Below are 114524 nucleotides of genomic sequence, written 5' to 3' on the forward strand. Positions count from 1 at the left end.
GGCCGAAACCCTGATCGAAAAGGCGGAGGCAGGGCGTCCAGGGCGGCATCCCCACGCAGAGCGTGGGAACGATCCAAACCATGGTGGGAGCGGGCTTGCTCGCGAAGGCGTTGGTTCAGTCGATACATCTGTTGACTGACACACCGCCTTCGCGAGCAAGCCCGCTCCCACATTTGATTTGTGTCGCTCAGAAAATGGTCGGCAGGCTTATTTACGCTGCAACAACCCCGGGAACTGCGCTACCAGCTTCTGGTTGTTCAACGGCGCCCGGATAAACCCGCGCTGGGTGCCGTCCGGCCCGATCAGCGCGAGGTTGCCGCTGTGGTCGACGGTGTAGTTGGGCTTGCTGGTGTCTGCCGGAATAAACGGAATGCTCACCGCATTCGAAACCTTCTGCACATCGTCCACACTCGCACCGGTCAGGCCCTCGAACTGTGGATCGAAGTAGCCCAGGTACTGCTTGAGCTGCGCCGGTGTATCGCGGTTCGGGTCAACGCTGACCAAAATCACCTGCAACTTATCCACAACGTCTTTGGGCAGCTCGCTCTTGATCTGCCGCAGTTGGGCGAGGGTGGTCGGACAGATGTCCGGGCAGAAGGTGTAGCCGAAGAACAGCACGCTCCACTTGCCTTTCAGCTCGTTGACCACCACCGGCTGGCCGTCCTGGTTGGTCATGGTCACCGGTGGCAACTGGCGGCTTTGCGGCAGCAGGATGATGCCGGCATCGATCAAGGCCGTCGGGTCGCCCTGGCCTTTGCCACTCAGGACTTTGTTGACGGTCAGGCCCATGATCAACGCGACAATGGCCACCAGAATGAAGACAGTTTTTTGAGTTCGAGTCATAGGTTCAACAATAGGTAATGGTCTACGAGCAGGGCGATAAACAGCGCGAACAAGTACCAGATAGAGTACTTGAAGGTGTTGATCGCCGCGTGCGGCCGACTGCCACGGTACAGCACCCAGGCCCATTGCAGAAAGCGCCCGCCCAGAACCAGTGCGCACACCAGGTACAGCATGCCGCTCATGTGGATGACATAGGGCATCAGGCTGACCGCCAGCAAGGCGAAGGTGTAGAGCAGGATATGCACCTTGGTGTAGTGCTCGCCGTGGGTCACGGGCAGCATCGGGATGTCGGCCTTGGCGTATTCCTCCTTGCGGTGAATCGCCAGGGCCCAGAAGTGCGGCGGGGTCCAGGCGAAGATGATCAGCACCAGCAGCAACGGCTCGGCGCTGACGTGGCCAGTGACGGCAACCCAACCCAGCAACGGCGGCGCGGCGCCAGCCAGCCCACCGATGACGATGTTCTGCGGCGTCGCACGCTTGAGAAAGCCGGTGTAGATCACCGCATAACCCAACAGCGAGGCCAGGGTCAGCCAGGCGGCCAGCGGATTGGTAAACGCCAGCAACAGCGCCAGCCCGGCCACCGCCAGCACCATCGCAAAAACAAGCGCCGCCACAGGCGATACGCGCCCTTCCGCCAGCGGGCGCTTATGGGTACGCGCCATCAGCGCATCGATGCGCCGGTCCACCACATGGTTGACCGCCGCCGCGCCGCCGGCACACAGCGCGATCCCCAGGTTGCCGAAAATCAGCACCGGCCACGGTACCCCGGCGCGGGTGGCGAGGAACATGCCCACCAGCGAGGTGATGAGCATCAGCACCACCACTTTTGGCTTGGTCAGCTCCAGATAGTCACGCCAGATCGCCTGGCTGTGACGCTCGCTGATCAAGGTCGCCATGGCATCTCTCCTTTAATGGTTATGAGGCCCGACACGTGTTTACGCGGGCTGAAGCGCCAGCCGAACGGCAACTGATGTCGCACCCGAACCAGGCTGGTGCGGGCGTGGTAATTGACCAGCACCAGCGTCAGCAGCAACGCCGCGCCGCCGGCGTTATGCGCGACCGCAACCGGCAGCGGCAGGTGGAAGTACACGTTGCTCAGGCCCAGGCAGATTTGCGCCGCCAGGGCGATCAGCAACAGGCCGGCCAGGCGGGTCATGCCGACCACCTTGAGCTGCCAGGCCAGGCCCAGCAACACGACAGTGACCAGCAGCGCGCCAATCCGGTGGGTGAGGTGAATCGCCGTGCGCGCATCACTGTCCAGTTGCCCGCCGAGGTAATTGGGGCCGATATGCTGGGTCAGGTGAAAGCCATTGGCGAAATCCGCCGCCGGCCACCATTGCCCGTGACAGGTCGGCAGGTCGATACACGCCACGGCTGCGTAGTTGGAGCTGACCCATCCACCCAGCGCGATCTGGCCGATCACCAGCACCAGCCCGGCCGTGGCCCAATACTGCAAACGCCTGGGCACGATCAGCGCCGGCAATACGCCGGACAATCGCAGCGTCAGCAAGAACAGCAGGCTCAACGTCGCAAACCCGCCCAATAAATGCCCGGTGACCACTTGCGGCCAGAGCTTCAGCGTCACCGTCCACATGCCAAACGCTGCCTGGGCGAACACCACTGCCAACAGGAACAACGGCAGCTTCAACGGCTGGCCCGGATGATGCCGATGGGTCCACGCGCGCGCCGCCAGCAGCACGATCAACAGCCCGAGGGTGCCGGCGAAGTAACGGTGGGTCATCTCGTTCCAGCCCTTGTCCGCCTCGACCGGCGTGTCCGGGTAATGCAGTTCGGCATGGGCCAGCTGGGCTTCGCTTTTTGGCACGCTGATAAAGCCATAACAACCCGGCCAGTCCGGGCAACCGAGACCCGCGTGGGTGAGGCGGGTATAGGCGCCCAGCAGCACCACGATCAGGGCCAGCAGGGTGGCAAACAGCGCGAGGCGAAATCCAGGTTTGGCCATGACGGTGTCCTTATCCGATGTTCGACAGTTTCAGCAGCAGGCGCAGGTCGTTGAGCAGGTCCTTGCCCTTGACCCGGGCGTCGTAGCGCAGCACCAGGTTGCCGTGGGGGTCGACGATCCACAGCTGGGCATCGCCGCTGCCTTGGGCGGCGGCGTCTTTGTTGAAGGTCGACAGGTCCAGGGAATAGCGTTGCAGTTGCGGGTATTCGGCCTTGAGTTTGGCGTCATACGCGGTGCTGACCGGCTGCGCACTGGCCAGGGCGTGGCTGGCGCGGGAGGCATCACGGCCCAGGCCGATCTGGAGTTGGCGTGCGAGGTACACCAGTTGCTGGCAGTCGGCGGCGCAAGCGGTGGGCGCGGTGACCAGCAGTTGCCAGCGGTCTTCGTCAGCCTGCACGCCAATGTCGGCACGGGTCTGGCCATTGCCGATCATCTCGCCGTGGTAGCTGCGGCTGTCCGGCACCCAGAACTGCAATTTGTACATAAAGGTGGCGAGCACCATCGGGCCGACCACCATCAGCAGGATCAGGATCAGTTGCCAGCGGCCCTTGCGCCGATTGGGCGCTGCCGGCGCGTCAGACATGTTGAGTGGATTCATGGCCGCTCCCATGGCGCTTCTCCTTTTTTGTGTTGTGCCATCCGAGGTAGAGGTAAAGGCCGAACAGCGCCACCGCCATGGCGAACCACTGCACGGCGTAGCCCAGGTGTTTTTCCGGGCCCATGGCGACCACGGGCCAGCTGGTTTCGTAGGTGGCCGGGCCCGCTTCAGCCCGCACTTCATAGGCGAATCCGCTGCGACCCAACTCGGTCCACAGCGCTGCGGGATGCAGCGCGGTCAACAATCGTGGCCACTGTGCGCCCGCCGGATCGGCATGCAACTGGAAGGTCTCGCCAGGCGCCACATAGACCCAGGCGTCGAGATTCAACAGTTGTTCGGGAGTGGTGAAAACCGGCGGTGCACGGCGGTCCGGCCAGGGCAGCCAGCCACGATTGAGCAACAGCCACTCGCCGCTGGCCTGATCATGGAAAGGTTGCAGTAGCTCCACACCGACTTTGCCGTCGCGAAAGCGGTTATCCAGCAACACGCTGTGCTCGGCATCGAACTGCCCGCGCAAATGCACACGACGGAACGCCGGATCTTCGGTGGCCTGCAGTTGCGTACTGCTCATGGGCTCGGCAGCGCGGCGCTCGGCGTAAGTGTCCAGCAGCGCCTGTTTTTCGTGACCGCGAGACAGCTGCCAAAAGCCGAGAAATACCAGTAACGGCAGCAGCACGAGTACCACCAGCGTCGGCGCAATACCGGGGCGAAAGGGTTTCATGGCATTGCCGCAGAGGTCGGTGCTGCGCTGGCTATACTGAATCTCATTGCTCGCCCCCTCCAAAAAAGAGCCCCGGAGCCCACCATGCTCAAAGCAGCCATTGCCCTGATGCTGATTGCTACCGTCGTGAGCCTGTTCAGTGGCTTGTTCTTCCTGGTCAAGGACGAGGGCAACTCCAACCGCCTCGTCACTGCCTTGACCGTGCGTGTGGTGCTGGCCGTGATCACCCTGGGGTTGATCACCTGGGGTTTCTTCAGCGGCCAACTGGTATCTCATGCGCCCTGGTGAAACACCTCAAAGCACGTAAACGAAGAAAAACAGCCCGATCCACACCACGTCCACAAAGTGCCAATACCAACTGGCCGCCTCGAACCCGAACTGGTGTTCGTTGTTGAAATGCCCCTTCAGGATGCGCATCAGCATCACAAACAAAATGATCGTGCCGATGGTCACGTGGGCACCGTGGAAGCCGGTGAGCATGAAGAAGGTCGCGCCGTACACGCCGGAGCCCAGGGTCAGGCCCAACTCCTTATAGGCATGGATGTATTCCTCGGCCTGGAACCCGAGAAACGCCCAACCCAGCAACACGGTGATCGCCAGCCAGATCTTCAGTGCGCCGCGATGGCCTTTGCGCAAGGCATGGTGGGCGATAGTGATGGTCACGCTGGAGCTGACCAGCAAGATCGTGTTGATCAGCGGCAAGCCCCACGGGCTGATGGTGCCCTTGGGCGCCGGAAACATTTTCGGGTCGGGATTGTTCAGCAGCGGCCAAGCAAATTCGAAGTTCGGCCACAGCATGTGCGCGATGCCCTTGTGGCCTTCGCCCGCCAACCACGGCGCCGACATGTGCCGCACATAAAACAGCGCACCGAAAAACGCGATGAAGAACATCACTTCGGAAAAGATGAACCAGGTCATGCCCCAGCGAAAGGAGCGGTCCATCTGCGAACTGTACAAACCGGCGCGACTTTCCTTGATCACCGCGCCGAACCAGCCAAACATCATGTAGGCCAGCAGCAAGCCACCGACGAAAAAGATCAGCGGGCCGTGGGATTCCGGGCGTGCGGCCTTCAAATCGTTGAACCAGGTCGCCAATCCGAACACCGTGATCAGCATCCCCAACGTAGCAATTATTGGCCATTTGCTTTGCGCTGGTACGTAGTACGTATCATGAGTCGACATGTATTCGTTCTCCTAATCGAGCCTGCAAGCAACGCCTAGCCGCCGGTATGGACAGCCACGGGCGGTTGGCGCGCGGTGATATCGAACAGCGTGTACGCCAGGGTCAAATGCTTCACATCCTTGGGCATGTCGCGGTCGACAATGAAGCGCACCGGCATCTCTATGCGCTGACCTGGCTGTAGCACTTGCTGGGTGAAGCAAAAACACTCGGTCTTGTGGAAGTACATCGCCGCCTCGGCCGGCGAAATGCTCGGCACCGCCTGGGCGGTCATCGGCTTGTCGGTGGGGTTGTAGGCCACGAACAGCATCTCGGTGACTGCGCCGGGATTGACCACCACCTCGTCGGCCTTGGAGTGGAATTCCCAGACCATATCGATGGCATTGGTGGACAGGAACTGCACCCGCACCTGCCGCGTCGGGTCCACCACCTGCTCGCCTTCGTACTGCCCGGCGGTCTTGCCATTGATGCCGAACGCCTTGCACATCACGTCGTAGATCGGCACCAGGGCAAACCCGAAGGCGAACATCGCCACCACCAGGATCAGCAGGCGCGTGACCAGGCGCTTGATAGGCACGGACTCAAGCATGGCGGCCACCTGCGAATGAATGTTCTGCGAATGGCCTTTCTGTGGGCGCTGGCTTGCCTGCGATGCTGGCAACTCGGTCTTTCAGGTACACCGAAGTGATGCCATCGCAGGCAAGCCAGCTCCCACAGGATAGGGAGGTGTTCATTTGACCTCCGGTGGCGTGGTGAAGGTGTGGTACGGCGCGGGCGAAGGAATGCTCCACTCCAGCCCTTCGGCGCCATCCCACGGCTTGGCCGGCGCAGGCGGGCCGCCACGGATGCACTTGATGACGATGAACAGGAAGAAGATCTGCGTCGCGCCAAAGGTGAAGGCACCGATGGAAGAGACCATGTTGAAGTCGGCGAACTGCAGGTTGTAGTCCGGCACCCGACGCGGCATGCCGGCAAGCCCTACGAAGTGCATCGGGAAGAACGCCATGTTCATCCCCACGAACGACAGCCAGAAGTGCAGCTTGCCCAGGGTTTCGTCGTACATGTGGCCGGTCCATTTCGGCAGCCAGTAGTAGGCCGAGGCGAAGATCCCGAAGATCGCCCCAGGCACCAGTACGTAATGGAAGTGCGCCACCACGAAGTAGGTGTCGTGGTACTGGAAATCCGCCGGGGCGATGGCCAGCATCAGCCCGGAGAAACCGCCGATGGTGAACAGAATCACGAAGGCCACCGCGAACAGCATCGGCGTCTCGAAGGTCAGCGAGCCTTGCCACATGGTGCTGACCCAGTTGAACACTTTCACGCCCGTGGGCACCGCGATCAGCAGCGTGGCGTACATGAAGAACAGCTCGCCCACCAGCGGGATGCCCACCACGAACATGTGGTGCGCCCACACGATGAACGACAGGAACGCGATGCTCGCCGTGGCGTACACCATCGAGGTGTAGCCGAACAGCGGCTTGCGCGAGAAGGTTGGGATGATCGAGCTGACGGCACCGAACGCCGGCAGGATCATGATGTACACCTCGGGGTGGCCGAAGAACCAGAACACATGCTGGAACAACACCGGGTCACCGCCACCGGCGGCACTGAAGAAGCTGGTGCCGAAGTGGATGTCCATCAGCATCATGGTCACGCAGCCCGCCAGCACCGGCATCACCGCGATCAGCAGGAAGGCTGTGATCAGCCAGGTCCAGACGAACAGCGGCATTTTCATCAACGTCATGCCGGGAGCGCGCAGGTTGAGGATGGTGGCGATGACGTTGATCGCGCCCATGATCGAACTGATGCCCATCAAGTGGATGGCGAAGATGAAGAACGTCACGCTTTCCGGCGCGTAGGTGGTGGAGAGCGGGGCGTAGAAGGTCCAGCCGAAGTTCGGCCCGCCGCCAGGCATGAACAGGGTGGAAACCAGCATCAGGAACGCCGCCGGCAACAGCCAGAAACTGAAGTTGTTCATGCGCGGCAGGGCCATGTCGGGCGCGCCGATCATCAACGGGATCATCCAGTTGGCCAGGCCGACAAACGCTGGCATCACCGCACCGAACACCATCACCAGGCCGTGCATGGTGGTCATCTGATTGAAGAACGCCGGCTCGACGATCTGCAAACCCGGCTGGAACAGCTCGGCACGGATCACCATGGCAAACGAGCCACCAAGCAGGAACATGCAGAAGCTGAACCACAGGTACATCGTGCCGATGTCTTTGTGGTTGGTGGTCAGTACCCAACGCATCAGGCCCTTGGCGGGGCCGTGAGCGTGGTCACCGGCATGACCGTGGTCATCGATCACAGCGCTCATGGCCTTTCTCCTGCGAACGAGTGGGCGGGACGGTTCAGGGAATATGCAATGAAGGAAGTCATTTGCTTTCCGCCTGTTTCAGAGCCAGCACGTCTTTAGGTGTGACCATGTCGCCTTTGTTGTTGCCCCAGGCGTTACGTTCATAGGTCACGACCGCCGCGATATCGACTTCCGACAGTTGCTTGCCGAACGCCGCCATGGCGGTGCCGGGCTTGCCGAAGTACACGCGGTGCAGGTGGTCTTCCTTGGGCCCGGTGGCAATCGGCGAGCCCTTGAGCGCCGGGAACATCGGCGGCAGGCCCTGGCCTTCGGCCTGGTGACAGGCGACGCAGGTGGTGTGGTAGATCTTGTCGCCACGGGCCACCAGCTCATCCAGGGTCCATTCCTTGGAGGTCAGCTCCTTGAGCTTGGCCGCCTCTTCCTTACGCTCGCCGAGCCAGGTGTCGTAGTCGGCCTTGGATTTGACCTCCACCACGATGGGCATGAAGCCGTGGTCCTTGCCGCACAGTTCAGCGCACTGGCCGCGATAGATGCCGGGCTTTTCGATGCGGGTCCAGGCCTCGTTGACGAAGCCGGGAATCGCATCACGCTTCACCGCAAACGCTGGCACCCACCAGGAGTGAATCACGTCCGCAGCGGTCACCAGGAAACGCACCTTGGCACCCACCGGCAGCACCAGCGGCTGGTCGACTTCCAACAGGTAATGCTCGCCTTTGACGGCCTGGTTATGGATCTGCTCGGCGGGCGTGGCCAGGTTGCTGAAGAACTCGACATCCTGGCCCAGGTATTTGTAATGCCACTTCCATTGGTAGCCGGTGACCTGGATGTCGATATCCGACTCAGTGCTGTCGTAGATGTTGATCAGCGTCTTGGTGGCCGGAATGGCCATCGCCACCAGGATCAGCAAGGGCACCACGGTCCAGAGAATCTCCACCGTCGTACTCTCGTGGAACTTGGCTGCCACCTGTCCCGTGGAGCGCCGGTGAACGATCATCGACCAGAACATCGCGCCAAACACGACGATGCCAATCGCCACACAAATCCAGAAAATGGTCATGTGCAGGTCAAACACGGCGTGACTGACTTCAGTGGCCCCTGGCGCCATATTCGTTGTCCAGGCGGCTTGCGCCTGGCCGAATACTGACCACAACAGGAGGCCCATCCAAACATGTGGATGTCGCGTCATTGCGGGTTCCCCTTATCATTCTTGTTATCCCGCCGGTTTGCACCTGCGGCCAAGGGAGCGGCTTCCATACTGCTTACAACCGCCAGGCCTTGCCTGCTCATGCAGTCGGGCGTCATCAGCTAATTGCGTACAAAATCGAGTATAGACAGCGACCGCCACCCCGCAATGTGATCGGGCAAATGAACGAAAATGAGGAAACGGACCACACAACAGGACCGGTGGCGCGCGTTATCCGACGAACGATGGCAATTTGATATAACGCCAGCGCATAACCATGAAATAATTATGACAAATGCGTCTTAGGCTCTCGTATAAACGAGCTACCTTATGCTCTCCCTATTTCCTACGCCTGCATCACTGGAGCTTTCATGAACACCGCCGCATTGCGCGAGCAGATTTCCCGTGCCCATCAACACGAATCCAGCACTGGCCAGCTTGCTCAGCAGCTGGAAGTCCAGTTACCGCACCTGCACCCGGCGATTTCCGTGCCTGACGTCGACGCCAAGGGCGTGATGACGCGTTTTGTAAGCGCCTACATCGACCAGGTCCCCGATCTGCTGGACGCGGCCAACGATGTCGCCCGCGAAGCCGGTATTGAAAGCCAGATCAAACCGGTGCTGAAAATCGCCGAGCATTTCTTCCTGCAGCCGCCGGCGATCCTGGCCGGGCATGAAGGCCTGGACGGTTTGCTGGATGAGGCTTACCTGGCGCATCGCCTGGTGGAAGAGGTCAACGATCTGTATATCAAGCACTTCGGCCAGCCGTTGATTCCGCTGGATACCACTGTGGCGAACGTGATTGCCCACCAATTGATCGGCGAGGCGTTTGCCAATCAGCTGGATGAGGCGGTGCACCACGCGGTGGATGAGATGCTTAACGAAGAGAGTTTTGCCCTGGAGTCGGTCGAAGCCTACCGCGACAAGCTCAAGAGCCCGGACACGGAAGCGGCGTGGAAGCGCTGGCCGTGCCTGTCGCGGCAGTTGGGCGTGGGTCTTGAGCTGGACCAGCCAGCTTAGATTTGCCGGCTTGCAAAGATCCAATGTGGGAGCGGGCTTGCTCGCGAAAGCGGTGTATCAGAAACACATTCAGTGACTGACACTGCGCCTTCGCGAGCAAGCCCGCTCCCACATTTTGATCCGGTTTCGTCAGCCAACAGACGGCGCCGAGCCTATTCCGGTCGTCGTTCTTACCCGTCCTTCCAACCTGCGCTTCAACCCCCGCGCCTCGATCATCAGCTTCGAGCCCTTGGCCGCATTGGCCCGACCCCATTCCTCCAATAGCTCAAGGCAGGAGTGGTCGATATAACTCAGGTTACTGAGCGGCACATGCAAGGTGGTCCCGGCGGGTACCGTCGACAGCACCTGGGTCAATGCAGGCACCTTGAGAAAGGTCCCGGCCCCCGTCAATCGCAGCTCCATCTCGCCCTCCTGCGGCAGGTCGATCAGGCTTATCTTCAAGCGTGAGGCCTTGAACGCCAGCTTCACCAGCGTCAACCCGAAGCCCACCAACACACCCGTCAGCAGGTCGGTAAAGATGATCGCCAGCGCCGTCGCCGCGTAGGTAAACATCGGCATTCGCCCGTAGCGCGCCAGGCCACGAAACGCCTTCATGTCCACCAGCTTGATCCCGGTGTACACCAGCACACCCGCCAGGCTTGCCACCGGAATGCTTTGCAGCACACTGGACAGCAACAGCACGAACGCCAGCAGCCACAAGCCGTGGAACATCGCCGACAAACGCGTGGTAGCGCCGGCCTGGACGTTGGCCGAACTGCGCACGATCACACCGGTCATCGGCAGGGCGCCGACCAGGCCACACAGCATGTTGCCCACGCCTTGTGCCGACAATTCCTTGTCGAAGTCGGAACGCTGGCCACTGTGCATACGGTCGACTGCCGCCGCCGAAAGCAGCGTTTCAGCGCTGGCGATAAATGCCACGGCGAAGGCCGCGATCAACAGATTGGGATCCGCCAGGTTCAACAGGTCGCTGGGGCGCAGCCAATCGATGGCATCCGCGAGGTTTTCCGGCACCTCCACCCGCTTGACCTGCAACGCCAGCACCAGGCTGGTGACTGTCGCCAAACCCACGCCGAGCAGGGCGCCGGGGACGAAGCGCAGCTTTTGCGGGCGGAACTTGTCCCACAGCCACATCACCATAATCGTCGACAGCCCGAGCAAACCGGCCTGCCAGCCGAGCCCGCCGCCCAATGTGGGGATCGCCTGGATCAGTGCCGCAGGGAAGCCGGCGAGGTTATCCAGCCCCGAGGGCTTTGGCACACCGTCGAGCATCACGTGTACTTGCGACAGGACAATCAGCACCCCGATCCCTGCCAGCATCCCGTACACCACTGCAGGCGCAGTCACGCGGAACCAGCAGCCCAGGCGCAAACGCCCGGCCACCAATTGCAGGAAGCCCGCCAGCAACAGGATCGGCCCGAGCATGGCCATGCCATGCTGGCGAACCAGTTCAAACACCAACACCGCCAAACCTGCCGCCGGACCGCTGACTTGCAACGGCGACCCCGCCAGCCAACCGACCACCAGGCCACCGATGATCCCGGTGATCAAGCCTTTGGCCGGAGGCATTCCGGACGCGATGGCGATCCCCATGCACAGCGGCAGGGCGACCAGAAACACAACCACGGAAGCCAGCAGCTCCCGTGGCAGCACAGCTTTCAATTGAGCAGCACGCATAATGACTCTCCCGAGGCATTCGCCGGGCGTGGCAAGGCCTGGCTGCTCGAATGGCAGCCATCGCGTTACCCGACAGGGGATTGTTTTAGAAGCGCGCTTTAGGCGTCGCGGATGGAATCGGCTGGGTACCGTTCAAGGGCAGGAACGCTGCCTGATCCGCATCGTAGGCCCTGATTTCGCTGGTCTCGATGTCGTAGACCCAGCCATGGATAAACAAATGCCCGTTGGCCATGCGCGAGGCCACGGAGGGATGAGTGCGCAGGTGCTGCAGTTGGGCGATCACGTTTTCTTCGGTCAGCACGTGCATGCTTTCGTGTTCGTTGGCGCAATCGCAGTTGTCCTGGACCATGGTCTTGGCGACTTCGGCGTGGCGCAGCCAGGCCTTTACCGTGGGCATTTTTTCCAGGCTTTGGGGGTTGAGCACCGCGCGCATGGCGCCGCAGTCGGAGTGGCCGCAAATGATGATGTGCTGCACACCAAGGGCCAGTACCGCGTACTCGATAGCCGTTGAAACACCGCCGTTCATCTGCCCATAAGGCGGCACGACGTTACCGACGTTACGGGTCACGAACAAATCCCCAGGGGAGCTATGGGTGATCAGTTCGGGAACGATGCGCGAGTCGGCGCAGGTAATGAACATCGCCCGCGGGCTCTGGGCCGTGGCGAGTTTTTTGAAGAGCTCTTCCTGCTGGGGGAAGATCTCGTTATGGAAATGCAAAAAGCCTTCAACGATGTGCTGCAGCGCTGCATCGGCGGATTCCGCCTCGTGAGGGGCTGAAGCCGACGCAGCCAACGGCTGTTTATCCTTGTCACTCATAATTCATCCTCTTGGTTGGAGCAGGGGAGTTTTCCAGTGCGGCCGGCGCCCAAACTGAAGCGCCAACTCATTAGTCACTCGATGAACAAGGTACCCGCCGAAACTTAACTCAAACTGAATGAGCCGCTCTAGATCGGGGCTTTCAGTGATATCAAAACGCGACTATTGCTACAGAAAAGTATGCTTATCCGGCAGTTTACAATAAAGCCATCTGTCTGCCCGGCGGACAAAACGCCGTGCAGTCCAGATTAAACCCTTCCCGCCGGTTGAGCCCCAATCGTTTGATCGCCTTGGCGAAACGTTGCGCCAGCAAATCGGCAAACGGCCCTTCGCCACGCATGCGTACACCGAAGCGGCTGTCGTAGACCTCACCGCCGCGCACCTGCCGCACCAGGCTCATCACATGGGCCGCGCGCTGCGGGTAATGGGCCGACAGCCATTCCTCAAACAGCGGCGCCACTTCCAAAGGCAAACGCAGCATCATGTACGCCGCACTCTGTGCCCCCGCGGCATGAGCTTCGGCCAGCAGGCTTTCCAGCTCGCTGTCGTTGATCATCGGGATCATCGGCGAACACAGCACGCCCACCGGGATCCCCGCCTCACGCATCACCCGGATCGCCCGCAGCCGGGCCTTGGGCGCAGCCGTGCGCGGTTCGAGGATGCGCTTGAGTTCATCGTCCAGGCTGGTGAGGCTGATCATCACCGCCACCAGCCGCTGCTGCGCCAACTCGGTCAGCAGGTCGAGGTCCCGCAGGATCAGCGAGCCCTTGGTAATGATCGTCACCGGATGACGGTAGCGCAGCAGCACTTCGAGGGTTTGCCGGGTGATCTTGTACTCGCGCTCGATGGGCTGGTACGGGTCGGTGTTGGAGCCCAGGTTGATCGGCGCGCAGGTGTAGCCCGGTTTCGACAGTTGCTGCTCAAGCACGTCGGCGGCGTTGGTCTTGGCGATCAGCTTGGTTTCGAAGTCCAGCCCCGGCGACAGGTCCCAATACGCGTGACTGGGCCGCGCATAGCAGTAGATACAACCATGCTCGCAGCCGCGATACGGGTTGATCGCCCGGTCAAACGGGATATCCGGCGAGCTGTTGCGGGTAATGATGGTTTTCGCGGTTTCGATACGGACTTCGGTGCCCTGGGTCTGTGGCACTTCCTGATACCAACCGTCGTCTTCCGCCACGCTGACGGTGGGCGCAAAACGGTTGTGCAGGTTGGTGGCCGTGCCGCGCCCGCGAGGCGGCAAAGGGACATTCATAGTCAGACCTCATAAACTGTATCCATATACAGTATTCGAGAAGATCGCTTTTCACCAGCACCACTGGGCGGCGCGGTCTAGCATCGACCTTCGCACGAACGGAATGACACCTTCCTACATGTAACCAAACAAGAAATAAATCGCGACATATGTGACATGGATAAAGTTATTAACACATCGCTATGATCACAACTTAACTCATTACCACCTACAGGATATTTATGTCTCAGGATGAACTACGCTTTACATGCGAAGACTTTGAAAAAGATAACAGCCCGGAAGTATTAATGGAGCGCTTTACCGACGGTAAACTGTCCTACGCCATGTATGCCTCTTCCTCCAACAGGGACGGGCACTACGACACCACATCCTCCACCACCGACCTGGATAACGACGGCGACTTCGATGAACAGGACAAGACCATCTTCCTGAACATGGCGAATAGCTTTGTAAAAACCTGCGCCCCTCGATAATTAATGGGCTAGTTGCCAGGCTTATATATAAAACTATAAACCTGGCAACTGACACTACTTCTCTGAAGTTTGATCAGCTTCGGTAGTTACTGCATCTTTTCGCAAGTCTTTCACTTGCGAAGCCTTTACAGGCTCTCCCCTATTACCCCAACTGCCCCGAACGAAACTGACCACATCCGCCACCTCCTGATCCGACAGCCGCCAGGCAAACGCCGGCATGGTGAAGGTCGAAGGTGCCGTATGCGTCGCCGGCAACGTGCCGCCGTTCAACACGATGTTGATCAACGAGGTGGCATCCGCCGTCTGCAATACCGGGTTGCCCGCCAGCGCCGGGAACACGCGGGTGTAGCCGTGGCCGTCGGTACGGTGGCACGCCGCGCAGTTGTCGATGTACACCGAGGCACCCGGCTTGCTGTCATCGCCCTTCCACAGCGCGTCGGCGACCTGCTTGTCGTACTGATGCGGCTGATCCTTGGGATCCACCGCCGGCAGGGTCTTGAGGTAACGGGCGATAGCCGTCAGGTCCTCTTCCGACATGTACTGCATGCTGTGTACTACAACGTCGCTCATGCCGCCAAACACCGCGCTGCGATCACTGCGCCCGGTCTTGAGGAATTGCACCAGTTGCTCCTCGCTCCAGCTACCCAGGCCGTCCTTGTGGTCGCCCCGCAGGCTCTTGGCAATCCAGCCTTCCAGCGGCGCACTGCCGGACAGGAAAGCGCTGCCATCCGACGCACTCAGGGATTTTTCCTGCATGGTCAGGGCCCGTGGTGTGTGGCAAGCGCCGCAGTGGCCGAGGCCTTCCACCAGATACGCGCCACGGCTGATCACCGGATCGGCGCCCGCCTGGGCCTTGTAGTCCTCGACCTTGGGCGCAAACATCCAGCGCCATCCGGCCAACGGCCAGCGCATGCTCAACGGCCAGGGAATGTCGCTGTCCTTGTTCGCCTGCGCCACCGGCTCCACGCCCTTCATGAAGTACGCGTACAGCGCCTGCATGTCGCTTTCGCTGACCCGCGCGTAAGACGGGTAGGGCATCGCCGGGTAAAGGGTACTACCGTTCTTCGCGACGCCATGGCGCACGGCCTGGTCGAAGTCTTCGAAGCTGTAGTCGCCCAGGCCGGTTTTGTCCGGGGTGATGTTGGTGGAGTAGAGGGTGCCGATCGGGGTTTCCATCGGCAGGCCGCCGGCGAACGGCTTGCCACCCTTGGCGGTGTGGCAGGCCACGCAGTCACCGGCGCGAGCCAGGTATTCACCCTGTTTGACCAGGTCGGTTTCAGCCGCACTCACCGAGCAGCTGCTGAACAAAGCCAGGGACGCGATAACAAATGCTTTCATGGTCATCGCTCCTTATGCCTGAACCAGTGGGCCGGGGTTTTTCAGGTACTGCTCGCGAATTGCCCGCGCCGACCAGTAGGTCAATGCCGCCACCAGGCCCGTAGGGTTGTAGCCCAAGCCTTGTGGGAACGCGGAAGCGCCCGGGACAAACACGTTGTGTACGTCCCAGCACTGCAGGTAGCGGTTCAAGGCACTGGTTTTCGGGTCGGTGCCCATGATCGCGCCACCGTTGAGGTGGGTGGTCTGGTAGGACGCGGTGTTGAAGTGCTCGCCCACCTTTTTGCCCAGCAAGGCAATCGCCTTGGGGTTCATCGCTTCGGCGATCTTGCTCATTTTTTCGACCATGAAGCGGTTCATCTTGATGTCGTTTTCCTGCCAGTCGAAGGTCATGCGCAGCAGCGGCAGGCCGTAGGCATCGCGGTAAACCGGGTCCAGGTCGAGGTAGTTGCCACGGTAGGATTGGTGGGCGCCATGGGCATCCATCGACACCTGGTGAGTGTAGTAATCAGCCGTGGCGCGCTTCCACGCACTGCCCCAGGCCGGCGTGCCCGGCGGGTTGGAGGTACCCGCAATCGGCCGGCTGCCCGCCTGGTTGACCCACATCGGCGAGCCGCCCACAAAGCCGTGCGGCCCATGGTCGAAGTTGTCGGCGTTGAAGTCATCGACCGCCACGCCATTGCCGCCGGCACCGATGAAGTTGTTGGTGTGCACGTCCTTGTCGAAGAACGCCTTGATGGTGGCCATGTTCTGGTAGGCGAAGTTGCGGCCCACCACGCCCTCACCGGAGATCGGGTCGTAGGGTTTGCCGATGCCCGACAGCAGCATCAGGCGCACGTTGTTGAACTGGAAGGAACCGAGGATCACCAGGTCCGCCGGCTGCTCGCATTCTCGCCCCTGGGCGTCGACATACGTCACGCCGGTCGCCTTGCTCCTGGTGCTGTCGAGATTGACCTTCAGCACGTGGGAATTGGGCCGCAGTTCGAACTTGGGTTCCTGGCGCAAGGCCGGCAGGATGTTCACGTTCGGCGAAGCCTTGGAATACATGTAGCAGACATAACCGCTGCAGAAGCCGCAGAAGTTGCACGGGCCCATCTGGGCGCCGTAAGGGTTGGTGTACGGCCCCGATGTATTCGCGGAAGGCAGGTTGTAGGGCTTGTACCCCACGGCCGTGGCGGCCTTCTGGAACAGCTGTGCGGAGACTGTGTTCTTCTGCGATTCCAGCGGGAAGTGATTGGAGCGATCCGGTGCGTAAGGGTTGCCGCCCTTGCCTTCGCCCACCAACTGGCCTTTCACCGTCCAGGCTTGCCCGGAGGTGCCGAAGACTTTCTCGGCATAGTCGAAGAATGGTTCCAGCTCTTCATAGCTGACGCCGAAATCCTGGATGGTCATGTCCTTGGGAATGAAGTTTTTCCCGTAGCGCTCTTCGTAATGGCTACGCATGCGCAACTCGATCGGGTCCACCCGAAAGTGCACGCCGGACCAGTGCAGGCCTGCACCGCCGACACCGTTGCCAGGCAGGAAAGCGCCCAGTTGGCGGTTGGGCATCGCCACGTCATTCACGCTATGGCGAATGGTCACGGTTTCCTTGGAGATGTCCTGGAAGAGCTTTTTACGCACGCTGTAGGTCAGTTCGTCGATGACCTGGGGATAGTTGCCGTCCGGGTAGGTGTCCTGCATCGGGCCGCGCTCCAGCGCTACCACGTTGAGGCCAGCTTCCGTCAGCTCCTTGGCCATGATCGCGCCGGTCCAGCCAAAGCCGACAATCACTGCATCCACTTTCTTCATGATGGTCGCCACGTTTACGCCCTCTCGCCACGGATCGAAACAGCCGGGAAGGGGTATTGCTCGTTGCGTTCAACCCAATCCATGAAATCGGCGCGGGCGCCGGGGAAGCCGATCATGGTCCAGCCGACCATGCCTTTGTTGCCACCGTGGACCGGGTCGCAAAAGAACCCTTCCTTGGTGTTTTGCAGCAACAGATTGAAGAAAATCTTCGGCGGGACGCTGTCGAACTGCGCGTCGCCGGCCTCCAGGCGCTGCAACAACTTTTCCTGGGTAGCGCTGTCTTGCTCGGCAAATAGCTTACCGTTCATCGCTTTCGACCAGGCATCCGTGGCAGCGATGCCCAGGCGATAGATCTCCTTGGGCACCAATTTGCTCTGCCAGCCCATTTCAGGCGGCGCGTCGGCATTGAACGGGCCTTGCATGAACCACAGGGCACCCGCCGCGTACGGCGTGTTCATCTGACGGTCGATGTATTCCGGCGCGCCGGCTTCCAGGGCGCCTGGGCCCTGGTCGTCCGCCGGGATCAGGCGCGCAACGGCCGCGTTGATAAAGGCCCATTCCTCGGCAGTGAAATAGCTCGGCTCATAGGCCTTGCTGCTGACGGGCGCCTTCTCCGGGCTGGCTTGAGCCGGTTCGGGAACCGCCATCAGCATCGAACCGCCCAGGCCCGTGCTGGCGACAGTGACCACGGGGATCAAGGTCAAGGATTTGCGTAAAAACTCACGCCGGGGGTTGTCTTGATCTTGATCAGACATGGTGGCACCTCATCATGTGGTCACGGATTTATCAGCCGCTTCGAGGAACGACTTATAGTTTTGGCAGTAAATGGGATCCAAAGGACCCAAGGGGATAGAACACAGCAGCAATCAATAGTTACAAAGGATAGCAGGCTAAGGATTGGGGAAAATCGTTTCAGCGCGAAAAAATCTGCCCGGAGCCGGCTTATTCACGATTCTTTGACGAGTACCTCACACGGCATTGACCCCCTGTAGGCGAATCTGGGCCCCATCAGCCCCTTCCCTATTCGGTTACATCGCGCATGTTCAAGAATCAATTGCTGCCTGCCGTCAGCCTCGTGTTCATGGCGCTGTTCACCACCGCACCGTCCCAGGCCGAAGAGCTCACGCCCATTCGTTCGTTGGAATGGGCCCAGCCGGTGGGCAATCAATACAACCTGTATCAGATGACGCCCACGCTCTATCGCAGCGCGCTGCCGGATAGCGGTGCTGTTCCTGTATTGGAACAGCTCAAGATCGGTACGGTGATCAACTTTCTGCCCGAGTCCGATGCCAAGTGGCTGAAATCACCCGGTATCAACCAGGTGCAATTGTCCTATCGCACCAACCATGTCGATGACGCCGATGTGCTCGCAGCGTTGCGTGCGATTCAGGATGCCGAAGCCAACGGCCCGGTGCTGATGCACTGCAAACACGGCTCCGACCGCACTGGCCTGGTGGCGGCGATGTATCGGGTGGTGATTCAGGGATGGAGCAAGGAAGATGCGCTGAACGAAATGACCTTGGGCGGCTTTGGCGCCAGTAGCGGCTTCAAGGACGGCGTTCGCTACATGATGAGGGCCGATGTCGACAAGTTACGCACCGCACTGGCCAACGGCGAATGCAGCACCAGCGCCTTTGCACTGTGCTCGATGAAAAGCTGGCTGAATACCGCGGACAACGCCAAAGACCCGGCCGAGGAAAAAACCGCCTGGGTGGTCGCTCCCTGAGCCATCAACCCAGGGAGCGCTTCTCGGTCAGTCTTTTTTCAGCTTCGGATTAGGGAAGAACTGCACCGCTTGCACCTTGGGGTCCGGTGCTTTCAACGCCGACGTATTGACCCGCGTACCCAATTCCTTGGGCACTGACAGACCTTGTTCATTCAGCGTGTCGGAATAGCCGCAAGCCACGCATTCGCGGTGCGGAACATCGTCCTCGCTCCACATCATCAACTTGTCCGGCTCGCTGCACGCCGGGCAGACTGCCCCGGCGATAAAGCGTTTTTTGGTTTTCACAGGTGCTTCACTCATGCTGCCGCGTCCTCACTCAGGCCGCTGTGGCGCAAGAGTGCGTCAATCGACGGCGCCCGTCCGCGGAAATCGACGAACAGCACCATCGGTGCCTGGGAACCGCCACGGGCCAGGATCGCCTCGCGGAACGCTCGGCCAGTCTCGGCATTGAGTACGCCATCTTCTTCGAACTTGGAAAAGGCATCGGCCGACAGCACTTCCGCCCACTTGTAGCTGTAGTAACCCGCGGCGTAACCGCCAGCGAAGATATGCGCGAAGCTGTTGGGGAAGCGGTTGTAGGCGGGCGGACGCATCACCGACACCTCATCACGCACACCTTCCAGCACCTGCAGCACGCTGCGGCCATCGCCGTGGGTAGCGTGCAGCTCGAAGTCGAACAGCGAGAACTCCAACTGGCGAACCATCATCAGGCCGGACTGGAAGTTCTTCGCCGCGAGCATTTTTTCCAGCAGGTCCTGAGGCAGCGGCTCACCGGTTTCATAGTGACCGGAAATCAGCGCCAGGCCTTCCGGCTCCCAGCACCAGTTTTCCATGAACTGGCTCGGCAACTCCACCGCATCCCAGGCCACGCCGTTGATGCCGGACACGCCGGCGTGCTCGACACGGGTCAGCAGGTGGTGCAGGCCGTGGCCGAATTCGTGGAACAGCGTGGTCACTTCATTGTGGGTCAGCAGGGCAGGCTTGCCGCTGTCGGCCGGGGTGAAGTTGCACACCAGGTTGGCCACCGGGCTTTGCAGCACGCCATCAACCGTGCGGCGACGGTCTCGGGCGCCGTCCATCCAGGCACCCCCACGCTTATTGGCGCGGGCATACAGGTCGAAAAAGAAGCGGCCGACGTGCTGGCCGTTTTCCTTGATTTCGAACAGGCGAACATCCGGGTGCCAGGTGTCGAAGCCTTTCTGCTCGGCGATCTCGATGCCATACAGGCGTTGCACGATGGCGAACAGGCCGCTGAGTACCTTGTCGATCGGGAAGTAGGCGCGCAGGGCTTCCTGGGAAACGCTGTAACGCTGCTCACGCAGTTTTTCGCCGTAGAAACCGCTGTCCCAGCTTTGCAGGTCCGCGCAGCCTTGTTCGGCGGCATAGGCCTTGAGCTGTTGCAGGTCCTGGGTGGCAAACGGCTTGCTGCGCTTGGCCAGGTCACGCAGGAAGCTCAGCACCTGGTCGCTGGACTCGGCCATTTTGGTGGCCAGGCTCAGCTCGGAGAACGAGGCGAAGCCCAGCAGTTGCGCCAGCTCCTGACGCAGGTCGAGGATCTGTTCCATGACCGGGCCGTTATCGTTCTGACCGGCATTCGGGCCTTGGTCCGACGCGCGGGTGCAGTAGGCTGCGTAGATTTCTTCACGCAGGGCGCGGTCGTGGGCGTAGGTCATCACCGCGTAGTAGCTTGGGAATTCCAGGGTGATCAGCCAGCCGTCGAGGCCCTTGGCCTGGGCAGCCGCAGCCATTTGCGCCTTGGAGGAATCGGTCAGGCCGGCGAGGGTTGCTTCGTCAGTGACGTGCTTGGTCCAGGCCTGGGTGGCATCGAGCAATTGGTTGGAGAACTTGCTGCCCAGTTCGGAGAGCTTGCTCTGCACTTCGGCATAACGCTTTTGCTGTTCAGGCGGCAAATCGATACCCGACAGACGGAAGTCCCGCAGGGAGTGTTCCAGGATGGTTTTTTGCGCCACGTCGAAGCCGGCGGCTTCCGGGCTGTTGGCCAGGGCGTCGAAGGCCTGGAACAACTCGCGGTTCTGGCCCATCTCGGTGGAGTAGGCGCTCAGTGCCGGCAGGCACGCCTCGTAGGCTTCCCGCAGTTCGGCGCTGTTGCACACGGCATTCAGGTGGCTGACCGGGCTCCAGGCGGCACCCAGGCGGTCATTGAGTTCGTCCATGGCCAGGACCAGCCCGGCCCAGGTCGGATTTTTACCCTGGCTTTGCAGGATGCCTTCGATGGCGACGCGGTTGTCGGCGAGGATCTGTTCAATGGCCGGCTGCACGTGCTCGGCACGGATCGCCGAGAACGGCGGCAGGTCGTAGGACTGCAGAAGAGGGTTGTTCGCGCTCACGGTTGGCACCTTGGCTGAAGAAACATGTAAGAACAAAGATGGGGCCATCTTAATTACAATCAACGCCCACCGCAGCTATCAGCAGAAGAGAGAGAGCCTATCGTGACCCTTCGCACCTACCAGAATCACACGCCGGCCCTGGCCGCCGGGGCTTTCGTCGATGCATCGGCGGTGGTGATCGGCGACGTCGAAATCGGCACCGACAGCTCGGTATGGCCGCTGACGGTGATCCGCGGCGACATGCACCGCATCCGCATCGGTGCGCGCACCAGCGTGCAGGACGGCTGCGTGCTGCACATTACCCACGCAGGCCCCTTCAATCCTGATGGTTTCCCGCTGCTGATCGGCGACGATGTGACCATTGCCCACAAGGTCATGCTGCATGGCTGCACGGTAGGCAGCCGGATCCTGATCGGCATGGGCAGCATTGTGATGGACGGCGCCGTGGTGGAAGACGAGGTGATCATCGGCGCCGGCAGCCTGGTGCCGCCGGGCAAGAAACTTGAGAGCGGTTTTTTGTATGTTGGCAGCCCGGTTAAACAAATCCGCCCGCTGACTGACAAGGAACGGGCATTTTTCACCTACAGCGCCGCGAACTACGTAAAGCTCAAAGACCTGCACCTGGCCGAAGGTTTCGACCAATGACAAGGACACCCATGCATTACCAGACCGTTTTGTTCGACCTCGATGGCACCCTCACCGACCCGCGCGAAGGCATCACCCGCTCGATCCAGTACGCCCTCGCCAAACTGGGGATCGATGAGCCGGACCTGACCAAACTCGAGCACTTTATCGGCCCGCCGCTGCTGCAAGCGTTCATGCAGTTTTATGGCTTCGACGAAGCCAAGGCCTGGGAGGCGGTGAATTTCTACCGCGAGCGCTTCAAGGTCACCGGCCTGTACGAAAACCGCGTGTTCGACGGCGTGATGCCGCTGCTTGAGGAATTGAATGGCCAGGGCCGCCAGCTGTATGTAGCCACGTCCAAGCCTTGGGTATTTGCCCGGGAAATCGCCCGGCATTTTGATTTCGCCAAGCACTTCAAGGTGATCTACGGCAGCGAGCTGGACGGCACGCGCACCAACAAGGTCGAGTTGATCGCCCACCTGATGGCGCAAGAAAGCCTGGACCCGGCCAGCACCTTGATGATTGGCGACCGCAAGCACGACCTGATCGGGGCCCGCAGCAATGGGCTGGATTCGGCGGCGGTGGGTTATGGGTTTGGCAGCCGTGAAGAGCTGAGTGCCGAGGCGCCGACCTGGCATTTCGAAACGGTGGCCGAGATGCATCAGGCGTTTTTGCAACGGCCTTGAATGCGCTATCGCAGGCAAGCCAGCTCCCACATTTGATCACGGTCGGCCAAGACAACTCAGTCAAATGTGGGAGCCGGGCTTGCCCGCGATGAGGCCCTACCGGCCAACCACTTGCCCGGATCCCTCCAACGCCCTCAGGGCCGCCTTGCGCTGATCCACCGGCAACCCGCCCAGCTTCTCCACCGCCGCAAAGAACTTCGGCCAATCCCCGCCTTCCTGCCGGAACAACGCGACGAACGCCGGCACCCACTGGTCATACAGCCCAAACGGCAGCAACCTTGCGTTGTTCATCGGCAGGTTGACCCAGGCGTCATAACGCTTGTCGCCACCCCACTGGCTATCGCGCATGTGCCGGTAGTCACTGCGCAGGCGCTCGAATTCAGCGGCCTTGGCCTGGCGCATGGCATTTGCCGTCAGCGGCTGCGCATACAACTGCTCCAGGCGTTTGCGGGTATCGAGCACCAGCCGGGTGAACTGGTCGCGCTGTTTCAACGCTGACTCGCTGGCAGGCGGCAAGCCTTGGGCGGCGCGCCATTGCCGGGTACCTTCCTGCTCGACGAAGGTGGCGTACGACTCGTTGAACTCGGTGTCGTCCTTCACATAAAACCGCTGGTGCGCCAGCTCATGAAAAATCAGCGTGGCCAGGCGCTCGTCCCCCCAGCTCATCATCGAACTCATGATCGGGTCGTTGAACCAGCCGAGGGTGGAATAGGCCTCCACGCCGCCAATCGACACATCCATCCCTTGCTGCTTCAACAAAGCCGCCTGGCCGCGTGCGGCGCCCTGGTTGTAGTAGCCGCGATAGGCCACGCAACCGGCAATCGGGAAGCAGTGGGTTTGCGGGGACAGGGAAAATTCAGGCGTGGCGAACACGTTCCAGACCACGTAAGGACGGCCGATATCGGCATACAGCCGGTAACTCTGGTTATCCGGCAGGTGCAGGTGTTCGCTGGCGAAGGTGCGGGCTTTCTGCGATTGCGCCAAGTGCTCGCGCAGCACCTGTGGCCGGGACGGGTCGGCGACGACCGCGGAGACCGGCTCCCGGGCACGCAGCAATTGCCATTGGCCGTCTGCCAGTTGGCTGTAATAACTGACGCTGGAACAGCCACTGAGCAACAGCAGCATCAAGCCGGGAAGCAAACGCCTGACCATTAAAACCTCTCGCCGGTAACCATCCCGCCAGACTATCTCGCCTGTGGGGAATTTTTCCATGGCGTGGCGTGTTTATACTCATAGGGAGCGTGCTGCCGAACGCAGCCGTTCAAAAAACCATTCCTACAGTTGAGTGCTTAACATGCGTCAGCTACTGCTTCCCGTCGCCGCGATTTTTCTCAGTGCCTGTGCGTCGACGCCACTACCGCCGGTTGATCCACTCCAAGCCTGGGTCGACTTCGCTACCCCGACACCCGGCGCCAAGCTGGTAATGGCGCAACGCCTGGACGGGAAAAACCTGAACGACGGGCGCTTCTTCCAGGTGCCGCCTGGCAGCCATGAGCTGATGGTACGTTTTGATTTCGAGGTGCCTACCGGCGGCAGTTTCGGCGGGTTTGGCCAAACCACTGACCGTACCTGCTTCATGACCCTGCAATACGACCGTTTCGAGGCGGGCCAGCGCTATCGCCTGGAAGGGCGCTCACTGGGCTACAACCCGAATATCCGGCTGTACAACAAAGCGGGTCAATTGCTGGCCGAAGAACGTAGCGTCAACTGCATCTGATCAGTCGTTGTTCTTCTGGTAGACGATGGCTTTGGTGCCATTCTCACAGCTGCCGACAACCATGGCGCTGTCGTGCTTGTCAGCTTCTTCCTTGGTGACGATTTCGAGGGTGTAGGACGGAACGGCATTCGCCTGGATTTTGACCTCGATCTCCTTCCTGAGCTCTTCACAATCTTTTGGCGCCGCCAGCGCCGACGTGGCCAGTGCACAGCAGATAACCGCCAAGGCAATACGTTTCATGTGTGAAGCTCCCTGAATGCACGCGCACGGGTGTGCGCTGAGTCTGCAATCGGCTATTCGACCACATTTGCACCTGCAGGGGCGAGCAAGCTCACCCCTGCAAGGGGGTTGCATCAACTAACCAGCGTGCCATCCAGGGTAATGGTTGCATTCAGTACCTTGGACACGGGGCATCCTTCCTTGGCCTTTTTGCTCAGCTCATCGAACTGCGCCTGGCTGGCGCCCGGGATCTTTGCCTTGAGGGTCAGGTGCACGGCAGTAATCGCAAAGCCACCGTCCACTTGGTCCAGGGTCACTTCGGCCTGGGTGTCGATGCTGTCGGCCTTGAGCCCGGCATCGCCGAGAATCATGGAAAACGCCATGGAGAAACAACCGGCATGGGCTGCGCCGATCAGTTCTTCAGGGTTGGTGCCCTTGCCACCTTCGAAACGGGCCTTGAAGCCGTAAGGCGCTTCACGCAGAACGCCGGTTTCGGTGGAAATGGAACCCAGGCCAGTCTTCAGGTCGCCTTCCCAATGCGCGGATGCTTTTTTAACAATACTCATAGCGGTCTCCTCGAACGGTGGTTTTGCGTCAGTAAGGGTTCTGAGGATAGACGCCACGGCAAAGTTCATCTTGTCGGAGAAACCTAGCGATTAAGTAGGAAATTTCACCATCGCTATTGAATCTCGGGTATATGCCCTCATTGCATAGGACATGCACATGAAGCGGCAGGTTTTGGTTCGTCTAAGAAGCCTGCGCCCCCATTGGAGAAGCAGGCTTATGAAATCGCTGTCCGACGTAAAGTTCTCGACCCTCGACCTCGTGCCCGTGCGTGCCAACGGCAGCCCGGCGCAGTCGCTGCGCAATTCCCTGGACCTGGCCCAGCACGTGGAAAAATTCGGCTACAACCGTTTCTGGGTCGCCGAACACCACAATATGGACGGCATCGCCAGCTCGGCGACCTCGGTATTGCTGGGTTACCTGGCCGGCGGCACCTCGACGATCCGTGTCGGTTCCGGTGGCGTGATGCTGCCCAACCACGCGCCGTTGGTGATCGCCGAGCAGTTCGGCACCCTGGAAAGCCTGTACCCGGGCCGCATCGACCTGGGCCTTGGCCGCGCACCAGGCTCCGACCAGATGACCGCCCGCGCGCTGCGCCGTGAACGCTCCGGCAGCGCCGATGATTTCCCGGAAGACGTGGCTGAACTGATGGCCTACCTCGGCCCGCGCACTCCGGACCAGCGCGTGATCGCTGTACCCGGCACGGGCACCAATGTGCCTGTGTGGCTGCTGGGCTCAAGCCTGTTCAGTGCACAACTGGCGGGCGAGCGCGGTTTGCCTTACGCCTTTGCCTCGCATTTCGCACCGCGCCTGATGCATGAAGCGATTCGCGTCTATCGCAACCACTTCAAGCCTTCGGCCGTGCTGGACAAGCCCTACGTGATGCTCGGTATCCCGCTGGTAGCTGCCGACACCGATGAGCAGGCCGACTACCTGGCCACCTCGGTGTACCAGCGAATTCTCGCGCTGATGCGTGGGCAAAGCCTGGTGCAGCGCCCGCCGGTCAAGACCATGGACGGCCTGTGGCTGCCCCATGAGAAAGACGCCGTGGGCAGTTTCCTCGGCCTGGCCATGGTGGGCAGCCCGCAGAAGATCCGCGCCAAGCTGGAGGTGCTGGTGGAGCAGACCGGCGCTGATGAGCTGATCTTTACCTGTGACCTGTACGAACATGCCGACCGGATTCATTCCTACGAGCTGCTGGCGCAGATCATGAAGGGCTAAATCCAGGAGTGAGGCGGGACGCAGAGCATCCCAGGCTTCATTCCCACGCGGAGCGAGGGATCGCAGGCATAAAAAAACCGACGCACTTGCGTCGGTTTTTTACGTCTGCAACACGGGATCACCCGCGCTTGTAGGCGATTTCCTTGGTACCGGCTTCACAGCTGCCGACAACCGTGTGGTCACTAGGTGCAGCACCTTTGTCCACGATTTCCAGGGAGTAGCCCGAAGCGCCTTTCGCGTCGATTTTCGCCGCGATCTCGCTTTTCAGCTCTTCACAAGGCTTGCCCGCCGCCAGGGCTGTGCCCGCAATGCTCAACAAACCTACCGCCAACAAAAAGTTCTTCATCCGTCACTTCCTTGGGTTGATCGAAAGGAAGCACGTCGCCGCTCGTCACGTCGACGTGCCTAAAGGTTGTAGCGGAGTTTATGGCAATCGGCCAGCGCGCAAGTTCAACCGGCTCAATCAACTACTGGCAATTCGGAACCCCACCTTGAGGGTGACCTGGAAATGCGCAGCCTTGCCGTCCTTGATGTGGCCACGGGTTTCGGTCACTTCAAACCACTCCAAGTGCTTGATGCTCTTGCTGGCTTCAGCCAGGGCATTGTTGATGGCCTCCTCGATGCTGGTCGCGGAAGAGCCCACCAGTTCGACTTTCTTGTAGGTGTGATGATCACTCATAAGTTTTTCTCCTGGGGTCGTTAATCAAGACTAGCAGTGAATTCTCGTACTGCTTCTGGCGGCTATTGCGATGTGAAAGTTCAGATTTACTGCACTTTCTGAAACCGCCGCAGTCGGAAACAACACACGCCACTCAATCACTCCAGGAGAGCCCACATGGCCAACACCTCTTTACGCAAAGCGTCATTGGAAAGCATGGAAGCCGAGATTTCGAGCCTGCTCAAATCTTTGGAAAGCCTCAAGGACGATGCGTCTGACGAGTCGCGCAAAACCCTGAAGGCCCTGAAAAGCAATGCCGAGAACGCCCTCAAGCATTCCCGCCACCTGATCAGCGATGCCTACGAAGAAAGCAAAGTCAAAATCCGCGAAACCGGTGTTGCAACACGGGACTACGCGCAAGAGCATCCATGGACTACCGCCGGTGTCGCCGTCGGCGCGCTGGGTCTGCTGGCGGCTTACTTGCTGTGCAAACGCGGCGACTAAACGTCCTGGCGCGCAAGCTCAGCCTTGAGCCATTGCGCCAGTTGCCCGGCGCGCCCATCTGCGGCGCGCTTGGGTAGCCACAACGCCAGTTGCGCCGGGGTTTCACTGAAACCCCACGGCGCAACCAGGCGGCCCGCTCGCAGGTCCTCTGCCACCAGCGGCTCAGGCGCAATTGCTACCCCCAGCCCGGCCACCGCCGCCTCCAGCAAATAATACAAATGCTCAAACCCCTGACCGTACTTCAACGCGCCAGCGTCGATCCCATGGTGCTGCGCCCAGCTGGGCCAGGCTTGCGGGCGTGAGGTAGTGTGCAACAGGGCCTCACTCAGCAGCGCCTCGGGAGGCGCCTGGCGCAATCGCTCGTAATGGGCAAAACGCGGGCTCATGACCGGGCCGATGCGTTCGCTGGCCAATTCATACACCTGCATATCCGCCGGCCATGGAGGTTCGGCGAACACCAGCAGCGCGTCCAGGCCGGGGCGACGCGGGTCAAGATCGCCTTCACCCGCCGACAGATGCAGGCGCAAATCCGGCAACTCGGCGTTCAGGCGCCCCAGACGCGGAATAAACCAGCGCGCCAGCAGGCTACCGGAGCAGCCGAGCACAAACGGCGCATCGGCACTGCTTTGCGTGAGCTCGGCGCAGGTGTCCCTCAGTCGCTCGAAGGCCTCGAAACTCGCATCTCGCAGGCGAATGCCGGAATCTGTGAGTTTGAGGCCGCGCCCGTCCTTGGCGAACAGGCTTACACCAAGGTGTTCTTCCAACACCTTGAGCTGCCGACTGACCGCACCATGGGTCACGTGCAGTTGCTCAGCGGCCTGGCTAACGCTGTTCAGGCGCGCAGTCGCCTCAAAAGCGCGCAAGGCATTCAGCGGTGGGAGGTCTCGGCTCATCTGTGAGTTTTCCTGACAGGTTGTGGCGATCTTATCGGTTTTCACGTGGAAGCGTCAGGGGTAGAGTGACCGTCATTGCCTCTTACACATTTTCTACCTGGAGCGTCCCATGACTCAGACCCAGACCGATTTACGCAACGGCCCGGATGCCAATGGCCTGTTTGGTTCGTTCGGCGGCCGCTACGTGGCGGAAACCCTGATGCCGTTGATCCTTGATCTGGCCCGCGAATACGAAGCGGCCAAGATCGATCCGGCCTTCAACGAAGAACTGGCCTACTTCCAGCGCGACTACGTCGGACGCCCAAGCCCGCTGTACTTCGCCGAGCGCCTGACCGAGTTCTGCGGTGGCGCCAAGATCTACCTTAAACGCGAAGAGCTGAACCACACCGGCGCCCACAAGATCAACAACTGCATCGGCCAGATCCTGCTGGCGCGGCGCATGGGTAAAAAACGCATCATCGCCGAGACCGGCGCCGGCATGCACGGTGTGGCCACTGCCACCGTCGCCGCGCGTTTCGGCCTGCAATGCGTCATCTACATGGGCACCACCGACATCGAGCGCCAGCAGGCCAACGTATTTCGCATGAAGCTGCTGGGCGCTGAAGTGATCCCGGTAGTCGCCGGTACCGGCACCCTGAAAGACGCGATGAACGAAGCGCTGCGTGACTGGGTCACCAACGTCGACAGCACCTTCTACCTGATCGGCACCGTGGCCGGCCCGCACCCGTACCCGGCGATGGTTCGCGACTTCCAGGCCGTGATCGGCAAGGAAACCCGTACCCAGCTGCAGGCCCAGGAAGGCCGTCTGCCCGACAGCCTGGTGGCGTGCATCGGCGGCGGCTCCAACGCCATGGGCCTGTTCCACCCGTTCCTGGATGACACCAGCGTCGAGATCATCGGCGTTGAAGCGGCCGGCTACGGCATCGAGACCGGCAAACACGCGGCCAGCCTCAACGGCGGCGTACCGGGTGTGCTCCACGGCAACCGTACCTTCCTGTTGCAGGACGACGATGGCCAGATCATCGACGCCCACTCGATCTCAGCGGGCCTCGACTACCCGGGCATCGGCCCTGAACACGCCTGGCTGCATGACATCGGCCGCGTCCAGTACACCTCGGTGACCGACGACGAAGCCCTCGACGCCTTTCACAAATGCTGCCGCCTGGAAGGGATTATTCCTGCACTGGAAAGCGCCCACGCCTTGGCCGAAGTGTTCAAACGCGCACCGACCCTGCCGAAAGATCACCTGATGGTGGTCAACCTGTCCGGCCGTGGCGACAAAGACATGCAAACCGTGATGCACCACATGGAACAGTCCAAGCAGGAGAAACACTAAATGAGCCGCCTGCAAACACGTTTTGCGCAACTGAAAGAACAAAACCGCGCCGCCCTGGTGACCTTCGTCACCGCTGGCGACCCGGGGTATGACACCTCGCTGGCGATCCTCAAAGGGTTGCCGGCGGCCGGCGCCGATGTGATCGAGTTGGGCATGCCCTTCACCGACCCGATGGCCGACGGCCCAGCGATTCAACTGGCCAACATCCGCGCGCTGACCGCCAAGCAGAACCTCACGAAAACCCTGCAAATGGTTCGCGAGTTCCGCGAGGGCAACAGCGACACGCCGCTGGTGCTGATGGGCTACTTCAACCCGATCCACATGTACGGCGTGCCACGCTTCATCAGCGATGCGAAAGAAGCCGGCGTCGACGGTCTGATCGTGGTCGACATGCCGCCGGAACATAACGGCGAGCTGTGCGACCCGGCCCAGGCTGCCGGTATCGACTTTATCCGCCTGACCACGCCGACCACCGACGACGTGCGCCTGCCGACCGTGCTCAACGGCAGCTCAGGGTTTGTGTACTACGTGTCGGTGGCCGGTGTGACCGGCGCAGGCGCCGCGACCCTGGAACACGTCGAAGAAGCCGTGACCCGTCTGCGTCGGCATACCGACCTGCCGATCAGCATCGGTTTCGGCATCCGCACCCCGGAGCAGGCCGCTGCAATCGCCCGCCTGGCAGACGGTGTGGTGGTGGGGTCGGCACTGATCGACCACATCGCCAACGCCAGCAATGATCAACAGGCCATCGACGGTGTATTGACCCTGTGCTCTGCGCTGTCGGAAGGTGTACGCAACGCCCGTAAGTAAGCGGCTCGTAAGCGGTAGGTAAAGTTCCTGATACAGAGGAATCATGCTGGCAAATCAGTACCTAAGCTAACAAGACCAAGGGATTTCGAACGTGGTTCGAGATCCCTTTTTTGTTCGTGCAGTACTGAGGAAACAGCCCCATGAAAATTCCCAAACGTTTGATTGCAGGTGTAGGCGTGCTGGTGCTTGGCGCCAGCGCCCTGGTCCAAGCTGCGCCCTATGATCAGGGTGGCGGACCTGACCGTGGTGGCCCACAGGGCCAGCACGATCAACGTGGCGATGACCATCGCGGGCCGCAGGACAACCACCGTGGCGGGCCTCCTCAGGACTTTGGTCCTGTGAGACAGGTCATCCGCGACAACCATGGCGACTTCCGCCGTGGCGCGCCGCCGCCTCCCGGCATCCACCTGGTGCGCGGCCAGCGCCTGCCGCCAAACTACTATGGTGAGCGTCTGGACCCACGGGCGCTGGGCCATCTGCCGCAATACCCTGGTTATGAATGGCGCCGTTCGGGTGGGGACATCGTATTGATCGCCGTTGGCACCAGCATCGTCTATCAGATTCTGGATGGCGCGCTGTACTAGAGCCGCACTGCTTTTGTGGTGAGGGAGCTTGCTGTGGCTAGGGAGTTGGTGTGGCTGGGGAGCTGGTGTGGCAGGGGAACTGGTGTGGCGAGGGAGCTTGCTCCCGCTGGGCTGCGTAGCGGCCCCAAAATTCTGGGAGCGCTGCGCACTCCAGCGGGAGCAAGCTCCCTCGCCACACCAGCTCCCTCGCCACCGCAAGCCCCCTCGCCGCAGCAGTCGCCTAAATCTCGATACGCTCGACCTTGCCGACCAGCAAGATGTAGGACAACGCACCCAACAACGCCAGCACCGCAATGTACGTAATCGCCGGTGCAAACGAATCCCCTGTCGCCAGAAAGCCAATCACGATCGGCGTGGTAATCGCTGACAGATTGCCGATGAAGTTGAACACCCCTCCGGTCAGCCCCAGCAGCCTTGCCGGCGCCAGGGTCGACACCAGCGACCAGGTGATCGACGCCAGGCCATTGCCGAAAAACGCCACCGCCAGAAACGCAATCACCCACGCCGTGGAATCAACAAAGTTGGCGCCGATGATCGCCGTGGAAATCAACAGCCCGCCAATGATCGGCAACTTGCGCGCAAACCCCACGGACGCTCCCCGGCGAATCAGCCAATCGGAAAACAGCCCCGAACACAGCACCCCGACAAACGCCGCCAGAAACGGCAGCGACGCCAGCAGGCCGGACTTGATGAAGTCCATGCCGCGATATTTCACCAGGTAGGTCGGAAACCACGTCAGGAAAAACCACAACGTGGAATTCAGGCAGAACTGCCCCAGGTAGATCCCCCACAGTTTGCGCTTGCTCAACACGATGCCGAGGTCGACCCAGCTGAACGGCGCCTTGGCCGCCTGCGCCTGGATGTCCACCAACCCGCCGCCTTCGCGGATCAGCTCGATTTCCGCCGCATTCGCGCCTTTGAAATCCCGTGGCTCGCGGTACACCGCGTACCAGATCAACGCCCACACAATGCCCACGCCGCCGGTGGCGACAAACACCATGTGCCAGCCAAAGGTGTGTTGCAGCCAGGCCAACACCGGCGTGAGAAACGCCAGCCCGACAAATTGCCCGGAGGTATAAACGCCGATCGCCGTGGCCCGTTCACGCTCGGGGAACCAGGTGGTGACCACGCGGCTGTTGATCGGGTAGGCCGGGGCCTCCAGGGCGCCCACCGCCATGCGCAATACGAACAGCGCGATGAAGCTGGCGGCGAAACCGAGCATCACCGTGGCCACCGACCACAGCAGCAGGGCGACGCTGTAGAGAATGCGCGGCGGCACCCGGTCCACCAGCCAGCCGCCGGGAATCTGCATGGCCGCGTAGGTCCAGCCGAACGCGGAGAAGATCAGCCCGACATGCACCGGGTCGATCCCCAGCTCGCTGGTCAGGGCCGGAGCGGCAATCGACAGGTTGCTGCGGTCCAGGTAGTTGATCACCACGGTGATGAACAGCAGCACCATGATGAAGAAACGCTTTCGGCTGGGCGTGACTAAAGAAGCCTGCCCGGTGAAGGACTCGGATTGCATGGGGGTTGCCTCTTCTTATGGTTATTGAGGACAGGTCTTACTGACGAAACCGAATCAAATGTGGGAGCGGGCTTGCTCGCGAAAGCGGTCTACCAGCAGCGGAGGTGTTGACTGACACTCCGCCTTCGCGAGCAAGCCCGCTCCCACATTGATTGGGTTTTCATCTCAAATTCGCGGTGTTTACCACTCCGCGAAGCTGCCGTCGGCATGCCGCCAGATCGGATTGCGCCAGCGATGCCCGATGGCCGCGCGTTCGATCACGTATTCCTCGTTGATCTCGATGCCCAGGCCTGGCCCGTTGGGGATTTTCACAAAGCCCTGGTCGTAGTCAAAAACACCCGGATCGCGCACGTAATCCAGCAGGTCATTGCTCTCGTTGTAGTGAATGCCCAGGCTCTGTTCCTGGATGAACGCGTTGTAGCAAACCGCATCCAGCTGCAGGCACGCTGCCAGGGCAATCGGGCCGAGCGGGCAGTGCAGGGCAAGGGCCACGTCGTAGGCTTCGGCCATGTTGGCAATCTTGCGGGTTTCGGTGATACCACCGGCGTGGGAAGCATCCGGCTGGATGATGTCGACGTAGCCTTCGCTGAGCACGCGCTTGAAGTCCCAGCGCGAGAACAGGCGCTCGCCGAGGGCAATCGGGGTGCTGGTGAGCGGCGCCAGCTCTTTCAGCGCTTCGTAGTTTTCGCTGAGCACCGGTTCTTCGATAAACATCAGTTTGTAGGGGTCGAGTTCCTTCATCAGCACCTTGGCCATGGGTTTGTGCACCCGGCCATGGAAGTCGACGCCGATGCCGACGTTCGGACCGACCGCATCCCGCACGGCGGCGACGTTGGCCAGGGCCTGGTCGACTTTTTCGAAGCTGTCGAGAAATTGCAGCTCTTCGGTGCCGTTCATTTTCACCGCGGTAAAACCACGGGCCACGGCTTCCTTGGCGGCGCGGGCAGTGTCGGCCGGGCGGTCGCCTCCGATCCACGAATACACGCGGATCTTGTCGCGCACCTGGCCACCCAGCAAGTCGCTGACCGACACGCCGAGGGCCTTGCCCTTGATGTCCCACAGCGCCTGGTCGATACCGGCGAGAGCGCTCATATGGATCGCGCCGCCACGGTAGAAACCGCCGCGATAGAGCACGGTCCAGATGTCTTCGATATTGCGTGGGTCCTTGCCGATCAAGTAGTCGGACAATTCCTCGACCGCGGCAGCCACGGTATGGGCGCGGCCCTCGACAACGGGCTCGCCCCAACCAGTCACGCCCTGGTCGGTTTCAACCTTGAGGAAGCACCAGCGCGGCGGGACGATGAAGGTGGTCAGTTTGGTGATTTTCATCTTCTTATCTCTCTTGTAGATGGAGAACGCTGATCAGCCCAAGGCATGCCAGGCGGCGACGTAGGCCTGGGCGTTGCTCGCCACTTGGGCGACGCTCATGCCCGGCTTGAATAACCCGGAGCCCAGGCCGAAGCCCTTGACGCCCGCGTCGAAAAATACCTGCATGTTGTCCGGGGTGATGCCGCCCACCGGCAGCAGCACGGTGCCGGCGGGCAGTACCGCGAGCCAGGCCTTGACCACCGCCGGGCCCATTTGCTCGGCCGGGAACAGCTTCAGCACGTCGGCGCCTTCGGCCAGCGCGGCAAACGCTTCGGTGGGCGTGGCCACACCCGGCGACAGATACAGGCCCGCGGCCTTGGCGGCCCGCAGCACCTTGGCATCGCTATGGGGCATGACGATCACCTGGCCGCCGGCGGCTTTGACTTGATCGACCTGTTCCGGGGTCAGCACGGTGCCGGCGCCGATCAGGCAATCGGCGGGGAGGCCGTCCCGCAGGATGCGGATGCTGGAATAAGGATCCGGCGAGTTCAGCGGCACTTCGATCACCCTGAAGCCCGCCGTGTACAACACCTCGCCGATCGCCAGCGCCTCCTCCGGTCGCAGGCCGCGCAGGATCGCGATCAAACCGTTGTGTGTCAGTGCTTGCTTGAGCATGTCGGGCCTCTCGTCAGGTTGCAGGCAGCAGCCCCGCCGCCATGGCCAGCTGCCAAAGGCCACGCTCGGTAGCCTCCTGCGCCAGGGTCACGTGGGGGAAGCCACAGAGTTGGAGTGCACGCTGGTAGCGGGTGCAGAGTTGGGGTGTGCCGACCAGGACGATGTCGCGCTGCTGGCTGGGCTTGCGAGTGCGCAGGCCGGTCAGTTCGTGGCCGATCAACAGCCCGGACAGATAGTCCGGTTGCTCGTCAGGCGCCAGCTCGCCGGTCAATCCCAGGGAGCGTGCGCTGAACAAGTTCGACAACAGCCCCGTTTGGCCGTCTGCCGACAGCGCAACCTGAACACCGCGATCAAAAGCGACCACCTGAAACTGTTCGGAAGGGCGCTGGGTGCGCCCCAGAATGCTGTGTTGACTGAGCACGGCGAACAACTCGCCGGTCATGAAAGTATCGAAGTGAGTGATGCAGCCTTCCACCACCTCCACCCACTTGGAATGGCTGCCCGGCAGGCCGATCAATACGTCGCGCCCGGTATGGGCAGCCAGGCTTTGCAGCACGCCGAGCACCTGGGTTTCTTCACCGCGCATCACATTGGGCAACGCGCCGCGTTGAATCACGCCGGGCACGATGTGCACCGCTGCGCCCCGCAGGCTGCGCACCACATGCAGCGCCTGGCCGAGGGTAGAAACGTCGGCTGGGGTGTCGCGGTAAGCCGCTTCGCTCCAGCCCTGGGCGCTGCCGACCATGCCGCAAGCGATAACGGGAAGGTCGGGCTGGGTGTCGAGCCAGTCACCGCAGGCTGCGTCGAATGCCAGCTCGAACCCGTTGCTGCAGCGAACACCGGCTATTTCCCGGGCTTCAGTGGGCAGGTGCATGATCCCCGACGCCAAGGTGCGCCGTTCGATCACGACGCCTGCCGGGCCGAGCTTGTAAGCACGAAGGGAACTGGTTCCCCAATCGAGCGCGATCAATTGCGCCTGCATCGCTTCACCTGAGTGTTCTGAGCGGATGAGGCGAATATAAACCCAAGACCGGCAAAGTCTCAATATATAAATATCAGTCCCATATATAGGGAAATTGAAGGCTTAAAATATTGACAGATCCAGCGTGCGCATCGCCCCCATCCAGATCGCGTGTTCGGTGTGGTCCTTGAGGTCATCACCGGTGGTCGGGTGCAGGAACACCACCAGGCCGTTGCGGTTGAGGGCCAGCCAAGGCAGCACGACGCCGATGTATTCAGGTTCGAATGCCAGCTGGCAGCTCCAGTCCGGGTGCGGGCCCACCGGGCGTTCATGCACGCGGCCCATGCGCAGCGGAAACAATTGCGCGGCGTCTTCGCAGAGTTTGCGCGCCTGGTCGATGGTGTTGGCGTCGAAATAGATATGGGCGTGGTAGCCCTTGATACGTTGCATGACAAGCTCCGGGCTCATTGATCGGCAAATCCTAGACCGCAATGGACGGCAGGGCCAGACCGGTCAGCGATTGTGCGCTGCTGGCCTGTTCGGTCATCAGCCAGTCGACGAAACGCTCGATCAACTGGCTGCGGCGTTTGCGCTGGGGCAGCACCACGTAATAGCCGAAGCGCGAGATCACCGTGTCGCCAATCGGCCGGCACAGCCATTTTTGCTCCAGCAGGTTATCCACAAGGTGACGCCAGCCGATGGCCACGCCCTGGCCCGCGATCGCGGCCTGGATCAACAGCGTGTAATTGTCGAAACGCAGTTGGCCCGGGGTGGGCGCGGTGGTGATGCCCAGTTCGCGAAACACCCCGCTCCAGTCGAACCACTGGTTGTTGTTTTGCTGGCGCAGGTGCAGCAAGGGGAACTCCAGCAGGCTCTGCACCGACAGTGGCGCGACTCGGTCCTGGAGTAGCTGCGGGCTGCACACCGGGAACACTTCCTCGTTGAACAGCCACAGGCTGTCGCCCTGTTTGAAGCGGCCGTCACCGAACAGCACCGCTACGTCGATATCGCTGCGCAACGTGGCGTGGTTACGCTCGCTGGTGACCAGGCTCACGTCCACCTGCGGGTTGGCTTCATGGAAACGATGCAGGCGTGGCATCAGCCAATACGCGGCGAAGGCAAAGTCGGTCGCCACCTGCAGGACTTCATGCTGGTCCTGCTCGGCAATCGCGCTCAGGCCCTGGTTGATGCTCTGCAAACCGGCCTGTACCTGCTCGAATAACAAGGCGCCCGCGTCGGTCAGCTCGATGCCACGGTAGATGCGATCAAACAGGCGCACCTTCAGCTGTTCTTCCAGGCGCTTGATCTGCTGGCTGATGGCCGGCTGGGTGGTGCCCAACTCCATCGCCGCTGCCGTAAAGCTGCGTTGGCGCGCTGCGGATTCAAAGGCACGCAGCAGGTCGAGTGACAGGTGACCGAGGGATTCATACATAAGCTGGGCTTATCCTAGACATTGCTTCTCATGGGCTTTACCACGATTTCCATGGCCTGCATGCTCATTCGCATAAACATCGACTATGGAATGCCGCGAAACCATGAAGCGCAAGAACATTCTTTTTATCATGGCCGATCAAATGGCCGCGCCGATGCTTCCGTTCTACGGTCCTTCGCCTATCAAACTGCCAAACTTGAGTCGCCTCGCCGCTGAGGGCGTGGTGTTCGACGCCGCTTACTGCAACAGTCCGCTGTGTGCGCCATCGCGCTTTACCCTGGTGAGTGGGCAGTTGCCGAGCAAGATCGGCGCCTACGACAACGCGGCCGATTTCCCCGCCGACGTGCCGACCTATGCCCACTACCTGCGCCGCCTCGGCTACCGCACCGCGCTGTCGGGCAAGATGCATTTTTGCGGCCCCGACCAGCTCCACGGCTATGAAGAACGCCTGACCAGTGACATCTACCCGGCCGACTATGGCTGGGCCGTGAACTGGGATGAGCCGGACGTGCGCCCCTCCTGGTACCACAACATGGCGTCGGTGCTGCAGGCCGGGCCGTGCGTGCGCACCAACCAGCTGGATTTCGACGAAGAGGTAGTGTTCAAGGCCCAGCAGTACCTGTTCGACCATATCCGCGAAGATGGCGACCAGCCGTTCTGCCTGACCGTGTCGATGACGCACCCACACGACCCTTACACCATTCCCAAACCGTTCTGGGACCTGTACGACGACAACGACATCCCGCTGCCTGCAACACCGCCACAGGCTGACCTCGACCCTCACTCCCAGCGCCTGCTCAAGGTCTATGACCTGTGGGACAAGCCGCTGCCGCTGAACAAGATCCGCGATGCACGCCGCGCCTACTTCGGCGCGTGCAGCTACATTGACAGTAACGTCGGCAAGCTCCTGCAAACCCTGGAAGACACGGGCCTGGCCGATGACACCATCATCATCTTCTCCGGCGACCACGGCGACATGCTCGGCGAACGCGGGCTCTGGTACAAAATGCACTGGTTTGAAATGGCCGCCCGGGTGCCGCTGCTGATCAGCGCGCCGGGGCAGTTTGCCGCCGGCCGGGTGACCGCCGCCGTGTCCACCGCCGACCTGCTGCCTACCCTGGTGGAACTGGCCGGCGGCGAGCTGGACCCGAGGCTGGCGCTGGACGGCCGCTCGTTGGTGTCTCACCTGCAAGGGCAGGGCGGGCACGACGAAGTGTTCGGCGAGTACATGGCCGAGGGCACCATCAGCCCGCTGATGATGATCCGCCGTGGTGCCTACAAGTTCATCTACAGCGAGGACGATCCTTGCCTGCTGTTCGATGTGCACAACGACCCGCACGAGCGGGAGGACCTCAGCCAGTCACCGGAACACCGGCCACTGTTCGAGGCGTTTTTGCATGAAGCGCGGGCCAAATGGGACATCCCGGCGATCCACCAGCAGGTGCTCGCCAGCCAACGCCGTCGCCGCCTGGTGTTCGAGGCGCTGACCCAGGGCAAGCTGAAGAGCTGGGACCACCAGCCACTGGTAGACGCCAGTCAGCAATACATGCGCAACCACATCGACCTCGACGATCTGGAGCGCAAGGCACGTTTTCCACAACCCTGCCAAAACCAATAAAACTGAGGGGAAGGCCATGCAAAAGTTATCCACCGTGTTGAGCGTTGCGCTGCTGGCATTGAGCAGTGCCGGCGTCTACGCGGACACCAGCTGCGACACCGTGAAGATGGCCGATCCGGGCTGGAGCGATATCGCCGCCACCAATGCCATTACCGGTTTCCTGTTGAACGGCATGGGCTACAAGGCCAAGGTCGATACCCTTGCGGTGCCGATCACCTTTGGCGGGCTCAAGGACGGCCAGGTGGATGTGTTCCTGGGTAACTGGATGCCGGCGCAGCAAGGCTTCTACGACAAGTTCGTGGCCAATGGCGATGTGGTGCAACTGGCGAAGAACCTCGACGGTACCGAATTCACCCTGGCCGTGCCGGACTATGTCTGGGACGCCGGGGTGCATGACTTTGCCGACCTGAACAAGTTTGCCGACAAGTTCGACAAGAAGATCTACGGCATCGGTTCGGGTGCGCCGGCGAATCTCTCGTTGCAGGAAATCATCAAGAAGAACGACTTTGACCTGGGCCAGTGGAAGCTGATCGAGTCCAGTGAACAGGCGATGCTGGCCGAAGTGTCCCGGGCGGTGAAGAAGCAGAAGTTCGTGACCTTCCTCGGCTGGACGCCGCACCCGATGAACGTGCAGTTGAAGATGCATTACCTCAAGGGTGGGGAGAAGTACTTTGGTGACACCGGCAGCGTGTATACGTTGACCCGCAAGGGCTATGCACAGGCGTGCCCGAATGTGGGGAAATTGCTGACCAACCTGAGTTTCACCCAGGAGATGGAGAACGCCATCATGGCTGAGGTGGTGAACAAGAAGCTCAGTAATGCGGACGCGGCGAAGGCGTGGATCAAGGCGAACCCGGCGGTGCTGGACAAGTGGCTGGACGGGGTTAAAACCGTGGACGGCCAGGATGCACTGGCCGCTGTAAAAGCCAAACTCTGATGCACTGATCGTTCCCACGCTCTGCGTGGGAACGCATCCGGTGACGCTGCGCGTCACGACTCAAGAGCGGACGCAGAGCGTCCAAGACGGCATTCCCACACAGAGCGTGGGAACGATCATCATGAGCCTGATACTCTGATTCAAACCTCTTCAACCGAGTTTTCAATGCCCTGGCCCAACCGCCACAAACTCTTCCCCTTCCTCAGCTGGCTCCCGCGCCAAACCCGCGCCAGCGTCGGAAGGGACGCGGTCGTCGGCCTGAGCGGTGCAGTCCTGGCATTACCCCAGTCCATTGCCTACGCGCTGATCGCCGGTCTCCCACCGGAGTATGGCCTGTACGCCGCGATCATCCCGGTATTGATCGCCTGCTTGTGGGGCTCTTCCTGGCACCTGATCTGCGGCCCCACGGCAGCCATCTCTATCGTGCTCTACGCCAGCGTCAGCCCGCTGGCCGTGCCCGGCTCCCAGGACTACATCACACTCATCCTGCTGCTGACGTTCCTGGCCGGCGTCTTCCAATGGCTGTTGGGCATGCTGCGCTTCGGCGCCCTGGTGAATTTCGTCTCGCATTCAGTGGTGCTCGGCTTCACCCTCGGCGCTGCGGTGGTGATCGCCCTGGGCCAACTGCCCAACCTGCTGGGGCTGGACCTGCCCAGCCAGGCCACGGCGATCAACAGTCTGCTGGCGCTGATCAACCATGCCGGGGAGTGGAATCGTCCTTCACTGGTGCTCGGGCTCGGCACCTTGCTGGTGGGGGTGCTGCTGAAACTCTGGGTACCGCGCTGGCCAACCCTATTGATCGCGCTGGCCCTGGGCAGCCTCATCCCGTGGCTGTGGCCGACGATGTTCGGGGAGGTGGCGCGGGTCAGTTCATTTGTCGGCAAGCTGCCACCGTTCAGCCCGCTGCCGATGGACCTGGACATGGTCCTGCGCCTGCTGCCGAGTGCCGTGGCGGTGGGCATGCTGGGGCTGGTGACCAGCCTGTCGATTGCGCGCTCACTGTCGGCCCGCTCCCAACAATTGCTCGATGCAAATCAGGAAGTGCGCGCCCAGGGTTTATCCAACATCGTCGGTGGATTTTTCTCCGGGTACTTGTCGGCGGGTTCCTTCACACGGTCGGGCCTGAGTTATGAGGCAGGCGCCTGTTCGCCGCTGGCGGGGGTGTTTTCCGCATTGTGGGTGGCGTTGTTCGCGCTGTTCGGTGCGGTATTGATCGCGCATATCCCGATCCCGAGCATGGCCGCCAGCATCCTGCTGATTTGCTGGGGGTTGGTCGACCATCGTGGTATTCGGGCGCTGTTCCGGGTCAGCCGCGCAGAGTTCGTGGTGATGAGCCTGACCTGCATCGCCACGCTGTTGCTGGAGTTGCAAACGGCCATTTACGCCGGGGTGCTGGCGTCGCTGTTTTTCTACCTCAAGCGCACCTCACAGCCGCGGGTCCAGCAATGGCGTGACGGAGAGGACGATGTGCTGCGGGTCGGCGGGTCGATCTTTTTCGGCGCCAGCCATTACCTGCAGGTGCGGCTGCAAAGCCTGCACGGCCAGCGGGTGGTGATCGAGGCGCAGCAGATCAACTTTATCGACTATTCCGGGGTGGAGATGCTGCACCAGGAAGCGCGCCGATTGAATGGAGTGGGGCGCAGCCTGGCGTTGCGCAAGGCCCGGCCACAGGTGGTGGAAGAGTTGAGGAAACTGGAAGGGGCCGACCAATGCCCCATCCATTTCGAAGACTGAATGCGGTTGAAACTGTGGGAGCGGGCTTGCTCGCGAATGCGGTGTGACAGTCGCCGTATGTATCGACTGATCCACCGCATTCGCGAGCAAGCCCGCTCCCACATTCGGATTGCGTCAGGCCAGTTGGCTACGCAATTCAGCCAGCACCGGCGCCGAATCCGGGCGCACACCGCGCCACAGGAAGAACGCTTCCGCGGCCTGTTCCACCAGCATCCCCAGGCCATCCATTGCCACCGCCGCGCCCTGCTCACTGGCCCAGCGGCAGAAAGCCGTAGGCTCTTTGCCGTACATCATGTCGTAGCAAAAAGTCTTTCCGGGTTCGATCAGGCTGCCGGCAATCGGCGGTACATCGCCTGACAGGCTGGCGGACGTGGCATTGATGATCAGGTCCACCGGTTCACGCAGCCAGTCGAAACCGCTGGCGGACACCGGGCCGAGATCGTCGAACAGCTCGACGAGCAATTCCGCTTTTTCCACGGTGCGATTGGCAATGATCAGCGAAGCCGGCTGCTCAGCCAGCAATGGCTCCAACGCGCCGCGCACCGCACCACCGGCGCCCAGCAACAGGATGCGTTTGCCTTGCAGGCTGAACCCGGCATTCACCGTCAAATCCCGCACCAGGCCGGCGCCGTCGGTGTTGTCTCCCAACAGGCTGCCATCGCCGAGCTTGCTCAGGGTATTCACCGCGCCGGCCCGTTGGGCGCGTTCGGTCAGGGCGTTGGCCAGGCGATAGGCCTCTTCCTTGAACGGTACGGTGACGTTGGCGCCACGGCCTTGTGCGAAAAATGCTTTTGCACAGCCGGTGAAATCCTCCAACGGCGCGAGCAAGGTGCTGTAGTCCAGTTGCTCGCCGGTCTGTTCGGCGAACAGACGGTGAATCAGCGGCGACTTGCTGTGGCCGATGGGGTTGCCGAAGACGACATAACGATCCATCAGACCGCCGCCTTGGGCAGCACACCCAGCCAGTCGCGGTCTTGCAGAAAGTAGTCGGTTAGGCGCGCTTCTTCGCTGTCGGGGGCGGCTTTCCAGTCATAGCTCCAGCGCACTTGTGGTGGCAGCGACATCAGGATCGACTCGGTACGCCCGCCCGATTGCAGGCCAAACAAAGTGCCACGGTCGTAGACCAGGTTGAACTCGACGTAGCGGCCACGGCGGAATTCCTGGAATTCGCGCTGCTGCTCGGTATAGGCCATGGCCTTGCGGCGCTGGACGATTGGCAGGTAGGCGTCAATGTAGGCGTCGCCAATGGCGCGCATGAAGGCGAAACTGGTGTCGAAGTCCCACTCGTTCAAATCATCGAAGAACAAACCGCCGATGCCACGCGGTTCGTTGCGGTGCTTGATGTGGAAGTAGGTGTCGCACCAGGCCTTGTAGCGTGAATAAACGTCCGGGCCAAACGGCGCGCAGGCCTGTTCGGCGACGCGGTGCCAGTGGATGCAGTCTTCTTCGTTGCCGTAGTAGGGCGTCAGGTCGAAGCCGCCGCCAAACCACCACACCGGCTCTTCGCCTTCTTTTTCAGCGATGAAAAAACGCACATTGGCGTGGGAAGTTGGCACATGCGGGTTATGCGGGTGGATCACCAGCGACACGCCGAGGGCTTCAAAACCGCGACCGGCCAATTCCGGGCGATGGGCACTGGCGGACGGTGGGAGGCCGCTGCCAAACACGTGGGAAAAGTTAACGCCGCCTTTCTCGATTACCGAACCGTTTTCGATCACACGGGTGCGACCGCCGCCGCCGGCAGGCCGGGTCCAGGCGTCTTCGATGAAGCGAGTGTCCGTCTCGAAGGTTTCCAGGGCGCTGCAAATGCGGTCTTGCAGGTCAAGCAGGTAGGCTTTGACAGCCTCGGTGCGGGTAGTCATGACATCACCTTGAATCGGGCAACGCTACACGAGGCCATTGGGCATCGGCGGCAAATGGGCGCACAGGATACCACTGCACCCACTGCTGCCACAGTTGACGAAGATCAAGCTTAGGAGTCCGATAGGGGGCTACGCGAAATGACTTAAGGAGAGTGCAGATGGCCAAACGTATCCAGTTCCGTGCCCATGGCGGCCCCGAAGTGCTTGAGTATGTGGACTACACCCCGGCAGAACCCGGCCCGCAGCAGGTTCGCGTGCAGAACAAGGCCATTGGCCTGAACTTCATCGACACCTATTTCCGCAGCGGCCTGTATGCACCACCGGCCTTGCCGTCGGGCCTGGGCGCAGAAGGTGCCGGCGTGGTTGATGCGGTGGGCAGCGAAGTCACTCAATTCAAGGTCGGCGATCGCGTGGCCTACGGCAGCGGCCCGCTGGGCGCCTACAGCGAATTGCATGTGTTGCCGGCTGCCAACCTGGTGCACCTGCCGGACGACATCAGCTTCGAACAAGCCGCCGGCGCGATGCTCAAGGGCCTGACGGTGCAGTACCTGTTGCGCCAGACCTATGAGTTGAAAGGCGGCGAAACCATTCTGTTCCACGCCGCTGCCGGTGGCGTCGGCTCGCTGGCGTGCCAATGGGCCAAGGCCTTGGGCGTGAAGCTGATCGGTACCGTGAGTTCGCCGGAAAAAGCGGCGCTGGCCAAATCCCTCGGCGCCTGGGAAACCATCGACTACAGCAAGGAAAATGTCGCACAACGCGTGCTGGAACTGACTGACGGCAAGAAGTGCCCAGTGGTGTACGACGGCGTAGGCAAGGACACCTGGCTCACATCCTTGGACAGCGTCGCGCCACGCGGGCTGGTGGTGAGTTTCGGTAATGCTTCGGGGGCGGTGGATGGGGTCAACCTGGGGATTCTGGCGGCCAAGGGCTCGCTGTATGTGACCCGGCCGACATTGGCGACCTATGCCAACAACCCGGAAAACCTGCAGGCGATGGCGGATGATCTGTTTTCGATGATCATCAGCGGGAAGCTGCAGATTGATATTAACCAACGGTTTTCGTTGGGGGATGCGGCGAAGGCGCAAATTGAGTTGTCGGCGCGGCGGACGACTGGGTCGACCATTCTGTTGCCTTAGGGCTCTAGTTCTCTGGGGCCTGTAAGGGCCTCATCGCGGGCAAGCCCGGCTCCCACTGGTTCTGCGGTGAACATAAATTTTGTGTTCGCTGCAGATCAGTGTGGGAGCCGGGCTTACCCGCGATGGCCGCGACTCGGTCTTAAGACGGCCGCACAACCTCACCCGTCGCCAGATCCCGAATCAGACTCGGGTTCTTGCGCCCCCCCAGATTCCCCCCCAATACCAGATCCACCTGCCCGCGGAAGTACTGCTCCACACGAATCCGCGTGCGCGCCGCCGGGCGGCCCTGCGGGTTGGCCGAGGTGGAAATCAGTGGCCCGACGAGCGAGCACAGATCCCGCACTTGCGGATGATCAGTCACCCGCAACGCCACCGTGTCATGCACCCCGGTAATCCACTCGGGCAACAAGTCCTGATGGGGCACCAGCCACGTATTCGGGCCAGGCCAGGTACTGGCCATGCGATCCATCCACTCATCGGGAAAGTCTTCGAAGAGAAAATCGAACTGACGGATATTGTCGGCAATCAGGATCAGCCCCTTATCCACAGACCGGCCCTTGATCGCCAGCAACCGATCCACCGCTTCTTCGTTCCAAGGGTCACAACCCAGGCCCCAGACCGCCTCGGTTGGATAGGCAATCACTGCGCCTGCGCGAATTTCTCGTGCGGCTTCTCGCACCCGCCACCTGTTGACCATTACTCACTCTCCGGACTAAAGCTCTGCGCAGTTTACCGATCTTCGTTACAAAACCTAGCTGCGCGCAAGCCAGCGCCCGCTTTCGCAGATCACTCGGCCTTCCAGTTCCAGCTCCGTCAGGCTGGCCAGCACCTCGGACAAGGCCCTGCCACTGGCAATCGCCAGGGCTTCACTGGTGTGGGGCGCCGCGTGCAACAGCGCCACCAGCGGATGATTGACCGCAATCGGCGCCGGGCGGGAGAGGGCCTGCCAGCCACGCAGGTTTTCGAGAATGTGCTCGATGGTTTCCACCAGCACCGCGCCATCGCGGATCAGTTGATGGCAGCCTTTGGCCCCGGGGTGATGGATGGAGCCGGGGATGGCGTATACCTCGCGCCCTTGCTCCGCCGCCAGCCGCGCGGTGATCAGCGAACCGCTGGCCATGCTGGCCTCCACCACCAGTACCCCAAGCGACAGGCCACTGATAATACGGTTGCGGCGCGGGAAGTTGCCGGCCTGGGGCGCGGCGTCCAACTGAAACTCGGAAACCACGGCACTGCCTTGGGCAATCATCGCCTCGGCCAAGCGTCGATGGCGCTGTGGATAAAAATTTTCGAGCCCGGTGCCCAGCACGCCGATTGTATGTCCACCAACATCCAAAGCCGCCTGGTGAGCAGCACCGTCGATACCCAGGGCAAGGCCACTGGTGATGACAAAACCGGCACTCGCCAGGCTGCGGGAAAACGCGGCGGCGGTATCCATTCCTGGCCTGGAGGCGCGACGGCTGCCGACCATCGCCAGCTGCGGTTTCTCCAGAATCGCCGGGTTGCCGGCGACGAATAATAGCGGGGGTGCGTCATCCAATTCTGCAAGCAATGCCGGGTAGTCGGGTTGGTCCCACATCAGCAAATGCTGGGCCGGACGCTCCAACCAGGCCAATGCCGCACTGGCGCCATCACGTACTTCCTCGCAACGCCGGGCATCGGCGCTGGCCACCTTGAGCCCCAGGGAGCGCCAGGCACTGGCCGGTGCGCTGATGGCTTTTGACGCAGAACCAAAGGCCTCGATAAGTTTTTTAAAGCCCTTGGGACCCAGTTCCGGCAGCCTGTGCAAGCGTAGTCGGGCTTCCAGTTCTGCCGGGGAAATTTCACGGTCATTCGTCGGTAACATTTGATCGTCCTTGATCGGAACAAGCTGTGGATAACTCTGTTGGTAACTTATTTAGCAACCTAATTATTGTCTTCGTTCAGGCGCCTCAAAACGGTCCATTACCGCCAGCGAACGCGACGCGCTGAGCACCAGGCCGTAGCTGAGCTTTTCGTAGGTACGGAACACCAATAGCGTCCCAGCCGGCTCGTCGGGCATCTTCACCGGAGCACCGGTCACTCGGTCCCGAACGGTTTCCCCGGTTTTCACCACGGCCAGCAAATGGCCTTCCGTCAGGCCGTCACGACGGCCCTTGTTCAGCGTCACCGCGTCCAGCACGCCGATCTGCGTCACGCCCCGTGGCACGTCGATGATGTGCCCGGCAGTGGCGCGAGCAGGCATCTGAATCACCAGGCTGGCCAGGTCGGTGGGCGCTTGCTGGCTGAGCAATCGGTCGCCGGGCCGCACTTCCTGGGTGACGCGTTGCACACCCAACGTGCTGACATCGCCCGCCGTCACAAAACGTGCGGTGCCAATGTCGTCGACGTTGATACCCAGCAATTCCTGGCTTTGCGGGTCGGTATAGGCCTTGCCGCGACGGAAGATCCCGTAGCTTTCGGCGGTAGGGTTCAGGGCACCTCGCGCATAAATACGCTCGCCATCGGCGCCCAATACTCGTCCGGCATCTGCTGCAACAATATAGGGAGCGTGCTCCAGTTCCTGGGGGGTATCGAGAATGCGGTTGTGCAGTAAAAAGCGCTGGATGGCCTGCTGCGTATGAAGTGGCAACGGTTGGCCGGGCTGTGGATAGCTCTCGGGAACCTGGGCAATAACGGCCTGGGCCCACAGCAGCAAGACGAGTAGCGATTTCCTCATGGGGTGAATCTCCTTTATTATGTGCATTCGCGTGAAACGCCTTGGCCTTCGCGGCTTTCGGACGTTTTCCCACGGCACTTATCCCGGCACATCAAGGGTCCATCCCCGGCGCCGACTTGCCTTTACCTCACATGTGCAGCAATTACGCTTATGGCTATTTTGAACATCCTCGAATTTCCGGACTCACGCCTGCGCACCATCGCCAAGCCAGTGGCCGTAGTGGACGCCAAGGTTCGTCAGTTGGTCGATGACATGTTTGAAACAATGTATGAAGCCCCGGGTATCGGCCTCGCCGCGACCCAGGTCGACGTGCATCAGCGCGTCGTGGTCATGGACCTGTCCGAAGACCGCAGCGAGCCCCTGGTGTTTATCAACCCTGAGTTCGAAACCCTGACCGACGAGATGGGCCAGTACCAGGAAGGCTGCCTGTCGGTGCCCGACTTCTACGAGAACGTCGACCGTCCCCAGCGCGTCAAGATCAAGGCCCTGGACCGTGACGGCAAGCCGTTCGAGATGATTGCCGAAGGCCTGCTGGCGGTGTGCATCCAACACGAGTGCGACCACCTCAACGGCAAGCTGTTTGTCGATTACCTGTCCACGCTTAAACGCGACCGGATCAAGAAGAAGCTGGAAAAGAAGCATCGCCAGCAAGCTTGATTCCCTTCTTTCAAAGGCTTGCTCCGGCAAGCCTTTTTCTTTTGTGAGACGTTTCCCATGACCGAGCCACTGCGCATCGTTTTTGCCGGCACCCCCGAATTCGCCGCCGAACACCTCAAGGCCCTGCTCGCCAGCCCTTATGAAATCGTGGCAGTCTACACCCAGCCCGATCGCCCGGCCGGTCGTGGGCAAAAACTGATGCCCAGCCCGGTCAAGCAGCTGGCACTTGAGAACAACATTGTCGTGCTGCAGCCGCCAACCCTGCGCAACGCCGACGCCCAGGCCGAACTGGCTGCGCTGAAGCCGGACCTGCTGGTGGTGGTGGCGTATGGTTTGATCCTGCCCCAGGCCGTGCTGGATATCCCGCGCCTGGGTTGCATCAACAGCCACGCCTCGCTGCTGCCTCGCTGGCGTGGTGCGGCACCGATCCAGCGTGCCGTTGAAGCCGGTGACGCCGAAAGTGGTGTGACCGTGATGCGCATGGAAGCGGGCCTGGACACCGGCCCGATGCTGTTGAAAGTCACCACTCCGATCACCGGGCAAGACACCGGCGGCAGCCTGCATGATCGCCTCGCCGAAATGGGCCCGCCGGCTGTCGTCCAGGCCATCGCAGGCCTGGCTGCCGGCACCCTGCAAGGTGAAGTTCAGGACGACAGCCTCGCCACCTACGCCCACAAATTGAACAAGGATGAAGCCCGCATCGACTGGAGCCGCCCGGCCGTTGAGCTGGAGCGTCTGGTGCGTGCCTTCAACCCGTGGCCGATCTGCCACAGCACGCTCAATGGCGAGGCCTTGAAAGTACTGGCCGCCACCCTGGCCGAAGGCAAGGGCGCCCCCGGCGAGATCATCGGCGCCAGCAAGGACGGCCTGTTGGTAGCGTGCGGTGAACAGGCGCTGTGTCTGACCCGTCTGCAATTGCCCGGCGGCAAGGCGCTGAACTTCAGCGATTTGTTCAACAGCCGCCGTGAGAAATTTGCCGTTGGCATCGTCCTCGGCCAAGCGGTGGACGCGCAATGAACCCACGTCTGGCCGCCGCCAAGGCCCTGGCCGCCGTGCTCAACGGCAAGGCTTCTCTCAATAGTTCGTTGCCGACCCAACTGGATAAAGTCGAAGACCGCGATCGCGGCTTTACCCAGGACCTGGCCTTCGGTACCGCCCGCTGGCAGCCACGTTTATCGGCGCTGGCGGCCAAGCTGCTGCAAAAGCCGTTCAAGGCGGCGGACGCCGATGTCGAGGCGCTGCTGCTGGTGGGCCTGTATCAACTGCTCTACACCCGCGTGCCGGCCCACGCGGCCATCGGCGAAACCGTCGGTTGCGCCGACAAGCTGAAAAAGCCTTGGGCCAAGGCCCTGCTCAACGCCGTGCTGCGCCGCGCCCAGCGCGAAAGCGAAGCGCTGCTGGCCGAGCTGGAACATGACCCGGTGGTGCGCACCGCCCACCCGCGCTGGCTGCAAAAATCCCTGAAGGCGTTCTGGCCCGAGCAGTGGGAAGCCATCTGCGCAGCCAACAACGCGCACCCGCCGATGATCCTGCGGGTCAATCGCCGTCATCACACCCGCGACGCTTATCTCACGTTGCTTAGCGAAGCCGGTGTAGCGGCCACGGCCTGCGTCTACAGCCAGGACGGCATCGTTCTTACAGAACCGGGCGATGTACGTAACCTGCCCGGGTTCGCCGAAGGCTGGATCAGCGTGCAGGACGAAGCCGCTCAACTGGCCGCCGACCTGCTGGACCTGGCCCCGGGCCAACGCGTACTGGACGCCTGTTGCGCCCCCGGCGGCAAGACCTGCCACATCATGGAAGTGCAAGCGGACCTGGCCGGTGTCGTCGCCGTCGACCTGGAAGCCAAGCGCCTGGTGCGTGTGCGGGAAAACCTCGCCCGTCTGGGCCTCAGCGCCGAGCTGATCGCCGCCGACGGCCGCGACACCGCCACCTGGTGGGACGGCAAGCCGTTCCAGCGCATCCTGCTGGACGCACCGTGCTCCGCCACCGGCGTGATCCGCCGCCACCCGGACATCAAGCTGACCCGCCAACCCGACGACATCGCCGCCCTGGCCGTGCTGCAAGGCGAGTTGCTGGACGCGTTGTGGCCGACCCTCGAAGTAGGCGGCATCCTGCTGTACGCCACCTGCTCGACGCTGCCTACCGAAAACACTGAAGTCATCGAAGGCTTCCTTGCTCGCACCAGCGGCGCACGGGAACTGGACCTCGACATCCAGGCCGGGATCAAGCAGCCTCATGGCCGGCAGTTGCTGGCCCAGGAAGGCGGCCACGACGGGTTCTATTACGCCAAGCTGATCAAGATTGCCGCCGCTCGCGGCTGAATGGTTTTAAGGGAGTGACCGGATGAAAATCATCATCCTCGGCGCAGGGCAGGTTGGCGGTACGCTGGCCGAGCATTTGGCCAGCGAAGCCAACGATATCACCGTGGTCGACACCGACGCGGAGCGCCTGCGGGATTTGGGCGACCGTTTGGACATCCGTACTGTACAAGGCCGCGCCTCGTTTCCTACAGTGCTGCGCCAGGCCGGTGCCGACGATGCCGACATGCTGGTGGCAGTCACCAACAGTGACGAAACCAACATGGTTGCCTGCCAGGTCGCCCACACCCTGTTTCACACTCCGACCAAGATCGCCCGAGTGCGTGAGGCCGCGTACCTGACCCGCGCCGGACTGTTCGACAACGACGCGATCCCGGTCGATGTGCTGATCAGCCCGGAACAGGTGGTGACCCATTACATCAAGCGCCTGATTGAACACCCGGGCGCCTTGCAGGTGATCGACTTCGCCGAAGGCAAGGCACAGCTGGTGGCGGTCAAGGCCTACTACGGCGGGCCGTTGGTGGGCCAGCAACTGCGCCAGCTGCGCGAGCACATGCCCAACGTCGAGACGCGGGTGGCGGCGATCTTCCGTCGCGACCGGCCGATCCTGCCCCAGGGCGATACGGTGATCGAGGCTGACGACGAGGTGTTTTTCATCGCCGCCAAAGCGAACATTCGCGCGGTGATGAGCGAAATGCGCCGTCTGGATGAGACCTATAAACGCATCGTCATCGCCGGCGGCGGGCAGATCGGTGAGCGCTTGGCCGAGGCCATCGAAAGCCGCTACCAGGTGAAGATCATCGAGATGAATCCGGCACGCTGCCGGTATTTGTCCGACACCCTCGACAGCACCGTGGTCCTGCAGGGCAGCGCCTCGGATCGTGATCTGCTGCTGGAAGAAAACATCGCCGACGCCGACATCTTCCTGGCCCTGACCAACGATGACGAAGCCAACATCATGTCGTCGTTGCTGGCCAAGCGGCTGGGGGCGAAGAAGGTGATGACCATCATCAACAACCCGGCCTACGTCGACCTGATCCAGGGCGGCGATATCGACATCGCCATCAGCCCGCAACTGGCGACCATCGGCACCTTGCTGGCCCACGTGCGCCGCGGCGATATCGTCAGTGTGCACTCGTTGCGCCGGGGTGCGGCGGAAGCCATCGAGGCGATTGCCCACGGTGATTCAAAATCGAGCAAGGTGATTGGCAAGGCGATCCGCGATATCGGCCTGCCGCCGGGCACCACCATCGGCGCAATCATTCGCGATGAAGAAGTGATCATCGCCCACGACGACACGGTGATCGCCACGGGCGACCACGTGATTCTGTTCCTTGTGGATAAAAAACATATCCGCGATGTGGAGAAGCTGTTCCACGTGGGCCTGAGCTTTTTCTGATCAAACGGAGTGACCGACATGCTCGAATCCCTGGAAAAAATGCTCGCCAAGGGTGTGGATAACTCACTGCTGCGGTTTGGTTTGGGCAAGGGTTATCTTGATCTGAAGGACAACGCCAAGGCGGCCGAGCATTTGCAGAAATGCGTCGAGTTCGATCCGAAGTATTCGGCGGCGTGGAAGCTGTTGGGCAAGGCGCAACTGGGGCAGGGTGATAACGCTGCAGCGCGGTTAGCTTGGGAGAAGGGTATTGAAGCGGCCCTGGCACATGGCGACAAGCAGGCCGAAAAGGAAATGACCGTATTCCTGAAGAAACTCGACCGCCAAGCTTAAGCAGAACCCAATGTGGGAGCGGGCTTGCTCGCGAAGGCGTCGTGTCAGTCACCGAATTTGTGTCTGATACACCGCCTTCGCGAGCAAGCCCGCTCCCACATTTTGTTTTGTGCCAACCTTGAGTCAGCCGTACATCAATACCACCGCGCCTCACCCGGCGGGCGTTTCTTGAAGCGTTTCATGCTCCACATGTACTGGCTCGGGTAAGCCCCCACATAGCGCTCCACCACCTTGCTCATCGCCGCACACGAAGTGGCTGTATCGGTGCTGTACATGTCTTCCGGCGCCGCTTCCAGGATCACTTTGTAGCCCGAGCCATCCGGCAGCCGCAGGGCATGCAGGAACACCCCGACCGCCTTGTGCCCCGCCAGCATGTTCGGCACGAACTTGCTGGTCAGCGCCTGGGTGGCGAAGAACGGCACGAAGATCCCGGCCGATTCCGCCGGCTCCGGATCCGCAGGAATCCCCACCTGGCCGCCTTTGCGCACTTCCTTGATGACGCTGAGGATGCCTTCCTTGGTGGACGCCGCCACGCGGTTACCCAGTTGCACCCGCTGTTTGCGCAGCAAGTCATCCACCGCCTTGAGCTTCGGCGGGCGGTAGAAAATGATCGGTTTGCACTGGCTGCAATAGAAGTGGTTCAACACTTCCCAGTTGCCCAGGTGGCTGGTGATGCCGACCACGCCTTTGCCCGAAGCCAGGGCTTCGTGCAGCACTTCCAGGCCTTCGACCTCGCGCACCAGGTCGATGGAACGCTGGGCCGGCCAGATCCAGGCGCAGGCGCTTTCGGTCAGGGACTTGCCGATGTCCATCAGGCTGCGTCCAACGAGACGCTCGCGCTCGGTCGGATCCATGTCCGGGAAGCATTTGGACAGGTTGATCCGCACCGTCTCGCGGGAACGGTTGGGGGTTTTCCACATGATCCAGCCAATTGCCGAACCGACCGCTTGCACCGCGCGCCAGGGCAGCAGGGCAAACAACCGAAGAGCGCCTACCAGCAAGGCGCCTTTAAACTTTTCCACAGGTCACTCCTGATCGTGTGTGGTGCGCAAAGCCGCCATTCTAACCGGCGTTGGCGAGGTCCGCGTAACGGTCGCAGTCCTGAGTGTGGTCCATGACCATGCCCGAGGCCTGCATGAACGCGTAGCAGATGGTCGGCCCGACGAAGGTGAAGCCGGCTTTTTTCAAGGCTTTGCTCATGGCCTCAGCCTCCGGCGTAATGGCCGGGACCTGGCTGCGGTCCTTGAAATGATTGACCTTGGGCACGCCGCCCACAAACGACCACAGAAACTCCACGGGGTCCTGCAGCGCCAGCCAGGCGGCGGCATTGCGCCGGGTGGCATTGAGTTTCAGGCGGTTACGCACGATGCCCGGATCGAGCATCAGCGCTTCGATCTCGGCATCGCTCAGTTGGGCCAGACGCTGCGCATCAAAGCCGAACAAGACCTTTCGATAATGCTCGCGTTTGCGTAAAACGGTGATCCAGGACAGGCCCGCCTGGAACCCTTCGAGCAAAAGCAACTCGAACAGTCCCTGCGCATCGCGCAGCGGCGTTCCCCACTCCTGATCGTGATAAGCCATGTACAGCGGATCTTCAGAACACCAAAAGCAGCGTGGCATAAGGCTCCAGGGGATGGTGGCGCGGCCGAATCGGGTATACTCCCGCTCTTTAAATCGCAGCCCAAGTAACAGGTGAATTTCGTGAGCCAGCCTACGCCAGCCGTGCGTACCTTCCAAGACTTGATCCTCGCCCTCCAGCAATACTGGGCCGAGCAAGGTTGTGTGGTACTTCAGCCCTACGATATGGAAGTAGGCGCCGGCACTTTCCACACCGCTACCTTCCTGCGGGCCATCGGCCCGGAAACCTGGAACGCCGCTTATGTGCAGCCCAGTCGTCGCCCGACTGACGGCCGCTACGGCGAAAACCCGAACCGCCTGCAGCACTACTACCAGTTCCAGGTGGTTCTGAAGCCAAACCCGGACAACTTCCAGGAGCTGTACCTGGGCTCGTTGAAACATGTCGGCCTGGACCCGCTGGTCCACGACATCCGTTTCGTCGAAGACAACTGGGAATCGCCAACCCTGGGCGCCTGGGGCCTGGGCTGGGAAGTCTGGCTCAACGGCATGGAAGTGACGCAGTTCACTTACTTCCAGCAAGCCGGCGGCATCGAGTGCTACCCGGTGACCGGCGAGATCACCTACGGTCTCGAGCGCCTGGCCATGTACCTGCAAGGCGTGGACTCGGTCTACGACCTGGTGTGGGCTGACGGCCCGTTCGGCAAGGTGACCTACGGCGACGTGTTCCACCAGAACGAAGTGGAGCAGTCGACCTACAACTTCGAACACGCGAACGTCGAGAAGCTGTTCGAACTGTTCGACTTCTATGAAAGCGAAGCCAAGCGCCTGATCGAACTGGATCAGCCGCTGCCGTTGCCAAGCTATGAAATGGTTCTGAAGGCATCCCACACCTTCAACCTGCTGGACGCCCGTCGTGCCATCTCGGTAACTGCGCGCCAGCAATACATCCTGCGTGTACGCACCCTGGCGCGTTCCGTCGCCCAAGCCTACCTGTTGGCTCGCGCCAAGCTGGGCTTCCCGATGGCCACCCCGGACCTGCGTGATGAAGTGTTGGCTAAGCTGGAGGCTGCACAATGAGTGCTCAAGATTTCCTGGTTGAACTGGGCACCGAAGAGCTGCCACCCAAGGCACTGAATACCCTGGCCGACGCATTCCTGGCCGGTATCGAAAAAGGCCTGCAAACCGCTGGCCTGAAGTTCGCCGCAAAAAAAGTCTACGCCGCGCCGCGCCGACTGGCTGTGTTGCTCACCGCACTGGAAACCCAGCAGCCGGACCGCAGCATCAACCTCGACGGCCCGCCACGCCAGGCCGCCTTCGATGCTGAAGGCAACCCGACTCAAGCCGCCCTTGGTTTTGCCAAGAAGTGTGGCGTCGAGCTGAGCGAAATCGACCAGAGTGGCCCGAAGCTGCGTTTCAGCCAGGTCATCACCGGCAAGCCGACCGCCAGCCTGTTGCCGACCATCGTTGAAGACTCGCTGAACGACCTGCCGATTCCCAAGCGCATGCGCTGGGGTGCCCGCAAGGAAGAGTTCGTGCGCCCGACCCAATGGCTGGTGATGCTGCTCGGTGACCAGGTCATCGACTGCACCATCCTCGCCCAGAAGGCCGGCCGTGATTCACGTGGCCACCGCTTCCACCATCCTGAAGCCGTGCGAATCACCGCGCCCGCCAACTACCTCAATGACCTGCGTGCAGCCTATGTGCTGGCGGATGCCAATGAGCGCCGCGAGCTGATCAGCAAGCGTACCGAAGAGCTGGCCCGCCTGCAGGAAGGCACCGCCATCGTGCCGCCAAGCCTGCTGGACGAAGTGACCGCTTTGGTTGAATGGCCAGTGCCGCTGGTGTGCTCGTTCGAGGAGCGTTTCCTCGACGTGCCGCAGGAAGCGCTGATCACCACCATGCAGGACAACCAGAAGTATTTCTGCCTGCTGGACGTCGACGGCAAGCTGCTGCCGCGCTTCATCACCGTGGCCAACATCGAAAGCAAGGACCCGCAGCAGATCATCGCCGGTAACGAAAAAGTCGTTCGCCCGCGCCTGACTGACGCCGAGTTCTTCTTCAAGCAAGACAAGAAGCAGAAGCTCGAAGACTTCAACCTGCGCCTGCAGAACGTGGTGTTCCAGGAAAAACTCGGCAGCGTATACGACAAGGCCGTACGGGTTTCCAAGCTGGCGGCCTACATCGCGCCACGCATTGGTGGCGATGCTGCCTGGGCTGCGCGTGCCGGCCTGCTGTCCAAGTGCGACCTGGCCACCGAGATGGTCGGCGAGTTCCCGGAGATGCAAGGTGTTGCCGGTTACTACTACGCCCTGAATGATGGCGAGCCGCAGGACGTCGCCCTCGCGCTGAACGAGCAGTACATGCCGCGCGGTGCCGGCGCCGAGCTGCCGACCACCCTCACCGGTGCGGCCGTGGCCATCGCTGACAAGCTGGATACCCTCGTCGGTATCTTCGGTATCGGCATGTTGCCTACCGGCAGCAAAGACCCGTATGCGCTGCGCCGTGCGGCCCTGGGCGTGCTGCGCATCCTGATCGACAAGAAGCTCGACCTCGACCTGACCCAGGCCGTGGTGTTTGCGGTTGGCCAGTTCGGTGCCAAGGTCAAGCAAGCGGGCCTGGCCGAGCAAGTGCTGGAGTTCGTGTTCGACCGTCTGCGTGCGCGTTACGAAGACGAAGGCGTGGATGTTTCGGTGTACCTGTCGGTACGTGCCCTGCAACCAGGTTCGGCGCTGGACTTCGACCAGCGTGTGCAGGCCGTACAGGCCTTCCGCAAGCTGCCGGAAGCCGGTGCCCTGGCCGCCGTGAACAAGCGTGTGTCGAACCTGCTGAGCAAGGCCGACAACCTCGGCAATGCCGAAGTCGACCCGGGCCTGTTTGCCGATGCCAAGGAGTTCTCGCTGAACTCGGCCATCGCCAAGGCAGAAAATGCAGTGAAGCCGCTGATCGCCGAACGCAACTACGCCGAAGCACTGGCGCGCCTGGCCACCTTGCGTGAGCCGGTGGATGCGTTCTTCGAAGCGGTGATGATCAATGCCGAAGACGCGGGCGTGCGGAAAAACCGCTACGCCATGCTGGCGCGCCTGCGCGGCCTGTTCATCAATATCGCTGACATTTCCGTACTGAGCTGACCATGTTGAAACTGCTGATTCTCGATCGGGACGGAGTGATCAATTACGACTCCGACGCTTACATCAAATCGGTGGCGGAATGGATTCCACTGCCCGGCTCGATCGAGGCCATCGCGCAGTTGAGCAAAGCGGGCTGGACAGTGGCCATCGCCACCAACCAGTCCGGCATCGCCCGCGGCTACTACGACATCGCCACCCTCGACGCCATGCACGCGCGCCTGCGCACGCTGGTGGCCGAGCAGGGCGGTGAAGTAGGGCTGGTGGTGTATTGCCCGCACGGCCCGGATGAAGGCTGCGATTGCCGCAAGCCCAAACCGGGTATGCTTAAAACTATTGCTGAACATTACAACGTGCCGTTGGCTGGGCTATGGTTTGTCGGGGACAGCCTCGGTGACCTGGAAGCCGCCAAAGCCGTCGACTCTCAGCCAGTTTTGGTAAAAACCGGGAAAGGCGAAAAGACCCAGGCTAAAACCCTGCCGGTAGGTACTTTGATTTTTGACGATCTGGCGGCGGTTGCCGCAGAACTTATCAACAACTAGCAGCCCTTCTGACTTCCTGACCAAGGACTGTTCGGGAGCGCGCTTTTAACAGGCGGGCGTTGTCCCGCAACGGTAAATGCCGCCATGTCGATTTTGCAGGCCATCAGAACCTTCTTCTTTTACCTGCTGTTGGGCACCAGCTCCTTTCTCTGGTGCACCCTGAGCTTTTTTATCGCGCCTTTCCTGCCGTTCAAGGCGCGCTATCGTTTCATCAACGTCTTTTGGTGCAACTGCGCGCTGTGGTTGACCAAGGTGTTCCTGAACATTCGTTTCGAGATCAAGGGCGCCGAAAACGTCCCGGACCAGCCTTGTGTGATTCTGTCGAACCACCAGAGCACCTGGGAAACCTTTTTCCTGTCTGCGTATTTCTCGCCCCTGAGCCAGGTGCTCAAGCGTGAGCTGCTGTACGTGCCATTCTTCGGCTGGGCCATGGCCATGCTGCGACCGATCGCCATCGACCGCGACAACCCCAAGGCCGCACTCAAGCATGTGGCCAAGAAGGGCGATGAGCTGTTGAAGGATGGGGTTTGGGTGCTGATCTTCCCTGAAGGCACACGCGTGCCCTACGGCACTGTGGGCAAGTTCTCACGTGGCGGTACGGCCCTGGCGGTGAACGCCGGGCTGCCGGTGCTGCCGATTGCCCACAACGCCGGCAAGTTCTGGCCAAAGACCGGCTGGGCCAAGCGTGAAGGCACCATCACTGTAATCATTGGCGAGCCCATGTATGCCGAGGGCGAAGGCCCACGTGCCATTGCAGCGCTGAACGACCGTGCCCAGGCATGGAATGAAGCGCAACAAAGAGCCATGGGTTCGTTGCCGCCGGAGCCGGTTGTGGTCGACACGCCGGTGATTTGAGTTTCTGTGGATAACCTGTGTACGGTTTGTTGGCGAATTGCGCTTTTTAGCTTATAGGCTGCTGATTTACTTACATATTTCCCAAGCTCATAAAACGGCGGAAAAGGTGCATAAGTTTTTTCCGCATTAAAAAACCGGTCCTTGAGACCGGTTTTTTATGCACAGGTGAAAAGCCGCGATTCAGTCTCGCCACAATGGCAGTTGAAGGATGAAGGTCGTACCTTTATCCACCTCGCTCTCGCAGCGAATTCTCCCACCGTGACGATCCACGACGGCCTTGACCATGGTCAGCCCCAACCCCAATCCTTCACTGCCCTGAGCCGAGGCGAAGCGCCGGTATTGAGCGAAGAGTTCGGGCAAATCCTGCGGGGAGATTCCTCGCCCCTGGTCGCTGATACGGCACTGCAAAGCGTCTTCATGGCTGGTCAGGCTTAACGTAACGGTGGTGCCCGATGGGCTGTATTTCACCGCATTTTCCAACAGGTTGAACAAGGCTCGGGTCAGCAGCGATTGGTCTGCCCACACCGTTTCTTCGCCGTCTTCATCCAGGTGATGGACCAGGCGAATGCCTTTCAACTGGGCGTGCACTGCGACTTGATCAAATGCGTCGAGCACCAACATGGCGAACAGGCTGGGCTGGAATTGGTAGCCATCGGATTCGGCTTTCGCCAGCTGCACGAATGATTCGGTCAGGTTCAGGGCACGGCGGACTTGTTGTTCGATCTGCGCAAATATCGGCGCGGCGGTGTCCTGAACATCCAACAGGGCCAGGATCGCCGAATGCGGCGCACGCAAGTCATGGGACAGAAAGCGCAGCAGGGTCTCCCGTTGCTGCTGGGCATCACGCTCAATGCTCAGGTCTGTGAGGCTCAGCAGCCAGCCCAGGGCCACGTCACCGTCTGCGGGCAGCAGCGGCGCCAGGTCGAGGCGCAGGCTGCGGTCAAGGGTGTCGCGGAACTCGACAATCTCCAGCGTCGACAGGGCAGGGCGAACACCGTCCTGCAGCGGTGGGTAACCTAATGCGGCGAGCTGATCCAAGAGGTTTTCGGCCACCAGTTCATTGCCGAACACACCGCGGGCAATTCGATTGGCCAGCAGGACGTTGCCCCTGGGATCGGTAATCAAGGTTGCTACAGGCAAACATTCCAGCCCATCGGCCATGAAGCGACGAGTGTCCCGGGTACGGCTGACCGCTTGTTCGAGGGCGAAGATTCGTCCCTGCAATACATCACCCTGGCTGGCGGGCGCTCGACGGCGCTCCGGGAGCACTTTGGGCTCGTTGTCCAGGCGTGCCAGTTCCCAGCCGAAGTAGGCCAGGATCACGCTCAGGCGCCGCCAGTTCCAGATCAGATAGCTGAGCAACATGCCAACCAGACTTGCTGCCGGCGACCACCAATGGCCCAGGCGCAACAGGCCCCAAGAACCCAGAAGCGCAGCCCCCATGCAACCGAGGGTCAACCACAGTGCATAACGCGGGCGAAACAGCAGAAGGCCCAACAGCACCGCGACCATCGCGGTGGCCAGTAGCGTCGCCATCCACACGGGCAGATCGACAATACTGCGCCCTTGCAGCAAGCCATTGAGAATATTTGCCTGGATCTCCACGCCCGGGGTGGTGCCGACACTAGCCGAAAGCGGCGTGACATAACGGTCGCCCATGCCCGGTGCCGTAGCGCCAATCAGGATCAAGCGGTCGCGCAGCAACTCGGATGGCACCTCCCCGCGCAAGACACTGATATACGGCACGCTGGGAAAGCCGGCATGACTGGCAATAAAAGGAATTCGAATGGCATTTTCCCGCTGCCAGCTGGAGCTTTCCGACGGACCAGGTGCGCCCGGCATTCCGGATCGCTGGCCGCTCAGTTCAAACGCCAGCCAGGCTAACTGCGGTGTCAAATTACCGGGTGGACCTTCACGCAAATACAGGCTTCGAACGATACCGTCGCTGTCCGCTTCCACGTTGATATGGCCGACGCTACGGGCGCAATCACGCAAGGGCAACACAGGCAGGATTTGCGCCACAGGCTGGCCGTAGCGTGGCGAACCTTCACGAATCAAAGGCAACAGGACGTTGCCAGCGCTGCACATAGCCTCGGCCAGGCGCAGGTCATTGGCTGGCTCCCGGGCGGGCTCGCTGAAGATCACATCAAACAGGATGCCGGCAGGCTTGGCGGCGCTCAGCCGATCAAGCAGGTCGGCATGCACACGTCGGGACCACGGCCATTGGCCGAGCTCCTTCAGGCTTCGGTCGTCGATCGTTACCAGCAGGATGCGTGGATCCACCGATAAAGGCGCCAGCCGGCGGAGGCTGTCATACAGCGGGTTATTGAGGGCCAGGCCAGGGCTCAGGGACAGGAAGGCCGTGATGGGTAATAGCAACAGGCTGACCCACAGCCATTCGCGCACCAGGCCATTGAACAGCCGCTGAGCCTGAGTCGGTTGGCGCTTTTCAGCCCTGTGCCACAGCCTCACCGGCTCGCGTCCAGGGCACTACTGCACGCGGTTCGCGGGTGGGTAATAGAAAATGTCATAAACCCCGGTTTCTCCCTCAAGCCCGTGTTCATCATATGCCGACAAGCGAACGTGATAGAACGATGCTTTCAGCCCAGTGAAGCGCATTTGCGGCTTGTCGGAGAAGTTTTCCTGCTTGATGTTCAGAAACTCCTTATCGGTCGCGACCTGGGCCCGGTAGCGCTGGGCCCCGGCCAATGGCCGCAGGAACAGGGTCCAGACAGGCGCATCGCCCTTTTGGCCGTCCTGGCCGACCAACCGTGGCGCATCAAGCAGTTCCACGGGTTTGAGTTCGCCTTGTTTCTTGAAGGCCAGGCCCTGCCGCGCACCAACCTTTACTTCACCAGAGACTGGACCGGTAATGGGCTTCTTCTTGATAGGGCGCGGGCTCGGTGGAGCGTCATCACGATTGACCGCCACTTGCCCGTTGAGTACTTCCACCAGCGATTGTTCGCCATCGTTACGTACACGGAAATGCGTGCCGCGTACCCCTAGAACGCCCACCGGGGTCATGATCTGGAAACGGTCATAGTCGCTGGCACGCTTGATCACGTAAGCCTCGACCTGACCTTCTTCAAGAATCACCTGGGGAATGGATTGCTCCTCGACCAGATGCAATCGGACCTGGGAGCTGGAGGGCAAGACAATCCGCGAGCCGTCCCCCAGCAACAGGCTGACAAATGCGCCCGATGAGGTTTTTACGCTTTCTTGTTCATCAATGAACATGCCTTCTTCCAGGGCCGTGGACACACCCTTGGCATCCAGTTTCCAGGCTTCACCCGTGAGGTGCTGCACCACTGCCGGAAGCGGTTGCGCGCGGCACATCCGGTTGTCGTCGATATAGGGTGCACGGGGAGGGGCAGGGCGTGCCAAGGCCGGAAGACTCACTACGCCAAGCGTAACGATCAGGCCCGAACTCAACAGCGTAGAAGCGGCAGAGCGGAATCGGCAAGGGAAAAAGGTCATGGCGCTCATCAAGATTCTAGTTCTAATGGGTCATCAGAAAGCACTTTCAGGCAGCGTCTTGCAGCGGGAAGACCTTGAGTACCGTCTACGATACTCGATGAGGTATCCAGTCGATAGCCGAAATATCTGGGAGCGTGAGATCCATTGCAGAAGATGACACGTCCCTGTGTCGGAGCACTTCCGTCGCTCCAATCCGTGTGTCATCCAGCGAGAGCGAATTTACCTACAACATAGGTGCATCGGACCGATTCGCAACATTTGTTCAGATTTGCGGGTACTTAAAATACCCAACGTTGGGTCTGCTGCTGTTCGCTGAGTTGCTGAAACGGTGAACGGGCGAAGCCCATGCCATTGCCGGGCTCACTCAAAGTCTGCCGTTCCTCGAACGGCATAGGTATCGCCGGCTTATTGGCCCCGACCGTTTCCGTGCCCAGCGTAGCAACCATCACCACCAATACCAGTCTTCCCCATACATCAACCTTCCCCAGAACGGCCATACGTCTCGAAACAGCATAAAACCAGATTGCCATTGATCCTTTTCCTGAAGGTCTCGAGCCGGTATCTTCCCAGCTTGGGTGTTGACGATTTCCAATGGCTTGCGGCCATTTGATATCAGCGTACCGAGAGATTCAGAGGGCCTGAGAATCTGGCCATAATTGTTCAGATTCGATGCCCGCATTCTTCAATAAGAAAGGACCCTGCCATGCGTGTCGCAATATTGGATGACGAACCTGCTGAACTGCGGCGGGTGGAACAGACACTGCGACAAATCCCCAGCGCTGCGGATCAGCCATGGACCCTGCACTGCTTCGAGCGTGGAGAAGACCTGCTGCGACAACTGCGCCGCGAGACCTTCGACTTGCTGATCCTTGACTGGCAACTGCCCGACCTCAGTGGCCTGGCATTGCTGCGCTGGACCCGCGAGCACATGGAAGCGCCGCCAGCCGCCATAATGCTTACCAGCCGCGATGCCGAGAGCGATATCGTCCAGGCGCTGAACAGTGGTGCCGATGATTACGTCAGCAAGCCGTTTCGTCCCAATGAGCTTAAGGCTCGGGTGAATGCCGTTCTGCGTCGCCACGGGTTGCAGAAGTCTGCAGCCAGTGAGGTGCATACCTTCAATGACCTGACCTTTGATGATGCTGAACTCACGGTGAGCAGGGCGGGAAAACCCATCAGCCTGACGGAGCGCGAATACCGCCTGGCGCGGTGCCTGTTTGAGAACCTGGCGCGGCCGCTGTCTCGAGAGTACCTGTATGAACGGTTCTGGACCCATGAGGAGATGGTGTCGTCGCGGCCGCTGGATACGCATATTTATCGGCTGCGGAATAAGCTCGGGCTGACGGCGGATCGGGGTTGGCAGTTGCTGACGATCTATGGGTACGGATATCGGTTGGAGAGTGTGACGGCGGCTTCCGAGGACTGAGATGTTCCACGTGGAGCATTTATAAAATGCTCATATCCTGCCCATAAAAAAGGCCAACGCTAAGCGTTGGCCTTTTTTTTTGCTGCAACCTGATCAGAAGTCCAGGTTGGAAACCGCCAGGGCATTGCTCTCGATGAAGTCACGACGAGGCTCGACCGCATCACCCATCAGGGTGTTGAAGATCTGGTCCGCGCCAATGGCGTCTTCGATGGTCACGCGCAGCATGCGACGCTGGGCTGGGTCCATGGTGGTTTCCCACAGCTGATCCGGGTTCATTTCGCCCAGACCTTTGTATCGCTGAATGGTGTGGCGCTTGGTGCTTTCCGCCATCAACCAGTCCAGGGCTTCCTTGAACTCTTTGACCGCTTTCTTGCGCTCGCCACGCTGAATGTAAGCACCGTCGTCCAGCAGGGTGCTCAGTTGCGCGCCGAGGGTAACAACCGTCTTGTAGTCGTTGCTGCCGAAGAAGTCGCGGTTGAAGGTGACGTAGTTCGACAGGCCGTGGGAGATCAGTTCGACCTCTGGCAGCCAGACGTTACGTTCACGGTCTTCACGCAGGCTGGCTTTGTAGACCAGGCCGGATTTTTCAACGGTACGCAGGCGGACTTCGTACTGGGCCAACCAAGCCTGCATGTGGGCATGATCACCCAACTGCTCCAGGCTGACGGATGGCAGGTAGATGAAGTGCTCGGTCAGCTCCTGGGGGTACAGGCGCGACAAACGCTTGAGGGTCTTCATCACCATGCGGAAGTCGTTTACCAGGCGCTCCAACGCTTCACCGGAGATGCCCGGGGCTTCGTCGTTCAAGTGCAGGCTCGCATCTTCCAGGGCCGACTGCGTCATGTACTCTTCCATGGCGTCGTCGTCTTTGATGTATTGCTCTTGCTTGCCTTTTTTCACTTTGTACAACGGCGGCTGGGCGATGTAGATGTAGCCACGCTCGATCAACTCCGGCAACTGACGGAAGAAGAACGTCAGCAGCAGGGTGCGGATGTGCGAACCGTCAACGTCAGCATCGGTCATGATGATGATGTTGTGGTAGCGCAGCTTGTCGATGTTGTACTCATCGCGGCCGATGCCACAGCCCAGGGCGGTGATCAAGGTGCCGACTTCCTGCGAGGAAATCATCTTGTCGAAACGCGCCTTCTCGACGTTGAGGATCTTACCCTTCAACGGCAGGATGGCCTGGGTGCGACGGTTGCGACCCTGCTTGGCGGAACCGCCAGCAGAGTCACCTTCCACCAGGTACAGTTCGGAGAGGGCAGGGTCTTTCTCCTGGCAGTCAGCCAGTTTGCCCGGCAGGCCGGCGATATCCAGCGCACCTTTACGACGCGTCATCTCACGGGCTTTACGCGCCGCTTCACGAGCCCGTGCTGCGTCGATCATCTTGCCGACAACCAGCTTGGCTTCGTTCGGGTTTTCCAGCAGGAAGTCGGAGAAGTACTTGCCCATTTCCTGTTCGACCGCTGTCTTCACTTCGGAGGACACCAGCTTGTCTTTGGTCTGGGAGCTGAACTTCGGATCCGGAACCTTGACCGAGATAATGGCGGTCAGGCCTTCGCGGGCATCGTCACCGGTGGTGGCGACTTTGTGTTTCTTCGCCAAGCCTTCCGCTTCGATGTAGGTGTTCAGGTTACGCGTCAGTGCAGAACGGAAACCCACCAGGTGAGTACCGCCATCGCGCTGAGGAATGTTGTTGGTGAAGCACAACAGGTTCTCGTTGAAGCTGTCGTTCCACTGCAGGGCGATTTCTACGCCGATGCCGTCTTCACGCTGGATGTTGAAGTGGAACACCTGATTGACCGCGGTCTTGTTGGTGTTCAGGTATTCAACGAACGCACGCAGACCGCCTTCGTACTTGAACAGCTCTTCCTTGCCGCTGCGTTCGTCCTTGAGGACGATACCCACACCGGAGTTCAGGAAAGACAGTTCACGAATCCGCTTGGCCAGAATGTCCCAGCTGAAGTGGATGTTCTTGAAGGTTTCAGCCGAAGGCTTGAAGTGAATCTGCGTACCAGTGCTTTCGCTGTCACCGACGATTTTCATCGGTTCCTGTGGAACACCATGAACGTAAGTCTGTTCCCAGATCTTGCCGCTACGACGCACAGTCAGGATCAGCTCTTCAGAAAGGGCGTTTACTACCGAAACACCTACACCGTGCAAACCGCCGGATACTTTATAGGAGTTATCGTCGAACTTACCGCCGGCGTGGAGCACGGTCATGATGACCTCTGCCGCCGAAACGCCTTCTTCTTTATGCACATCTACCGGAATGCCGCGACCGTTGTCGCGTACGGTGATGGATTCGTCCGGGTGGATGATGATGCTGATGTCGTCGCAGTGACCGGCCAAAGCTTCGTCGATCGAGTTATCGACCACCTCGAACACCATGTGGTGCAGACCGCTGCCATCATCGGTATCACCGATGTACATACCGGGACGTTTGCGTACGGCATCCAAACCTTTAAGCACTTTAATGCTGGTCGAGTCGTACGTATTCGTATTTTCTTCGCTCATGCCTTCACTCCCGATGGTCGTGGGTCTGGGTGATACGGCCTTGTTCCACGTGGAACAAAGCGACTGGCGTTTCCGTCTGCCAGCCTTCCCTCAATAATTCGTGGTCTACACAGGTGATAAACACCTGGCAGCGTAAGTCTTCCAACAAGCGGCATAACGCGCGGCGGTGCTGCTCGTCCAGTTCGGACGGCAAGTCATCCACCAGATAAATACATTGCCCGCGCCGGGCCTGGCTAACCAGATGCCCCTGGGCGATACGCAAAGCGCAGACCACCAACTTCTGCTGACCGCGGGACAAGATATCCGCAGCATTATGTGCGCCCAATCTAAGGCGCAAATCAGCCCGTTGTGGTCCGGCCTGGGTGTGACCAATTTGCTGATCCCGTTGCAAGGACGTCGCGAGCACTGCACTCAGTTCCCGGTCTTTGTCCCAACCACGGTAGTAGCTCAACGTCAGCCCCTCGAGTTCAAGTAACTCGCTCAAGGTCTGCTCAAAGACTGGTTTCAAGGCTTTGATATAGGCGCGGCGGTATTCATCTATTTCAGCGCTGGCCAGGCACAGTTCCCGGTCCCAAGCAGCTTGTGAAGCGGCGTCAAGTGTACCATGCCGCAGCCATGAGTTCCGCTGCCGCAGGGCCTTCTGCAGGCGCTGCCAAGTGGCCATGAAACGCGGTTCCACGTGGAACACTCCCCAATCGAGGAATTGCCTGCGGATTTTTGGCGCGCCTTCCAGCAAGCGGAAGCTGTCCGGGTTGATCAGTTGCAGCGGCAGGATTTCTGCCAGCTGCGCAGCACTACGAGCATTCTGCCCATCGATGCGGATTTGAAACTCCCCCTGACGATCACGAGAAATCCCCAGGCTGCTATGACCGCCTTCGGCCAATTCGACTTGGCCAAATACTGTGCACGCCAGTTGCTCGTACTGAATCACCGGCAACAAGCGGGCACTGCGAAAGGAACGAGCGAGCCCCAGCAGGTGAATGGCTTCCAGCACGCTGGTTTTGCCACTGCCGTTGGCGCCGTGGAGGATATTGATGCGGGGGGAGGGGGAGAAGGTCACCGGGTGCAAATTGCGCACCGCGGTGACCGAGACGCGACTGAGGGACATCTAGCTTCTGCTGAACATGATTACAGGCGCATCGGCATGACAACGTAAGCCGAGTCATCGTTGTCGGATTCTTGTACCAGGGCGCTGCTGTTGGAGTCAGACAGAATCAGGCGAACCTGTTCAGTGGTCATCACGCCCAGCACGTCCAACAGGTAGCTGACGTTGAAGCCGATTTCCAGGTTGCCGCCGTTGTAGTCGACGCCCACTTCTTCTTCCGCTTCTTCCTGCTCAGGGTTATTCGCCTGGATTTTCAGTTGGCCGTTGGCCAATTGCAGGCGGATACCACGGTATTTCTCGTTGGAAAGAATAGCGGTACGGCTGAACGCTTCACGCAGGGCCTGACGATCACCAATCACCAGCTTGTCGCCGCCTTTAGGCAGAACGCGCTCGTAATCCGGGAACTTGCCGTCAACCAGCTTGGAAGTGAAGGTGAACTCGCCAGTGGTCGCGCGGATGTGGTGCTGGCCCAGCACGATACTGACATTGCCATCCGGCTCAGTCAGCAGGCGCGCGAGTTCCAGAATACCTTTACGCGGCACGATCACCTGGTGGCGATCCGGCTGACCGATATCGGCTTTCATCGAGCACATGGCCAGTCGGTGACCGTCGGTGGCTACGGCGCGGATGATGCCTTCGGAGACTTCCAGCAGCATGCCGTTAAGGTAATAACGCACGTCCTGCTGGGCCATGGCGAAACTGGTGCGCTCGATCAAACGGCGCAGTCGGCTTTGTTCCAGGCTGCAGGTCAGCGAGCCTGGGCCTTCTTCCACGGTCGGGAAGTCGTTGGCCGGCAAGGTCGACAGGGTGAAACGGCTGCGACCGGCCTTGACCACCAGCTTTTGCTCATCAACCTTGATGTCGATCAGCGCGTCGTTGGGCAGGCTCTTGCAGATGTCCATCAGCTTGCGCGCCGGCACGGTGATCTCGCCGGGTTCGGCGGGCTCTTCGAGCTGGACGCGACCGACCAGCTCGACTTCCAGGTCGGTACCGGTCAAGGACAATTGCTGGCCTTCGACAACCAGCAATACGTTGGAAAGCACCGGCAAGGTCTGTCGGCGCTCGACGACGCCTGCGACCAGTTGCAGGGGTTTCAACAGGGCTTCGCGTTGAATGGTGAAATGCATGGTCTAGTCCCTTGCCTTAATAAGCTGCGCTGGTGTTCATCAAGTAGTCAGTGTACGCAGCAGGTTCTTGTAGTCCTCGCGAATATCCGCGTCGGATTCCTTAAGTTCGTTGATCTTGCGGCACGCGTGCAAGACCGTGGTGTGGTCGCGACCGCCAAACACATCACCAATTTCCGGCAGGCTGTGGTTGGTCAGCTCTTTGGAGAGCGCCATCGCTACCTGGCGGGGACGTGCTACCGAGCGCGAACGGCGCTTGGACAGCAGGTCGGAAATCTTGATCTTGTAATACTCGGCCACGGTGCGCTGGATGTTATCCACACTCACCAGCTTGTCTTGCAACGCCAGCAGGTCTTTCAGGGATTCGCGAATCAGCTCGATGGTGATGTCACGACCCATGAAGTGCGAGTGAGCGATGACCCGCTTGAGTGCGCCTTCCAGTTCACGCACGTTGGAGCGAATGCGCTGGGCGATAAAGAACGCGGCGTCGTGCGGCAGGTCGACTTTGGCCTGGTCGGCCTTTTTCATCAGGATCGCGACGCGGGTTTCAAGCTCCGGCGGTTCTACCGCTACGGTCAGGCCCCAGCCGAAGCGCGACTTCAGGCGCTCTTCCAGGCCTTCGATTTCCTTCGGATAACGGTCACTGGTCAGGATGACCTGTTGGCCACCTTCGAGCAACGCGTTGAACGTATGGAAAAACTCTTCCTGGGAACGTTCCTTGCGGGCGAAGAATTGAATGTCATCGATCAGCAAGGCATCAACGGAACGGTAGAACCGCTTGAACTCGTTGATGGCGTTGAGCTGCAACGCCTTGACCATATCGGCCACGAAGCGCTCCGAATGCAGGTACACGACCTTGGCATTCGGGTTCTTCTTTAATAGGTGGTTACCCACGGCGTGCATCAAGTGAGTTTTACCCAAGCCAACGCCACCATAAAGGAAGAGCGGGTTGTAACCATGCTTGGGGTTGTCGGCGACCTGCCAGGCAGCCGCGCGGGCCAGCTGGTTGGATTTACCTTCGACAAAATTCTCAAAGGTGAACGTGCGGTTCAGATAGCTGGTGTGCTTGAGCGCACCCTCTACCTGGACGGTGCGCTGTTCGGCACGAACCGGGGCCTGTTGTGAGCTGGCGCCGGCCATTGGGTCAAAGCTGTCGCGGGACGGCTCTTCATTTATAGGCGCGTTTTTCTGCGACGAGGATTTCGAAGGCGTCTGGGCGACCGGGGCTGGCGAGTTATTAACAGGTGCCGCAGCGGCCTGAGCCTGGGAGGCACTGGCTGCCAACGGTGCATTCGGCGCAGCACGAGGTGCCGAGCTACGTTTGCTGCCTATTAATAAGGAGAGCACCGGAGCAAGCCCGTTGCCATGTTCATCGAGTAATTCGAGAACGCGGCTCAGGTATTTCTCGTTGACCCAGTCGAGAACAAAACGATTGGGTGCGTAGACACGCAACTCGTCGCCTTCGGCTTCGACCTGTAGCGGACGGATCCAGGTGTTGAATTGCTGGGCAGGCAGCTCATCGCGCAAAAGCTCCACGCACTGCTGCCAAAGTTCCACTGACACGGATATCCCCTAAGTTGAAAGCCGGTGAGGCAAAAACAGCCGCCATTGTAGCGGCCAGCCGCCCACTTATCCACATGTAGGTTGCTCACAGGGCGCCAAGAATCAATGCCTTAACCGTAAAAAAGGCGACAAATGGTCTGTGCATAAGCTCTGTGGATAAGCGCCCCTAAGCTCGTTGTACAAGTGGGGTCGAAAGTCTGTGGGTAACTGGCCTGTGGATAACTAGCCATTCCACACACAGCTTATCCGATAGCGCAGCACAGGCAGAGCACCGTTTCTCCCCCGTGTTGTCATTCTCTGTACAGCCCGTAGAATATGGCTTCAAGGCAGTTATCCACAGAAGATGGGGTGCCTAGCTTTTATAAGCTTTACAGAAAAGCTTTAAATAACTTCCTTCTTTATTTTTATATCTATGGCATTGCTCGTGAAAGGCGAATCGCCCGGATTCGGTCCGCAGGCCTCCAGATATCTAATTAAAGGAAAAGCTGGTTGGAAATTGACCTAGAGGCTTGCTTTCTCTAGAATCGCCGGTCTCTTAAAACGGGGGCCATTCCGGCCCGTTGTGGACGAACCAGGTAACACGCCATGAAACGTACTTTCCAACCAAGCACCATCAAACGCGCCCGTACTCACGGCTTCCGTGCTCGCATGGCCACCAAGAACGGCCGTGCTGTCCTGTCGCGTCGCCGCGCCAAAGGTCGTGCGCGTCTGGCAGTTTGATAATCCGGTACTGGTGGTGAGTCAGGACTTCAGTCGGGAAAAGCGTCTGCTAACCCCCCGGCATTTCAAGGCAGTCTTTGACTCCCCCACCGGCAAGGTTCCGGGGAAAAATCTCCTGCTCCTTGCGCGTAACAACGATCTGGATCACCCCCGTCTCGGGTTGGTGATCGGCAAGAAGAGCGTAAAGCTCTCCGTTGAGCGCAATCGCCTCAAGCGTCTGATGCGCGAATCGTTTCGCCTCCACCAGGAGACTCTGGTTGGTTGGGATATTGTTATCGTCGCGCGCAAAGGCTTGGGGGACGTAGAAAACCCCGAATTGATTCAGCATTTCGGCAAGCTCTGGAAACGTTTGGCTCGTACCAACAAGCCAGCACCAGCTGTCAGCACCGAAACTGTAGGGGTAGACAGTACTGATGCGTAAACTGGCCCTCGTTCCGATCCAGTTTTACCGCTATGCCATTAGTCCCCTGATGGCAAACCACTGTCGTTTCTACCCCAGTTGTTCCTGCTACGCGTTGGAAGCCATAGAAAATCATGGCCTTCTGCGCGGTGGCTGGCTGACCTTTCGTCGTTTAGGTCGCTGTCATCCGTGGAATCCCGGTGGTTATGACCCGGTTCCGCCTATCCCTACCTCCCGTTCTTCTTCGATGGCCGAGTAATCATGGATATTAAACGCACGATCCTGATCGTCGCCCTGGCAATCGTGTCCTACTCTATGGTTCTTAAGTGGAACCAGGATTATGGCCAAGCTGCCCTGCCGACTCAGAATGTTGCTACCAATCAGTCGGCGCCGGCTATTCCGGATACGCCACTGGGTAACAATGCTGCCGCCAGTGCCGATGTACCCAGCGCGAATGCCGATACCAGTACCCCGGTAGAAACCCCGGTCGTCACCAATAAAGACCTCATCCATGTAAAAACGGATGTACTGGACCTGGCAATCGACCCACAGGGTGGTGATATCGCCCAGCTGAAGCTGCCGCTGTATCCACGTCGCCAAGACCATCCGGACGTTCCGTTCCAACTGTTCGATAACGGTGGCGAACGTGTATATCTGGCGCAAAGTGGCCTGACCGGTACTGACGGTCCGGATGCTCGTGCTACCGGTCGTCCGGTTTATTCGACCGAACAGAAGACTTATCAACTGGCCGATGGCCAGAACCAGTTGAACGTCGACCTGAAATTCAGTCACGACGGCGTCAACTACATCAAGCGTTTCAGCTTCACCCGCGGTTTGTACGATCTGAAAGTCACTTACCTGATCGACAACGAAAGCGCGAAGCCGTGGACGGGCAACCTGTTTGCCCAGCTCAAGCGTGACAACAGCGCCGATCCTTCTTCCAGCACCGCCACCGGCACCGCGACTTACCTGGGCGCAGCCCTGTGGACAAGTAGCGAGCCGTACAAAAAAGTGTCGATGAAAGATATCGACAAGGGCGCGCTGAAAGAAACCGTTCAAGGTGGCTGGGTTGCCTGGTTGCAACACTACTTCGTGACCGCATGGATCCCGAACAAAGGTGATGCCAACCTGGTTCAAACCCGCAAAGACAGCCAAGGCAACTACATCATTGGCTTTACTGGCCCGACGTTGACCGTCGCGCCGGGTGCCAAGGCTGAAGCCAGCGCCACGTTGTACGCCGGTCCGAAGAGCCAGGCAGTCCTCAAAGAGTTATCCCCAGGTCTGGAACTGACTGTGGATTACGGCATTCTGTGGTTCATTGCCCAGCCGATTTTCTGGCTGCTGCAACATATCCACAGCATTGTGGGTAACTGGGGCTTCTCGATTATCCTGCTGACCATGCTGATCAAGGGGATCTTCTTCCCACTGTCGGCCGCCAGCTACAAGTCGATGGCGCGTATGCGTGCCGTGGCCCCGAAACTGGCTGCGCTGAAAGAACAACATGGCGATGACCGGCAGAAAATGTCCCAGGCCATGATGGAGCTGTACAAGAAAGAGAAGATCAACCCGCTGGGTGGATGCTTGCCGATTCTGGTGCAGATGCCGGTATTCCTGTCGCTGTACTGGGTGCTCCTGGAAAGCGTGGAAATGCGCCAGGCTCCGTTCATGCTGTGGATAACTGACCTGTCGATCAAAGACCCGTTCTTTATCCTGCCGATCATCATGGGCGCGACCATGTTCATCCAGCAGCGCCTGAACCCGACTCCGCCGGACCCGATGCAGGCCAAGGTAATGAAAATGATGCCAATCATCTTCACCTTCTTCTTCCTGTGGTTCCCGGCTGGTCTGGTGCTGTACTGGGTGGTCAACAACTGCCTGTCGATCTCCCAACAGTGGTACATCACACGTAAAATCGAAGCGGCTACCAAAAAAGCCGAGGCGTAATTTACTCTGTGGATAACACCACTCAAGACGCCCCCTAGTGGGGCGTTTTGCTTTCTGTCATTTTTATCCGGGTACCCGCCATGAGCGCTCCTCGTGAAACCATCGCCGCTGTCGCCACCGCTCAAGGTCGTGGTGGTGTCGGTATCGTTCGTATTTCCGGGCCGCTCGCCGGCGTGGCGGCCCAGGCCATCAGCGGGCGGGAACTGAAGCCGAGGTATGCGCATTACGGGCCGTTTTTAGGCGCTGATGAAGAAGTGCTGGATGAAGGTATCGCCCTTTATTTCCCGGGGCCGAACTCCTTTACCGGCGAAGACGTCCTGGAGCTGCAAGGCCACGGCGGCCCGATTGTTCTGGACATGCTGCTGCAGCGTTGCCTGCAGTTGGGTTGCCGCCTGGCACGTCCGGGTGAATTCAGCGAACGCGCGTTCCTCAACGACAAACTCGACCTGGCCCAGGCCGAGGCGATTGCCGACCTGATCGAAGCCAGCTCTGCACAAGCTGCGCGCAATGCGTTGCGCTCGTTGCAGGGCGCGTTTTCCCTGCGTGTGCATAACCTCACCGAACAATTGATCAGCTTGCGCATCTACGTGGAGGCCGCGATTGATTTCCCGGAGGAAGAAATCGACTTCCTTGCCGATGGCCATGTCCTGGCGATGCTGGATAAGGTTCGCGATGAGTTATCCACAGTGCTGCGCGAAGCCGGGCAAGGTGCCTTGCTGCGTGACGGTATGACCGTGGTGATTGCCGGCCGTCCCAACGCCGGCAAGTCGAGCCTGCTCAATGCCCTGGCCGGGCGAGAGGCCGCGATCGTCACCGAGATCGCCGGCACCACGCGGGATATCCTGCGCGAACATATCCACATCGATGGCATGCCCCTGCATGTGGTGGACACCGCTGGACTGCGTGACACCGATGACCAGGTGGAAAAGATCGGGGTGGAACGCGCGTTGAAGGCCATCACGGAAGCTGACCGCGTGTTGCTGGTGGTGGATGCCACCGCGCCAGAGGCTGCAGACCCGTTCGCACTGTGGCCGGAATTCCTTGAACAACGGCCGGACCCGGCCAAGGTCACGCTGATTCGCAACAAGGCTGACCTGACGGGCGAGGCAATTGCCCTGGAAGTCAGTGAAGATGGCCACGTGACAATCAGCTTGAGTGCCAAGGCTGCAGGAGAAGGGCTGGAACTGCTGCGCGATCATCTGAAAGCGTGCATGGGCTACGAGCAGACTTCGGAAAGCAGCTTCAGCGCTCGTCGCAGGCACCTGGAGGCACTGCGGCATGCCAGCGCCGCCCTCGAGCATGGCCGTGCGCAACTGACGCTGGCAGGAGCCGGTGAGCTGCTGGCTGAAGATTTACGCCAGGCGCAGCAGCTGTTGGGTGAGATCACCGGCGCATTCAGCTCCGATGATTTGTTGGGGCGGATCTTTTCAAGCTTCTGTATCGGGAAATAGGCGGTTATCCACAGCTGGCTGGTTACCAGTTGTAGGAAACAGTTCCGAGTAGCGTCCGGCTTTCACCCCAGTAGCAGCGGCCCGCATCGTTGCAGCCGGACACATACTCCTTGTCGAACAGGTTCTTCGCGTTCACGTCTACCGACCAGTGCTGGTCAATCTGGTAACCAATGGCGGCATCCACCAACGTCACGCTTCCAGCATCCAGCTTCCCGTAAAGAGAAGGCGCGGTGTAAGCGAAAGTGCTGTCGAAGTAGCGCACGCCGCCACCGACGGACAATCCCTTGAGCTGGCCATCAAGAAAGCGGTATTTGCCCCAGACCGAAGCCTGATTACGCGGAACACCGGTCATCTGGTGACCTTCCACGAGCGACGTTGCCGAATCCTTGGTAATCCGAGCATCGGTGTAGGTGTAGGCCGCAGTCACGTTCAAATTAGGTGTGAGGTTGCTGTTGACCTCCACTTCCACACCCTTGGCCCGGCTTTCGCCGACCTGGCGGTAGGTATTGGTCGTGGCGTCGAGGTACGTGTCGTCCTGCTTGCGCAAGTCATAGACCGACAACGTCATCGCCGTGTCCCAGCCGATCGGCTCGTACTTGAGGCCTACTTCGTATTGACTGCTGGTGATCGGGTCCAGCGGTGTGCCGGCATTGGAGATCTGCTGTACCGGAACGAACGCGGTCGAGTAGCTGACATATGGCGTCAGGCCATTGTCGAACTGGTACATGATCCCGCCCTGATAGGTGAACTTGCGGTCTTCAGAGCTGATGTTGCCGGCCTTGGCCACCTTGTCGCGAAAATCACTGTCGACCCAGTCCTGCCGCCCGCCGAGCAAGAATAACCAGTGGTCATACTTGCTCTGAAGCTGTGCATAAACACCTTTCATTTGCTGTTCGAGCAACGTGTTTTGCACTGCGAGAGGCGTCAATGGATCCCTCAGGTACACCGGGTTATACACATTGATCGTGCCTGCAAATCCGGCATTCCAATCCTGGCTGAACGAGGTACGGTCATAGCTGGCACCGAACAGCACGGTATTTTCCAGCCCGCCTACCTGGAATTTGCCTTCCAACTGGTTATCCAGCGAGTAGACCATCGATTTGTTGTAGCGGTCGTAGGCATTCATGTTCAGCTGTGTGCCGAACCCCGCATTATTCAGGTTGCCTGGCCAGGTTTCATGGCGGGTGATTCGCGACTGCATGTAGCGCGAGTTCTGCCGAAACTGCCAGTCGTCGTTGAAGCTGTGGCTGAACTCGTAGCCGGTGCTCCAGGTTTCCCGTTCGAAGGTGTTCCAATCCGGGTCACCGAGCATGGTGTGCTTGGAGAGCTTTCCGTTGGGGTTGGTCAGTAACGTGCCTGCTGCAGGTAGGCCAAGTTCAAGATTGGTGTGGTCTTTCTGGTAGTTGGCCAGCAGCGTCAGGGTGTTGTAGTCGTCGAAATTGAGGGTCAGGGACGGTGCGATATACAGGCGGTCATCGGGAACGTGATCGGTCTGGGTGTCGGACTTCCTGCCGAGCATCACCACCCGTCCAAGGATATTGCCGCTGTCGTCCAAGGGACCGGAGATATCCACACCCACCTGGCGCCGGTTATTAGAACCGTAGGTCAGCTGAACTTCGCCTTGTGGTGTAGCTGTCGGGTGTTTACTCACCAGGTTGACCAGGCCACCGGGTGCGTTTTCGCCGTAGAGCAGGGAAGAAGGGCCACGGAATATCTCCACCCGTTCCAGGCCATAAGGTTCGCTGGTGGTGTCATACCGGTTGCCTTGGACTCGCAAGCCATCGCGCAGCAGGCCGTAGCCATAATCCGTGGCGTTGAAACCGCGAATGAAGAACAAGTCACCGGCCAGCCCGTCGCCCGCAGCGAAGGGAGGGGCAAAGATTCCCGGCACATAGCCCAGCACTTCGGTGAGCGTCTGGGATTTTTGATCCTTGATGCGCTGGCCGGTCACCACCGACACCGAGCGCGGGGTTTCCGACAATGGTGTGCTGGTCTTGGTACCGATTCGGCTGTTTTGCGCCTTGTAACCTACGTCCCCGGCAATTTCCTGATTGAACCCAGTCTGTTGATAAGTGCTGACAGTAGTGGGGGCCAGCATGAGCTGTTCCCCGCTCGCAGCCGGCTGCAGCGCGTAGCTGCCGGGGCCTTGAACCGCCGCCTGCAATCCCGAGTTTTGCAGCAATAACGCAAACCCTTGCTCCACCGAGTAGTCACCCTCCAGCCCAGGACTTTGCAGGCGCGCCGTCTGCTGCGGCGAGAATGACAGAATCACATTGGCCTTCGACGCGAATTGGCTCAAGGCATTGTCGAGTGGCCCGGAGGCGATCACGTAATGTTGCACTGGGCTGGCAGCAATGGCCCGAGTGCATAGCAAGGTGCTGGCAGTCGCTGCCGTGGCCAGCAGCAAGCCATACGTGATGCCGTGATGGGAGAGACGCTGGCGAAGTTTTGTAGGAAGGCGCATGTGTGAGTAAGCCCTGAAGGTAGCATCGTGATTACCTGTAGGGCCGCGCCAGGTAAAAAAAAGATAACCCCCGCTGAGAGTATTTTTTCAGTATCAAGTTGTAAGCGTGACGGAGACCCAATAGCGCGTGAAATACTTCACGTGGATCGGCAGCGTGACCTGCAGGTTGGCCAATACGGCGTCGGTGGAATCCAGACGGAAAGTGCCGGACACCCGCAGCCGCGCTGATGCGGCATCGCACTGCATAACGCCCGGCCGATAGCGCGCCAGTTCGTCGATGACATCCCCCAGTCGCGCATCCAGAACGATCAGTTGGCCGTCGACCCATGCGGCTTGGTTCCCGCGATAGATATGGCTGGGGCCTACGTCTTGCGTGCCGAAGTCGACACTTTCACCAGGTCCGAGCACTCGGCTATGGGCCGGCTGGTCGACGGGTTGCACGCTGACCCGGTCTTCCAGCACACCAACCCGCGTCGACCCTTGCAGTTGGCGAACAGTGAACCGCGTACCCAAGGCTTGAACACGACCCTCATGGGTTTCAACATAAAACGGTGTTTGCCGGCCCGACTTTCCGGTGTGGATAAGTACTTCCCCCTCACGCAAACGGATCAGTCGCTGCTGCCCGTCGAAAAGTACGTCGATAGCCGTGTTCGTATTGAGGTCAATTTGAGTGCCGTCGGCCAACCCGATTCGCCGTCGTTCGCCGACCTTGGTCCGATAGTCAGCCCAGAGGTTGCCCAGGGACGTGTGTTGTTGAACGTTCCACCCCAAGTACCCGGCGGCACCGAGCATCAGCATCAGCTTGAGCACTTGCCGCCGTTGTTGACTGGCCGAGAGCGCACGACGGGTGAAGTCCTTGGGTAGCGCACCGAGGCCACGTTGCAACTGCTCCATCTGGTTCCAGGCCGCCTGATGGGAGGGATCGCCGTTGAGCCATTGCTGCCAGGCACTTTGTTGCGCGGGTGTCGGTGGCTGCGATTGAAATTGCACGTACCAACTGGCGGCGGCTTCGAACGTCTTGCGATCCGGGGCAGCCATTACATGCCCGCCATGATCAAGGCGCATTCAGTCAGGGCCCGAACCATATGTTTCTTGACGGTGGTCAGCGAGACACGCAACTGATCGGCGATCTGTTGATAAGTCAGGCCTTCGACCTGGGACAGCATGAAAATTCGCCTGGCCCGTTCCCCCAGCCCACACAAGGCTTTATCCACAGCAACGAGGGTTTCAATGATGATGGCCTTGTCTTCTTCACTGATTGCGATCGCTTCGGGCCGGTCTGCCAGGGTTTGCAGATAGGCCTGCTCAATGGCGCGGCGGCGATAGCGGTCAATCACCAGTCCCCGGGCAACTGTGGCCAGATAGTCCCTGGGCTCGAGGATCTGCGTCGCATTGCGGCCGCCCAGGATCCGCACGAACGTATCGTGTGCCACGTCAGCTGCATCGCAGGCGTTATGCAACTTTCCCTTGAGCCAGCTGTGCAACCACGAATGGTGCTGCTCATAGATGTGCTGGACTGCAACGGTATGCGAGGGAAGGGCCATTAGAGGTGACGAGGCAGGTTAATGATAATAACTATTATTAACTGCCGTGGCGCTTTCTCACAATAGGCGTTCCATCAACCCGTTTCACAAATGCAAATGAACTGTTTCCTGCCTGACCGAGGATTTTCGGAGGCATCTGCCTGCCTGAAACTTATCGGGATCCGTATTTTCTGTGGATTAAGCCCTGTGAATAACCGCCCCTGTGCCCAGTTGATAACCAGGCTTGAAACCTGAGTAAAAACCCCTCTGTGGATAACCACCCGTTTAATCCACAGGCTTAAAGCACTTATCCAAGGGCCTCATTGGCACCTAACCACAGACTTTTGAATCTCTGTACATAATGTAAATAAAGGCCTGTAGAGATTTATCCACAGAAACATGCCTCAGTAGAAATAAACATAAAAACAAAGATTTAATAAATTTCTCTCTTTTAATTTCTATTGTTCGTGATTCATCCACAGCTGGTTAAATTTTGTGCAAAGGGTTCTTTAGGAAGGGCGAAGTCCCTATACTTGCCGACTCGTTCGAAAACCTGATCTCGAACGCTCATTCCTAATTACCTACAGAAGCAGGCACGAGGTGCGTGGTGGATTTCCCTTCCCGTTTTGAAGTGATCGTCATCGGCGGCGGTCATGCCGGTACCGAGGCAGCACTGGCGTCAGCACGCATGGGGGCAAAAACCCTGTTGCTGACGCATAACGTGGAAACCCTCGGCGCCATGAGCTGCAATCCCGCAATTGGCGGGATTGGCAAAAGCCATCTGGTCAAGGAAATCGATGCCCTGGGCGGCGCGATGGCCATGGCTACCGACAAAGGTGGTATTCAATTTCGCGTATTGAACAGTCGCAAAGGCCCGGCCGTACGGGCCACACGTGCTCAAGCCGACCGGATCCTGTACAAGGCCGCTGTCCGCGAAACCCTGGAAAACCAGCCGAACCTGTGGATATTTCAACAGGCAGCCGATGACCTGATCGTCGAACAAGACCAGGTACGCGGTGTTGTCACGCAAATGGGCCTGCGTTTCTTCGCAGAATCCGTGGTGTTGACCACCGGTACCTTCCTCGGCGGACTTATCCACATCGGTATGCAGAACTATTCCGGTGGCCGCGCCGGTGATCCACCGTCAATCGCCTTGGCTCAGCGCCTTCGCGAACTGCCACTGCGTGTCGGTCGCCTGAAAACCGGCACGCCGCCGCGAATTGATGGCCGGTCTGTGGATTTCTCGGTGATGACCGAGCAAGCCGGTGATACACCGATCCCGGTGATGTCGTTCATGGGCTCCAAGGAACAGCATCCGAAGCAGGTCAGTTGCTGGATTACCCACACCAACGCCCGCACCCACGAAATCATCGCCGCGAACCTCGACCGTTCGCCGATGTATTCCGGGGTGATCGAAGGCATTGGCCCACGCTATTGCCCGTCGATCGAAGACAAGATCCATCGCTTTGCCGACAAGGAAAGCCACCAGGTCTTTATCGAACCGGAAGGTCTGACCACCCATGAGCTGTACCCGAACGGAATTTCCACGTCTCTGCCGTTCGACGTGCAAATCCAGATCGTGCAGTCGATTCGCGGTATGGAAAATGCGCACATCGTGCGTCCTGGCTACGCCATCGAGTACGACTACTTCGACCCGCGTGACCTGAAATACAGCCTGGAAACCAAGGTCATCGGCGGTTTGTTCTTTGCAGGGCAAATCAACGGCACCACCGGTTACGAAGAAGCCGGCGCCCAGGGTTTGTTGGCCGGAACCAACGCGGCACTGCGTGCACAGGGCAAAGACAGCTGGTGCCCGCGTCGCGATGAGGCGTACATCGGTGTGTTGGTCGACGACCTGATTACCCTCGGAACCCAGGAACCGTACCGGATGTTTACGTCCCGGGCCGAATACCGCCTGATCCTGCGGGAAGACAACGCCGACCTGCGCTTGACCGAAAAAGGTCGCGAGTTGGGCCTGGTCGACGACGTGCGTTGGGCGGCCTTCTGCAAAAAACGCGAAAGTATCGAGTTGGAAGAGCAACGTCTGAAAAGTACCTGGGTTCGCCCGGGCACCGAGCAAGGCGACGCGATTGCCGAAAAATTCGGCACGCCGCTGACTCACGAATACAACTTGCTGAACCTGCTGTCCCGTCCGGAAATCGACTACGCTGGTCTGATCTCGGTCACCGGCGGTGGCGCAGAAGATCCACAGGTTGCCGAGCAGGTCGAAATCAAGACCAAATACGCCGGTTACATTGACCGTCAGCAGGATGAGATCGCTCGTCTGCGGGCCAGCGAAGACACCAAGCTGCCTGTGGATATCGATTACACAAACATTTCCGGGCTGTCGAAAGAGATCCAAGGCAAGCTGGGGATAACTCGACCGGAGACCCTGGGCCAGGCGTCCCGTATTCCGGGCGTCACGCCGGCAGCCATTTCGCTGTTGATGATTCATTTGAAAAAACGCGGCGCGGGCCGTCAGTTGGAGCAAAGCGCTTGAGTTCGTTGGTCACCTCGCAACACGCCGAAGAGTTATCCACAGGTGCTCGCCAGCTTGGCGTCAACCTGACCGAAGCCCAGCACGAGTTGCTGCTGGGTTATCTGGCCCTGTTGATCAAATGGAACAAGGCTTACAACCTCACTGCGGTGCGTGACCCGGACGAAATGGTCTCCCGCCATCTGCTCGACAGTCTCAGTGTCATGCCGTTTATCGAAAACGGCCGCTGGCTCGACGTTGGCAGCGGCGGCGGCATGCCCGGCATCCCGCTGGCGATCCTGTTTCCGGAGTCGCAAGTGACCTGCCTGGACAGCAACGGCAAGAAAACCCGCTTCCTGACCCAGGTCAAACTCGAACTCAAGCTGGATAACCTGCAAGTTATCCACAGTCGCGTCGAAGCCTTTACGCCTGAACAGCCTTTCAACGGAATTGTTTCCCGGGCGTTCAGCAGCATGGAGAACTTCAGCAACTGGACCCGCCACCTCGGCGACCGCGATACCCGTTGGCTGGCAATGAAGGGCGTTCATCCAAGCGACGAGCTGTTAGCATTGCCGGCAGACTTCCACCTCGATAGCGAACACGCCTTGGCCGTACCCGGTTGCCAAGGCCAACGCCATCTGCTGATACTGCGCCGCACGGCATGATTGGGAACACAAGCAAGAATGGCTAAGGTATTCGCGATAGCGAACCAGAAAGGTGGCGTGGGCAAAACCACCACCTGCATCAACCTCGCAGCATCCCTGGTCGCTACCAAGCGTCGGGTGCTGTTGATCGATCTCGATCCACAGGGCAACGCCACCATGGGTAGCGGTGTGGATAAACACGGCCTGGAAAACTCGGTCTACGACTTGCTGATTGGCGAGTGCGACCTGGCCCAGGCCATGCACTTCTCCGAGCACGGCGGTTATCAACTGCTGCCGGCCAACCGCGATTTGACCGCGGCGGAAGTGGTGCTGCTGGAAATGCAGATGAAAGAAAGCCGTCTGCGCAGCGCCCTGGCGCCGATCCGCGAGAATTACGACTACATTTTGATCGACTGCCCGCCGTCGCTGTCGATGCTGACGTTGAACGCACTGGTTGCGGCCGACGGGGTGATTATCCCCATGCAGTGCGAGTACTTCGCGCTCGAAGGCTTGAGCGACCTTGTGGATAACATCAAGCGTATCGCCGAGTTGCTCAACCCGAACCTGCAAGTCGAAGGCCTGCTGCGGACCATGTATGACCCGCGCCTGAGCCTGATGAACGATGTGTCGGCACAGCTCAAGGAACACTTCGGCGATCAGCTCTACGACACCGTGATTCCACGCAACATCCGCCTGGCCGAAGCGCCAAGCTATGGCATGCCCGCGCTGGCGTACGACAAGTCTTCCCGCGGCGCCATTGCCTATCTGGCGCTGGCCGGCGAGATGGTTCGCCGTCAACGCCGCAATTCACGCACCGCTGCAGCCCAGCCAACTTAAGGAATCCCCATGGCCGTCAAGAAACGAGGTCTCGGACGTGGACTGGATGCACTGCTGAGTGGTCCGACTGTCACTTCGCTTGAAGAACAGGCAGTGCAGGCCGACGAGCGCGAGCTGCAGCACCTGCCGCTGGACCTGATCCAGCGCGGCAAATACCAGCCGCGCCGGGACATGGACCCGCAGGCGCTGGAGGAATTGGCGAATTCGATCAAGGCCCAGGGCGTGATGCAGCCGATCGTGGTGCGCCCGATTGGTGCAGGCCGCTTTGAAATCATCGCCGGCGAGCGCCGCTGGCGCGCCAGCCAGCAGGCCGGCAAGGAAACCATTCCGGCAATGGTGCGCGATGTGCCGGATGAAACCGCCATCGCCATGGCGTTGATCGAGAACATCCAGCGTGAAGACCTCAATCCGATCGAGGAAGCGATCGCCCTGCAGCGTTTGCAGCAGGAATTCAAACTGACTCAGCAGGAAGTCGCGGATGCGGTGGGCAAGTCCCGGGTTACCGTGTCCAACCTGTTGCGCCTGATCGCGCTGCCGGAAGTCATCAAAACCATGCTTTCCCATGGCGACCTGGAAATGGGTCATGCCCGTGCTTTGCTCGGTTTGCCGGAAAATCAACAGGTTGAGGGGGCGCGACACGTTGTCGCACGAGGCCTCACCGTTCGTCAGACCGAGGCCCTGGTTCGCCAGTGGCTCAGTGGCAAACCTGCACCGGTCGAAACCGCCAAACCTGATCCGGATATTGCACGCCTGGAGCAGCGCCTGGCCGAACGCCTAGGCTCTGCGGTGCAAATTCGTCATGGCAAGAAAGGCAAAGGGCAATTGGTCATCGGATATAACTCATTGGATGAGCTTCAGGGCGTCCTTGCCCACATCCGCTGAAACAATTGCTTCTGTAGCGCGCAGTCGGAAATCACTACCCGGCAGTTGAATAGGGGCAGAACCGCCCCTATACTCTGCGCGCATTTTGTCGGCACAAATTATGCCAAGTTATTGATTTCCGGCAGCCGACCATTGAGGAGCAAGAGTGATGGAAACCCGCACGCCAAACACGTTGCCGTTCCATCGCTTGGCCGTTTTCCCGGTTTTAGTGGCTCAATTTGTCATTTTACTGATCGCCTCTTTGGCGCTCTGGTATTGGTATGGAGTCGTAGCCGGATACTCGGGACTCTGCGGAGGCCTGATAGCCTTGCTGCCCAATATGTATTTTGCTCACAGGGCCTTTCGGTTTTCCGGCGCCCGAGCAGCCCAGGCTATCGTCCGGTCTTTTTATGCCGGCGAGGCGGGGAAATTGATTTTGACGGCAGTGCTGTTTGCACTGACCTTTGCAGGTGTGAAGCCATTGGCGCCGCTGGCTGTATTCGGCGTCTTCGTGTTGACCCAACTGGTCAGCTGGTTCGCTCCCCTGCTAATGAAAACAAGACTTTCGAAACCTTAGGGCGTTTGAGGCAACCATGGCAGAAACAACCGCTTCGGGCTATATCCAGCACCACTTGCAGAACCTGACCTTCGGTCAGCTTCCCAACGGCGGCTGGGGCTTTGCCCACTCCGCAGCAGAAGCCAAAGAAATGGGCTTCTGGGCATTCCACCTGGATACTCTGGGCTGGTCTGTCGCATTGGGTCTGATCTTCGTCCTGATTTTCCGCATGGCGGCAAAGAAGGCGACTTCCGGTCAGCCAGGTGCTTTGCAGAACTTCGTTGAAGTATTGGTCGAATTCGTCGATGGCAGCGTGCGGGACAGCTTCCATGGTCGTAGCGCGGTGATTGCACCGTTGGCACTGACCATCTTCGTCTGGGTGTTCCTGATGAACGCCGTCGACCTGATCCCGGTCGACTGGATTCCTCAGCTGGCCATCCTGATCTCCGGCGATCACCACATTCCATTCCGTGCGGTTTCGACCACGGACCCTAACGCCACCCTGGGCATGGCCCTGTCGGTGTTCGCGTTGATCATTTTCTACAGCATCAAGATCAAGGGCATCGGCGGCTTCATCGGCGAACTGACCCTGCACCCGTTCGGCAGCAAGAACATCTTCGTTCAAGCGCTGCTGATCCCGGTGAACTTCCTGCTGGAGTTCGTGACCCTGGTCGCCAAGCCGATTTCCCTGGCCCTGCGACTGTTCGGCAACATGTATGCCGGCGAGCTGGTGTTCATTCTGATCGCTGTGATGTTCGGCAGTGGTCTGCTCTGGCTTAGCGGCCTGGGCATTGTTCTGCAGTGGGCGTGGGCTGTGTTCCACATCCTGATCATCACCCTGCAGGCGTTTATCTTCATGATGCTGACCATCGTCTACCTGTCGATGGCGCACGAAGAGAACCATTAAGACCAGTCTCGACTAGTCTGATGTCCCTCCCGGTCAAACGGGAGGGTAGCCCTGAAGGGCTATGAAACGATTTGTTTTACCGCTTTAAAATCTAAAAAACCTAAACCATACGACGTAAAAGTCGGGAGGAAAGATGGAAACTGTAGTTGGTCTAACCGCTATCGCTGTTGCACTGTTGATCGGCCTGGGCGCCCTGGGTACTGCCATTGGTTTCGGCCTGCTGGGCGGCAAGTTCCTGGAAGGCGCAGCGCGTCAGCCAGAAATGGTTCCAATGCTGCAAGTTAAAATGTTCATCGTCGCCGGCCTGCTCGACGCCGTGACCATGATCGGTGTTGGTATCGCTCTGTTCTTCACCTTCGCGAACCCCTTCGTTGGTCAACTCGCCGGTTAATCACTCGTTTTTTCGAGTGATTGGTGTGTTGTGCAACGAACGAGCGAGGTATTGGCGTGAACATTAATGCAACCATTATTGGTCAGTCCTTAGCGTTCTTGATTTTTGTAGTTTTCTGCATGAAGTTCGTATGGCCTCCGGTCATCGCGGCTTTGCACGAACGTCAGAAGAAGATCGCAGACGGACTGGACGCTGCCGCACGAGCAGCTCGCGACCTGGAGTTGGCCCAAGATAAAGCGGGTCAACAACTGCGCGAAGCGAAAGCTCAGGCAGCTGAAATCATTGAGCAAGCCAAGAAACGCGGTAACCAGATCGTTGAAGAGGCTGTTGAAAAAGCCCGTATCGACGCTGACCGTGTGAAGGTTCAGGCTCAAGCCGAGATCGAGCAGGAACTGAACGGTGTCAAAGATGCGCTGCGTGCCCAACTGGGTGCTCTGGCCGTCGGCGGTGCTGAGAAGATCCTGGGTGCCACAATCGATCAAAACGCGCACGCGGAGCTGGTAAACAAACTGGCTGCTGAAATTTAAGCGAGGGCGATCATGGCAGAATTGACCACGTTGGCCCGACCTTACGCTAAGGCAGCCTTCGAGCACGCCCAGGCCCACCAGCAGCTGGCCTCTTGGTCAGCCATGCTCGGCCTGGCTGCAGCAGTGTCGCAAGACGACACCATGCAGCGCGTGCTCAAGGCCCCGCGACTGACGAGCGCAGACAAGGCCGCCACGTTTATTGACGTGTGCGGCGACAAGTTTGATGTAAAAGTGCAGAACTTCATCCACGTCGTTGCCGAAAACGACCGTCTCCCGCTTCTGCCGGAGATCGCCGCTCTGTTTGACCTGTACAAGGCCGAACAAGAGAAATCGGTAGATGTTGAAGTGACCAGTGCTTTTGCATTGAACCAAGAACAGCAAGACAAACTCGCCAAGGTTCTCAGTGCACGACTCGACCGGGAAGTGCGCCTGCAAGTTGCGGAGGATGCCACCCTGATTGGTGGTGTCATCATTCGCGCCGGCGACCTGGTTATCGATGGCTCGATTCGCGGCAAACTCGCGAATCTTGCCGAAGCATTGAAATCTTGAGTTTGAAGGGGCAGCAGAGCAATGCAGCAACTCAATCCTTCCGAAATAAGTGAAATTATCAAGGGCCGCATCGACAAGCTCGATGTGACCTCCCAAGCCCGTAACGAAGGCACTGTCGTCAGCGTATCTGACGGCATCGTGCGGATTCACGGTCTGGCCGACGTAATGTACGGCGAGATGATCGAGTTTCCGGGCGGCGTCTACGGTATGGCCCTCAACCTGGAGCAAGACTCTGTAGGTGCCGTTGTATTGGGCTCCTACCAGACTCTGGCCGAAGGCATGAGCGCCAAGTGCACAGGCCGCATCCTGGAAGTTCCGGTTGGTAAGGAACTGCTGGGTCGCGTTGTCGACGCACTGGGTAACCCAGTTGACGGCAAAGGTCCGCTGAACAACACCGAGACCGATGCGGTCGAGAAAGTTGCTCCAGGCGTGATCTGGCGTAAGTCGGTAGACCAGCCTGTACAGACTGGCTACAAGGCTGTCGATGCCATGATTCCTGTCGGCCGTGGCCAGCGTGAGCTGATCATCGGTGACCGTCAGATCGGTAAAACCGCTCTGGCGATCGACGCGATCATCAACCAGAAAGACAGCGGGATTTTCTGCGTCTACGTAGCCATCGGTCAGAAACAATCGACCATCGCCAACGTGGTTCGCAAGCTGGAAGAAAACGGCGCCCTGGCTAACACCATCGTCGTGGCCGCCAGTGCTTCGGAATCCGCTGCACTTCAGTTCCTGGCACCGTACTCCGGTTGCACCATGGGCGAATACTTCCGCGACCGCGGTGAAGACGCGCTGATCGTTTATGACGATCTGTCCAAGCAAGCAGTGGCTTACCGCCAGATTTCCCTGCTGCTGCGTCGTCCACCAGGCCGTGAAGCTTACCCAGGCGACGTGTTCTATCTCCACTCCCGTCTGCTGGAGCGCGCATCCCGCGTTTCGGAAGAATACGTAGAGAAGTTCACCAACGGCGCAGTGACCGGCAAAACCGGTTCCCTGACCGCACTGCCGATCATCGAAACCCAGGCTGGCGACGTTTCCGCGTTCGTTCCGACCAACGTGATTTCCATCACCGACGGTCAGATCTTCCTGGAATCGGCCATGTTCAACTCCGGGATCCGTCCTGCAGTGAACGCCGGTGTTTCGGTATCCCGTGTGGGTGGTGCCGCTCAGACCAAGATCATCAAGAAGCTCTCCGGTGGTATCCGTACCGCTCTGGCTCAGTACCGTGAACTGGCGGCATTCGCCCAGTTCGCTTCTGACCTGGACGAAGCGACCCGTAAGCAACTTGAGCATGGTCAGCGCGTTACCGAGCTGATGAAGCAGAAGCAATACGCACCAATGTCGATCGCTGACATGGCGCTGTCGCTGTATGCCGCTGAGCGTGGGTTCCTGACCGACGTTGAAATCACCAAGGTCGGCAGCTTCGAACAAGCGCTGATTGCTTACTTCAACCGCGATCACGCCGAATTGATGGCGAAGATCAACGTGAAGGGTGACTTCAATGACGACATCGACGCTGGCATCAAAGCCGGTATCGAGAAGTTCAAGGCCACCCAAACCTGGTAAGCCGCAGCGGGGGCCGCGAGGCTCCCGCTTGCTAACCTGATAGGTGTTACATGGCAGGCGCAAAAGAGATTCGCAGTAAGATTGCGAGCATCAAAAGCACGCAAAAGATCACCAGCGCCATGGAAAAAGTGGCGGTCAGCAAAATGCGCAAGGCACAAATGCGCATGGCTGCTAGCCGTCCCTACGCGGAGCGTATCCGCCAGGTTATTGGTCATCTGGCCAACGCCAACCCGGAATATCGCCACCCGTTCATGATCGATCGCGAAGTAAAGCGCGTCGGTTATGTCGTGGTGAGCAGTGACCGTGGTTTGTGCGGTGGTTTGAATACCAACCTGTTCAAGGCCCTGGTCAAGGACATGGCGGTAAACCGCGAAAAAGGCGTCGAGATCGATCTGTGTGTGGTCGGTAGCAAGGGTGCGGCCTTTTTCCGCAACTTCGGCGGTAACGTCGTTGCAGCTATCAGCCACCTGGGTGAAGAACCGTCGATCAATGATTTGATCGGCAGCGTCAAAGTGATGCTGGATGCATACCTGGAAGGCCGGATTGACCGCCTCTCCGTGGTATCCAACAAGTTCATCAACACCATGACGCAACAGCCTACCGTGGAGCAGTTGATTCCATTGGTGGCCGCCCCGGAACAAGAACTCAAGCACCACTGGGACTACCTCTACGAACCAGACGCCAAAGAGCTGCTTGACGGCTTGATGGTGCGCTACGTGGAGTCGCAGGTGTACCAGGCGGTGGTCGAGAACAACGCGGCTGAACAAGCTGCGCGGATGATCGCGATGAAGAACGCTACCGACAACGCCGGTGATTTGATCAGCGATTTGCAGCTGATCTACAACAAGGCGCGTCAGGCTGCGATCACCCAAGAGATCTCGGAAATCGTCGGCGGCGCTGCCGCGGTTTAACGGTTCAAATATTCAGAGGATCCAGCTATGAGTAGCGGACGTATCGTTCAAATCATCGGCGCCGTTATCGACGTGGAATTCCCACGCGACAGCGTACCGAGCATCTACAACGCTTTGAAAGTCAAAAGCGATGCAGGCACCACCCTGGAAGTTCAGCAGCAGCTGGGCGACGGTGTGGTTCGTACCATTGCAATGGGTTCCACCGAAGGCTTGAAGCGCGGTCTGGAAGTCACTGACTCTGGCGCAGCCATCTCCGTACCGGTCGGTAAAGCGACCCTGGGCCGGATCATGGACGTCCTCGGTAACCCGATCGACGAAGCCGGTCCAATCGACACCGAAGAGCGCTGGGGCATTCACCGTCCTGCGCCTTCCTTCGCGGAACAAGCGGGCGGCAACGACCTGCTGGAAACCGGCATCAAGGTTATCGACCTGGTTTGCCCGTTCGCCAAGGGCGGTAAAGTCGGTCTGTTCGGTGGTGCCGGTGTAGGCAAAACCGTAAACATGATGGAACTGATCCGTAACATCGCCATCGAGCACAGCGGTTATTCCGTGTTCGCCGGTGTGGGTGAGCGTACTCGTGAGGGTAACGACTTCTACCACGAGATGAAGGATTCCAACGTTCTGGACAAAGTGGCACTGGTTTACGGTCAGATGAACGAGCCGCCGGGTAACCGTCTGCGCGTAGCACTGACCGGCCTGACCATGGCCGAGAAGTTCCGTGACGAAGGTAACGACGTTCTGCTGTTCGTCGACAACATCTACCGTTACACCCTGGCCGGTACTGAAGTATCCGCACTGCTGGGCCGTATGCCTTCCGCAGTAGGTTACCAGCCGACCCTGGCCGAAGAGATGGGTACTCTGCAAGAGCGTATCACTTCGACCAAAAACGGTTCGATCACCTCGATCCAAGCGGTATACGTACCTGCGGATGACTTGACTGACCCGTCGCCAGCGACCACGTTCGCCCACTTGGACGCCACCGTCGTACTGTCCCGTGACATCGCCTCCCTGGGTATCTACCCAGCGGTCGATCCACTGGACTCGACTTCGCGCCAGCTGGACCCGAACGTCATCGGCCAGGAACACTACGACACCGCTCGCGGCGTCCAGTACGTTCTGCAGCGTTACAAAGAACTGAAGGACATCATTGCGATCCTGGGTATGGACGAGCTGTCGGAAACCGACAAGCAGTTGGTATCCCGCGCTCGTAAGATCCAGCGCTTCTTGTCGCAGCCGTTCTTCGTGGCTGAAGTCTTCACCGGTGCCTCGGGTAAATACGTTTCCCTGAAAGACACCATTGCTGGCTTCAAAGGCATCCTCAACGGTGACTACGACCACCTGCCAGAACAAGCGTTCTACATGGTCGGCGGCATCGAAGAAGCGATCGAGAAAGCCAAGAAACTGTAATTCCGGCGCCCGGTAACGGGCGCTAATCAGGTTGAGGCAAGCAGATGGCTATGACATTCCATTGCGATATCGTCAGCGCGGAAGGGGAAATCTTCTCCGGTCAGATCGAGAGTGTGATTGCACACGGCGAACTGGGCGACCTGGGTATTAACTTTGGCCACGCGCCATTGATTACATCCTTGAAGCCTGGTCCGATCACTCTGACCAAGCTGGGCGGGGAACGGGAGGTGTTTTACATCTCCGGTGGTTTCCTCGAGGTTCAGCCGAACATGGTCAAGGTACTTGCCGACACCGTGCAACGTGCTGCCGACCTGGATGAAGCCTCCGCTCAGGAAGCCGTCAAGGCTGCCGAGAAGGCCCTGAACGAAAAAGGCGCAGATTTCGACTACGGTTCTGCTGCTGCACGTCTGGCCGAGGCCGCAGCTCAGCTGCGCACCGTCCAGCAGATCCGCAAGAAGTTTGGCGGCTAAGCCGTCAAGCCTCATGCGTGATTGATTAAAAAGGGTAGCCTCGGCTACCCTTTTTCTTTTTTTGCAAAACACTTCTTTGGTCTGAAGTCTGACCGCCCAGGATTGGTAGCCATTCATGTCTCTCGAAATCGTAATTCTTGCCGCAGGCCAGGGCACCCGCATGCGTTCGGCCCTGCCCAAGGTGCTGCACCCGGTTGCCGGCAACTCCATGCTTGGCCATGTTATCCACAGCGCCCGGCAGCTGGATCCACAGCGCATTCATGTGGTGATCGGCCACGGTGCCGATGTGGTGCGTGAGCGGCTGGCGGCGGATGACCTGAATTTCGTATTGCAGGACAAGCAATTGGGTACCGGGCATGCCACCGCGCAGGCCGTGCCATTCATCAAGGCCGACACCGTGCTGATCCTCTACGGTGACGTGCCGCTGATCGAAGTGGAAACCTTGCAGCGCCTGCTCAAGCACGTGGTGCCAGGCCAGATGGGCTTGCTCACTGTCGAGTTGGACGACCCGACCGGCTACGGTCGCATCGTGCGCAACGCTGACGGCAAGGTCGCCGCCATCGTCGAGCATAAAGACGCCAGCGAAGCCCAGCGCGCCATCACTGAAGGCAACACCGGCATCCTCGCTGTGCCGGCTGACCGCCTGGCTGACTGGATGAGCCGCTTGTCCAACAACAACGCCCAGGGCGAGTACTACCTGACCGACGTCATCGAGATGGCCGTCAGCGATGGCCTGGTGGTCGCCACCGAACAGCCCCACGACCCGATGGAAGTGCAGGGCGCCAACGACCGCAAGCAACTGGCGGAGCTGGAGCGTCACTACCAACTGCGTGAAGGCCGCCGCCTGATGGCGCTGGGCGTGACGCTGCGTGATCCGGCACGTTTCGATGTGCGGGGTGACGTCACCGTTGGCCGCGACGTGCTGATCGATATCAACGTGATCCTCGAAGGCCGCGTGGTCATCGAAGACGACGTGGTGATCGGGCCGAACTGCGTGATCAAGGACAGCACCCTGCGCAAGGGTGTGGTGATCAAGGCCAACAGCCATATCGACGGTGCGGTGATGGGCGAGGGCAGTGATGCGGGTCCGTTCGCGCGTTTGCGTCCGGGCAGCGTGCTGGGCGCCCGCGCCCATGTGGGTAACTTTGTAGAACTGAAAAACGCCCGGATGGGCGACGACGCCAAGGCAGGGCATCTGGCCTACCTCGGTGATGCAGTGATCGGTGCCCGCAGCAATATCGGCGCAGGCGCCATCACCTGCAATTACGACGGCGCCAACAAGTACCAGACGACCATTGGCGAAGACGTGTTTATCGGCTCCAACAACTCGCTGATCGCCCCCGTCACTATCGGTGATGGTTCAAACACCGCCGCAGGTTCCACCATCAACCAGGATGTGGATAAGTCCCAGTTGGCCGTCGCCCGCGCCCGCCAGCGCAACATCGACGGCTGGAAACGCCCGGTCAAAATCAAAAAGACCTGAGTTATCCACAACCCTGAAACACTGCGGTACTTATGTGGGAGCGGGCTTGCTCGCGAAGGCGGTCTTTCGGTTGATACATGCGCCGACTGACACACCGCCTTCGCGAGCAAGCCCGCTCCCACATTTTTATCTGTGTTGATTCAAAAAACTCAGTCGCATGCTTGACCATTTTGAATGAATAGGTTTTGATTGCCTTCGTTATCTTTCGAAACGAAACTTATCATCACCATGTCGAAACGAAATACACCCCAACGTCGCCACAACATCCTTGCCATGCTCACCGAGCAAGGTGAAGTCAGCGTGGACGAATTGGCCAAGCGTTTCGAAACCTCGGAAGTCACCATCCGCAAGGACCTGGCGGCCCTCGAAAGTAACGGTCTGTTGCTGCGTCGCTACGGTGGCGCCATCACCATGCCTCAGGAACTGGTCGGTGATCCGGCACAGCCCATTTCGGCCTACAAGCGCGCCATCGCCCGTGCGGCCGTCCGGCGTTTGCGGGAACACGCGCGCATCATCATCGACAGCGGCAGCACCACCGCCGCCATGATCCCCGAATTGGGGCACCAGCCCGGCCTGGTGGTGATGACCAACTCCCTGCACGTGGCCAGCGCCTTGAGCGACCTGGAACACGAGCCGGTATTGTTGATGACCGGCGGCACCTGGGACCCGCATTCGGACTCGTTCCAGGGTCAGGTCGCCGAACAGGTACTGCGTTCCTACGATTTCGACCAGCTCTTTATTGGTGCCGATGGCATCGACCTGGAGCGCGGCACCACCACCTTCAACGAATTACTGGGGCTGAGCCGCGTCATGGCCGAAGTCGCCCGCGAAGTGGTGGTGATGGTCGAGTCCGACAAGATTGGCCGCAAGATCCCCAACCTGGAACTGCCCTGGAGCAGCGTCCATACCCTTATTACCGATGATCGCCTGCCACTTGAGGCCCGCGACCAGATTCAAGCCCGCGGCATCACGCTGATTTGCGCGGCAGTCATCTAGGAGAGAAACCATGTGTGGAATTGTTGGCGCAGTCGCTGAACGAAACGTCACTGCCATTTTGCTCGAAGGCCTCAAACGCCTGGAATACCGTGGCTACGACAGCGCCGGTGTGGCGCTCTTTACCAACGCCGGCAAGCTTGAGCGCATGCGTCGCCCGGGCAAGGTCAGCGAACTCGAACAAGCGTTGGCCGGTGAGCCGCTGGTAGGCCGCCTGGGTATCGCCCACACCCGTTGGGCCACCCACGGCGCGCCGTGCGAACGCAATGCTCACCCGCACTTCTCCGGTGACCTGGCGGTTGTGCACAACGGCATCATCGAAAATCACGAAGTGCTGCGTGAACAGCTCAAAGGCCAGGGTTATGTCTTCACCTCGGACACCGACACCGAAGTCATCGCCCACCTGCTGAACCACAAGCTCAAGGACATCGGCGACCTGACCAACGCTCTCAAGGCCACCGTCAAGGAACTGCACGGCGCCTATGGCCTGGCCGTGATCAGCGCCAGCCAGCCCGACCGCCTGGTCGCCGCCCGCAGTGGCAGCCCGTTGGTGATCGGACTGGGCCTGGGCGAGAACTTCCTCGCCTCCGACCAACTGGCCCTGCGCCAGGTGACCGACCGCTTCATGTACTTGGAAGAAGGCGACATCGCCGAGATCCGCCGTGAAAGCGTGTCCATCTGGGACGTCAACGGCCAGTCCGTGGAACGTGAAGCCGTGCAGTACCGCGACGGCGCCGAAGCCGCCGACAAGGGCGAGTTCCGCCACTTCATGCTCAAGGAAATCCACGAGCAACCGGCCGTGGTGCAACGCACCCTGGAAGGTCGCCTGAGCCAGAACCAGGTATTGGTGCAAGCCTTCGGCCCGCAAGCTGCTGAGCTGTTCGCCAAAGTGCGCAACGTGCAAATCGTCGCCTGCGGCACCAGCTACCACGCCGGTATGGTCGCCCGTTACTGGCTGGAAGAACTGGCCGGCATCCCGTGCCAGGTCGAAGTCGCCAGCGAATTCCGCTACCGCAAGGTGGTGGTGCAGCCCGACACTCTGTTCGTGACCATCTCCCAGTCCGGCGAAACCGCCGACACCCTGGCCGCCCTGCGCAACGCCAAGGAACTGGGCTTCCTCGGCAGCCTGGCGATCTGCAACGTCGGCATCAGCTCCCTGGTACGCGAGTCCGACCTGACCCTGCTGACCCAGGCCGGTCGTGAAATCGGCGTGGCATCCACCAAGGCCTTCACCACCCAGTTGGTCGGCCTGTTGTTGCTGACCCTGTCCCTGGGCCAGGTTCGCGGCACGCTGGGCGAAGGCGTCGAGGCACACCTGGTCGAAGAACTGCGCCGCCTGCCGGCCCGCCTGGGTGAAGCCCTGGCCATGGACAGCACTGTGGAGAAAGTCGCTGAGCTGTTCGCCGACAAACACCACACCCTGTTCCTCGGCCGTGGTGCGCAATACCCGGTGGCAATGGAAGGTTCGCTCAAGCTCAAGGAAATCTCCTATATCCACGCCGAAGCCTACCCGGCCGGTGAGCTCAAGCACGGTCCGCTGGCCCTGGTGGATGACGACATGCCAGTCGTTACCGTCGCGCCGAACAACGAACTGCTGGAGAAGCTCAAGTCCAACCTGCAGGAAGTGCGCGCCCGTGGCGGCCAACTGATCGTGTTCGCGGACGAGAAGGCCGGCATGACCAATGGCGAAGGCACCCACGTCATCAACATGCCGCACATCCACGACACCCTGTCGCCGATCCTCTACACCATCCCGCTGCAGCTGCTGTCGTATTACGTCGCTGTGCTGAAGGGCACCGACGTTGACCAGCCGCGTAACCTGGCGAAGTCGGTGACGGTGGAATAAGCCGCACCCGAACCACCAAAACCCCCGTTCTTCGGGGGTTTTGCTTTTTCAGGCTACCGGATATCGGGTCTTGCCGTTTCTGTGGACTAATTCCGGGAGTATTCCCCTGCTTTACCCCTAGAATGCGCCCTGTGGATAACTAGCCAGGGAATGCCGCCGCCATGAACATCGAACTGCTGATCGCCGGTATCGTCGTGCTGATTATTGTCGTCGGCCTGGTCGGCTGGCTGGTGGGGGTCTACAACGGCCTGGTGATGCGCCGCAACGATGTGGATAAAGCCTTCGCCAACATCGACGTGCTGCTCAAGCAGCGGGCAGACCAGATTCCCGACCTGATGCGCGTGGTGCAAACCGCCATGAACCATGAGAACGCGCTGTTCACCCGCCTCAGCGACGCCCGCACCGCGTACCTCAACGCCAGCAGCCTCACCGATAAAGTCGATGCCTCCAACCAACTCAATACGGCGCTCAAGTCGGTGATTGCAGTGGCCGAGAATTATCCGACGCTGATCTCCGGCCCCAACATGGTCGAGTTGCAGCAGGCGATCTCGGCGGTGGAGGAACGCATCGCCGACCGTCGCGAGTTCTTCAATGAGTCGGTCAATCTCTACAACATCGCCATCGCGATTTTTCCTGATCTGTTCTTCGCCAAGATGCTCGGTTATCAGCGCATTCCGCTGCTGGCCATCAGCGCCGAAGAAACCCGCTACGACGGCGTGAAGCTTGAGGTGCCGGGGGCATGAAAACCACCCAGGCAGGGGTTGTCACAAAAAAACCAGCGTGGAAAACCCTGGTGGCACTGGCCTTTCTCGCCGGCTTTATTGGCCTGATGGTCTACGCCCCGACGATCCTGGTGGCGCTGTTTTTTCCTGTGTGCATCCTGATCGGACTGCTGGCCAGCTTCGGCCCCAATTTCTATCGCACCGAACAGCGCCTGGCCACCAGCCAGATACGCTCATTGGCCATGGGGCTGGTGGAGGTGAACGGCAAGGTGATCGTCGACTCGCCGCTGATCTCCCCGGTCCACGGCAAGCCTTGCGCGGGTTACGTGTGGGTCATCGAAGAAGGCACCAAAGACAAGGATGGCGATTGGAGCTGGAGCCAGGTCTCGGCCGAGGCTCGCTGCAATGACTTCCGCCTGCAGGACGCCACCGGTGAAGTGACAGTGATTGCCGAGGGTATCGACCTGTTCGGCAAGAAGCGCCCTGACGACCATGAATGGATCAGCAGCTCCCGCCGCCAGGGCGAACTGCTCCTCACCCAGGATATGCAGGTGATGCTGATTGGCGACGCCTGCGAGCGTGCGGGCAAGACGGTGATTGCCCAGGGCCGGCAACCTGACGCGGTGTTCGGCCTGGCCGAGACCAAGGAGGTGGAAAACCGCCGTGTGCTGGCGCCGCTGTGGCGCGCCGGTGGTTTCTACGCGGTGGTGGTGGGTTTGATCGGCGTCGGCATCATGGCCATGACGCCGGAACATTTTGCCCAACTGCATTTGCCGGGCCCCGCCACCTACCAGCAAATGGCAGAGCTGAATCCCGCCTATCGGTTTCTGGCCTGGTTGTACCGTGACAATGGCTTCGTGATTCCTTTCATGGCCGCGTTTGGCTTCTTGCTGACGATGTTTGTGGTGTTGCTCGCGCTGCGGCTCTTGCTGCCCACGGGCATGCGCCTGGCGGTAGGCCGCGTGCTGGGCGCCTGGATGGGCCTGGGCATGGTGATTGGCGGCGTAGTGACCTTGCTGCTGGTGGTGGCCCAGGTGGACACCATGAAGGTGTTCCTGGTGTGGATGATGATTCTGCTGGGCACCCTGGTGTTTTCGATCTTTGAGCAACGCAAGCTAGGGGTGGCGTACAAGCATTTCGCAAAAGATGCCGGCACTGCCGGTTTAGGCGACGAGGACGCCTGATCAGGGTACAAACTCAACCTTCAAGCCTCGGCTGGCGCTGCGGCCCTGATCGTCAGTCACCCGCAACCGGTACTCCCCCGACTTACCCGGCCGCCAGTTCAGCGTGGTTTGCGGCGGGCCCTGGCCGATCAGGGTCTGGTCGGCGAACCAATACAGCGTCAGTGCATCACTGGCCGCGTTGGCGTTCAGCGGGATGCTTTCCTGGGGCTGGGACAGGCGCAGGTGGTAGCTGACCTGGGTCAGCGGCGAGCGAATCTGTGGCGCTTCGCTTTGATCGCCGACACGGTTGGGTTGGCAGCTTTTCTGCACATTGGGCGGCGTACGCCGGGGCAGTCCGGCGGCGCGGAACAGCCGCTGCACATCGCTGGGCCAAAACTCGAAGACTTCTTCACGGGTGTACTGCGGGTCGAACGGCGGGCACGCGGCCTTGCCGGTGCGGGTGTCGATCAGCACCGGGCGGTGCAGGTTGGACACCCGAATCGGTGACACGCCGGGGATGTACCAGGTCTTGCGGGTACGTGGGCACCAACGGTTGGGCAAGTCACCAGAGGCCGCGCAGACGTCGATGCGGATCAGCCCGGCGGGCGGCTTGTCGGGTTTGATCACCACATTGGGCAAGGCCAGCGGCAGGGCGTCGGCGATACGGAAGAACAACGGTGCCGCAGTTTTCGCACCGATAAACGCAGGATTCGGACGGCCATCGAAGTTGCCCACCCACACCACCAGCACGTACGGGCCTACGAGGCCGGCGCTCCATGCATCATGAAAACCCCAGGACGTGCCGGTCTTCCAGGCCGTACGCCAGTGGCGCCCCGGCAGCCCGTCCGGGCGCGGGTTGCGCCGCAGCATGTCGCGCACCATAAACGCGGCCTGCGGCGTGAGTAGCTGGGCGCCAGTGGTTTGCGGCTGTTCCTGCAAATAGCGCAGCGGCCGCAAATGCCCGTCACCAGCCAGCATCACATACAGCCGCGCCAACTCTTCGGGCGTCATCTCGCCGCCGCCCAAGGCCAGCGCCAAGCCGTAATGGCTTTCGCCGCGCAGGCCCTTGATCCCGGCCCTTTGCAGCAATCCGTAGAGTGACGGTGAGCGGGTTTGGCTGGCCAGCCACACTGCCGGAATATTGCGGCTGCGAATCAGCGCGTCGCGGGCTGTCACCGGACCGACAAAACTGCCGTCGAAATTTTCCGGCTGGAAGTAGCCGAAGTTACTCGGCATGTCCTTGAGGATGCTCATGGGGTGGATCACCCCTTGGTCCAGCGCCAGCCCATACAGGAATGGCTTGAGCGTGGAGCCCGGCGAGCGCCGCGACAACACGCCGTTGACCTGGCCGTGGATGCTTGTGGATAAGTAGTCTGCCGAGCCCACCAGGGCTTTTACGCTCTGGTCGCGGCTGTCGATCAGGATCGCCGTGGCGTTTTCCACACCGCTGCTGCGGCGCTCGGCGATGAAGCCGGTGATCAGCCGTTCCAGCAATTGTTGCAGCGCCAGGTTGAGGGTGCTGTTCAACTCATTGCCGGTTTGCGAGGCCAGCAACTGTTCGCTCAGGTGCGGCGCGAGAAACGGGATCTGCTGGCGGTTGCGGGCTTCCAGCGGCAGGTCCAGCAAACTGTCGTTACGCGGGTCCTGTGGATAAGTTTCCCGCCAGTCGGCCATCAGCCGTTGCCGGGCGGTTTGCAGGGAAGGCCCAAAGCGCGCCCGACGACCCGGTTGCTGGGGAATCACGGCCAGCGCGAGGGCTTCAGACAAGGACAACTGCGCCGCTGACTTGCCAAAATAGATCCGGCTGGCCGCTTCGGCACCTTCGATATTGCCGCCCATGGGCGCCAGGTTGAGGTAGGCCTCAAGGATGTCGTGCTTGCTGTAACGCGCCTCCAGCCACAGTGCCAGGGCCATCTGCTGCAGCTTGCCGGGTACCTGGCGGGTATTGAGATCCCACAGGCGCCTGGCCAACTGCATGCTCAAGGTCGAGCCGCCTTGGCGCTGGCCGCCGCTATAGGTGGTCATGGCCGCCCGCAGCAACGCCGGGGGATTGATCCCCGGGTGCCAGTAGAAATTGCGGTCTTCCTTGAGCAGCAACGCCTCCACCAGTGACGGAGAAATCCGTTCCAGGGGAAGCCACAGGCGATATTGCCCGTCAGCCGCCAGGGTCATGCGCAGCAGCGAACCGTCATCGGCCAGCACCACCCGTGAGGAGGTGGCTGCCTGTTCCAGCGGCGCGTGGGGCCACAACCGTAGCCCCGCCAGAATCAACGCCGCTGCCAGCAGCGGCGTCAGGCTTTTAAGGCTTGGTAATTTCAAGCTGGCCTACTTTGCCGCGTCCTTGCAGGGTGGTTTCGTACATGCCCTCGGCGTAGGCCGGTGGCGTATTGAATGTACCGGCGTTGGTGGCGCGCACGCGGTACACGAAGGTGCCTACATCCCGCAGCGCGGTGCCGTACAACACCACTCGGTCATCACGCACATCGACGTAGTCCGGTTGCCAGTTGCTCAAGTCGGTCTCGCCAATCGGCGCCTGCCAGGCGTCGGCTTCTTCGGTGTCTTCGCCGGTTTCAACGTACTCCGAATCGTCGCCTTCGCTTTCCTCGGTGCTGGCCGCTTCCGGCTCCGGCGGCAAGTTATACACAGGCTCGACACCACCCGGCAGCAGGTCGACCACCGCCACTTGTTGCACCTGATCACGGTCGGTGGCGCGCAAGCGCAGGCGCACCAGGAACTCATCGCCTACCGCGACCTTGCTGACTGGATTGCCTTTGAGGTCGAGGTATTCGTGGATGATTTCCAGGCCGCTGTTGATCGGCTTGAGGTTGGCGCCCTTGTCATAGCCCGCTTCGCTCAGCATGTAGAACGCCGCCGGGCCGTCGGATTTTTCCATCTGCAGTTTTTGCGTACCGGCAGGCACCGCCGCACGTGGCGGCTGGCCGGCCATCTGCAACAACTGTTGCTGCTTGTCGCTGAGCCATGCGGTGGCCTTGAGGGTCATGTCGCTTTGGGCGCGCTGGCCGTAATTGTCCAGGGCCCGCAGCAACAGTGCCGCCGACAGCGAGTTGTAGCGTTGCTCGTTGAGACGCTTGCCGAGTTTATCCAGCAGGCTTGTCGGCACATCGTCGAGCATTTCCGGGAAGTGCCGCGCGAGCAAATGCAGGTGCTCGGCGTCGTGCACCAGCGGGTCGTAATACAGGCCGTCGCTGTTCCATTTATCCGACAGGGAAAGCCACGGCACCTTGCGGAACAAGGTATCGGCCTGACGATCCTGCTTGAGCAGCTTGTAGCTGGCGGCCACGTACGCCGCGCCAATGTCGTTCTGCCAGGTGTCCTTGAAGTAGCTTTCGTAGCGCTCGCGGATATCACTCAAGGCGCCGCTCACGAGAATCCCCTGACGGCTCAGGAGGTAACTGGCGTAGGCGCGGTTGCGCAATTCCGACAGGCCTTCGCTCGGGCCGTTGGCCAGGTCGGTGAGGTACGCGTTGGAACGTTGCAGCAGGTCTTCCGGCACCGGCAGCCCGCGCTCCCTGGCTTCGATCAGGAAGTCGGTGGCGTACAGGCTGGCATACGGCGCCACATCCGGGTTGGCCGCCCACAAGCCGAAACCGCCGGCCTGGTTCTGCCGTTGACGCAGCATGCGCACCGCACCGCTGAAGGCTTGCTCGGCCTCCGGCGCGTTACCACCCCAGATCAACGCCGGCATGGCCTTGGACACCAATTGCTCGGTGCAGGCGTAGCCATAGTCATCTAGGTAATGCTTGAGGCCGTTGGCCCATACCAGCGGCGAAGCGGCGACGCCCAACTGCACATCGCGCAACTGGCTGAACAGCTCGCGGGTCGGTTTCAGCTCTTTGCTGGCGCTGTCGAAACGGCCCAGGCTCAGGGCCACCCGATGCTCGCTCAAGGGTCGGATCGAAGTGGTTTCCGCCACCTGGATACGCTTGCCATCCGGCAGCACCGCGACGAAGCGCAAGTCGGCCGAGCCTAGGGTTTCCCCAACCTTGATCTTGAACTCGGCAACACCTTCCTTGCGCGGTTGCAGGGCCAGGGTACTGGCCTTGTCGCCTTGCACCTGCAGGCCATCGCTGGTCTGCACTTCAAACTTCACGTCCGCCGCCGCGTCCAGGTTGCTGAACACCCCGGCGCTGACGCTGAACACATCCCCCGGTGCGACAAAGGCCGGCACGTTCGGCGTGATCACCAGCGGCCCGCGCACTTCGGTGTTGGCCTCGCTGACGCCCACGCTGTCGCTGTCCACGGCCACCGCAAACAGGTGCAGCTTGCCATTGAAGCTGTCCGGAACCTGGTAATGCAGCACGGTTTCACCGGCCGGCAAGTCCACCAGGCCAGACCACCAGGCCACAGGTGGCTGATGTTTACGCTTGAACGGGTTGAGGTGGTTGGCCAGGGCGCCTTCCGTATCGCCACCCGGCGCTGCCCCACTGAGCAGGCGGCTGAATTCCGGCAGAATCAGGTCAAGAATCTGACTGGTACCGACCTCCAGCGCCCGCTTCTGGAAGAAGAAGCCCAACGGGTCCGGCGTCTGGTAGCGCGCCACTTGCAGGATGCCTTCGTCCACCGCGTAGACCACTGCGCGGCCAGGGCGGTCGGCGTTGACCTTGATGTCCAGGGTCTGCCCCGGTTCGATCTTCGCCGGGCCTTCGACTTTCAGCGCCATGCGCCGCGCGTCGAGGTTGATGCTGAACGGCACCACGCCGTAGGACAGCGGGCTCATGTAGACCTCGGACGAACCAATGTCCCGTACGAACTGCACGTTGACGTAGGCATTGCCCTCAAGCCCCGCAGGAACGCGGATGTGTTGCACGCTGTTGGTGCTGTCGGCCTTGAACCACTGCTGGGTGTAGACCTTGTCCCGCTCGATGGTGATCAACCCGGCGCCGGTGTACGGCGCGCGAATGCTGATGGCGATCTCATCACCGGTGGCGTAGCTGCGTTTATCCAGGCGCAGTTGCAGTTCGGCGTTGCGCTCCAGGGAGCGCGAGGTGTTGCCCCGGCCGGCGACGCTGTAGTCGATCTGGTTCAGCAGGTTGCCGTTGGCGTCCTTGAGTTGCAGGGTGAAATCGCCCGGGGTGCCGGTGTTCAGGGTTTGCTTGGCGCCGTCCTTGGTCATCACCAGCGGCGAGGCCGGCTGGCTGATGTTCTTGATGCGCGACTCGTATTTGTAGGTGCCGTTGGATTGCTTCACCAGCACCGAGACGTAGCGGTGCTCGACCACTTCACTGGTCAGGCCGTCGACTGCGACTGGCGTGAGGTCTGGCGCCACGGCCAGCCATTGCGCTTCACGCGGAGCGTCCTTGGCGACGAAAGACAGCGAATCCTTGCTCTTCACACCCACCAGGTACGGCGCCGCCGACACCAGCAATGCGCTTTGTGCGGCGACGTTGCGACCGCCTTCGGCTTCGTACACCTGGGTCATCACTTGCAGGCGGTAGGTGCTGTTGGCGAAGCGTTGCAGGTTCAGGTCCAGCACCGCCTGGCCACTGTCGTCGACGGTGGTTTCGGCCAGGTCTTCGGAGCTGGCTTCTTCCAGCGAGTCATTCAGGCGGAAGCGGTAATCCGGGTAGCGATCAAAGGCCGCGAGCGTCGGGCTCAGAGACATTTTCGCCGTGACGCGACGACCCGCCGCCGGAGCGCCGAACAAGTGCATCGCGGTAACCTTGGCCACCACCTGGTCCGGCGGGATCCAGCCCAGCACCGGTGTATCGTGCAGGCTCAGGCTGACTTTCATCCGGTCCGGTTCAAAGTCGCGGACCTTGAAGCTGACGCTGCCCAGGTCGGTACGACGCTGCTTCTCACCGATCAGTTGCAGGGTCGCGGTGTAATCGCCGGATGGCGCTACTTCGCTGCTTGGGAAATCGAAGGTTTCAAAACCGCTGGCCGACAGTTTCAACGGCTGGCGAATCACCTCAAGGCCACGGGGGTCGGTGATCTGCAACTCAACCGGCAGGCCTTGCAGGGCGCCTTTCCAGTCGCCGCTGCGCACGATCATGCCCAGGTGCGCGGTCTCGCCGGGCCGGTACAGGCCGCGATCGGTAAACAGGTAGGCGCTGAGGCGATTGATCGCACCGTCCTCTTCCAGGCCGCCTACATCAAAGCGTGACAAATCCAGCTGTTGCGACTGACGGGCAATCGGCAGGAAGGATTGGTCATTGCCGCGACTGACCACATACATCAACGGCGTTTTCTCACGGCGCAGTTCATCCAGCTTGGCGAAGTGCGCGTGACCTTCGGCGTCGGTATGGCCGCTGGCGACCGGCAAACCGTTGCGGCCGATGATATCGACCTGGGCGTCGGACACCGGCGAGCCGTTGCCGATGGACTGCACGTACACATCGTGGCTGCCATCGCTGGAGCGCTTGGCGATGATGCCCAAGTCGGTGACCACGATGAAACGCAGGTCGCTGGTGGTGTTGCGCGAGTAGTCGAAGGTGCGATCAGCCGGGTCGTCCTGCGGGCTCAGCTTGAGCACAAAAATCCCCCGGCGGCCGCCGTTGGCCGTCAGGTAGCTGCTCAGGTCGACATTGTCGTAGACGGTTTTCGACGGGTCGCCAGCCGACAGCGGAATGTCCAGGCTCTGACGCTCCACCATCCGGTCGAAGTAGTCATTGGCAAAATTCGGTCGGGCAAAGCTGCCGCTGCTCTGGTCCACCAGGTGTTGCAACTGGTTGGGCAGCAGGCGCGCGATTTCCACATGGGCGCCGGGTACGCCACGGGCCATGAAGCCCAGGCGTTTTTCGCCGGTGAGGCTGAGCAGGGCGCCGTCGGACAGGAACTGCAGCGTGCGTGGATAAGCCGGCATGCTCACGAGAGAGGCTGTCGGATTTTTCGCCAGGTAGCCGCCGATGGCTTCCAGGTTGGCCGGCACCCGCACATACAGGGCGCGGCCCGGCGGGGCCTTGAACTTGAAGGCGTGCAGGGTGTTCAGCGGTTCGACGCTCGGCACGTGGGTCAGCTTGACCTTGGTGCTGCTGGCCAACAGCTTGTCGTCGATGTCTTGCAGGTTCCAGGGGCGGGTATCGTCCTCGGCTTTTTCCGGCAGCATCCAGGCCTGCACCTTGTTGGCGATGGTCTCGTCGGCCACGGCGCTGGAACTGCTGAACATCAACACCGGCTCGGGTTCGCCGCGCTCGTTGTCGACAAAGCTGACTTCGGCGCCGGTAAAGGTCAGGCGATAGCGGCCGGGCACGGTGACTTCGGCCACCAGCGGCGCCGAGCTGGGATTGCCGCCATCACGGGCCTTGAGGCCTTCATCGAGCTTGGCGCTGACCGGGGTGCTTTCCAGTGGGGTGGCCAGGGCGGCAGAGCGCACAAAGGCGTTGAGCTTGTGTTCGTCGAAGGTGATTTCCGGGCGATTGGGCAGTTGCGCGTCGCGGTAGGCCAGACCTTTGCCGAGGGCGACCGAGGCACGTTTGCGTACGCTGTCTTCGTCTACCGGGTGGGAAAAGTGGAAGGTCGCTACCAGCTGTTTCTGCGTCGGGTTGCTCGGGTCCTGGTACAGCTCGTTTTGCGTCAAGGTGGCGCGGAACGGCTGGGTGGAGAATTGGCTGGTGTATTGGCTGAGCAGTACGCCGTCGGCCAACAGGGTTTTCTTGGCCAGGTCGATGGTGTAGTGGGCGTCGACGGGCCAGTCTTTTTCCGGGGTGAACACCAGGCTGCGGTCATCCGCCCAGCGCCAGGCGCCGGCGATGGCAGGCTTGAGGGTGATGCCTTCGGTGACCGGCTTGCCGATGGCCGCCAGCGGGGCCACGGATTCGGCGAAGCGCACCTGCAAGTTATCCACAACTGGCTGCGGCTGGGTGTAATCCGTCAGGTTGGGCTTGTGCAGCGAATAACCCACGGTGTGGGGCTGTGGCAGGTGGGAATACCAGTGCCAGCCGTAAAAGCCCGCGGCCAGCACGAGTACCAGGGCCAGCGCGCCGCCCGCAGCCTGGCGCGGATAAGCCCGGGCCTTGTGGCCGACGTTGACCAGGCCGTTGCCTGTGGCTTGCAGCCAGCGCGGCGGCTGCCACTGGCCGAACAGGCTGCGCGCCAGCCATCGAACGGCGCTGAACAGAACACTCACCACTGAGATCAAGGCCCCGAAAAAACGGCGGCTGGTCGCTTTTAACGAATCAAACATGGTGAGCATCCCTGGCAATGTGTCGCGTATCTTACACGTCTCTTTGATACAAAAGATGACGGCAAATGCGCCGCAAAGCTCAGGCTTGCTGTACGAAGGTGAGGCGTATCGCAAAACCGATCAAAAGACTGCCAAACAGCCATTGCTGAAGGCGCTGGGCGGACGGGCTGCGTTCCAGCCAGCGGCCGATTCTTGCGCCGGCCAATCCATAGCAACTGTCGAATCCCAGGCCGACCGCCACCAGAATCGCCCCCAGCAGCGCGAACTGTGCCGTCACCGATGCGCCATGTGGATCAATGAATTGCGGCAGCAGCACGGAGCAGAACAGCAGCGCCTTGGGGTTGAGCAGGTTGGTCAGCAAACCCCGCTGGAAGGCTTCGCGCCAGGCATGCGCCGGCGCCGTGCTGTGCTCGGCGTTCAGGTTGGGCAGCAGGTTTGAGCGCAGGCACTGCACGCCGATCCACAGCAGATACGCCGCACCGCCCAGGCGCACCACATCGAATGTCCAGGGTGCGACCTTGAACAGGGTCGCCAGGCCCATCCCCGCCAGCGCCACGTGGCAGGCTCGCGCCAGGCCCAAGCCGCCTGCGGTTGCCAGTGCCATCGCCTTGCCCTGGCGGGCGCCGGTTTGCAGCAGCAGGATCATGTCCGGGCCGGGCAGCAGGTACACCACTGCCAACGCGACTAAAAACAACCAGAGTTCTGCCATGTGCCTGCCCCTTGCGGTAGGTGATTCGTAGGGCAATTTTAGGGGCGAAGGCCGGGGCAGGTGCTTGCGTAGTCAGATGGAAAAGCGTCTAGTCTTGGCACAATCTGCCACTTTTTTCGGGCGAAACATTTCACTTATGCCAAATCTGAAGCTGGACGCATTTGACCGCAAGATTCTTGAAGCCCTGCAACGGGATGGCCGGCTGAGCAACGTGCAACTGGCGGACGAGATTGGCCTGTCGGCCTCGCCCTGCTTGCGGCGTGTGCGGCTGCTGGAAGAGGCCGGGGTGATTCGTGGTTACCAGGCAAGCCTGGACCGGGATGAAGTCGGGTTGGGGCTGACGGTGTTTGTCGGGGTGAAAGTGGAGCGGCATAACGACGAACAGGCGGAGGCGTTTCGGTTGGCGGTGACGGCGCTGCCCCAGGTGATTTCGGCGTTTCTGGTGTCGGGGGAGTCGGATTTCCTGCTGCAAGTGGTGGTGCCGGACTTGCGCGGGTATGAACGGTTCCTGACCGGGAGCTTGTTGAAGTTGCCGGGGGTGAGTGATATCCGCAGCAACTTCGCGATTCAGACGGTGAAGACGCCCGGGGCATTGCCGCTGAGTCACCTTCCCGGCTAGATCGTTCCCACGCTCCGCGTGGGAATGCCGCCCTGGACGCTCCGCGTCCGCTCTAAAAGTCGTGACGCGGAGCGTCACCGGATGCATTCCCACGCAGAGCGTGGGAACGATCAGATAATGACGCCGGGGGCATCTTCCCGGCTGGTGATTTCTTATTGTGGTAAGGACGCTTGTTGTGGCGAGGGAGNNCAAGCTCCCTCGCCACTGGGGTTGTGTGGATTTGGGGAGGAAGGTGGTCGTCAGGTCCACCAGTAGCGCACGAGATGAAAGAAGATCGGCGCGGCAAAACACACTGAATCCAGCCGATCCAGCATCCCGCCGTGGCCCTCGATCATGTGCCCCCAATCCTTCACGCCCCGGTCGCGCTTGATCGCCGACATCACAATCCCGCCTGCAAACCCCAGCAGGTTGATCAACAGCGCAATCAGGAACGACTGCCAGGGATTGAACGGCGTGGTCCACCACAGCGCCGCGCCGATCAGGGATGACAGCAGGATCCCGCCGACAAACCCTTCCACGGTTTTCGATGGCGACAAGTTGGGCGCGATCTTGTGTTTGCCGAACAGCTTCCCGCACACGTACTGCAACACGTCCGACAGTTGCACCACGATCACCAGGTAGGCAATCAGCAGCAGGTTGCGGCCTTCGTAGCCGACGATATCCAGGGTCAGCAGCGCCGGCACGAAGGACACACAGAACACCGCGATCATCAGCCCCCATTGCACTTTCGATGCCCGTTCCAGGAAGTGCGTGCTGTCGCCGCCCAATGACGCGAGGATCGGCAACAGCAGGAACACGTACACCGGGATGAAGATCGAGAACAGCCCGTACCAGTCGAAGTAGATCAGCAGGTATTGCAGTGGCAGCGCCAGGTAGAAGGCCGCCACCAGCGCCGGGTAATCGCTTCGCCGGGTGGGTGTGAGCGTGAGGAATTCCCGCAGCGCATAGAACGACACGGCGTAAAACAGCAGGATCACCGCGCCGGTGCCGAGCCAGAACGCAATGCCAATCACCACCACCATCACCCACCACGCATTGATGCGGGCGTTGAGGTTGTCGATCACCGCGTTGGGTGTGCCACGGGTGCGCAGTTTGAGGATCAGGCCGATCAGCGAGGCGAGCACGAGGATCGCGCCGATCCCGCCGAACAACATCAGGGTTTGGCTATCCATCTCAGGAATGCTCCGGGGCAAGGGCGAGCAAGGCGTCGCGGGTGCGGGCCAGGAACAGCGCCTTGTCTTCGCCGTCCTCCAGTTGCAGCGGTGCGCCGAAGCTGGTGGTGCACAGCAAGGGCAGCGGCAGCACACGGCCCTTGGGCATGACCCGGTTGAGGTTGGCGATCCACACCGGGATCAATTCGGCTTGTGGATAACTCTTGGCCAGGTGATACAGCCCGCTTTTGAACGGCAACAGGCCGTCTTCCAGGTTGCGCGTGCCCTCGGGAAAGATGATCAGCGAGTCGCCGTTTTCCAAGGCCTGAAGCATCGGCGCCAGAGGGTTATCCACAGGGTCCTTGCGCTCGCGGTCGATCAGCACGCCGTTGAACACCCGGTTGATGATGTAGCGGCGCAGGGCGCTGGTGTTCCAGTAGTCGCTGCCGGCCACCGGGCGGGTGAATTTACGCAGGTTCTGCGGCAACGAGGCCCACAGCAGCACGAAATCGCCGTGGCTGCTGTGGTTGGCGTAGTAGATGCGTTGCACCGGCACCGGCGCGCAGCCAAGCCACAGGCTGCGGGCGCCGGTGACGGTGCGGGCCATGGAGGTAATCAGGGTGGCGACCACGGGTTCGAACATGGGGATTCCTTATCCGGCGAAGGGCAGCCAGGGGCTGGCCAGGATGACGGCCACGGTCAGCAGCACTTGCGCCGCCAGCAGGTAGGCTTGCTTGCGCAACAGTTTCAGGGCGCCGCGACGGCGCTCGGTCCAGGGGCGGCCTGCGCGTTTGGCGGATTGCAGGCCAAGGGTTTGCATGGCCTGGTCGAAGTCGGGCGTGCGGTCGGTGTCGCGGGCGAGCAGGGCGAACAGGTCGGCGTCGAAGGCCACCCGCAGCGCCCAATATTTTTCCAGCAGCCCGAGCACAATCATCCACAGGCTGAGGATCAGGCAGACCGGCGTGATGCTGGCCATCAGCAGTTGAGCGAGGCCGAACAGTACGCCGAGCAAGGTCAGGCCTGTGGATAACTGATCCAGGGAACGGCCCCGCCGCAGCAGGCTGGCGACGACCTGTAATTCCATATCAGCGGGCATGGGCTAAACCCTCCAGGGCTTCACGGTGCGCGGAATGCAGGACCACACGTGGGCGTGCTGTACGAATAATAGCCACCGCCTCGTCGACATTGCCTGCGCGCCCGGTATGTAGCAGCCATGCAGCCACGGCGGTGGCGCTGCGTGAGTAACCGAGGGCGCAGCACACCAGCAAGGGTCCGGCTGAGCGTAGCCGCTCTATCGCTTGGGCGGCTTCCACGCATTGCGCTGCAGTGGGCGCCGTCAGGTCGAGCACTGGCAGACTGTAGTAGGCGCGACCCTGTGGATTAATCGGCAATTCGGCGCACAGATCGACCACCGCCTTGAATGATCCCAGCTCACCGCTGGTGGGAATTCGCCCCAGCCAAACGTTATCCACAACCTGATCGGGCTGTGGATGTCTACGTGTCCACAGGCGGGAATTGATCCAGGCGGCCACCAGATAAGGCGCCAACAACCAGCGCGCCGCCGGAGTGAGTCGTCCGTCGGCGCGTTTCTGAAATCCTGCAACGCCCAGTACCAGGTAATTCGCCTTCATCAAGCCAAGGGATACCGCCGGCCAAAGCAGCCACAACCAGCCGCCGCCAAGGGAAAACGCCAGGATCAAACACACCAGCGACCCGAAGCCATAGCGCAGCCCCAGGCGCCAACGCTGGCGGTCCCTGGTCAGCTGGGCATTCAGCAGCGGGCTCGGATGTTCCAGCGGCCACAGCCACACGCACAGCCAGCCGGCGAGGGCGCCTGTGGGTAAGTCAATAAAGTGATGTTGATAAGTGGTCAGCACCGAAAGGCCAATCAACGCGAACCAGCCATGCACCAGCCAGCGCCACAGGCCCCGGCTATGCCGCTGGTACATTATCCACAGCACCACCAGCAGCGCGATGTGCAACGACGGCGCCTGGTTGAACGGCTTGTCGAACCCGGCGAGTACCGCAAACAGCCAGCCAAACACGCCGTCCAGCTCCGGTCTTTCGAAGGTGAAACGCAAGGGCCAGATCAGGAAGCAGGTGACGGCAATCACTTGGGCCGTCAGCAGGCGCAAGGCATGTTGTTTCAGTTCATGGCGGGTGCTTGGGAGTAGCAGGGAGAAACCGTAGAGCAGGTCGATCGACCAGTAGGGCACGATGGTCCAGGCCCAGAACGGGATATGGGTTTCCCAGCCGAACACCATCGTGCCCACGTCGCTGCGCTGGCTGGTGACCCACGTGGCAAAGCCGTAGGTGCTGAAAAACAGCGGCGCCAACAGCAGCAGCCACAGCACCGCCGGTTTCAACAGGCCCGGTTCACGCATGGGTCAGGCTCGCTGTGCCAGGGACACGCTGAAAATCCCCCACTCATCCACACGCTGGGTGATCTTGCGGAAACCGGCGGCTGCCACCAGTTGATCCATTTCCGCCTGGCTGCGCCGGCGCATTACCCAGGCCTGGCCCTGGCGGTGGCTGGTGAGGGCGCGGGCGATCAGTTCCAGTTGCGGATGCCACGGTTGGCCGGTGTACACCAGATAACCACCGGGCTCCACGGCTTCGGCCAAGCCCGCGAGCGAGCCACCGACCATCGCGTTATCCGCGAACAGTTCATATAGCCCGGACACCACCGCCAGCGTCGGCTTGGGTTCCAGCGCCGCAAGGTCCGCCCGGTCAAACGCATCGCCTTTGACGAACTGGGCGATATCCCCCAGCCCTTTTTCACGAATCAGCGCGCCACCGTCGCGCACGTTGATATCGCTGTAGTCCCGCAGCAGGATCGATTCCGGCAACGGCGAAACGCCCTGCAAGGCTTCCAGAATGTACCGACCATGCCCGGCGGCGATGTCGACGATTCGCACTTCCCGCTGCTCGTCCCGCAGCTTGGCCATCGCCAGGCGCAGCAGTTCTTCCACGTTCAACTTGCGCTGACGAATACCGCGCCAGCCGATGGAGTTCAGGTAGTTGGTGTCGATCATCCGCCCCAGCCCGCCTTTGCCGGTGGGTTTGTTGCGGTATACGTAGTCCAGGGTGCTGCCGGAGTCGAAGCCGGTGTCGAAGCCGAGCTTCACGCCATCCGACAGTTTGCTGCCCAGGCCCATGCTGGCGCGGGTCATGCGCCAGTACAGGTCGCGCAGGGAGTTGCGTGGCAACGGCGCGGCGAGGGACTCGGATTCGGCGCAGGTCAGGCCAATCCTGTCGGCATCCAGCAAGGAGGCGCGGTCCAGCGGGTGTTCGAAATTCTGCAGGATAAAGCGCCGGGCGCTGCTCAAGGCCACGGCGCGGTCACGTTCACCGAGGGTGTCGTGGAAGAAGCCGGGGAGGATGTGCAGCTCTTTCTTCAAGCTGCCGAGGCGGTCGAAAAACTGCTGCTGGGGTTTGCGGTGCACCACAAAGTCCGAGCCGGAGATCAGCAGTTGGGTCGGTACCTGAATTGCCTGGGCATCGGCTACAACCCGGTCGGCCGCTTCGTACAGGCCCAACAGTACATTCACCGAGATGGCTTTGGTGATCAGCGGATCACTGTCGTAGGACGCCACGCGCTCCGGGTCATGGCTCAGGAACTTGGCCTTGACGTAGCTGTTGACGAAAAAGTTGCCGCGAAACTTGCGCATCAACGCCAGGCCCGGCCGGGCGAAGGGCACGTAGAGTTTGACCTTGAATGCGGGGGAGGCGAGTACCAGCGAGCGAATCTTCGGCGCGTAGTCGTGCACCCAGGTGGCCGCGATCACCGCGCCGACGCTTTGGGCGATCACTGCGAGGTGTTCTTCCTCGATGTTGTAGGCGCTGCGGATATGGTCAACGAAAGTCTGCACGTCCCGCGCACTGGTGGCGAAGCTCGGGCTGTCGCCGCGCGCGCCGGGGGATTGGCCGTGGCCACGGGCGTCCCAGGCGAAGAAGTCGAACTCCGGCAGGTTCAGCTCGTCCACCAGGTGGGCGATACGACCGGAATGCTCGTGGCCGCGATGGAACAGCAAGATCGCCTTGCGCGGCGCAAAGCCCGCGGGTGCGGTGGCGAGCCAATGACGGTAGAAAAGCTCCACCCCGTCATGGGTGCTGAAGGTGTGCTCTTGCTGTTCACGCATCGCAAAATCCTTATGCAGAAGGGGAGGTGTTCGTTTCTTCTTTCAAGCCTTGGCGCACACGGTTGACCAGGGTGTAGGCCAGCAACGCCGCGACCAGCCACATCACCGCATCGACCCAACCGGCACCCAGCCAACCCAGCGCCACGCCGGTGGCCAGCACCCCGAGCACAAACGCCCGATCGCTCTTGCCCATCGGGCCGTCGTAGCGCCGCGAGGCCCCGACCATCGGCCCGAGCACGCCGGCGTATTCGCTGAACACCGCCAGCAGCGTCACCAGCAACACCGGCGCCAAGCTGACCTCGGGGATCAGCGCAAACGGCAGGATCAGTGCGCTGTCGGCGATCACGTCGCACAGTTCATTGAGGTAGGCGCCGAGTCGCGACTGCTGGCCGAATTCCCGGGCGAGCATGCCGTCGATGGCATTGAGGGCCATGCGCAGGATCATCCACAGCGGGATCAGCGCAAACAGCCACACATGTTGTGCGAAGCCGGCAATCAGCAATCCCACCAGCAGGGAAACCACCCCGGCCAGCACGGTGATCTGGTTGGCGGTGGTGCCGTTGTCGTAGAGGCGCTGCACCAGCGGGCGCAGCAGGTTCTGAAAACGCGGTTTAAGCTGATAGATCGAAATCATGGGGAGTGACGCTTCCTTGTCCGTAAGCCCGCGAAAAACTCTGGGGAGTGTGCCGATTTATCACCTCTGAAACCAGTGATGGCTCGTGTTTCTGGGGCTTTCGTCACTATCTGTGTGAAACCAAACAAAAATTTCACGCTTCGGGTTATAGAGTAACTAATTGTTTCTGGGTGGGCGTTTGGGGATGCGAGTGGATCTAGACGCTGATGACGTGGCCATCGAAGGGCTGCCGCGTTTTCAGCAGGGGTTGTTTCATGCCCGCCGGTTAAGGCAGGCCGGCATTGGCCTGACGGTGCTGGCGGTCGGCGGCTGGATGCTGGCGCTGTTTGTGGCGCTGTTCGCCCCGCTGTCGATCTGGCCGGTGGTGCTGATCAACTGCGCCTCGGCGTTGCTGGTGCTGGTGGCTGGCTTGCAATCGGCGTGGTGGGTCGCGGATTGGCGGGCCATGGCGCTGGAGGAGCCGGCTGCACGGCTGATCGAACCGCCGCTGCCACAAGAAGAACCTGGCTGGCTAAACCGCCAGTTCGGTCGCGTCGGTAACGGCTTGCTGGTGCAGATTGGCGCACCGGTGTTCTGGCTGTGCGGCTGGTCGTTGCTGGCATTCTTCAGCGTTCTGGAATTCTGGAGCTTGACCTTGCCCGCCGCGGCGCTGGGCCAGGCTGCCAGTGTGGGCGCCGCCATTGCCTTGGCACTGGCGTTCGGCTTGCTGGTGTTTGAACGGCGCATGGCCCAGGAAAGCACCGCCCAATGGCCGGAAGCGGTGCAACTGGCGCAACTGAGCCGGGTGGCGATTATCTGCCTGGTGATCAGTGCGATTTGTCTGCTGTTTGCCGGTGAAGAGTCCGTGTGGCCATTGCGCCTGGCCGTGTTGATCGGTCTGTTGCCGGCCCTGGTGGCGCTGGAGTTTCTACTAAGAGGCCTGCTGTCGCTGTTCAGCCCGCGCCAGGGGCGGCTTGAACCGCGCCTGATGGCGCAAAGTTTTATCGCCGGGATGCTGCGCTGGCCGCCGCAACCGTTGCTCGCCTTGCAGCACGAACTGCACAACCGTTTCGGCATCGACCTGCGGCAGATCTGGGCCTTCACCTATATGCGCCGGGCATTCCTGCCAGTGCTGGTGGTGGTGCTGGCCGTAGGCTGGTTGCTGACCGGCGTGCATGAAGTCGCCCTGCAAAGCCGTGGGATCTATGAACGCTTTGGCAAGCCGGTGGAGGTCTTCGGGCCTGGCCTGCATGCCGGTTTGCCGTGGCCGCTGGGTCGCGTACTGAACGTGGAAAACGGCGTGGTCCATGAGCTGGCCACCAGCGTTGGCGAAGCGGCAAACACCGACGTCGCTCCGGCCGAGGGCCCGGCGCCGCTGATCGCCAACCGCCTGTGGGACGCCAGCCATGTGAATGACAAATCCCAGGTGATCGCCAGCAGCAGCGGCGACAAACAGAGCTTCCAGATCGTCAATATGGACGTGCGCTTTGTGTACCGCATCGGCTTGACCGACCAGGCCGCACTCGCCGCCACCTATAACAGCGCCGATGTGCCCACGCTGATCCGCAGCACCGCCAGCCGCATCCTCGTCCACGAGTTTGCCTCGCGAACCCTTGATGAATTGCTGGGTGAGGAACGCAACAGCCTCGCCGATGAAATTGGCCAGGCGGTGCAAGCGGACCTGAAGAAACTCGACAGCGGCGTGGAAATTCTCGCCACCGTGGTGGAAGCCATTCACCCGCCCTCCGGTGCGGCGAATGCCTACCACGCGGTGCAAGCTGCGCAGATCGGCGCCCAGGCGCTGATTTCCCGAGAGCGCGGCGCTGCCAGTGAGCAGACCAACCAGGCGTTGCTGCAAGCCAGTACCGCCCGTGACCAGGCCCAGGCCACGGCCCATGAAGTCAGCGCCGGCGCCCAAGCGGCGGACCTGCGCTTCAGCGCCGAACAAAAGGCCTATCAACAAGCCGGCCAGGCGTTCGTGCTGGAGCAGTACCTGAGCCAACTGAGCCAGGGCCTGGCTCACGCCAAGTTACTCATTCTTGATCATCGCCTGGGCGCCAGTGGCGCACCGACCATCGATCTGCGTTCCTTTACCTTACCGGCCGACCCTGCGGTGCCGCGTAAAGCCGTTCAATAAGGAGTTCATCTGTTGAGCGCTCATTCTCACGATCACGCAGGCCATGGTCACCACCACGGCCACCATCATCACCATCATGGCGACGAGCACGAAGCCGGCCCGTTCCCCTGGCGGCGTATGGGCTGGGCGGTGTTGCTGGTGCTGTTCGCGGTCGCCGCGGCGAGCCTGGTGCAGGTGCGTTCCGGTGAAGCCACGGTGATTACTCGCTTCGGCAACCCGTCGCGGGTATTGCTGGAGCCGGGCCTGGGATGGCGCTGGCCGGCGCCGTTCGAGGCGGCGATTCCGGTGGACCTGCGCCTGCGCACCACCTCCAGCGGTTTGCAGGATGTGGGCACCCGCGATGGCCTGCGGATCATCGTGCAGGCCTACGTGGCCTGGCAGGTGCAGGGCGACCCCGACAACGTGCAGCGCTTTATGCGCGCGGTGCAGAACCAGCCGGATGAAGCGGCGCGGCAGATTCGCACCTTTGTCGGCTCGGCGCTGGAAACCACCGCCGCCAGTTTCGACCTGGCCAACCTGGTGAACACCGATGCCAGCCAGGTGCGCATTGCCGATTTTGAAGCGCAGTTGCGCCAGCAGATTGATCAACAATTGCTCACCACCTATGGCGTGCGTGTGGTGCAGGTGGGCGTTGAACGGCTGACCTTGCCGTCGGTGACCCTGGCCGCCACCGTCGACCGCATGCGCGCCGAGCGCGAGACCATCGCCACGGAACGAACCGCCGTGGGCAAGCGTGAAGCGGCGCAGATTCGTTCGGCCGCCGAGCGTGATGCGCGGATCGTCCAGGCCGACGCCACGGTGAAAGCCGCCGACATCGAAGCGCAATCCCGGGTCGAAGCCGCGCAGATTTATGGCCATGCCTACGCCGGCAATCCGCAGCTGTATAACCTGCTGCGTTCCCTCGACACCCTTGGCACAGTGGTCACGCCGGGCACCAAGATCATCCTGCGCACCGACGCCGCGCCTTTCCGCGCGCTGGTGGATGGGCCGAAGGATGTCCAGCCATGAGTGAGCGGGAAAGCCTCGACAGCCCGTGGATCCAGGCTGGACGGCTGACGTTCCTGGCGCTGTATGCGGTGACGGTATTGGCCGCGCTGGCGTGGGCGTTTTCCAACGTGCGCCAGATCGACCCGCAGAACCGCGCCGTGGTGTTGCACTTCGGTGCGCTGGACCGGATCCAGAATGCCGGGCTGCTGCTGGCCTGGCCGCGTCCGTTCGAGCAAGTGGTGCTG

The 114524-nt window shown here is 60.5% G+C and carries 108 protein-coding genes (1 of these 108 running past the window's edge); 53 read left to right on the top strand and 55 right to left on the bottom strand.

Annotated features, from left to right (window positions below; translation table 11 throughout):
- Positions 1–207 precede the first annotated feature (207 nt).
- Genes HX873_RS03845 through HX873_RS03865 form a run of 5 tightly spaced genes read right to left on the bottom strand, consistent with a single transcriptional unit; the run spans position 208 to position 4125 of the window.
- On the bottom strand, positions 208–843 hold the full coding sequence (locus HX873_RS03845; RefSeq protein WP_008439627.1) for an SCO family protein: 636 nt from the start codon (positions 841–843) through the stop codon (positions 208–210).
- Positions 840–1739, bottom strand: a complete 900-nt coding sequence (gene cyoE, locus HX873_RS03850; RefSeq protein ID WP_008439626.1) for a heme o synthase — start codon at positions 1737–1739, stop codon at positions 840–842. The genes HX873_RS03845 and cyoE overlap by 4 nt, the downstream gene beginning before the upstream one ends.
- Positions 1727–2806, bottom strand: a complete 1080-nt coding sequence (locus tag HX873_RS03855) for a heme A synthase (RefSeq protein ID WP_102367831.1) — start codon at positions 2804–2806, stop codon at positions 1727–1729. Before HX873_RS03855 ends, cyoE begins: the two co-directional genes overlap by 13 nt.
- Before the next feature lie 10 nt (positions 2807–2816).
- Positions 2817–3416, bottom strand: coding sequence for a hypothetical protein (locus tag HX873_RS03860; protein WP_177122399.1), 600 nt, complete (start codon positions 3414–3416; stop codon positions 2817–2819).
- Positions 3382–4125 carry an SURF1 family protein gene (locus tag HX873_RS03865; protein ID WP_177122400.1) on the bottom strand — a complete coding sequence of 248 codons (744 nt, stop codon included), beginning with the start codon at positions 4123–4125 and terminating at the stop codon, positions 3382–3384. Before HX873_RS03865 ends, HX873_RS03860 begins: the two co-directional genes overlap by 35 nt.
- Before the next feature lie 84 nt (positions 4126–4209).
- Here HX873_RS03865 and HX873_RS03870 point away from each other — a divergent pair, with 84 nt between their 5' ends.
- Positions 4210–4413, top strand: a complete 204-nt coding sequence (locus HX873_RS03870) for a twin transmembrane helix small protein (protein WP_010168612.1) — start codon at positions 4210–4212, stop codon at positions 4411–4413.
- Between the two features lie 6 nt (positions 4414–4419).
- On the opposite strand, the gene HX873_RS03875 is transcribed toward HX873_RS03870, so the two are convergent.
- The 4 genes from HX873_RS03875 to coxB form a co-directional block, all read right to left on the bottom strand.
- On the bottom strand, positions 4420–5307 hold the full coding sequence (locus HX873_RS03875; protein WP_003214849.1) for a cytochrome c oxidase subunit 3: 888 nt from the start codon (positions 5305–5307) through the stop codon (positions 4420–4422).
- 35 nt (positions 5308–5342) lie between these two features.
- Positions 5343–5894, bottom strand: coding sequence for a cytochrome c oxidase assembly protein (locus tag HX873_RS03880; protein ID WP_008439615.1), 552 nt, complete (start codon positions 5892–5894; stop codon positions 5343–5345).
- 141 nt (positions 5895–6035) lie between these two features.
- The gene (ctaD, locus tag HX873_RS03885) at positions 6036–7625 is read right to left on the bottom strand and encodes a cytochrome c oxidase subunit I (protein WP_003214853.1); all 1590 of its coding nucleotides are present in this window, start codon (positions 7623–7625) and stop codon (positions 6036–6038) included.
- Between the two features lie 58 nt (positions 7626–7683).
- Positions 7684–8811: a cytochrome c oxidase subunit II gene (gene coxB / locus HX873_RS03890; protein WP_003214854.1), complete on the bottom strand. Its 1128-nt coding sequence runs from the start codon at positions 8809–8811 to the stop codon at positions 7684–7686.
- Positions 8812–9179: 368 nt separating this feature from the next.
- Between coxB and HX873_RS03895 the strand changes: the two genes are divergently transcribed.
- Positions 9180–9827: a hypothetical protein gene (locus tag HX873_RS03895; RefSeq protein WP_003214855.1), complete on the top strand. Its 648-nt coding sequence runs from the start codon at positions 9180–9182 to the stop codon at positions 9825–9827.
- 129 nt (positions 9828–9956) lie between these two features.
- Here HX873_RS03895 and HX873_RS03900 read toward each other — a convergent pair whose 3' ends face one another.
- The 3 genes from HX873_RS03900 to HX873_RS03910 form a co-directional block, all read right to left on the bottom strand.
- The gene (locus HX873_RS03900) at positions 9957–11504 is read right to left on the bottom strand and encodes a SulP family inorganic anion transporter (protein ID WP_008439613.1); all 1548 of its coding nucleotides are present in this window, start codon (positions 11502–11504) and stop codon (positions 9957–9959) included.
- 85 nt (positions 11505–11589) lie between these two features.
- On the bottom strand, positions 11590–12321 hold the full coding sequence (locus HX873_RS03905) for a carbonic anhydrase (protein WP_003214859.1): 732 nt from the start codon (positions 12319–12321) through the stop codon (positions 11590–11592).
- A gap of 196 nt (positions 12322–12517) precedes the next feature.
- Complete coding sequence (locus tag HX873_RS03910; protein ID WP_102367827.1) at positions 12518–13576, bottom strand: PA0069 family radical SAM protein; 1059 nt, start codon at positions 13574–13576, stop codon at positions 12518–12520.
- Between the two features lie 221 nt (positions 13577–13797).
- Here HX873_RS03910 and HX873_RS03915 point away from each other — a divergent pair, with 221 nt between their 5' ends.
- Entirely contained in the window at positions 13798–14049 is a 252-nt protein-coding gene (locus tag HX873_RS03915) for a hypothetical protein (RefSeq protein WP_087694556.1), read from the top strand.
- A 54-nt stretch (positions 14050–14103) separates the two neighbouring features.
- Here the strand turns inward: HX873_RS03915 and HX873_RS03920 are convergent, their stop codons facing one another.
- Genes HX873_RS03920 through HX873_RS03930 form a run of 3 tightly spaced genes read right to left on the bottom strand, consistent with a single transcriptional unit; the run spans position 14104 to position 17927 of the window.
- A complete protein-coding gene (locus HX873_RS03920; RefSeq protein ID WP_177122401.1) occupies positions 14104–15387 on the bottom strand; it encodes a cytochrome c in 1284 nt (427 codons plus the stop codon).
- 12 nt (positions 15388–15399) lie between these two features.
- Positions 15400–17184, bottom strand: coding sequence for a GMC family oxidoreductase (locus tag HX873_RS03925; protein WP_003214867.1), 1785 nt, complete (start codon positions 17182–17184; stop codon positions 15400–15402).
- A 2-nt stretch (positions 17185–17186) separates the two neighbouring features.
- The gene (locus HX873_RS03930; protein WP_003214869.1) at positions 17187–17927 is read right to left on the bottom strand and encodes a gluconate 2-dehydrogenase subunit 3 family protein; all 741 of its coding nucleotides are present in this window, start codon (positions 17925–17927) and stop codon (positions 17187–17189) included.
- 284 nt (positions 17928–18211) lie between these two features.
- Here HX873_RS03930 and HX873_RS03935 point away from each other — a divergent pair, with 284 nt between their 5' ends.
- Positions 18212–18898: a tyrosine-protein phosphatase gene (locus HX873_RS03935; RefSeq protein WP_177122402.1), complete on the top strand. Its 687-nt coding sequence runs from the start codon at positions 18212–18214 to the stop codon at positions 18896–18898.
- Positions 18899–18925: 27 nt separating this feature from the next.
- On the opposite strand, the gene HX873_RS03940 is transcribed toward HX873_RS03935, so the two are convergent.
- Together HX873_RS03940 and prlC are read right to left on the bottom strand one after the other, a co-directional pair.
- On the bottom strand, positions 18926–19198 hold the full coding sequence (locus HX873_RS03940) for a YheV family putative zinc ribbon protein (protein ID WP_003214872.1): 273 nt from the start codon (positions 19196–19198) through the stop codon (positions 18926–18928).
- Complete coding sequence (prlC, locus tag HX873_RS03945) at positions 19195–21246, bottom strand: oligopeptidase A (protein ID WP_003214874.1); 2052 nt, start codon at positions 21244–21246, stop codon at positions 19195–19197. Before prlC ends, HX873_RS03940 begins: the two co-directional genes overlap by 4 nt.
- A 102-nt stretch (positions 21247–21348) precedes the next feature.
- Here prlC and HX873_RS03950 point away from each other — a divergent pair, with 102 nt between their 5' ends.
- Both HX873_RS03950 and HX873_RS03955 read left to right on the top strand, forming a co-directional pair.
- Positions 21349–21891 carry a gamma carbonic anhydrase family protein gene (locus tag HX873_RS03950; RefSeq protein ID WP_003214876.1) on the top strand — a complete coding sequence of 181 codons (543 nt, stop codon included), beginning with the start codon at positions 21349–21351 and terminating at the stop codon, positions 21889–21891.
- An 11-nt stretch (positions 21892–21902) separates the two neighbouring features.
- On the top strand, positions 21903–22556 hold the full coding sequence (locus HX873_RS03955) for an HAD family hydrolase (protein ID WP_177122403.1): 654 nt from the start codon (positions 21903–21905) through the stop codon (positions 22554–22556).
- Positions 22557–22652: 96 nt separating this feature from the next.
- On the opposite strand, the gene HX873_RS03960 is transcribed toward HX873_RS03955, so the two are convergent.
- Positions 22653–23708: an aminopeptidase gene (locus HX873_RS03960; protein WP_177122404.1), complete on the bottom strand. Its 1056-nt coding sequence runs from the start codon at positions 23706–23708 to the stop codon at positions 22653–22655.
- A 142-nt stretch (positions 23709–23850) separates the two neighbouring features.
- Here HX873_RS03960 and HX873_RS03965 point away from each other — a divergent pair, with 142 nt between their 5' ends.
- Positions 23851–24273: a hypothetical protein gene (locus tag HX873_RS03965; RefSeq protein ID WP_177020348.1), complete on the top strand. Its 423-nt coding sequence runs from the start codon at positions 23851–23853 to the stop codon at positions 24271–24273.
- On the opposite strand, the gene HX873_RS03970 is transcribed toward HX873_RS03965, so the two are convergent.
- Together HX873_RS03970 and HX873_RS03975 are read right to left on the bottom strand one after the other, a co-directional pair.
- Positions 24274–24513, bottom strand: coding sequence for a DUF1161 domain-containing protein (locus HX873_RS03970; protein ID WP_003214887.1), 240 nt, complete (start codon positions 24511–24513; stop codon positions 24274–24276).
- A gap of 113 nt (positions 24514–24626) precedes the next feature.
- Positions 24627–25058, bottom strand: coding sequence for an OsmC family protein (locus HX873_RS03975; RefSeq protein ID WP_008439587.1), 432 nt, complete (start codon positions 25056–25058; stop codon positions 24627–24629).
- 217 nt (positions 25059–25275) lie between these two features.
- Here HX873_RS03975 and HX873_RS03980 point away from each other — a divergent pair, with 217 nt between their 5' ends.
- Positions 25276–26277 (top strand): LLM class flavin-dependent oxidoreductase, encoded by a 1002-nt coding sequence (locus HX873_RS03980; protein ID WP_008439586.1) that lies wholly within the window; start codon positions 25276–25278, stop codon positions 26275–26277.
- 118 nt (positions 26278–26395) lie between these two features.
- Here the strand turns inward: HX873_RS03980 and HX873_RS03985 are convergent, their stop codons facing one another.
- Positions 26396–26623 carry a DUF1161 domain-containing protein gene (locus HX873_RS03985; protein WP_003214893.1) on the bottom strand — a complete coding sequence of 76 codons (228 nt, stop codon included), beginning with the start codon at positions 26621–26623 and terminating at the stop codon, positions 26396–26398.
- Between the two features lie 117 nt (positions 26624–26740).
- Entirely contained in the window at positions 26741–26956 is a 216-nt protein-coding gene (locus tag HX873_RS03990; RefSeq protein ID WP_008439585.1) for a dodecin, read from the bottom strand.
- 156 nt (positions 26957–27112) lie between these two features.
- Between HX873_RS03990 and HX873_RS03995 the strand changes: the two genes are divergently transcribed.
- Complete coding sequence (locus HX873_RS03995) at positions 27113–27439, top strand: YqjD family protein (RefSeq protein ID WP_003170746.1); 327 nt, start codon at positions 27113–27115, stop codon at positions 27437–27439.
- Here the strand turns inward: HX873_RS03995 and HX873_RS04000 are convergent.
- Positions 27436–28332, bottom strand: coding sequence for a LysR family transcriptional regulator (locus tag HX873_RS04000; RefSeq protein ID WP_177035386.1), 897 nt, complete (start codon positions 28330–28332; stop codon positions 27436–27438). The two genes, HX873_RS03995 and HX873_RS04000, sit on opposite strands and share 4 nt — an antisense overlap.
- 109 nt (positions 28333–28441) lie before the next feature.
- Here HX873_RS04000 and trpB point away from each other — a divergent pair, with 109 nt between their 5' ends.
- From trpB to HX873_RS04015, 3 genes are all read left to right on the top strand, one after another.
- Positions 28442–29668 (top strand): tryptophan synthase subunit beta, encoded by a 1227-nt coding sequence (gene trpB, locus HX873_RS04005; protein WP_003214899.1) that lies wholly within the window; start codon positions 28442–28444, stop codon positions 29666–29668.
- Positions 29669–30478, top strand: a complete 810-nt coding sequence (gene trpA / locus HX873_RS04010; protein ID WP_008439583.1) for a tryptophan synthase subunit alpha — start codon at positions 29669–29671, stop codon at positions 30476–30478.
- A 140-nt stretch (positions 30479–30618) separates the two neighbouring features.
- Positions 30619–31062: an anti-virulence regulator CigR family protein gene (locus HX873_RS04015; protein WP_003214903.1), complete on the top strand. Its 444-nt coding sequence runs from the start codon at positions 30619–30621 to the stop codon at positions 31060–31062.
- 220 nt (positions 31063–31282) lie between these two features.
- On the opposite strand, the gene HX873_RS04020 is transcribed toward HX873_RS04015, so the two are convergent.
- The 6 genes from HX873_RS04020 to HX873_RS04045 form a co-directional block, all read right to left on the bottom strand.
- Entirely contained in the window at positions 31283–32587 is a 1305-nt protein-coding gene (locus HX873_RS04020; RefSeq protein ID WP_003213647.1) for an MFS transporter, read from the bottom strand.
- A gap of 180 nt (positions 32588–32767) precedes the next feature.
- Positions 32768–33916: a galactonate dehydratase gene (gene dgoD, locus HX873_RS04025; RefSeq protein WP_003213645.1), complete on the bottom strand. Its 1149-nt coding sequence runs from the start codon at positions 33914–33916 to the stop codon at positions 32768–32770.
- 33 nt (positions 33917–33949) lie between these two features.
- On the bottom strand, positions 33950–34570 hold the full coding sequence (locus tag HX873_RS04030) for a 2-dehydro-3-deoxy-6-phosphogalactonate aldolase (RefSeq protein WP_177050661.1): 621 nt from the start codon (positions 34568–34570) through the stop codon (positions 33950–33952).
- Between the two features lie 13 nt (positions 34571–34583).
- Positions 34584–35552, bottom strand: a complete 969-nt coding sequence (locus tag HX873_RS04035; protein ID WP_102604431.1) for a 2-dehydro-3-deoxygalactonokinase — start codon at positions 35550–35552, stop codon at positions 34584–34586.
- A 102-nt stretch (positions 35553–35654) separates the two neighbouring features.
- Positions 35655–35981, bottom strand: a complete 327-nt coding sequence (locus HX873_RS04040; protein WP_003213639.1) for a DOPA 4,5-dioxygenase family protein — start codon at positions 35979–35981, stop codon at positions 35655–35657.
- A gap of 31 nt (positions 35982–36012) precedes the next feature.
- Positions 36013–36963, bottom strand: a complete 951-nt coding sequence (locus HX873_RS04045; protein WP_008439576.1) for a LysR family transcriptional regulator — start codon at positions 36961–36963, stop codon at positions 36013–36015.
- A gap of 103 nt (positions 36964–37066) precedes the next feature.
- On the opposite strand from HX873_RS04045, the gene betC reads away from it, so the two are divergent.
- The 3 genes from betC (at position 37067) to HX873_RS04060 (ending at position 41252) form a co-directional block, all read left to right on the top strand.
- On the top strand, positions 37067–38581 hold the full coding sequence (betC, locus tag HX873_RS04050; RefSeq protein WP_008439571.1) for a choline-sulfatase: 1515 nt from the start codon (positions 37067–37069) through the stop codon (positions 38579–38581).
- Positions 38582–38597: 16 nt separating this feature from the next.
- The gene (choX, locus tag HX873_RS04055; protein WP_177022425.1) at positions 38598–39518 is read left to right on the top strand and encodes a choline ABC transporter substrate-binding protein; all 921 of its coding nucleotides are present in this window, start codon (positions 38598–38600) and stop codon (positions 39516–39518) included.
- A 165-nt stretch (positions 39519–39683) separates the two neighbouring features.
- Complete coding sequence (locus tag HX873_RS04060) at positions 39684–41252, top strand: SulP family inorganic anion transporter (protein WP_177122405.1); 1569 nt, start codon at positions 39684–39686, stop codon at positions 41250–41252.
- Between the two features lie 114 nt (positions 41253–41366).
- Here the strand turns inward: HX873_RS04060 and aroE are convergent, their stop codons facing one another.
- The gene (aroE, locus tag HX873_RS04065) at positions 41367–42185 is read right to left on the bottom strand and encodes a shikimate dehydrogenase (RefSeq protein ID WP_177122406.1); all 819 of its coding nucleotides are present in this window, start codon (positions 42183–42185) and stop codon (positions 41367–41369) included.
- The gene (gene hemF, locus HX873_RS04070) at positions 42185–43114 is read right to left on the bottom strand and encodes an oxygen-dependent coproporphyrinogen oxidase (protein ID WP_003213625.1); all 930 of its coding nucleotides are present in this window, start codon (positions 43112–43114) and stop codon (positions 42185–42187) included. Before hemF ends, aroE begins: the two co-directional genes overlap by 1 nt.
- A gap of 158 nt (positions 43115–43272) precedes the next feature.
- On the opposite strand from hemF, the gene HX873_RS04075 reads away from it, so the two are divergent.
- Positions 43273–44250, top strand: a complete 978-nt coding sequence (locus HX873_RS04075; protein ID WP_076013283.1) for an NADPH:quinone reductase — start codon at positions 43273–43275, stop codon at positions 44248–44250.
- A 139-nt stretch (positions 44251–44389) separates the two neighbouring features.
- Here HX873_RS04075 and HX873_RS04080 read toward each other — a convergent pair whose 3' ends face one another.
- From HX873_RS04080 to HX873_RS04090, 3 genes are all read right to left on the bottom strand, one after another.
- On the bottom strand, positions 44390–44947 hold the full coding sequence (locus HX873_RS04080; protein ID WP_003213622.1) for an L-threonylcarbamoyladenylate synthase: 558 nt from the start codon (positions 44945–44947) through the stop codon (positions 44390–44392).
- 54 nt (positions 44948–45001) lie between these two features.
- Positions 45002–46096, bottom strand: coding sequence for a DNA-processing protein DprA (dprA, locus tag HX873_RS04085; protein ID WP_177122407.1), 1095 nt, complete (start codon positions 46094–46096; stop codon positions 45002–45004).
- A gap of 63 nt (positions 46097–46159) precedes the next feature.
- Positions 46160–46948 (bottom strand): peptidoglycan-binding protein, encoded by a 789-nt coding sequence (locus HX873_RS04090; RefSeq protein WP_134325485.1) that lies wholly within the window; start codon positions 46946–46948, stop codon positions 46160–46162.
- Between the two features lie 150 nt (positions 46949–47098).
- Between HX873_RS04090 and def the strand changes: the two genes are divergently transcribed.
- From def to HX873_RS04115, 5 genes are read left to right on the top strand one after another with little or no spacing between them, the layout of a single operon-like run.
- A complete protein-coding gene (def, locus tag HX873_RS04095) occupies positions 47099–47605 on the top strand; it encodes a peptide deformylase (protein ID WP_003213617.1) in 507 nt (168 codons plus the stop codon).
- Between the two features lie 57 nt (positions 47606–47662).
- Positions 47663–48622, top strand: coding sequence for a methionyl-tRNA formyltransferase (fmt, locus tag HX873_RS04100; protein ID WP_177122408.1), 960 nt, complete (start codon positions 47663–47665; stop codon positions 48620–48622).
- Entirely contained in the window at positions 48619–49929 is a 1311-nt protein-coding gene (gene rsmB, locus HX873_RS04105; RefSeq protein WP_177122409.1) for a 16S rRNA (cytosine(967)-C(5))-methyltransferase RsmB, read from the top strand. Before fmt ends, rsmB begins: the two co-directional genes overlap by 4 nt.
- A 22-nt stretch (positions 49930–49951) precedes the next feature.
- Complete coding sequence (gene trkA / locus HX873_RS04110; protein WP_003213611.1) at positions 49952–51325, top strand: Trk system potassium transporter TrkA; 1374 nt, start codon at positions 49952–49954, stop codon at positions 51323–51325.
- A gap of 18 nt (positions 51326–51343) precedes the next feature.
- Positions 51344–51655: a lipopolysaccharide assembly protein LapB gene (locus HX873_RS04115; RefSeq protein WP_003213608.1), complete on the top strand. Its 312-nt coding sequence runs from the start codon at positions 51344–51346 to the stop codon at positions 51653–51655.
- A 134-nt stretch (positions 51656–51789) separates the two neighbouring features.
- On the opposite strand, the gene HX873_RS04120 is transcribed toward HX873_RS04115, so the two are convergent.
- Positions 51790–52677: a lysophospholipid acyltransferase gene (locus HX873_RS04120; protein ID WP_177122410.1), complete on the bottom strand. Its 888-nt coding sequence runs from the start codon at positions 52675–52677 to the stop codon at positions 51790–51792.
- Between the two features lie 40 nt (positions 52678–52717).
- Positions 52718–53275 (bottom strand): DNA-3-methyladenine glycosylase I, encoded by a 558-nt coding sequence (locus tag HX873_RS04125; protein WP_087694571.1) that lies wholly within the window; start codon positions 53273–53275, stop codon positions 52718–52720.
- 81 nt (positions 53276–53356) lie between these two features.
- Between HX873_RS04125 and glyQ the strand changes: the two genes are divergently transcribed.
- From glyQ to HX873_RS04145, 4 genes are all read left to right on the top strand, one after another.
- Entirely contained in the window at positions 53357–54310 is a 954-nt protein-coding gene (gene glyQ / locus HX873_RS04130; protein ID WP_003213601.1) for a glycine--tRNA ligase subunit alpha, read from the top strand.
- Positions 54307–56361 carry a glycine--tRNA ligase subunit beta gene (gene glyS / locus HX873_RS04135; protein ID WP_003213599.1) on the top strand — a complete coding sequence of 685 codons (2055 nt, stop codon included), beginning with the start codon at positions 54307–54309 and terminating at the stop codon, positions 56359–56361. Before glyQ ends, glyS begins: the two co-directional genes overlap by 4 nt.
- A 2-nt stretch (positions 56362–56363) precedes the next feature.
- On the top strand, positions 56364–56900 hold the full coding sequence (gene gmhB, locus HX873_RS04140; RefSeq protein ID WP_166742131.1) for a D-glycero-beta-D-manno-heptose 1,7-bisphosphate 7-phosphatase: 537 nt from the start codon (positions 56364–56366) through the stop codon (positions 56898–56900).
- Between the two features lie 84 nt (positions 56901–56984).
- Complete coding sequence (locus HX873_RS04145) at positions 56985–57755, top strand: 1-acyl-sn-glycerol-3-phosphate acyltransferase (protein WP_003213596.1); 771 nt, start codon at positions 56985–56987, stop codon at positions 57753–57755.
- Between the two features lie 180 nt (positions 57756–57935).
- On the opposite strand, the gene HX873_RS04150 is transcribed toward HX873_RS04145, so the two are convergent.
- The 3 genes from HX873_RS04150 to HX873_RS04160 form a co-directional block, all read right to left on the bottom strand.
- A complete protein-coding gene (locus tag HX873_RS04150) occupies positions 57936–60227 on the bottom strand; it encodes a CHASE2 domain-containing protein (RefSeq protein ID WP_177122411.1) in 2292 nt (763 codons plus the stop codon).
- Positions 60228–60245: 18 nt separating this feature from the next.
- On the bottom strand, positions 60246–61241 hold the full coding sequence (locus HX873_RS04155; protein ID WP_250884777.1) for a FecR domain-containing protein: 996 nt from the start codon (positions 61239–61241) through the stop codon (positions 60246–60248).
- A 269-nt stretch (positions 61242–61510) separates the two neighbouring features.
- Positions 61511–61762 (bottom strand): hypothetical protein, encoded by a 252-nt coding sequence (locus tag HX873_RS04160; protein WP_003213590.1) that lies wholly within the window; start codon positions 61760–61762, stop codon positions 61511–61513.
- Between the two features lie 173 nt (positions 61763–61935).
- Between HX873_RS04160 and HX873_RS04165 the strand changes: the two genes are divergently transcribed.
- Positions 61936–62658, top strand: a complete 723-nt coding sequence (locus tag HX873_RS04165; RefSeq protein WP_003213588.1) for a response regulator transcription factor — start codon at positions 61936–61938, stop codon at positions 62656–62658.
- A 93-nt stretch (positions 62659–62751) separates the two neighbouring features.
- On the opposite strand, the gene gyrB is transcribed toward HX873_RS04165, so the two are convergent.
- From gyrB to dnaA, 4 genes are read right to left on the bottom strand one after another with little or no spacing between them, the layout of a single operon-like run.
- Positions 62752–65175, bottom strand: coding sequence for a DNA topoisomerase (ATP-hydrolyzing) subunit B (gene gyrB, locus HX873_RS04170; RefSeq protein ID WP_003213587.1), 2424 nt, complete (start codon positions 65173–65175; stop codon positions 62752–62754).
- A 4-nt stretch (positions 65176–65179) separates the two neighbouring features.
- Positions 65180–66283, bottom strand: coding sequence for a DNA replication/repair protein RecF (gene recF / locus HX873_RS04175; protein ID WP_003213585.1), 1104 nt, complete (start codon positions 66281–66283; stop codon positions 65180–65182).
- Positions 66284–66303: 20 nt separating this feature from the next.
- On the bottom strand, positions 66304–67407 hold the full coding sequence (gene dnaN / locus HX873_RS04180) for a DNA polymerase III subunit beta (protein WP_003213582.1): 1104 nt from the start codon (positions 67405–67407) through the stop codon (positions 66304–66306).
- Positions 67408–67446: 39 nt separating this feature from the next.
- A complete protein-coding gene (gene dnaA / locus HX873_RS04185) occupies positions 67447–68967 on the bottom strand; it encodes a chromosomal replication initiator protein DnaA (RefSeq protein ID WP_032868695.1) in 1521 nt (506 codons plus the stop codon).
- A gap of 585 nt (positions 68968–69552) precedes the next feature.
- Between dnaA and rpmH the strand changes: the two genes are divergently transcribed.
- From rpmH to mnmE, 5 genes are all read left to right on the top strand, one after another.
- Positions 69553–69687: a 50S ribosomal protein L34 gene (gene rpmH / locus HX873_RS04190; RefSeq protein ID WP_003213577.1), complete on the top strand. Its 135-nt coding sequence runs from the start codon at positions 69553–69555 to the stop codon at positions 69685–69687.
- A 16-nt stretch (positions 69688–69703) separates the two neighbouring features.
- Positions 69704–70108 (top strand): ribonuclease P protein component, encoded by a 405-nt coding sequence (gene rnpA, locus HX873_RS04195; RefSeq protein WP_010168490.1) that lies wholly within the window; start codon positions 69704–69706, stop codon positions 70106–70108.
- Positions 70101–70346, top strand: a complete 246-nt coding sequence (yidD, locus tag HX873_RS04200) for a membrane protein insertion efficiency factor YidD (protein WP_003213574.1) — start codon at positions 70101–70103, stop codon at positions 70344–70346. The genes rnpA and yidD overlap by 8 nt, the downstream gene beginning before the upstream one ends.
- A gap of 2 nt (positions 70347–70348) precedes the next feature.
- Positions 70349–72031, top strand: coding sequence for a membrane protein insertase YidC (gene yidC, locus HX873_RS04205; protein ID WP_003213572.1), 1683 nt, complete (start codon positions 70349–70351; stop codon positions 72029–72031).
- Positions 72032–72111: 80 nt separating this feature from the next.
- Positions 72112–73482, top strand: coding sequence for a tRNA uridine-5-carboxymethylaminomethyl(34) synthesis GTPase MnmE (gene mnmE, locus HX873_RS04210; RefSeq protein WP_008439550.1), 1371 nt, complete (start codon positions 72112–72114; stop codon positions 73480–73482).
- 22 nt (positions 73483–73504) lie between these two features.
- Here mnmE and HX873_RS04215 read toward each other — a convergent pair whose 3' ends face one another.
- The 3 genes from HX873_RS04215 to HX873_RS04225 form a co-directional block, all read right to left on the bottom strand.
- A complete protein-coding gene (locus HX873_RS04215) occupies positions 73505–75946 on the bottom strand; it encodes a TonB-dependent siderophore receptor (protein WP_102370204.1) in 2442 nt (813 codons plus the stop codon).
- Between the two features lie 93 nt (positions 75947–76039).
- Positions 76040–76984, bottom strand: coding sequence for a FecR domain-containing protein (locus tag HX873_RS04220; RefSeq protein ID WP_177122412.1), 945 nt, complete (start codon positions 76982–76984; stop codon positions 76040–76042).
- Entirely contained in the window at positions 76984–77490 is a 507-nt protein-coding gene (locus HX873_RS04225) for a sigma-70 family RNA polymerase sigma factor (protein WP_008439546.1), read from the bottom strand. Before HX873_RS04225 ends, HX873_RS04220 begins: the two co-directional genes overlap by 1 nt.
- A gap of 586 nt (positions 77491–78076) precedes the next feature.
- Here HX873_RS04225 and mnmG point away from each other — a divergent pair.
- From mnmG to HX873_RS04315, 18 genes are all read left to right on the top strand, one after another.
- Positions 78077–79969: a tRNA uridine-5-carboxymethylaminomethyl(34) synthesis enzyme MnmG gene (mnmG, locus tag HX873_RS04230; protein WP_003213563.1), complete on the top strand. Its 1893-nt coding sequence runs from the start codon at positions 78077–78079 to the stop codon at positions 79967–79969.
- A complete protein-coding gene (gene rsmG / locus HX873_RS04235; protein ID WP_003213561.1) occupies positions 79966–80610 on the top strand; it encodes a 16S rRNA (guanine(527)-N(7))-methyltransferase RsmG in 645 nt (214 codons plus the stop codon). The genes mnmG and rsmG overlap by 4 nt, the downstream gene beginning before the upstream one ends.
- A gap of 18 nt (positions 80611–80628) precedes the next feature.
- On the top strand, positions 80629–81426 hold the full coding sequence (locus tag HX873_RS04240; RefSeq protein ID WP_087694577.1) for a ParA family protein: 798 nt from the start codon (positions 80629–80631) through the stop codon (positions 81424–81426).
- Between the two features lie 9 nt (positions 81427–81435).
- Positions 81436–82308 (top strand): ParB/RepB/Spo0J family partition protein, encoded by an 873-nt coding sequence (locus HX873_RS04245; RefSeq protein ID WP_063033750.1) that lies wholly within the window; start codon positions 81436–81438, stop codon positions 82306–82308.
- A 148-nt stretch (positions 82309–82456) separates the two neighbouring features.
- Entirely contained in the window at positions 82457–82864 is a 408-nt protein-coding gene (locus HX873_RS04250; protein WP_003213556.1) for a F0F1 ATP synthase subunit I, read from the top strand.
- Positions 82865–82880: 16 nt separating this feature from the next.
- Positions 82881–83750 (top strand): F0F1 ATP synthase subunit A, encoded by an 870-nt coding sequence (atpB, locus tag HX873_RS04255; RefSeq protein ID WP_003213554.1) that lies wholly within the window; start codon positions 82881–82883, stop codon positions 83748–83750.
- Between the two features lie 133 nt (positions 83751–83883).
- Positions 83884–84141, top strand: a complete 258-nt coding sequence (gene atpE / locus HX873_RS04260; protein ID WP_002555987.1) for a F0F1 ATP synthase subunit C — start codon at positions 83884–83886, stop codon at positions 84139–84141.
- A 56-nt stretch (positions 84142–84197) separates the two neighbouring features.
- Complete coding sequence (locus HX873_RS04265) at positions 84198–84668, top strand: F0F1 ATP synthase subunit B (RefSeq protein ID WP_008439543.1); 471 nt, start codon at positions 84198–84200, stop codon at positions 84666–84668.
- Positions 84669–84680: 12 nt separating this feature from the next.
- Positions 84681–85217: a F0F1 ATP synthase subunit delta gene (locus tag HX873_RS04270; protein WP_003213551.1), complete on the top strand. Its 537-nt coding sequence runs from the start codon at positions 84681–84683 to the stop codon at positions 85215–85217.
- A gap of 21 nt (positions 85218–85238) precedes the next feature.
- Positions 85239–86783, top strand: coding sequence for a F0F1 ATP synthase subunit alpha (atpA, locus tag HX873_RS04275; protein WP_003213549.1), 1545 nt, complete (start codon positions 85239–85241; stop codon positions 86781–86783).
- Positions 86784–86833: 50 nt separating this feature from the next.
- Positions 86834–87694 (top strand): F0F1 ATP synthase subunit gamma, encoded by an 861-nt coding sequence (gene atpG, locus HX873_RS04280; protein ID WP_003213547.1) that lies wholly within the window; start codon positions 86834–86836, stop codon positions 87692–87694.
- Between the two features lie 27 nt (positions 87695–87721).
- Positions 87722–89101, top strand: coding sequence for a F0F1 ATP synthase subunit beta (gene atpD / locus HX873_RS04285; RefSeq protein ID WP_003213545.1), 1380 nt, complete (start codon positions 87722–87724; stop codon positions 89099–89101).
- A 44-nt stretch (positions 89102–89145) separates the two neighbouring features.
- Positions 89146–89571 (top strand): F0F1 ATP synthase subunit epsilon, encoded by a 426-nt coding sequence (locus HX873_RS04290; RefSeq protein ID WP_008439541.1) that lies wholly within the window; start codon positions 89146–89148, stop codon positions 89569–89571.
- Between the two features lie 115 nt (positions 89572–89686).
- Entirely contained in the window at positions 89687–91054 is a 1368-nt protein-coding gene (glmU, locus tag HX873_RS04295) for a bifunctional UDP-N-acetylglucosamine diphosphorylase/glucosamine-1-phosphate N-acetyltransferase GlmU (RefSeq protein ID WP_102370203.1), read from the top strand.
- Positions 91055–91282: 228 nt separating this feature from the next.
- Positions 91283–92050: a DeoR/GlpR family DNA-binding transcription regulator gene (locus HX873_RS04300; protein WP_003213539.1), complete on the top strand. Its 768-nt coding sequence runs from the start codon at positions 91283–91285 to the stop codon at positions 92048–92050.
- A 10-nt stretch (positions 92051–92060) separates the two neighbouring features.
- Entirely contained in the window at positions 92061–93893 is a 1833-nt protein-coding gene (gene glmS, locus HX873_RS04305; protein WP_008439539.1) for a glutamine--fructose-6-phosphate transaminase (isomerizing), read from the top strand.
- 161 nt (positions 93894–94054) lie between these two features.
- Positions 94055–94636, top strand: coding sequence for a LemA family protein (locus HX873_RS04310; RefSeq protein WP_003213535.1), 582 nt, complete (start codon positions 94055–94057; stop codon positions 94634–94636).
- On the top strand, positions 94633–95799 hold the full coding sequence (locus tag HX873_RS04315; RefSeq protein WP_003213533.1) for a hypothetical protein: 1167 nt from the start codon (positions 94633–94635) through the stop codon (positions 95797–95799). The genes HX873_RS04310 and HX873_RS04315 overlap by 4 nt, the downstream gene beginning before the upstream one ends.
- On the opposite strand, the gene pbpC is transcribed toward HX873_RS04315, so the two are convergent.
- The 3 genes from pbpC to HX873_RS04330 all read right to left on the bottom strand — a co-directional run bounded on the left by pbpC (position 95800) and on the right by HX873_RS04330 (position 104630).
- On the bottom strand, positions 95800–98097 hold the full coding sequence (gene pbpC / locus HX873_RS04320) for a penicillin-binding protein 1C (protein ID WP_177122413.1): 2298 nt from the start codon (positions 98095–98097) through the stop codon (positions 95800–95802).
- Positions 98078–103921, bottom strand: a complete 5844-nt coding sequence (locus HX873_RS04325) for an alpha-2-macroglobulin (RefSeq protein ID WP_177122414.1) — start codon at positions 103919–103921, stop codon at positions 98078–98080. The genes pbpC and HX873_RS04325 overlap by 20 nt, the downstream gene beginning before the upstream one ends.
- A 79-nt stretch (positions 103922–104000) precedes the next feature.
- Complete coding sequence (locus HX873_RS04330; RefSeq protein WP_177009026.1) at positions 104001–104630, bottom strand: LysE family translocator; 630 nt, start codon at positions 104628–104630, stop codon at positions 104001–104003.
- Positions 104631–104775: 145 nt separating this feature from the next.
- Between HX873_RS04330 and HX873_RS04335 the strand changes: the two genes are divergently transcribed.
- Complete coding sequence (locus tag HX873_RS04335) at positions 104776–105249, top strand: Lrp/AsnC family transcriptional regulator (RefSeq protein WP_032899927.1); 474 nt, start codon at positions 104776–104778, stop codon at positions 105247–105249.
- 239 nt (positions 105250–105488) lie between these two features.
- Here the strand turns inward: HX873_RS04335 and HX873_RS04340 are convergent, their stop codons facing one another.
- Genes HX873_RS04340 through HX873_RS04365 form a run of 6 tightly spaced genes read right to left on the bottom strand, consistent with a single transcriptional unit; the run spans position 105489 to position 111176 of the window.
- Complete coding sequence (locus HX873_RS04340) at positions 105489–106421, bottom strand: phosphatidate cytidylyltransferase (protein ID WP_003213523.1); 933 nt, start codon at positions 106419–106421, stop codon at positions 105489–105491.
- Between the two features lies 1 nt (position 106422).
- The gene (locus HX873_RS04345) at positions 106423–107043 is read right to left on the bottom strand and encodes a 1-acyl-sn-glycerol-3-phosphate acyltransferase (RefSeq protein WP_003213522.1); all 621 of its coding nucleotides are present in this window, start codon (positions 107041–107043) and stop codon (positions 106423–106425) included.
- Positions 107044–107052: 9 nt separating this feature from the next.
- Positions 107053–107496, bottom strand: coding sequence for a hypothetical protein (locus tag HX873_RS04350; protein WP_003213520.1), 444 nt, complete (start codon positions 107494–107496; stop codon positions 107053–107055).
- Entirely contained in the window at positions 107486–108784 is a 1299-nt protein-coding gene (locus HX873_RS04355; protein WP_177122415.1) for a phosphatase PAP2/dual specificity phosphatase family protein, read from the bottom strand. The genes HX873_RS04350 and HX873_RS04355 overlap by 11 nt, the downstream gene beginning before the upstream one ends.
- Before the next feature lie 3 nt (positions 108785–108787).
- Complete coding sequence (locus tag HX873_RS04360; RefSeq protein ID WP_177122416.1) at positions 108788–110542, bottom strand: bifunctional alpha/beta hydrolase/class I SAM-dependent methyltransferase; 1755 nt, start codon at positions 110540–110542, stop codon at positions 108788–108790.
- A 10-nt stretch (positions 110543–110552) separates the two neighbouring features.
- Entirely contained in the window at positions 110553–111176 is a 624-nt protein-coding gene (locus HX873_RS04365; RefSeq protein ID WP_102370198.1) for a CDP-alcohol phosphatidyltransferase family protein, read from the bottom strand.
- 184 nt (positions 111177–111360) lie between these two features.
- Here HX873_RS04365 and hflK (HX873_RS04370) point away from each other — a divergent pair, with 184 nt between their 5' ends.
- The 3 genes in view from hflK (HX873_RS04370) to hflK (HX873_RS04380) are tightly spaced (at most 9 nt apart) and all read left to right on the top strand, a layout consistent with a single transcriptional unit that may run on beyond the window.
- On the top strand, positions 111361–113292 hold the full coding sequence (hflK, locus tag HX873_RS04370) for a protease modulator HflK (protein ID WP_134327564.1): 1932 nt from the start codon (positions 111361–111363) through the stop codon (positions 113290–113292).
- A gap of 9 nt (positions 113293–113301) precedes the next feature.
- Positions 113302–114300 carry a protease modulator HflC gene (gene hflC, locus HX873_RS04375; protein ID WP_173883038.1) on the top strand — a complete coding sequence of 333 codons (999 nt, stop codon included), beginning with the start codon at positions 113302–113304 and terminating at the stop codon, positions 114298–114300.
- A protein-coding gene (gene hflK / locus HX873_RS04380) for a protease modulator HflK (protein ID WP_003213508.1) crosses the window boundary here: on the top strand, positions 114297–114524 show its start. It continues 807 nt past the right edge of the window; 228 of the gene's 1035 nt are visible here — the first part of the coding sequence; it begins with the start codon at positions 114297–114299; its stop codon lies off the right edge, out of view. The genes hflC and hflK (HX873_RS04380) overlap by 4 nt, the downstream gene beginning before the upstream one ends.

It is taken from the genome of Pseudomonas sp. P7758, from assembly GCF_013386485.1.
Taxonomy (GTDB): domain Bacteria; phylum Pseudomonadota; class Gammaproteobacteria; order Pseudomonadales; family Pseudomonadaceae; genus Aquipseudomonas.

Coding starts and splice junctions, on each gene's coding strand:
- HX873_RS03845 (WP_008439627.1), bottom strand. CDS start 843: ATGACTCGAACTCAAAAAACTGTCTTCATTCTGGTGGCCATTGTCGCG.
- cyoE (WP_008439626.1), bottom strand. CDS start 1,739: ATGGCGACCTTGATCAGCGAGCGTCACAGCCAGGCGATCTGGCGTGAC.
- HX873_RS03855 (WP_102367831.1), bottom strand. CDS start 2,806: ATGGCCAAACCTGGATTTCGCCTCGCGCTGTTTGCCACCCTGCTGGCC.
- HX873_RS03860 (WP_177122399.1), bottom strand. CDS start 3,416: ATGGGAGCGGCCATGAATCCACTCAACATGTCTGACGCGCCGGCAGCG.
- HX873_RS03865 (WP_177122400.1), bottom strand. CDS start 4,125: ATGAAACCCTTTCGCCCCGGTATTGCGCCGACGCTGGTGGTACTCGTG.
- HX873_RS03870 (WP_010168612.1), top strand. CDS start 4,210: ATGCTCAAAGCAGCCATTGCCCTGATGCTGATTGCTACCGTCGTGAGC.
- HX873_RS03875 (WP_003214849.1), bottom strand. CDS start 5,307: ATGTCGACTCATGATACGTACTACGTACCAGCGCAAAGCAAATGGCCA.
- HX873_RS03880 (WP_008439615.1), bottom strand. CDS start 5,894: ATGCTTGAGTCCGTGCCTATCAAGCGCCTGGTCACGCGCCTGCTGATC.
- ctaD (WP_003214853.1), bottom strand. CDS start 7,625: ATGAGCGCTGTGATCGATGACCACGGTCATGCCGGTGACCACGCTCAC.
- coxB (WP_003214854.1), bottom strand. CDS start 8,811: ATGACGCGACATCCACATGTTTGGATGGGCCTCCTGTTGTGGTCAGTA.
- HX873_RS03895 (WP_003214855.1), top strand. CDS start 9,180: ATGAACACCGCCGCATTGCGCGAGCAGATTTCCCGTGCCCATCAACAC.
- HX873_RS03900 (WP_008439613.1), bottom strand. CDS start 11,504: ATGCGTGCTGCTCAATTGAAAGCTGTGCTGCCACGGGAGCTGCTGGCT.
- HX873_RS03905 (WP_003214859.1), bottom strand. CDS start 12,321: ATGAGTGACAAGGATAAACAGCCGTTGGCTGCGTCGGCTTCAGCCCCT.
- HX873_RS03910 (WP_102367827.1), bottom strand. CDS start 13,576: ATGAATGTCCCTTTGCCGCCTCGCGGGCGCGGCACGGCCACCAACCTG.
- HX873_RS03915 (WP_087694556.1), top strand. CDS start 13,798: ATGTCTCAGGATGAACTACGCTTTACATGCGAAGACTTTGAAAAAGAT.
- HX873_RS03920 (WP_177122401.1), bottom strand. CDS start 15,387: ATGAAAGCATTTGTTATCGCGTCCCTGGCTTTGTTCAGCAGCTGCTCG.
- HX873_RS03930 (WP_003214869.1), bottom strand. CDS start 17,927: ATGTCTGATCAAGATCAAGACAACCCCCGGCGTGAGTTTTTACGCAAA.
- HX873_RS03935 (WP_177122402.1), top strand. CDS start 18,212: ATGTTCAAGAATCAATTGCTGCCTGCCGTCAGCCTCGTGTTCATGGCG.
- HX873_RS03940 (WP_003214872.1), bottom strand. CDS start 19,198: ATGAGTGAAGCACCTGTGAAAACCAAAAAACGCTTTATCGCCGGGGCA.
- HX873_RS03955 (WP_177122403.1), top strand. CDS start 21,903: ATGCATTACCAGACCGTTTTGTTCGACCTCGATGGCACCCTCACCGAC.
- HX873_RS03960 (WP_177122404.1), bottom strand. CDS start 23,708: ATGGTCAGGCGTTTGCTTCCCGGCTTGATGCTGCTGTTGCTCAGTGGC.
- HX873_RS03965 (WP_177020348.1), top strand. CDS start 23,851: ATGCGTCAGCTACTGCTTCCCGTCGCCGCGATTTTTCTCAGTGCCTGT.
- HX873_RS03970 (WP_003214887.1), bottom strand. CDS start 24,513: ATGAAACGTATTGCCTTGGCGGTTATCTGCTGTGCACTGGCCACGTCG.
- HX873_RS03975 (WP_008439587.1), bottom strand. CDS start 25,058: ATGAGTATTGTTAAAAAAGCATCCGCGCATTGGGAAGGCGACCTGAAG.
- HX873_RS03980 (WP_008439586.1), top strand. CDS start 25,276: ATGAAATCGCTGTCCGACGTAAAGTTCTCGACCCTCGACCTCGTGCCC.
- HX873_RS03985 (WP_003214893.1), bottom strand. CDS start 26,623: ATGAAGAACTTTTTGTTGGCGGTAGGTTTGTTGAGCATTGCGGGCACA.
- HX873_RS03990 (WP_008439585.1), bottom strand. CDS start 26,956: ATGAGTGATCATCACACCTACAAGAAAGTCGAACTGGTGGGCTCTTCC.
- HX873_RS03995 (WP_003170746.1), top strand. CDS start 27,113: ATGGCCAACACCTCTTTACGCAAAGCGTCATTGGAAAGCATGGAAGCC.
- HX873_RS04000 (WP_177035386.1), bottom strand. CDS start 28,332: ATGAGCCGAGACCTCCCACCGCTGAATGCCTTGCGCGCTTTTGAGGCG.
- trpB (WP_003214899.1), top strand. CDS start 28,442: ATGACTCAGACCCAGACCGATTTACGCAACGGCCCGGATGCCAATGGC.
- trpA (WP_008439583.1), top strand. CDS start 29,669: ATGAGCCGCCTGCAAACACGTTTTGCGCAACTGAAAGAACAAAACCGC.
- HX873_RS04015 (WP_003214903.1), top strand. CDS start 30,619: ATGAAAATTCCCAAACGTTTGATTGCAGGTGTAGGCGTGCTGGTGCTT.
- HX873_RS04020 (WP_003213647.1), bottom strand. CDS start 32,587: ATGCAATCCGAGTCCTTCACCGGGCAGGCTTCTTTAGTCACGCCCAGC.
- dgoD (WP_003213645.1), bottom strand. CDS start 33,916: ATGAAAATCACCAAACTGACCACCTTCATCGTCCCGCCGCGCTGGTGC.
- HX873_RS04030 (WP_177050661.1), bottom strand. CDS start 34,570: ATGCTCAAGCAAGCACTGACACACAACGGTTTGATCGCGATCCTGCGC.
- HX873_RS04035 (WP_102604431.1), bottom strand. CDS start 35,552: ATGCAGGCGCAATTGATCGCGCTCGATTGGGGAACCAGTTCCCTTCGT.
- HX873_RS04040 (WP_003213639.1), bottom strand. CDS start 35,981: ATGCAACGTATCAAGGGCTACCACGCCCATATCTATTTCGACGCCAAC.
- HX873_RS04045 (WP_008439576.1), bottom strand. CDS start 36,963: ATGTATGAATCCCTCGGTCACCTGTCACTCGACCTGCTGCGTGCCTTT.
- betC (WP_008439571.1), top strand. CDS start 37,067: ATGAAGCGCAAGAACATTCTTTTTATCATGGCCGATCAAATGGCCGCG.
- choX (WP_177022425.1), top strand. CDS start 38,598: ATGCAAAAGTTATCCACCGTGTTGAGCGTTGCGCTGCTGGCATTGAGC.
- HX873_RS04060 (WP_177122405.1), top strand. CDS start 39,684: ATGCCCTGGCCCAACCGCCACAAACTCTTCCCCTTCCTCAGCTGGCTC.
- aroE (WP_177122406.1), bottom strand. CDS start 42,185: ATGGATCGTTATGTCGTCTTCGGCAACCCCATCGGCCACAGCAAGTCG.
- hemF (WP_003213625.1), bottom strand. CDS start 43,114: ATGACTACCCGCACCGAGGCTGTCAAAGCCTACCTGCTTGACCTGCAA.
- HX873_RS04075 (WP_076013283.1), top strand. CDS start 43,273: ATGGCCAAACGTATCCAGTTCCGTGCCCATGGCGGCCCCGAAGTGCTT.
- HX873_RS04080 (WP_003213622.1), bottom strand. CDS start 44,947: ATGGTCAACAGGTGGCGGGTGCGAGAAGCCGCACGAGAAATTCGCGCA.
- dprA (WP_177122407.1), bottom strand. CDS start 46,096: ATGTTACCGACGAATGACCGTGAAATTTCCCCGGCAGAACTGGAAGCC.
- HX873_RS04090 (WP_134325485.1), bottom strand. CDS start 46,948: ATGAGGAAATCGCTACTCGTCTTGCTGCTGTGGGCCCAGGCCGTTATT.
- def (WP_003213617.1), top strand. CDS start 47,099: ATGGCTATTTTGAACATCCTCGAATTTCCGGACTCACGCCTGCGCACC.
- fmt (WP_177122408.1), top strand. CDS start 47,663: ATGACCGAGCCACTGCGCATCGTTTTTGCCGGCACCCCCGAATTCGCC.
- rsmB (WP_177122409.1), top strand. CDS start 48,619: ATGAACCCACGTCTGGCCGCCGCCAAGGCCCTGGCCGCCGTGCTCAAC.
- trkA (WP_003213611.1), top strand. CDS start 49,952: ATGAAAATCATCATCCTCGGCGCAGGGCAGGTTGGCGGTACGCTGGCC.
- HX873_RS04115 (WP_003213608.1), top strand. CDS start 51,344: ATGCTCGAATCCCTGGAAAAAATGCTCGCCAAGGGTGTGGATAACTCA.
- HX873_RS04125 (WP_087694571.1), bottom strand. CDS start 53,275: ATGCCACGCTGCTTTTGGTGTTCTGAAGATCCGCTGTACATGGCTTAT.
- glyS (WP_003213599.1), top strand. CDS start 54,307: ATGAGTGCTCAAGATTTCCTGGTTGAACTGGGCACCGAAGAGCTGCCA.
- gmhB (WP_166742131.1), top strand. CDS start 56,364: ATGTTGAAACTGCTGATTCTCGATCGGGACGGAGTGATCAATTACGAC.
- HX873_RS04145 (WP_003213596.1), top strand. CDS start 56,985: ATGTCGATTTTGCAGGCCATCAGAACCTTCTTCTTTTACCTGCTGTTG.
- HX873_RS04155 (WP_250884777.1), bottom strand. CDS start 61,241: ATGAGCGCCATGACCTTTTTCCCTTGCCGATTCCGCTCTGCCGCTTCT.
- HX873_RS04160 (WP_003213590.1), bottom strand. CDS start 61,762: ATGGCAATCTGGTTTTATGCTGTTTCGAGACGTATGGCCGTTCTGGGG.
- HX873_RS04165 (WP_003213588.1), top strand. CDS start 61,936: ATGCGTGTCGCAATATTGGATGACGAACCTGCTGAACTGCGGCGGGTG.
- gyrB (WP_003213587.1), bottom strand. CDS start 65,175: ATGAGCGAAGAAAATACGAATACGTACGACTCGACCAGCATTAAAGTG.
- recF (WP_003213585.1), bottom strand. CDS start 66,283: ATGTCCCTCAGTCGCGTCTCGGTCACCGCGGTGCGCAATTTGCACCCG.
- dnaN (WP_003213582.1), bottom strand. CDS start 67,407: ATGCATTTCACCATTCAACGCGAAGCCCTGTTGAAACCCCTGCAACTG.
- rpmH (WP_003213577.1), top strand. CDS start 69,553: ATGAAACGTACTTTCCAACCAAGCACCATCAAACGCGCCCGTACTCAC.
- yidD (WP_003213574.1), top strand. CDS start 70,101: ATGCGTAAACTGGCCCTCGTTCCGATCCAGTTTTACCGCTATGCCATT.
- yidC (WP_003213572.1), top strand. CDS start 70,349: ATGGATATTAAACGCACGATCCTGATCGTCGCCCTGGCAATCGTGTCC.
- mnmE (WP_008439550.1), top strand. CDS start 72,112: ATGAGCGCTCCTCGTGAAACCATCGCCGCTGTCGCCACCGCTCAAGGT.
- HX873_RS04215 (WP_102370204.1), bottom strand. CDS start 75,946: ATGCGCCTTCCTACAAAACTTCGCCAGCGTCTCTCCCATCACGGCATC.
- HX873_RS04220 (WP_177122412.1), bottom strand. CDS start 76,984: ATGGCTGCCCCGGATCGCAAGACGTTCGAAGCCGCCGCCAGTTGGTAC.
- HX873_RS04225 (WP_008439546.1), bottom strand. CDS start 77,490: ATGGCCCTTCCCTCGCATACCGTTGCAGTCCAGCACATCTATGAGCAG.
- HX873_RS04240 (WP_087694577.1), top strand. CDS start 80,629: ATGGCTAAGGTATTCGCGATAGCGAACCAGAAAGGTGGCGTGGGCAAA.
- HX873_RS04245 (WP_063033750.1), top strand. CDS start 81,436: ATGGCCGTCAAGAAACGAGGTCTCGGACGTGGACTGGATGCACTGCTG.
- HX873_RS04250 (WP_003213556.1), top strand. CDS start 82,457: ATGGAAACCCGCACGCCAAACACGTTGCCGTTCCATCGCTTGGCCGTT.
- atpB (WP_003213554.1), top strand. CDS start 82,881: ATGGCAGAAACAACCGCTTCGGGCTATATCCAGCACCACTTGCAGAAC.
- atpE (WP_002555987.1), top strand. CDS start 83,884: ATGGAAACTGTAGTTGGTCTAACCGCTATCGCTGTTGCACTGTTGATC.
- HX873_RS04270 (WP_003213551.1), top strand. CDS start 84,681: ATGGCAGAATTGACCACGTTGGCCCGACCTTACGCTAAGGCAGCCTTC.
- atpA (WP_003213549.1), top strand. CDS start 85,239: ATGCAGCAACTCAATCCTTCCGAAATAAGTGAAATTATCAAGGGCCGC.
- atpG (WP_003213547.1), top strand. CDS start 86,834: ATGGCAGGCGCAAAAGAGATTCGCAGTAAGATTGCGAGCATCAAAAGC.
- atpD (WP_003213545.1), top strand. CDS start 87,722: ATGAGTAGCGGACGTATCGTTCAAATCATCGGCGCCGTTATCGACGTG.
- HX873_RS04290 (WP_008439541.1), top strand. CDS start 89,146: ATGGCTATGACATTCCATTGCGATATCGTCAGCGCGGAAGGGGAAATC.
- glmU (WP_102370203.1), top strand. CDS start 89,687: ATGTCTCTCGAAATCGTAATTCTTGCCGCAGGCCAGGGCACCCGCATG.
- HX873_RS04300 (WP_003213539.1), top strand. CDS start 91,283: ATGTCGAAACGAAATACACCCCAACGTCGCCACAACATCCTTGCCATG.
- glmS (WP_008439539.1), top strand. CDS start 92,061: ATGTGTGGAATTGTTGGCGCAGTCGCTGAACGAAACGTCACTGCCATT.
- HX873_RS04310 (WP_003213535.1), top strand. CDS start 94,055: ATGAACATCGAACTGCTGATCGCCGGTATCGTCGTGCTGATTATTGTC.
- HX873_RS04315 (WP_003213533.1), top strand. CDS start 94,633: ATGAAAACCACCCAGGCAGGGGTTGTCACAAAAAAACCAGCGTGGAAA.
- HX873_RS04325 (WP_177122414.1), bottom strand. CDS start 103,921: ATGTTTGATTCGTTAAAAGCGACCAGCCGCCGTTTTTTCGGGGCCTTG.
- HX873_RS04330 (WP_177009026.1), bottom strand. CDS start 104,630: ATGGCAGAACTCTGGTTGTTTTTAGTCGCGTTGGCAGTGGTGTACCTG.
- HX873_RS04340 (WP_003213523.1), bottom strand. CDS start 106,421: ATGGATAGCCAAACCCTGATGTTGTTCGGCGGGATCGGCGCGATCCTC.
- HX873_RS04345 (WP_003213522.1), bottom strand. CDS start 107,043: ATGTTCGAACCCGTGGTCGCCACCCTGATTACCTCCATGGCCCGCACC.
- HX873_RS04350 (WP_003213520.1), bottom strand. CDS start 107,496: ATGCCCGCTGATATGGAATTACAGGTCGTCGCCAGCCTGCTGCGGCGG.
- HX873_RS04355 (WP_177122415.1), bottom strand. CDS start 108,784: ATGCGTGAACCGGGCCTGTTGAAACCGGCGGTGCTGTGGCTGCTGCTG.
- HX873_RS04360 (WP_177122416.1), bottom strand. CDS start 110,542: ATGCGTGAACAGCAAGAGCACACCTTCAGCACCCATGACGGGGTGGAG.
- HX873_RS04365 (WP_102370198.1), bottom strand. CDS start 111,176: ATGATTTCGATCTATCAGCTTAAACCGCGTTTTCAGAACCTGCTGCGC.
- hflK (WP_134327564.1), top strand. CDS start 111,361: ATGCGAGTGGATCTAGACGCTGATGACGTGGCCATCGAAGGGCTGCCG.